The sequence below is a fragment of the Mixta theicola genome (genome assembly GCF_002895925.1).
In the GTDB taxonomy this organism is placed as follows: domain Bacteria; phylum Pseudomonadota; class Gammaproteobacteria; order Enterobacterales; family Enterobacteriaceae; genus Mixta; species Mixta theicola.
Window position 1 is genome coordinate 228,817 of the sequence record NZ_NWUO01000004.1, and the last position, 87,748, is coordinate 316,564.

Consider the following 87,748-nt stretch of genomic DNA (forward strand, 5'->3'; position numbering starts at 1 on the left):
TCCATCAGTTGCACAATGTCCTGTCGCGTGACGCGCGTAGCGGCGAATTCCGCCACGTTACTTTCAATAAGCTGACGCGCCTGTAACAGCTCGAAAGGGCCAAAATTAGCAAACTCCAGCTGGCTGTTAGTTATAACCCGCGGGTTTTGCTGGCTGGAAATAACATGAATACCGGAACCTTTGCGCACTTCGACGTAGCCTTCCACCTCCAGCATAATAATCGCCTCACGCACGACGGTGCGGCTGACCTGCATCTCTTCCGCTATCAGTCGTTCTGCAGGCAGCTTATCGCCTGGCTGATACTGACCGGTTTCAATGCGATTTTTTAACTCTGCGGCCAGCTGTTGATAAAGACGACGCGGTTCGCTGATTTCCATAGGTCTGTTCCCTGCAGATGGAGTCGGTAAGTTGTTATACCACTTACCGCCGTTAAGGCCAATCACTGTGGCGATCGGGGGGATGGAAATGCGCAGTTCGTCAGCAAACAAGCAGAAGGGAATAAAACAGGCGGGCATTCGCTGATGCCCGCCCTGAGGGAAGCTAGCTGCGTACCGGCTCGGCGGCTGGTGCCGTCGGTGCTTGCTCCAGTTCGGCGGCCGGTTGGTTTTTCAGCACCGTCCAGATAACCACCGCGCCCAGCAGATCGAACACCGCCAGCGCGGCAAACAGCGGGCTGAAACCCAGCGTATCGGCCAGCGCGCCGACCACCAGCGCAAACATGGTGCTGGCGGTCCAGGCGGCCATGCCGGTCAGTCCGTTAGCCGTGGCGACTTCATTACGACCAAAAACATCAGAAGAGAGCGTAATCAGCGCGCCGGAAAGCGCCTGATGAGCAAAGCCGCCAACGCACAGCAGGCCAATCGCCACGTAAGGGCTGGTAAACAGGCCGATGGTGCCGGGAGCGATCATCAGGACCGCGCCCATCGTCACCACCAGCTTGCGTGAAACAATCAGGTTAACGCCAAACAGCCGTTGAAACAGCGGGGGCAGATAGCCGCCGACAATGCAGCCCAGATCGGCAAATAGCATCGGCATCCAGGCAAACATGGCGATCTCTTTCAGGTTAAAGCCGTAAACCTTAAACATAAACAGCGGGATCCAGGCATTGAAGGTGCCCCATGCCGGCTCCGCCAGAAAGCGAGGCAGGGCGATGCCCCAAAACTGGCGGTTACGCAGGATCTGACCGGCGCTCATTTTCTTGCCGTTGTCGATCTGGTGGTGCGCTTCCTGACCGGAAAGGATATAGGCGCGTTCTTCATCGCTGAGTTTTTTCTGCTGTTTAGGGTGCTTATAAAACACCAGCCAGCAAAGCGCCCAGATCATGCTGAGTACACCGGTAATGATAAACGCCATTTGCCAGCTGTGGGCGACGATGGCCCATACCACCAGCGGCGGCGCGACCATCGCGCCAATAGAGGAACCGACGTTAAAATAGCCCACCGCAACGGAGCGCTCTTTGGCCGGAAACCATTCACTGCTGGCCTTCAGACCGGCGGGGATCATGGCCGCTTCGGCGGCGCCGACGGCAGCGCGCGCAATCGCCAGCCCGCCCCAGCTGCCCGCCAGCGCGGTTGCGGCACAGAATATCGCCCACATAATCGCAAACACCGCATAGCCAATTTTAGTGCCGAGGACGTCAAGAATATAACCGGCCACCGGCTGCATAACGGTATAGCAGGCGGAGTAGGCGGCCACGATATAAGAGTATTGCTGGGTGGTGATATGCAGCTGTGCTTCAAGAGTCGGCGCGGCTACGGCAATGGCGTTACGCGTCAGGTAACCCAGCACGGTACCGATGGTCACCAGACCGATCATATACCAGCGTAGCCCTTTTATTTTACGCATGTCATACCTCTTCCAGTTCTGTTGGCGGCCGTGCCGCTGTTTTTTATTGCGGGTCTGTCGCAGTCAACTGCGAACAGAAAGCATCCGGGAGCAAAACCCTGCCTTTGCCCTTTTCCATTCCTTACCTGTGAAAGAAATTTCTGCTCATCAAAATCTGAACGGCAGACGATAACTTGTCATACCGATTTAAAAGTTGAATGCCATCACAAAAACCATTTTTGTAATATGTGATACTTAAAACCAAGGTAATTCAGGCGATTACCGGCTGGCAAGGCAGTTGACCGCCAAATAAGGGGCGCGAAGTTGTCTGGTTTGTGAGCTGTATCGCAAAATAATCACTGCGGTTGCTTAAATTGGTATGATAACTTTTCTGCCATCAGGTGAACGCATCGATAACGTTCATGTAAAAGGAGATCGGAATGTCCCGTTTTATGACCGAAGATTTTTTGCTGGAGAGTGAGTTTTCCCGCCGCCTGTACCATGACTACGCGGCCGATCAACCGATCTTTGATTATCATTGCCACCTGCCGCCGCAGCAGATTGCAGACAACTACCGCTTTAGCAACCTGTACGATGTCTGGCTGAAGGGCGATCACTATAAATGGCGTGCCATGCGCGCTAACGGCGTGCCGGAAGCGCTCTGTACCGGCGATGCCGACGACCGCGAGAAATTTAACGCCTGGGCGCGCACCGTTCCGCATACCATCGGCAATCCGCTCTACCACTGGACGCATCTTGAACTGCGCCGCCCGTTTGGCATCACCAACGTGCTGCTGTCGGAAAAAACCGCCGATCGCATCTGGGATGAGTGTAATGCGCTATTGGCGCAGGATGACTTTAGCGCGCGCGGTATCATGCAGCAGATGAACGTGCGCATGGTGGGCACCACCGATGATCCGGTAGACAATTTACAGCATCATCAGCGTCTGGCGCAGGATGACAGCTTTACCATTAAGGTGCTGCCGAGCTGGCGTCCTGACAAAGCGTTTAATATCGAAGCCGAAGGCTTTGCCGACTATATGCAGCAGCTTGGTGCGGTAGCAGATACCGATATTCGCCGCTTTGATGATTTACGCCGTGCGCTAAGCAAGCGCCTCGATCACTTTGCCGCGCACGGCTGTAAGGTTTCCGATCATGCGCTGGATGTGGTGCTGTTTGCCGAAGCGGACGATGCCACGCTGGATGAAATTCTGGCGCGTCGTCTCCAGGGAACCCGGCCTTCGGAACAGGAAATGGCGCAGTTTAAAACGGCGGTGCTGGTATGGCTGGGCGCAGAGTACGCCCGTCGCGGCTGGGTGCAGCAATATCATATCGGCGCGCTGCGCAATAATAACCGTCGTCAGCTGCAGCTGCTGGGGCCGGACGTAGGCTTCGATTCTATTAATGACCGTCCGCTGGCTGAACCACTGGCGCGCCTGCTCGATGCGCAAAACCGCAATAATGCGCTGCCGAAAACCATTCTTTACTGCCTTAATCCGCGCGACAACGAAGTGCTGGCAACGATGGCCGGGAATTTCCAGGGCGAAGGCGAGCCGGGAAAAATGCAGTTTGGCTCCGCGTGGTGGTTTAACGATCAGCTGGACGGCATGCAGCGCCAGATGACCCAGCTGGCGCAGATCGGCCTGCTGAGCCGCTTTGTCGGCATGTTAACCGACAGCCGCAGCTTCCTTTCTTATACGCGCCATGAATATTTCCGTCGTCTGCTGTGCCAGATGATCGGTCGCTGGGTTGAAAACGGCGAAGCGCCTGCGGATATTGATTTGCTGGGCGGGATGGTGAAAAACATCTGCTTCAATAACGCCCGCGACTATTTTGGCATTGAGCTTTAATCCGGAGAAATTCCATGCAAACGCTGAATCGCAAAAATTTTCCCGGAGCGCACTACCCCACCCGCATCATCCAGTTTGGCGAAGGTAATTTTCTGCGCGCGTTTATCGACTGGCAGATCGATTTACTTAACGCCCATAGCGATCTGGATGCGGGCGTAACGGTTGTCAGGCCGGGCAGTCGTCAGGTCGATTATACGCTTAACCATCAGGACGGGCTTTATACCGTGCTGCTCCGCGGGTTGAATGCGCAAGGGGAGGTGGTGAGCGAGCCACGCCTAATCCGCTCGGTGAACCGGGAAATTCAGCCGTATCGGCAGTTTGACGACTTTATTGCGCTGGCGCAGGACGCGCATATTCGCTTTATGTTCTCCAATACCACCGAGGCGGGAATCGCCTTTAACGCCGACGATCGGCTGGACGATCGGCCGGCACGCTCGTTTCCCGGCAAAGTGGCCCAGCTGCTATGGGCGCGCTGGCAGCATTTTTCCGGCGCGGCGGATAAGGGCTGGATTATTCTGCCCTGCGAGCTGATCGATAATAACGGCGACGCGCTGCGTGAGCTGGTATTGCGCTATGCCGATTGCTGGCAGCTGCCGGCGGCGTTCAGCGCCTGGGTTAAGCAGCACAATATTTTCTGCAATACGCTGGTGGATCGCATCGTTCCCGGCTATCCGGCGGCAGAGGCTGAGGCGCTATTTACTGCGCTTGGCTATCGCGATCCGCTGCTGGTGGCGGGCGAGGTTTTTTACCAGTTCATTATTCAGGGACCGCAGCAGGTTGCCGATGAGCTACGGCTGTCGGCGCTGCCGCTTAATATCCGGCTGGTAGAGGATATTAAGCCGTGGAAAGCGCAAAAGGTGGCGATCCTTAACGGCGCGCATACGGCGATGGTGCCGGTGGCCTGGCTTTCCGGGCTGGATACCGTCGGCGAGGCGATGAACGATAACCGCATCGTACATTTTATCGACGCCATGCTGCGTGAAGAGATAATCCCAACGCTGGATCTGCCTGCTGACGATCTTCAGCGCTTTGCGGATGCGGTGCTGGGGCGTTTCCGTAACCCTTTTATCCGCCATCAGCTTTCGGCGATTGCGTTAAATAGCATGACTAAATTCCGCACGCGTCTGCTGCCGCAGCTGCTGACGGAATATCAGCAGAGCGGCCGGTGGGCAACGCGCATCACTTTTGCGCTGGCGGCGCTGATCGCTTATTACCGCGGCGAGCGCAACGGCGAGCGTTATCCACTACAGGATGACGCGCAGTGGCTGGATCTTTTTGCCACGCTTTGGCCGCAGCAGGCGCAGGGCGCAATCTCGCTGCAGCAGTTGGTTACTGCGGTGCTGAGCGATAAGCAGCACTGGCAGTGCGATCTCAGTCAGCAGCCTGGTCTGGTCGATGCCGTTACTCAACACCTGCAAAATATTACCGCTCACGGCATGCGGGCAGCATTACCACAATGAGGAATACCGGCTATGCAACAAGCGATTAAAATAGCGCCGCGCGATAACGTCGCCGTTGCGCTCAGCGATCTGGATGAAGGTAGCGCGCTGACGCTGGATGACGTTACCGTCACGTTGCGTCAGCCGGTAGCTCGCGGCCATAAGTTTGCGCTGCGCTCGATCGCCGTCGATGAGCACGTGATCAAGTATGGATTGCCGATCGGCCACGCCACGCAGCCGATCGCCGCAGGCGAGCATGTTCATGCGCAAAATGCGCGTACCAATCTCAGCGATCTGGACGAATATCAATACCAGCCCGATTTTATTACGCTGCCGCCGCAGGCCGCCGATCGTGAAGTACAGGTTTACCGCCGCGCTAACGGCGAGGTTGGCATTCGTAATGAGCTGTGGATATTGCCGACCGTCGGCTGCGTCAACGGCATTGCACGTCAGATCCTGCAGCGCTTTTTGCGTGAAAGCGACGATGCCGCCGGTATCGATGGCGTCCATCTGTTCAGCCATCCCTTCGGCTGTTCACAGCTCGGTCAGGATCATGAGAATACCCGCACCATGCTGCAAAATATGGTGCGTCATCCGAATGCCGGCGCGGTGCTGGTGATTGGCCTGGGCTGCGAGAACAATCAGGTTGATGCGTTTCGCGATACGCTGGGCGGCTACGACAGCGATCGCGTCAGTTTTATGATCTGCCAGCAGCAGCAGGATGAGGTCGAGGCGGGGCTGGAACGCCTGCATCAGCTTTATCAAACGATGCGCCACGATCGGCGCCAGCCGGGAAGGCTGAGCGAGTTGAAATTCGGTCTGGAATGCGGCGGCTCAGACGGCTTCTCTGGCATTACCGCCAATCCGCTGCTGGGACGCTTTTCCGATCGGACGATCGCTAACGGCGGCACCACCGTCCTCACCGAGGTGCCGGAGATGTTTGGCGCCGAACGGATCCTGATGAGCCGCTGTCGCGACGAGGCGACATTTGAAAAAACGGTAGCGATGATTAACGACTTCAAACGTTACTTTATTGCCCATCAGCAGCCGATTTATGAAAACCCGTCGCCGGGCAATAAGGCGGGCGGCATTACGACGCTGGAAGAGAAATCGCTGGGCTGTACGCAAAAAGCCGGGCAGAGCCAGGTAGTGGATGTGCTGAAGTATGGCGAGCGTCTGCGTCAGCCGGGGCTGAATCTGCTGAGCGCACCGGGCAACGATGCGGTCGCCACCAGCGCGCTGGCGGGAGCGGGCTGTCATATGGTGCTGTTTACCACCGGGCGCGGCACGCCCTACGGCGGGTTTGTGCCAACGGTAAAAATTGCCACCAATAGCGAACTGGCGGAACGCAAGCCGCACTGGATCGATTTTAACGCCGGTCCGCTGGTGCTGGATACGCCGATGGAGGCGCTGCTGGAGCGCTTTGTTGACTATATCGTTGAGGTGGCTAACGGCAGGCTTACCAATAATGAGCGCAACGACTTCCGCGAGCTGGCGATCTTTAAAAGCGGGGTCACGCTGTGAGCCAGCCCAACAATTAATGCAACGGTCTTCGCGAACGGGCGATCTGTAAAAGCGGCATTACGCTGCAAGTCAGCCCAACAATCAATGCAACGATCTTCGCGAACGGGCGATCTTTAAAAATGATGTCACGCTGTAAGTCATAAAAAGCGACGAGGTTGCCTGACTGGGGTCGCCTCAAACAGCTGAAGCTAAGGCGACGGAAGGCCAGGCAGAAGAGTAAAGCGTCCCGCGCCATGGACGGCGCGGGCCGAGCTGTCAGGGATGACGCTGTTTGCGTCTTTACGATCGGCCTGGCCTCCCGGCGCGGACACCTGGTCTTCTTAAGAGGCGACCCAACGGCAGAACGCCCCAGCGACCTAAAGTCAGAGGCGCCCCAACGAAAGAGGCGACCCAACGGCCACCTCTGTAATCGCACTTGTTTACGCTGTAGCCACAAGCGGTTAGCTAAGGCTCTTCGTTGCCGTGCGCTGCTCTTCCGCCTGACAAACCGCCGCGGTAAACAGAATATCGGTGGAGGAGTTCAGCGCGGTTTCCGCCGAATCCTGCAGTACGCCGATAATAAAGCCCACCGCGACCACCTGCATGGCGACATCATTAGGAATACCAAACATATTACACGCCACCGGGATCAGCAGCAGCGAGCCGCCCGCCACGCCGGATGCGCCACAGGCGCACAGCGAAGCGACCAGACTGAGCAGCACGGCGGTCGGCACGTCAACATGAATACCCAGCGTATTCACCGCCGCCAGCGTCAGCACGGTAATAGTGATGGCAGCGCCTGCCATACTGATGGTTGCGCCCAGCGGAATGGAAACCGAGTAGGTATCTTCATCCAGATTCAGCTTTTTCGCCAACGCCATATTCACCGGGATATTGGCCGCCGAACTGCGGGTAAAGAAAGCGGTTACGCCACTTTCACGCAGGCAGGTAAACACCAGCGGATAAGGATTACGACGGATTTTCCACCAGGCCAGAATCGGGTTAAATACCAGCGCCATCAGCAACATACAGCCAATCAGCAGGATAAGCAGATGGGCATAATCCCACAGCGCGGAGAAGCCGGTAGAGGCCAGAATCGAGGCGACCAGGCCAAAAATACCCAGCGGCGCGCAGCGGATCACTATGCGCACCATCCAGGTGACCGCGTTGGAAGCGTCGTTTAGCAGCTGTTTAGTGGTATCGCTGCTGTGGCGGAAGGCGATGCCTAAACCCACTGCCCAGACCAGGATGCCGATATAGTTGGCATGCATGAGAGCATCAATCGGATTAGCCACCATGCTCATCAGCAGACCGTTTAATACCTCACTGATGCCGGACGGCGGGGTGATTTCCGTTTGTGCCGCGCTCAGGGTCAGCACCTGTGGATAGAGGTAACTGCAAACCACAGCGACCACTGCCGCAAAGAACGTGCTCAGAATATAGAGGAAGATAATCGGGCGGATATTACTTTTTTGCCCCTGCTTGTGATTAGCAATCGAAGCAATGACCAGCAGCAGCACCAGCATCGGCGCTACCGCCTTCAGCGCGCTCACAAACAGCGAGCCAAGCAGACCCACCGCCAGCGCCATATCTTTTGAGAACCAGGCGAGCGCAATACCGGCCACCAGGCCAACCATAATTTGTTTTACCAGACTGCCGCCCAGCAGGCGCGCAATCAGCGTGGAAGAACTTTTTTCCATCATCAGAACCATTAATAGTTATTGTGGCCGCCGTTGCCTTATCGGACCACGAACGGCATGAGTGTTTGCCTGGGGGAGTATAAAGAAATGCGATAACAGGAAAAGCAGAAATTATGGCTATTAGGGTGGGATCGAATTTTTTTGTTTCTGTTTATTGGAATTGTGACAGTGATTACAATTGTTTAATTTTATATAAGCGGAATATTCAACGGGACGCTAAGCGCCCCGCAGCATATTACTTTGTTACTCTGTTTTGCTTATTTTATGGCGATCGTTTCGGTGATTAACCCAGGCATTGATCAGTAGCGTCAGGCCAAGAATGGTCCCAACCACGCCCAGCGAGATCGCAACCGGAATATGCCAGATATTGACCATCAGCATCTTGATACCGATAAACACCAGCACAATCGCCAGGCCATACTTCAGCATTGAGAAGCGCTCCGCCACGCTCGCCAGCAGAAAGTACATGGCGCGCAGGCCGAGGATCGCGAACAGGTTAGACGTCAGCACAATAAAGGGATCGGTGGTAACGGCAAAAATAGCCGGAATACTGTCAACAGCGAAGATTATGTCGCTCAGCTCCACCATAATCAGCACCAGCAGCAGCGGCGTAGCGTACAGCAGGCCGTTGCGGCGAACGAAAAACTTCTCGCCTTCAAGTTTATCCGTCATGCGTAAATGGCTGCGCAGCCAGCGCACAACCGGTTTATCGCCCACTGAATTTTCATTATCCGCTTTGCTGAACGCCATTTTGAGCCCGGTAAGCAGCAGGAAGGCGCCGAACAGATAAAGGATCCAGCTAAACTGGGTGACCAGCCAGCTGCCGGCAAAAATCATAATGGTACGCAGCACAATCGCGCCCAGCACGCCATAAATCAGCACCCGGCGCTGCCAGGCCGCCGGCACGGCGAAATAACCGAACAGCATCAGCCAGACAAAAACGTTATCCACGGCCAGCGCTTTTTCCAGCACATAGCCGGTCAAAAACGCCATGGTTTGCGTATTCGCCATTTCACGGCCGACAGCGCCATCGAGATACCACCAAAAAGCGGTGGCAAAAAGCAGGGAAACAGAAACCCAGATCAGCGACCAGGCCGCCGCTTGCTTAAGCGTCATGGTCTGCGCGCCGCGCCGTCCCTGTAAAAAGAGATCAATCGCCAGCATGAGCAGCACGACAACGGCAAAGCTGCCCCAGAGTAACGGTGTGCCAACGGTTTGCATAAAAATATCCTGTCAGTAAACAAAAACGGCCAACGTCGGAAGAGGTCAGCCGTGCTGTTTACTGCAAGCAAAGCCCCGCCTTCCGGCAAGGTCTCACTTACAACGCAGAAAAAATTCCGGGTTGCCCGATGACCGGATGCGTAACGCATCGTAATGACGATCGATCGGCTAACAAGTTACTCCCCTTTGCTGCAGGGAAAGATAGAAGGACGCAGGGCAATAAGCAACGCGTTCAGTGTAATTTTTTGAAATATTTACACTAGCTGGCTCGGTTTTCTTTATCAGCTGGAAAAACGACGCCGGTCTGGCGCCGGATTTCAGTCAGCAGGCGCGCCGTGCTGCGTGCCAGCGCCAGCCCAGGATGCTCAATTTGCCGCTCAGCGATCCGCCCGGCGAACTGCTCCGCTTCATAGCGCATCGTATTACTGTGCTGCGCTGGCGTCAGATCCTGCGCTGTGCCGCCGCGCGGGATAAGGGTAATGCGCTGCACTTCAGACAGCTTTTCTATCACCAGCGATCCCGCTTCGCCCTGAATTTCGCTGGGAACGTGCGAGTCGCTGACTTTTGAATGCAGCAGCGTGACGTCAAAATCGCCGTAGTGCATGATCACCGAACCGTGCGCATCAACGCCGCTCTCCAGCAGCGTGGCCTGCGCCTGAACCCGCTGAGGCTCGCCCCACAGCGCCAGCGCGCTGGCCAGACAGTAATAGCCAATATCCATAATCGAGCCGTTGGACCAGCGAGGATCGAAAGTATTGGGTTGTTCGCCGTTCAGATAACGCGGATAGCGGGAAGAGTACTGGCAGTAGTTGAACAGCACTTTACGCAGCCTGCCAAGCTGCGGCAGGGCCTGCCGGATAACCTGAAAACCCGGCAGGCAGGCGGTTTTAAACGCCTCAAACAGTACCACTTGATTTTCAGCGGCGCAGGCGATCATTTGCTCAGCTTCCTGCAGGTTAGAGGCCAGCGGTTTTTCACACATCACATGCTTTTTATGACGCATAAACAGCTGCGCCTGCTCGCAGTGCAGGGCGTTAGGGCTGGCGATATAAACCGCATCGATCTCAGCACAGGCCGCCATCTGCTCCAGTGAAATAAACAGATGCTCGGCCGGACACTCTTTAGCGAAAGCCAGCGCCTGTTCCAGCGTGCGCGAGTAAATGGCGGTCAGCGTCATTTTGCCGGTTTGATGGGCGGCCTCGACAAACTGCCGGGTAATCCAGTTAGTGCCTACAATAGCGAAGCGAATCATAAAAATTCCAACTCCCGATCCTGAGTGAAGAAGAGCAGAGTAGCATGCGCGTTTGGTTGCGCCACGGCAAAGCGCGGTTGCTGATTTGATCCTGCGATCCGCCTTCCAATATGATGGCCTCTTTTCCGGATGCAGGAACCGTAACAGAAGGATGCGATGTGAGCGTTAAACATGTTCTTAACTGGACCACTATTTTGGTCGCGATCCCGGTAGGCTGTGCGGCATCGCTGGTAACGCTGGGCTTTCGTCATCTGATTGAGCTGATTAATCAGTTACTGTTTCATACCGATCGCGATATTACCGTGGCGATGACCGTCTGGCCCTGGTATTGCTGGCCGCTGATCGTGGGGCTGGGCGGGGCGATCGCCGGTTTTTTTCTGCGCTATGCCATCAGCCTGGAACGTCAGCAAACCAGTAAAACCGACTATCTGGACGTTATTAACGCCCGGCTGGACGCGGTGCCAACCAGAACCTCGCTGTTTCGTGCGCTCTCATCGATTGCCAGTATCGGCAGCGGCGCTTCTATCGGTAAAGAAGGGCCGATGGTGCAGCTTTCCGCGCTGTGCGGCAGCCTGATGGGGCGTTTTTGCTTTAAATCTGTCGCTATTAATAACAGTGAAATCGTGGCGATGGCCGCCGCCGCCGGGCTGGCCTCGGTTTATCATGCGCCGCTGGCCTCGGCGATTTTCGTTGCGGAGATCGCCTTTGGCATCACGGCGCTGCAGCGGCTGATCCCGCTGATTATTGCGGCGGCGACGGCGGTAATGACCATGTGGTCGCTGGGGCTGCGCAATGCGCTTTATCCCTTTGCCGACGTACGGTTTCAGCTGGATCCGACTACGCTGCTGTTGACGGTCGCGATTGGCCTGTTGTCCGGCCTGCTCGGCTGGCTGCTGATTAGAATGATTGGCCGTAGCAGGCAGCTGTTCTCTTATATTCAGTCGCTGCCGCTGCGTCTTGGATTAGGAGGCCTGCTGGTGGGGGCGCTGGCGCTGGTCTCTACCGATATTCTTGGCAACGGGTATGAAGTGATTGTGAAGATTATGGCCGGACATTATCTGCTGCCCACGCTGTTACTGCTGCTGGTGTTAAAAATGAGCGCCACGGCGCTGTCGGTGGGCTCGAACGCGGTGGGCGGGCTGTTTACGCCCTCGCTGCTGGTGGGCGCGCTGCTGGGAGTGATTATCGCCACGCTGGCGCTACAGGCCGGGCTGCCGGTTAGCAATACGCTACTGTTTGCGGTAGTGGGCATGGGCGCGGTGCTGGCTGCGGTCAGTCAGGCGCCGCTGATGGCGATGTTGATGGCGCTGGAAATGACGCTCAACAGCAGCCTGCTGTTTCCGATCATGATCGCTACCGTGCTGGCAGCGATGGTCGCCTGGCGTTTGCAGGCCGCCAGCACCTATCCGGTGGTGACGCAGCATTTTAATCGCGCTGACGCCAAGCTGGATTTTGATAACAGCATTATCGAGCAGCTTATTGTGCCCGGCGCTGCTTTACAGCCGCATGAGTCGGTAGGGCGCGCGCTGGCGGTCAGCTCGCTAAAAAAAGAGCGCTATGTCTATGTGATTAATGACCTGGGCCATTTTCTCGGCGTGGTCTCGATTCACGATATTTCCCGAAAAATTCTTGACCGTGAAATTACGCTCGATTCGCCGGTTATTCTGGTGATGGACGCACAGTTTCCCTGCGTGTTCCGCAATCAGACGATCCGCGAAGGTTGGGAAGCCTTTGCACAGGTCACGCTGGAACGCCTGCCGGTATTAAATAACCCGCAGGATCGCAAATATCTCGGCGTGTTAACCAAAACCAGCCTGATTAGAAAGGCGAAAGATTTTATTTAACCGGCGTTGCCTGACAGCGCCTGATGAGTCAGCCACAGTCGGGTATCAAACTCCAGCTGATGATAGTCCGGCTCCATATAACAGCAGAGCTGGTAAAAAGCTTTGTTGTGCTCTTTCTCTTTGATATGCGCCAGCTCATGCACCACGATCATCCGCAGAAAAGCTTCCGGCGCCTGGCGGAACAGCGTCGCAACGCGAATCTCCGCGCGGGCTTTCAGCTTGCCGCCCTGCACCTGCGACACCGCGGTATGCAGGCCAAGCGCATGTTTTATCACGCGGATTTTGCTGTCATAGATCACTTTATTGAGCGGCGCGGCGTTGCGTAAATAGCGGTTTTTTAGCGCCAGCGTATAGTCATACAGCGCTTTGTCGCTGGTGATGCTGTGCATTGCGGGATAGCGCTGTTGCAACACCTCGCCAAGGCGTTGCCGATCGATAAGATCCTGAACCTGGCGCAGCAGCGTTTCGGGATAGCCCTGCAGATAAATTAACGACGACATGACGCGACTCGAATAAAAAGGCAGTATACTGCGCCCCCGCTTTCGGGGCGAAAAGATGCGCAATAGTACCACGCCGAGGAATCCATGAGCCAATTAGAACTGAGCCAACGCACGCTGACCTTACACCGCTTCCCGCGTATGCAGGAGGAAAACCCGCTGCAGGCGTGGGATTCGGCCGATGAGTATCTGCTGCAGCAAACGCTGCCTGCGCCGGAGCAGGGGCCGCTGCTGGTGTTTAACGACAGCTTCGGCGCGCTCGCCTGCGCGCTGGATCGTCCGCTCTACAGCATTAACGACTCATGGATTAGCCAGCAGGCGACGCGTCAAAACCTGCGCGATAATCAGCTGGATGAGGATCGGGTTATCCTGCTTGACAGCATGGCGCCGCTGCCCGCCGCGCCCGCCTGCGTGCTGATTAAAATTCCCCGTACGCTGGCGCTGCTGGAGCATCAGCTGCGTCAACTGCGTGAGGTGGTGACGCCGGAAACGGTCATTATTGCCGGCGCGCGCGCGAAAGAGATCCATACCTCTACGCTGCAGCTGTTTGAACGTATTCTTGGCCCAACGAAAACCTCGCTGGCGTGGAAAAAAGCGCGCCTGGTTTACAGCACCTTTACGGATCCGGCACTGAAGCCGCAGGCGGAAACCCTGAGCTGGCCGCTGGATGGCACCGCGTATCAGATACACAATCATGCCAACGTTTTCTCCCGCAGCGGGCTGGACATTGGCGCGCGTTTCTTTATGCAGCATCTGCCGGATAATATCGCGGGCGAGATCGTCGATCTCGGCTGCGGCAACGGCGTGATTGGCCTGCTGGCGCTGGAAATGAATCCGCAGGCGGAGGTGCATTTTATTGATGAATCCTCGATGGCGATCGCCTCCAGCCGCATGAACGTTGAGCTTAACCGCCCGCAGGATATGGCGCGCAGCCACTTTCAGGTGAATAACGCGCTGAGCGGCTTTCCGGCCGATCGCCTGCATGCGGTGCTGTGTAATCCGCCTTTCCATCAGCAGAGCGCGATTACCGATCATATCGCCTGGCAGATGTTCCGTGACGCGCGCCGTTGCCTGCAGTATGGCGGCGAGCTGCGCATCGTGGGCAATCGCCATCTGGACTACTATCGCAAGATGAAAAAGCTGTTTGGCAACTGCACCACCGTTGCGTCAAATAACAAATTTGTGGTGCTGCGATCGGTGAAACTGCGTTGAGATTAGCCGGGCTTCCCCGCAGCCTGAACTGCGTTGATTAAATCGCCAGCGCCAGTTCAGTTCCTTGCGCGATGGCGCGGCGCGCATCCAGTTCCAGCGCCACATCCGCGCCGCCGATAATATGCACCGGCTTACCTGCCGCCTGCAGCGGCGCAGCCAGCGCCCGGTTAGGCTCCTGACCGGCGCAGATAATCACATTATCAACCGGCAGCGTGAGCGGCTGGCCGTCGCGCAGAATATGCAGCCCCTCGTCATCAATGCGCTGATATTGCACATTGCCCCACATCTCTACGCCGCGCGCCAGCAGGCTGCTGCGGTGGATCCAGCCGGTGGTTTTCCCCAGTCCGGCGCCCGGCTTGCCCGCTTTGCGCTGCAGCAGCCAGATCTGACGCGGGCTGCCGACAGGCTGCGGTGCCGTTAATCCGCCGCGCCGCTGCAGGCTTTTGTCGATCCCCCATTCCTGACAAAAGGCATCAATATTCAGGCTGCTGGCATGATCGCTGTGGCTGAGATAGCTGGCGGTATCGAAGCCGATACCGCCAGCGCCGATAATAGCGACGCGTGGGCCGACCGGCTTTTTATCACGCAGCACATCCAGATAGCTCAGCACCTTGCTATGCGATATGCCTGTAAACATCGGCGTGCGCGGCACGATGCCGCTCGCCAATACCACTTCATCAAAATCGCGCAGCATTTCCACTTCGGCCCGACAGTTTATGCGGATCTCTACCTTATAGCGCAACAGCTGAGTACGGTAGTAACGCAGCGTTTCATTAAACTCCTCTTTACCGGGGATCTGGCGCGCCACGTTAAACTGACCGCCGATCGCGTTGGCGGCCTCAAACAGCGTGACCTGATGGCCGCGCATGGCGGCATTTACCGCAAACGCCAGACCGGCCGGACCCGCGCCAACCACCGCCAGCTTTTTTTGCTTGCTGGCGGGTATTACCGGCATCAGCGTTTCATGACAGGCGCGCGGGTTAACCAGACAGGAGGTGACTTTGCCCGCAAAGATTTGATCGAGGCAGGCCTGATTGCAGCCGATGCAGGTATTGATCGCGGCGGCGCGGTTGGCCTGCGCCTTTGCCACAAAGGCGGCATCCGCGAGAAAAGGGCGCGCCATAGAGACCATATCCGCACAGCCCTCATTCAGCAGCAGCTGCGCAACTTCCGGCTGGTTGATACGGTTGGTGGCGATAAGCGGCAGCGTCACATGCTGTCGCAGCATGCGGGTAACCCAGCCGAAAGCGGCGCGAGGCACCGAGGTGGCGATGGTAGGAATACGCGCCTCATGCCAGCCGATGCCGCTATTGATCAGCGTGGCGCCCGCTGCTTCGATAGCCTGCGCCAGCTGAATCGTCTCTTCCAGCGTATTACCGTCCGGCACCAGATCGAGCATCGACAGCCGGTAAATAATAATGAAGTCCGCTCCGGTCGCGGCGCGCACCGCCTGCACAATGCGTACGGCAAAACGCATACGATGCGCGAAGTCGCCGCCCCATTCGTCGCTGCGCTGATTGGTGCGTAGCGTAAGGAACTGATTAATCAAATAGCCTTCCGAACCCATGATTTCAACGCCGTCATAGCCCGCCTGCTGCGCCAGCGCCGCGCAGCGCACAAAGTCCTCAATCAGCTGCAAAATGGCCTCATGGCTCAGTGCCTGCGGCATAAAAGGATTGATGGGAGCCTGCAACGGCGAGGGCGCCACCAGCGCGGGCTGATAGCTGTAGCGGCCGGCATGCAGGATCTGCAGGGCGATCTTTCCATCGTGCTGGTGAACCGCGTCGGTGATGATTCGGTGATGCGCCAGCTGCGTTGCAGAATTCAGTACCGAGCCGCCTGCGACGACGACGCCTTCCGGGGAAGGCGCAATGCCGCCGGTAACCATTAAAGCTACGCCGCCTGCGGCACGCTCGGCATAAAATGCGGCCAGCCGCACCGCGCCGTCAGGCCATTCTTCGAGACCGGTATGCATCGATCCCATCAAAAAGCGATTTTTTAGTTGGGTAAAGCCAAGATCGAGCGGATCGAAAAGCGATGGCGTGATCGACATAAAGCTGCTCACCTGAATGTTAATTTATTGTTGCGTGGTCGGATGAGTTGACTGTAGCGTTCACGGCAGGAAAGAAAAGCAGCAGCGGGTCAGGCTGTGAGATGTATCAAAAAAGCAGCGTGGCTGAAGCAAAACGCCTGCCCGACAAGCGGGGCAGGCGTTAAAAACAACGGAGCCTGAAGACCGGTCAGGGCAGGTTTAACGATCGCAGCCGGGCCAGCAGCGTTGCTTCCAGCACCTGAACTTCATTAACAATATCCTGACGCAGCTCATCAAGCTGGGCATCATCGCTTTCGCTGTTTTCCAGCTGCTCGCACAGCTTTTCCAGCCGGCCGACGTTAAGCAGGCGCGCCCCGCCTTTTAGCGTATGCGCCAGGGTAACGATGTCCGCATGCTGCTGGCATTGCTGCAGCTGCGCGACCAGCTGGCGATGGCTATCAATCGCGCTTTCGATCAGCCTGGCGCAGGCTTCAGGATCGGCATCGATCAGCTGTTCAAGCAGACCGTTGCCAGGCACTGGCGGCGCGCTCGGCGGGATGGACGTAGAGATAAAGCTGTTCAGGGTTTCGATATTGGCCGGTTTAAACAGGCAGCAATTCATGCCGGCGTCAACGCAGCGTTGCTGGATAGTTTTTTCTGCCGAAGCGGTCAGGCCGACGATCGGCACCGGCTGAAGGCCCAGTTCCGCTTCACGCTGACGCAGGGTACGGGTGAAGGTAAAACCATCCATATCGGGAATATTGCAGTCGGTAATGATTAAATCGATAGTGCTTCTCTGCTGTTCCCAACGTGCCAGCGCCTGGCTGGCCCGCTCCGTTTCGATAACCTGATGGCCAAGATACTTCAGCTGCTGGGCCAGCAGCAGACGATTCGGGGCATGATCTTCCACGATCAGAATGCGCCTGACGTTGCTGTCGCCGTGCTGCCCGTTTGTCACGCTGGCCGCCGTGGTCTCCTCACAGAGCGGCGCATGGAAGCTAAAGGTAAATACGGAACCTGCGCCAGACTCGCTCTCTACGCTGATTTCCCCGCCCAGCAGATGCGCCAGATGGCGGCAAATGCTCAGGCCAAGACCGGTCCCCGCCTGCTGGCTTTGCCGATCGCCTGCCTGGACAAAGGGATCGAAGATTTTATGCAATTCGTGAGGGCTAATGCCGCAGCCGGTATCGCTCACCTTCAGGATATAGCTGCCGCGCTTATTCGCCAATTCGGCGGCGTCTGGCTGCTGATACAGTGCGATTTCCACGTTACCCGCATGCGTAAATTTCAGCGCGTTACTGACTAAATTAGCGACGATCTGATTAAACATAGTGGCATCAATCAGCACGCAGGGATGCTCTACCCTGATTAGCTTGTAAAATGCCAGGCCGCGCGCCTCGGCCTTACTGTGAAACAGGGTAAACAGCTGTTCCACGATCGTCACCAGATTCGTGGGCGTCGGTTCAGGCTCAAAAATTCCGGATTCGATTTTAGATAAATCCAGCACATTGCCGATCAGATTTTGCAGCGCGGTGGCGGATTCATAGGCGGCGCTGATATTCGGCCCGAGCGACTGTTGCGAACGACGCATTTCCAGCTCCAGCAGGCCAATAATGGCATGCAGCTGGGTGCGAATATCATGGCTGGTATTCGCCAGAAAGCGGCTTTTAAATTCATTCGCGCGATCGGCTTCTTCCTTGGCCTTTTCCAGCGCCGTAAGCAGTTCATAGCGCTCGGTAATATCCAGCCAGCCGCCAATAATGCCCACAATATTATCCGCATGATCGTGATAGGGCAGCGCCCAGTGCAGCGTATAATAGTCGCGCCCCTGATAATGCAGCTTAAGGTCTTGTACCAGGGGTTTTCCTTCCAGAAAGGTCTGTTCGTAAATTTCCTGAAAATTCGGTTCTGTTGCAAACCCCGCCGGCAGCGCGTCAAGCGCCGTGCCCAGCAGCTGTTCACGCGGAATATGCAGGAAGTCAACGTAAGCTTTATTGCAGTGCAGCAGGCGCATCTGCCGGTCGCGGACATACATCACTACCGGAGACTCATCAAACAGCGTATTGGTAAAAGTTAACTGGTTTTTTAGCGTCTGTTCTGCGCGGGTGCGCTCGCGGATAATGCGCTGCAAATGCCGGTTCCAGAGCAGCACCAGCAGCGTAAGCAGACCGATCCCCAAAGTGATTTTAATAATGGTGCTGCGGTAATATTGCCAGTAATTATTGTTATCGACGTGATGGGCGTTTTGCCAGTGCAGTACGATCTTCTCCTGCGTTTCCCGCGAAATATCCAGCAGGGCTTTATCAATAATATGCATTAACTCCAGATTTTCAGGCTGCGTAGCCATAACAAAACGCGCTGGCTTATCGCCCAGAGTTCGGCTGATTTTAAGATGACCAGCATAGTGATTATTTAGCTGATAGTCGGCAATGAGCTTAGGTTGGATAATGGCGTCAACTTCACCTTTCGCCACCAGCTCAAAGGCCTGCTGCGCGTTTTCCACCAGGCGAATATTATGTCCGGGATAACGTTGTTGTACCCACTCATGCATTGGGCTGCGTTTTTCAAGCGCTAATTTCTTCTCCGGCTGCGTCGACAGGGACCAGGCCGGATCGTCATTATTTTTCTGCACCAAAACCCACGGCGTGACGATATAAGGACGCGAATAAATAAGGTTGGGATCGGGACGTTCCGGTTCCAGTTCGGCCAGCCGAAGCGCGAGGATATTATTATCTCTGGCGGCGTAAGGTTTGGGGTAAGCGAATTTAACGCCGGTTCGTTCACTAATCAGCTGCAAAAGCTCAGCTTCAATCCCGGTAGGCTGATTATCATCATTGATCATTAAAAGCGGGGCGACAGTCCAGTTTGGCACCACGGGAATAACCGGATGTTGTCGCAGCCAGATCTCATCTTTTGCATTGAGCATCAGCGGATTGGCTTTAAGCACAAAGGTAGAGTCGATCCCCCAGTTGGTGGCGATGCGCAGGCGGCCCGCCAGCGGAATATGCTGCAGCGCGATATTAATCGCTTTAGCCAGCTGCGGTTGTGTCGCGGCCACGCCAAAAGAGAGGTTCATATCAGGAATGGAACGGCTGGCGCTCAGGTTAATTCGTGCGCTGTAACCATAGCGTCGCATAAATTCGATGCTGGCGGCGCTGCCCCACATGGCGTCAGCCTGACCGAAGGCGACGGCGCCCAGCGCCAGTTCCGCATCACGATAATGTTTTAGCCGCGCGTTAGGAAAGTAGCGTTCCAGCTGCGGGCTAAATTCCGGGGCTTCTGCCCAGGCCAGCACCGGCTGTAGGGCGCTGTTAAGGTTAACCAGGGCGCGATCTTTTTGGGCGATAATCGGACGATCCAGCAGCCAGGGCGGGGTAGCGATAATCCCCTCGGTGCCGTGTAGATGAGGGTTATAAAAGGCCAGCATATCCAGCTGCTGATTTCTGAGAGCTTGAATCGCTTCCGCTGGCGTAGCGTAGGGAATAATTTGTAGTTCAACGTCCAGCATCCTTTGTAGGGCGGCAAGATAGTCAGCAGAAATACCGGCTAGTTTCCCCGGCTCCATATTGTTGTAAATGGGTGGACGTGGCGAGCCCGGCACGCCGACACGCAGCCGCCGTGGATAATTAATAGTGTTTAATTCTTTAAGTTCTTCTTTGGGCGGCAGCACAATGTCCGTATGCACCTGCAGTTCTAATTGCGGCAATTGAGCAAGGACAGAAAAATTAATAATAAATAAAACAAGGTAAAAATATAAATTCCTTTTTATCATTAGCGTCGTCCTGAATTTTTTATGTTGCAAAAAAATAAAAATTGGCGGGAAGTAACTTCTTATGCGGGATGGTTTTTTATTTGCGACTTTACTGAGGATGATAGGTTTTTTCCTGCATAAAACATAGTGTCTTCATCGCCTGGTATTTATTTTGAGACATTTCTTGTATTAAGTAGAGACGATTTTTTTTCATGCCAACCTGCGGCCGTGCTGGTGAAACAGGCTATCAGTACGTTTATTTTTATGCTAAAAGTATCAGGAATTGTCTCAGGTCTCCATACCTTGTTTAGGGCGTAGCGCCCGCACGGTAAGCTGAGAGTAGGGGGTTGAAAATTAATCTATCTCGTTATTGTTATGCGCGTCGGCTCGATCAGGGAAAGGATAGAAAACGCCTTTAATAACGAAGACGGTAACGATAGATATTAATAAAAATCTGGCCCAACCTTTTACGCGCGGCCCCAGGCGGCGCGTAAAATATTAATTTATGCGCATACTCATCGGTAATGATTCAAGGAGTGAAGAGATGACGAAAACGATCGCCCGGCCTTTACGGGTAGCGCTACTGGACGATCATCCTATGATTCGCACGGCGTTTGAGATTTGTATTAACGCCGAGCCGGATATGATGTTAATCAACGCTTTTGGCTCCAGCCAACAGCTGTTTACCGAACTGCCGGATTTGCAGCTGGATGTGTTAGTCCTTGATTTCTTATTAGGCGAAAAGGAACTGGATGGCCTGGCATTGATCAAGCAGTTACGTAATCATTATCCCCGGTTAAATATCCTTATCTCCTCAGCGATGGAGAGCCCGGCGGTGGTAAAAATGGTGCTTAATGCGGGCGTGAAAGGTTTTATTGGTAAAAGTCAGGACATGAGCGAAATGATCCAGGCGATTCGTCAGGTCGGTCAGGGGCGTAACTGGCTTTCGCGCGATATGGCCTATGAAATTGAAGATCTATACGTTATCCATGAAGATTTGAGAAATCCGCTGGCGGGGAATAATCAAAAGGGCACGCTGTATGAAAAGGTAAAGTTGCTCAGCCCGCGGGAGGTGGAAGTTATTCGCTGTTTTCTTAACGGCATGAGCGTTTCTCAAATCGCCGTCAAATTTAAACGCAGCCGCAAAACCGTAAGCGGACAAAAACAGTCGGCGTTAAGGAAACTGGGGCTGCGTTCTGATAGCGAGCTCTTTAAATACAGTAATGATTTGCTGTCACGATCCTGAATGGGCTTTCCGGGGGGGTATCGCCGCGCAATAAACCTGACCGCTACGCCTGTTTAACGCATTAAAGGGCAACCGTTATGCCCGGCGCTGGATCCAGGAATAGCGTAAGGCGTAACCGTCAGAAAAATGCGAGTTCCGTCGATAGCTGGATTGCGGCTCAGCGTTGCAGTAAGTACATACCGGCAGCACATCTATTTGCGCTGCCGGTATTTTCATATCCAGCAGCATTTGCCGCCCTAACGCCGGAAGATCAAACCAGATCCCCTTACTCGTTGCCTGGGCCTGCAGGCGAACCGCATGTGGGTTAACCGGCTGCGTAGCAGACCACTGCGGCGCGGTAACGCGCGGATTAGTGGTTATGGTGCTCAACATATCCTGTCCAAGCTCGTAGCAGCAGGGCGCAATCGCCGGGCCAATCGCCACAAACAGGCTTTCAGGCGTAGCACCTAAATCAAATAACCGATTCACCGCCTGAGGCAGTACGCCTGCCAACGCCCCCTTTAATCCCGCATGTACCGCTGCAACATGATGGCGACGCGTATCGGCAATCAGCACCGGCAGGCAATCCGCCGTATAAACGGCGACCGGGCGCGAATCAGTTGCGATAACGCCGTCCGCTTCGCACTGTTTCCGCGGGAAAGCTTCTTCAGACATTATCACCGTGGAAGTGTGCCGCTGATGACCACAGGCGGTTTCTTCTGGCGGCGCCATTCCCGCAGGCAAAAAAGCGTGTTCCAGCCAGTCAAGAGAAGCGAGCAGAGTAGATTTTCGAACAGGGGTGGCATTTTGCATAGTTCATCCTTACAGGGAATCAGCGACTAACCAGCGATTCTTATCATTAAACAGGATGAAGAGGGTCATGGCTACCGTGTGGTAATTGTCGATCACGATACCCGCTTTGGCTGACCAGCGGGCTTACGCTGTTGACCAGCATTAGCGAGATCATTTTGGGTGCTCATGGTGTGATGAAAATTCAGGGGGACGACAGCCTGTTGCCGCTGGCGTAACCTTCCTCAGAAAAAACCGCAGCAGCTAACCTGCACTGCTGCGGGGTCAGAATCAGATATAGGTTCGGTATTAAGAACGGATATAGGTACGAATCACATCGGCGATAGCCTTGTTCGCTTCCCGACCGTTACGATGTTCAACTTCATTTGCCAGGCTTTCCAGATATTTGTTCAGCTTGCCGCCGGTGGGGACATTGCCGAATGTAATCAGCATCTGGACGATTTGACGCAGAGCCAGCAGCTCCAGCGACAGGCGTTCAACAACAGGATCTTTCTCAGACATACAAACTCCGGCGGACACGTTTCTTTTCTGAGGGGCATCTTACGCCGCTGCGCATTTTTCAATCGGCTAAACAGAGGTAATAAGCGGCGGTATTTTGCGCCGCCCATACAACTGGCCAGCAAGCCACGGCGCTGGCCGCTAAAAGCCAGCTGTCACAGGAACGTAAACCCATACAAAAAAGCCGCTCAATGAGCGGCTTGCTTATATGGAATGTGGTGCGGAATTACTGCATAACTTCAGCAGGGGCTGATGGAGTACGCATAACGAACCTGGTCTCTTTAGCGTTATAAGCCAGCGTATCGTCAGGTATATCTTTATTGATAAATGACGCAGCCCCAATCATCACATCATTCCCGATCTTTACGTCCCCGATGATGCAGACCTGAGCGCCAATATCCACGTTGTCGCCTATGACTGTTAAGCCGTTGCAGTCCCCATTCGTTTTCCTGCCAATCGTCACCCCGTGGCGTATGTTTAGGTTTTTACCGATAACGCATTCCGGGCGAATCACGATGCCATAGCCGTGGTTAATTTTCATTCCTGCGCCAATTCTGGCGTCCAGGGCAATATCAATCCCGTAGCGGAGGCACAGGCGCTGATTAATCTTCCTGGCCTTTTTCTTCCAGTAGCCGGTTTTATTATGATGAAGCCAGGAGGCGATACGCCACCAGAAGTAAAAGCGGCGAGTAGGACTTGTAATGCAGCGGTGTAAAGCTTTTCCCCAACTGAACGGCTTTTTACCGTCACGGCTAATAACTTCAAGACGCAGGCATTCTTTGAGATGATTGAGATCGCTCAGGCTCAGCAATGGAGCATGAACAGGCTCAACAGTTGAGCCTAAAGCTAAACGTAAATCTTCCTTCATGTGGCTCTAATCTCTGAAATTATCGATTACTTGCTGGGCGCTTCCATTACATATGGAAGGATTGTGTAAGGATAAGGTAATTGCTTCGATTAATAAATAATCCTTCAGCTAGCGCGCGTCACAATGGCTATTTATTCACTTCTTCGTTTACAAGCTTTCACCCATACCGCGTCATTATCTACGCAGTGGCTTGCAATCATTGCGCGATAAAAAGCTCGCCTGTGGGCCTATTTCGAAGGATTGAGAATGGACACAACAGAGCAGCCTGGCCCCCGTAGCAAATAGGGCTGCCAGCTGCCGCCGTCGCGTTGTATGCAGACACGCTCAGCAGCAATGCGCAGGCCAGCGGCGTCAGCGAGATAGGTTATCGGTATCCCTGCCTTAATGCATCTGTGACGCAGGTGAAGCTTCAATCTGCTGCTCTTCCTGAGAGAGCCCGTTGATATATTTACTGTATTTCCACCAGGCGAAGCCGAGGAAAAGAACAATACCGCCGACGTTATAGAAAACGATCGTCAGAATGTTAGCGCCGGACGGGAAGGTTGAGGCGATAAAGCCGATGGTGAAAATGACAATCAGCATCGACACGATGATAATCCCGGTGCGGCGCGAGCCCATAGTGAAATCACGCGGCAGATGATCGAGCTTTATGCGCAGGTTGAGATAGGCCAGCATGATAAACAACGGCGGCAGCATCGAGGCGGCGGCGGTCATGTTGATGATGGTGTTCATCAGATCCTGCACCGTGTTGGAACCCATAGTCGGGACGATCATCAGCGGAATGACGATAAAATACTGGATCCATGCCGCGCGTGCCGGGACGCCGTTCTCATTCAGTTCGACGGTCTTCTCACCGAAAATGCCGGACGGGATTTCCGAGAAGAAGATTTTTACCGGCGTGGCGGTCCACATCAGCAGCGAACCAAACATGGCGGTAAAGGAGACCAGGCCTACGAAGCGGTTCATCAACGCTTCTGGCAGCCCGAAGTATGCCGCCAGGCCGTGAAACACCTGAACCGAACCGCCAGTGTATTTCAGTTCCTTACTGTGGACGAAAACGTTAATCAGCACTGAAGAGATGGAGTAGAGCACGCCGATGAAGATCCCGGCGAGGATGATCACCTTCACAAACGACTTCGAACCGCCTTTGACATCATTAACGTACACCGCGACGGACTCCGCGCCGCCTGCGGCCATGAAGATCCATGTGGTGATGCCGAGGAACGCCCAGTTGAAATTCGGGATCATCGCCTCGACGGTGATCGGATCCGCAGGCTGGATACCGCCCGCCAGCGCCGCGCCCGCCAGCAAAATATAGGAGAGGGTCAGCAGCAGCATCAGCGTGGAGGTGACAGAGGTAATCGGCCCCAGCATTTTCGCGCCGTTGGTCGATACCCACGTCGAGAAGGCGAACAGCACCATGCTCAGCACCGTGGTGGCGAACGGCGTGAGGATATATTCATAGCCAAGGAAGGCATAGGATGCGTAGGCAATAACGCGCGGCAGCAGCGAGGTAAAAAAGAACAGGTTCACAAACCAGTAGGTGTAGGCGGTGATAAACGCCCAGCGACCGCCGAGCGAGCTTTTCACCCAGGCATATACGCCAGCTTCCGAGTTTTTATTCAGCGACACGAATTCGGCGATGATTAAACAGAAGGGAATGAAGTAGAACAGGGTGGCCAGAAAGAACATGGGCGCTGTCGCCAACCCCAGTTCGATATTGTTATTGATTACGTTGTTAAAACTATAAACGGCGGCAAAGGTCAGTGAGAGCAGGCCAAACTTACCGATGGTATTACGTTTGGTATCAGACATAACACATCTCCACACAATCTCCCTCAGGGAGTAGCTGAAGGGGGATGGGTTGTTTGCAGGATAGAGGCGGTTAATTATCAATATGCATTTTAGTAAATATTTTAGTAAATAAAATCAGTGAAATTTGTTTGCTTTAACTCGATCACAGAATTTCTTTTACAGGTTCGTAAATACCCGCCATAAAAAACCCGCCAGCGACAGGAGAAGCTGACGGGAAACCGGAAAACTTATTTTATGACGTCAGGTACGGCGGTCTGGCTCGCTAACGAACGTTTCTGTTGTTTTTTCTCAAAGCGGGTGATCCACCACCACGCCAGGCCTGAGAAGACTGCGGTCATAAAGACATTGATAAAGAAGGCGTTAACCAGGTCAACGCCCGGCGGGAAAGCGGAGGCCGTCATACTGATTACAAAAATCACGATAAGCATCGATACCACACTCATGCCGACAGCTTTTGAACCCATACGGAAATCGCGCGGCGTGTCGTCGTGTTTCCAGCGAAAGACGAAGTAAGCCACCATGATGAACAGCGGCGGCAGCATTGCGGTACCCGCGGTCAGGTTAATTGCCGTATTCATCATCTGCTGAACGCTTTCTGAACCAAAGCCATTGATAATCAGCATAATAAACACAAAGAGGAACTGCCACCACGCGGCGCGTACCGGCACGCCGTGGGCGTTAAGCTCGGTTGTTTTTGGCCCGTAGATACCCTTTGGAATTTCCGAGAAGTGAATTTTTACCGGCGCGGCGGTCCACATCATCATGCTGCCAAAGATGGCGATGAACAGGATAATGCCAACAAAGCGGCCCATCAGGATTTCGGAGATATGGAAATAGCTCCCCAGGCCGGTGAAGATCTCCACCATCCCGCCAGCATAGGTCAGGTTTTCGCGCGCGACGAAGACGTTAACCAACAGCGAACCCAACGCGTACATCCCGCCAATCAGCACCCCGGCTGAGATGATGACCTTAATAAAGGCTTTCTGTCCGCCTTTGATATCGTTCAGGTAAGCCGCAACGGTCTCCGCGCCGCCAGCGGCCTGAAAAATCCAGCACATGATGCCAAGCGTTGCCCAGTTGATGGTCGGTTCCATCGCGGTAAGGGTGATCGGCTGCGCCGGAACGTGGCCGGCCCCCAGGGCGGTAAAGGCACCGATGACATAAATGGCGAACAGCGCAAAGACGCCGTAGGCGACGCATTCGGAAATTTTACCCAGCCATGTCGCCCCTTTAGTGGAGATATGGGTCGCCATGGCGAACAGCAGAATCGAAAGCACCGAGCTGACCATCGGGGAAAAGGGAATGGCATATCCCATGATGGCGTAGGAGGCGTAAGCCACCACGTTTGGCAACAGCGAAATAAAGAAGAACAGATTCACGAACCAGTAAAGAAACGATCCTAAATATGCGGTGCGCGTGCCTAACGGCTGCTTCAGCCAGGCATACATCCCGGATTCGGAGTTTTTATTGGCGGAGACGAACTCGGCGATAATAAACACGAAAGGAATAAAGTACACCACCGTGGCGAACAGAAAGATGGGCGCAGAACTGAGCCCTAGCTCAATGTTATTGTTAACGATATTGCGTACGTTAAACACTGCGGTGAACGCCATAGAAAGCAAGGCGAATTTACCTATTTTGGCGCGAAATGATTCGGACATAAGTCCTCCGAAAAATCATGAGCTCCCAGGGAGCTGGCAATCAGAAGGTCAGCGATATTTCCGCTGCCCTTCCGTTCTGTATAATGCTGTGATTACTTGTTTAAAAAATAACCGTCTTCAATCGTGACTCTCAGAACCACTTTTTTAACCGGAGAATCACAGATAAAGCGGTATGCCTCGCTGTTGTCGCAGACAATCATTTGTCCTTCGTGCACCTGCACGGTGTCACCGCTGCCCTGCAGATATTCCCTGTCGGTTTCGTCGCGGTAGCGCTCCGCCATCTGCAGCTGCGTCTTGGGCGCGAACTCAATTTTCTGCTGTCCCTGTAGGTAGTAATGCACCTCAAAGTAGCGGCGATGGCCGACGAACAGCGTATCGGTGGTGCTGCCGTTTTCTACGCGATACGAGAGCGAATCGCCAATGGAGTGCGCCACGCCCGGACGGATATTGTCGATATTGTTGATGGCTTCCACGCAGCGCTGCCACTTGCGTCCACTGTGATAAATCTGCTTAAACTGCTCTAAATTATCGAGAATTCGCATTTTCAGCCTCGCTGTGCGAAACGGGGGAAAAGAAATCGGTGCCGAAAACGTGCGACGCCTGCACCTGCGAGGTACTGCATCCACCTTCCAGCGGCAGCAGCGTAAAGCCATAGTTGAACGGTTTGAGCCAGACGCGCCAGCTATCCAGCACCTCGCTGCCCCAGGAGTTGGAGCCGAGGCCGAGCAGCTGGTCGTCGAGATTTAACGTGATATCGTCGCTTCGCTTCAGTTCGTTGCAGTGCTGGGCAGTCTGCAGGTTTTCCGCCGTATAGTGCCAGGCACTGATGTTAATCGGCTGACGCGGCACGACCAGCAGGCCGTTGCCGTGGCGGCTGGTAAACGAGGCCCAGCGAACGTGCTGACGGTTGCCGTTGTTCTGCGGGAACGGATAGTTTTCGAACATCTCGTCCACGGTGGTACGCCAGACGTCGATAATGTTGCACTGCTGGCTGTCGGCATAGTTTTCCCCCGGACCGCGACCGTAGTAGTTCACCTGCCCGAATTCGCCGTTGATGCCCAGCATAAAACCAATGCAAGGCACAATATGCGGGTAGTCGCCGTAGCGCTCGCCCTGCAGCTCTACGTTGATATGTCCCTGCGGCGTTATCTGCCAGCGATAGGTGCAGCGCATGCCAAAATCAAACACTGGCGGCGCAATCAGGCTGCGGGTGGTGATTATGACGGTGTCGCCCTGGGGCTCGGCGCGGAACTCGCGCAGATGCTCTTGCATGATTTGCAGGTGCGACGGTTGCCACCATCCTTCGTATTCCTGTTTATGGTTATCAATCATCGGCTTGAAGAAGTTAATCTTCGGCTCGCGGGTCACCTGCTCAATGCCGTTCACCTGCCATTGGGTCAGCTTGCCGCTGACTTTGGAAAACACTATGCGAAAGTTGTGGCCGGTGAGGGTGTAACTCAGGCGCTCATCGGCAATTGTCAGCGGCGTGGCGCTGATGCCGATCGGTGGCGTTCTGGCGGCCGTTTGTGCTTTTAACGGGAACTGATACACAGCGATAGCGTGGTTGGCCTCGCTGTACGGCGTGCGGGAGTCTTTTGTCACCATCACATTGACGAACGCTTCACGTTCGTCGAGCTCTGGCAGCGTAATCCGCACATCACGGCCGCTGTTCGGCGCCAGGTCGCGAACCTTCAGCCGCTCGCTGGACAGCGTTTCGCCTTCAGCGCGGACTTCAACATGCAGGGTGTAGTCATCCATCGTTGAGAACCACAGCTTGTTATCAACGTGCAGTTCGCCGCAGGTGATATTCGTGGCACGGACTTTTACCGGCGCGATGACCTGTTTGTATTCCCTAAGGCCCGGCCCCGGCGTCTGGTCGGAGTAAATCAGCCCGTCGAGGCAGAAGTTGTAGTTGTTCGGATAGTCGCCGTAATCGCCGCCATACCTGTACCACACGGCTCCGTTGTCATCGGTTGCCTGAATACCGTGGTCGCACCACTCCCACACGTAATGGCCCTGGATACTGTCATGCTGGTAAAAGACGTTCTGGTATTCGGTCAGCCCGCCGGGGCCGTTGCCCATCGCATGAGCATATTCGCAGATAATGCGCGGCCTGGCGTGCGGATACTCGCCGAACTCGTTCATCAGCGGCACGCGGGTATACATGGTGGAGATAATATCCACTACCTCGGCGTCGCGGTCCTCTTCGTAATGCACCAGGCGGGTGTCGTCTAATGCCTTAGTGGCGTGGTACATCGCGCGGATATTGCAGCCGTAGCCGGATTCATTGCCCAGCGACCAGATGATAATTGATGGATGGTTTTTCTGCGCATGGATATGGCGCACGATGCGCTCAACATAGATATGTTCCCAGGCCGGGTCGTCGGTAATGCGGCTTAAGTTGCCGACGTTGGCGAAACCATGAGATTCAACATCAGTTTCCGCCATCACGAACAGGCCGTAAATATCGCACAGCTCGTAGAAGCGGGGATCGTTAGGGTAGTGGGCGGTACGTACCGAGTTGATGTTGTGCTGCTTCATCAGCAGCAGATCTTTTTCCACGCGGTCCATGCCGACGCGCGCCCTTTCAGATGATCGTTATCGTGTCGGTTCACGCCGTGCAGCATGACGTAATGGTTATTGATATAGAACAGCCCGTCGCGCACTTTGATGTCGCGAAAGCCTACGCGCTGCGGGATCACTTCCAGAATCTCGCCCGCTGCGTTTTTCAGCGTCATTATCAGCTGATAAAGATAGGGCGTTTCCGCTGACCACTGCTGCGGCGCTTTCACATCAATGGCGAAGTGGGCTTGCGCCTGCTGGTCTACCGTCAGACGCTCGGTTTTCCCCTGATACAGCGGGCGATCGCCGTCGAACAGGGTATATTCCAGCGTGGCGATGTCAGGCTGCGCGGCGAGATTCTCCAGTACCAGCTTGCAGGAGAGAGTGGCATCGCGGTAGTCGTCGTTAAAATCGGTGCGCAGGGTGAAATCCTGCACGTGCAGCGGGTTTTTCCCTACCAGGTAAACATCGCGGAAGATGCCTGCCGACCACCACATATCCTGATCTTCAATATAGGTGGAGTCTGCCCACTGCATAACCCGCACGCATAGCAGGTTATCACCGGTTTTCACCGCCGCGCTGATATCGAACTCCGCCGTCAGACGGCTGCCTTTGCTAAAGCCGATGTACTGGCCGTTAACGTACACTTCGAAATAGGTTTCTACGCCGTCGAATTTAATAAGGGTTTGCTTACCCTGCCAGCCCTCGCCGAGGGTGAAGATACGTTGATAGGCACCGGTTGGGTTGTCGGTCGGCACATGGGGAACATCAATCGGGAACGGGAAACCTTCATCGGTATATTGCAGCTGTCCGTGGCCTTCCATCTGCCACATGCCAGGCACGGTAATTTGCCCCCAGTCGTTGATGTACTGCGAGTTAAATTCCTCAGGCACCAGCAACGGGTTGCTGAAAAAGTGAAAATTCCATTGTCCGCTTAGAGACATAAAGCGGCTGCTGATTTCACGGGCGAAGGTCCGTGCCTGAGTCGTCGAGTCGTATGAGAAGAAGTACGCGCGCGGCGGCAGCCGGTTTTCATGAGTGAGTTGAAGGTTTTCCCAGCGATTCATATCGCCTCCCTGAACGGATCTGAGTTGTTGCTGTGCATTTTAGTAAAATTTTTACTAAACAAAACGGGCGAATCACATTTACTTTAACTCGATCACAAAATGAGCGTCGTCGCGGCGGGACGAAGGCGAAGGGAGAACAGCGGTGGGCGGACAGGCCGCAAGGGCTGTCCGGCGGTGGGCAGTGTTAGCGGGTGGTGCCGCGCAGCTTGAGCTTGCTCGGAACAAAGACGTTCAGCGGCAGAGCGCGTCCGTCGCGGGCTTTTTCAACCAGCAGATTTACGCCCTGGCTGCCCATCATTTCTGAATGGATGCGCACGGTGGAGAGCGGCGGAAAGGTGAAGCGGGCGGTCGGAATATCGTTAACGCTGATCAGCGAAATATCCTGCGGGATAGCCAGGCCATGCTCGTGGATGGCGCGCAGCACGCCGATGGCGATAGAGTCCGAGGCAACAAACAACGCGCCTGGGTAGTCTCCTTTCGCCAGCATGGTTTTTGCCAGTTCGTAGCCTGACGAGCTGGAAAAGCCGCCCCGCCAGATATCGGCATCGGACACTACGCCTTTAAGGTGACCATACTCGACGAACGCCGCCTCACGAATATCCGCTTTGCCGGGTTCGTCTTCACCGCCGATAAAGCCGATGCGGGTGGCACCCTGGGCGATAAAGAAATTGATCACCTCTTTGGCGATACGCACAAGGTCGATATCCACGGCGTCATACTCGCTGTCAGGCTCGTGGAAATCGATAAAACAGATATTGTCGCTAAGCGAGGTGGCGGCGTCGCGAATCGCCTGCGAGGGCTTGCCGACAATCAGCACGCCGGTGATCTTTTTCAGATCCGGCTGCGTATTGTTGAGATAGCAGTTGGTGAGCTCAATCCCCAGCTTCTCGCACTGCATCTCGATACCGTGACGAATGGCAAGGTAGTACGGATCATTGATTTCCAGCTCTTGCTGATAGCTGTAGAGCGCCAGGATATGGTGATGGCCGTCCGCGTGCATCTGGGTTTTGCGCGAGCTGCTGGTTTTGTACTCCAGCTTTTCGGCGATCTCCAGGATACGATGCTTGGTTTCTTCTTTAACGTTCAGGGTGGGATCGTCGTTCAATACCCGTGAGACAGTGGCCAGCGAGACGCCTGCTTCGGTTGCAATATCTTTTAACGTTGCCATTTTTTTCCTTATCTGACGTAGCCCCGTATGCGCAAACCCATTGTAAAGCAAGCTTAGGTGCATGCATCTGTTTTCAGTAAATATCCGGTGTTTTATTTACGCTAACCGCAGGCATTTTCCCTGCGAAAAGAGTGATGAGTATGGCATTTATGTCAGCATGATATTGGATGGTGGAAAAAATATGATAGCTTTTACTAAAAATTTTACCGGAGAGAGAAAAATGCAAACTGTTGCTTACGATGATTTCGCCAAACTGGACATCCGCACCGGAACGATCACTGCGGTGAAACGCCACGAGAACGCCGACAAGCTGTACATCGCGCAGATTGATGTCGGCGGCCGTACGCTGCAGACCGTGACCAGCCTGGTGCCGTACTACCGCGAAGACGAGCTGCTGGGGAAACAGGTAGTGGTGCTGTGCAATCTGGCAAAGGCTAAAATGCGCGGCGAAGTATCGGAATGTATGTTGCTGTGTGCGGAGACAGACGATGCCAGCGAGAGCGTCCTGCTGGCAGCGGAGCGCGTGATGCCGGCGGGAATTCGCGTGGTTTAGTTTTTTCTCGCCCAGGCTTTGCCTGATGAGGGCAGCAAACCGCACGGTAACAGAACTTCACAGCATCATTCATGGGGCCGACGGGGCGGGGAGCATCGCCACAATGGCAACTCTGCGAGAAAAATGGTTCTGGAAAAACGCTAAAGCGGCGGCCAGTTTTAGTTGACCGCTACAAATTGCTGCCGCAGCAGTTTACAGTGGAGCCAACCAGGTGCAGGTCAGTGGTAAATTTAAAGGCGCGACCAAAGGGACCAGCTATGCTTCCCAGTACTCCCGCAAAATTCTGAAAGATACAATGCTGCCTTTTAGGCTGCCTACATGGATTCATTCGCCTACCCCGGTGAACCCTTTCCGTATTAAAAAAATTATGACATTGAGACTGGCAACGTTTACGGGCCGGACTATACCTGTGATCGGTTGGTTTGTGCTGGCGGCAGATGTGGCGCAGATAACTTATGAGGCGACGGTGCGGTATAACCGGATTGCTCAGAAGGAGGATAAGCTGTGGTAGACGATACAGAGAAGGCAATATTTGCTCTGGTTGAAAAATACAATGCCCCCAGCATTTTTACGTTCCGGCGTTTCAGGCTGAAGCCTGACACTGATCTGAATAATGATTTTTGCATGGATCCGCTGGACGCCTACGACCTGATGGAACAATACACGGAGCAGTTCGGCATCGAGCCAAAAGATATCGACTTTGAACATTATTTTCCTGACTACGGCGATGCACAAGACTCGCTTACTATCCAGTTGCTGATAGATTCCGCAAAGGCCGGGCGTTGGCTGGGAAAATGAATAAGCGTCCGCAGGCGCTTATTCATTATCGCCATCCTGGCTGTACGGATTGAGCCGGATCAGTATTTCACCCAGCCAGCTGTTTAACTCCTCCAGGCGTGCGCAGCCATCATATTATCCCGTGACACGTTCTTGTTATTCAGGAATTGATCCTTTGCCGCGACTTCTGACAGCGGGATTATCGGATACCTTCCTTTTTTCCGCTCGGCAAATATATAAACAGGTTTCGGGAGTTTCCAGGGCCTTTCGCGCATCGCCTGGCACATGCTGTCCACATTTTCCTGGCTTTGTTCCGGGTCGTTTACATACATGATGAAGCCACGTGGCTGCCGTTAAGGTAATACTTCCGGTGGAACAGAGTGGCCGACTCGTTCACCAGAATGGACGGAATGGCGGACAGATACTCCGGCAGACCGTAAATTTCCTGATTTAAATCCGGCTCCATCAGGTGAAAAACGCTGCCTGGCGTGAACTGGTAAGGCTGGGTGACCATTCGCGCCCGCAGCGCAGACTTTCGCGGCACGCTGAACTCGCGCCGGGAAGAGTCCTGGCACGACACATCGTAGGTGCCGTGGTAAAGCGGCTAGAGCGAGTGGCGGTAAAAATCCATCGCCATTTCATCGCCGCTCAAAAATCGCCAACAAAAAAGCCACCCTTGAAAGGTGGCTTAAATGACTGAATTCAAAGCTAAAATCTGGTGGCCCCTGCTGGACTTGAACCAGCGACCAAGCGATTATGAGTCGCCTGCTCTAACCACTGAGCTAAGGGGCCTGTGGGGCAGGATTATAAAGTAACTTGCCAGGGCAATCCAGCAATCGCTAACCGGTTGGCGCTTTTTGCAGCAATTTAATCGTTTGAAAAACCTTCGTTTCTTTTACCGACGGCGATACAACAGGATGCGTCGCAAAATGGTATGTGCCCGGTTGTTAATAATGAGCCACAATAACCGGGTATTAACGAATAACAGGAGAGCAGGGATGAGTGAACATAACATTACCGATATTATTGCGCCTGGCCTGCGGGTGGTGTTCTGCGGCATCAATCCGGGCAAATCTTCGGCTCATACCGGTTATCACTTTGCCTATTCTGGCAACCGTTTCTGGAAAACGCTCTGGCTGGCCGGTTTTACCGGGCGTCAGCTAAAGCCGGAAGAAGAGCTGCAACTGCTGGATACCCGCTGCGGTATCACCATGCTGGTAGAAAGACCGACAAAGGAGGCCAGCGAGCTTTCAACAGAAGAGCTGCGTGAAGGCGGCAGGATGTTGATTGAAAAAATAGAACGCTATCAGCCAGCGGCGCTGGCCGTGCTGGGCAAGGACGCGTTTAAAAAGGCGTTTCGCCAGAGCAAGGTGGAGTGGGGCAAGCAGGCGATAACCGTGGGGGAAACGGAAATATGGGTATTACCGAATCCCAGCGGGCTTAACCGTACGACGCAGGAGAAACTGACGGAAGCCTATCAGGAGCTGGAGCATGCGCTGGCGATACGTGGACGATAATTATTGCGCCAGTAGCGCTCCCGTAGCCAATAAAAAAGGCCTCCCGATGGGAAGCCTTTTTTGCCGTCAGCTTGCTTAGTCGTCCAGGAAGCTACGCAGCACTTCAGAACGGCTCGGATGACGCAGCTTACGCAGCGCTTTCGCTTCAATCTGACGAATACGCTCACGGGTAACGTCAAACTGTTTGCCGACTTCTTCCAGCGTATGATCGGTGTTCATATCGATACCGAAACGCATACGCAGCACTTTCGCTTCACGCGCGGTCAGACCAGCCAGAACGTCATGCGTCGCTGAACGCAGGCTTTCTGATGTGGCGGAGTCCAGCGGCAACTCCAGCGTGGTGTCTTCGATAAAATCACCCAGATGCGAATCTTCATCATCACCAATCGGCGTCTCCATTGAGATCGGCTCTTTAGCGATTTTCAGCACTTTACGGATTTTATCTTCCGGCATCAGCATGCGCTCAGCCAGCTCTTCCGGCGTCGGTTCACGGCCCATCTCCTGCAGCATCTGGCGTGAGATACGGTTGAGCTTGTTAATGGTCTCAATCATATGCACCGGAATACGGATGGTGCGCGCCTGATCCGCGATAGAGCGGGTGATCGCCTGACGGATCCACCAGGTGGCGTAAGTTGAGAACTTATAGCCACGGCGATATTCAAACTTATCCACCGCCTTCATCAGGCCGATATTGCCTTCCTGAATCAGATCGAGGAACTGCAGGCCACGGTTGGTATATTTCTTAGCGATAGAAATTACCAGACGCAGGTTCGCTTCAACCATCTCTTTTTTCGCCCGACGCGCTTTCGCTTCGCCGATCGACATACGACGGTTGATGTCTTTCACCTGTTCAATCGTCAGGCCGGTCTCTTCCTCAATCTGCATTAGCTTTTGCATGCTGCGCTGCACATCTTCTTCAACGTCGCGCAGCTTTTCAGACCAGGGTTTGTTCATCGCCAGCGCCGCCTGGAACCAGGTTGGGCTGGTTTCATTACCGGTAAACAGCGTAATGAAGTTTTTCTTCGGCATTTTGCACAGTTCAACGCACAGCTTCATGATGATGCGCTCTTGCGTACGCACGCGCTCCATCATTTCACGCATGTTGTTGACCAGATAGTCAAACTGCTTCGGCACCAGACGGAACTGTTTAAACACTTCTGACAGCTTCTGGATCTCTTCAATCGCATCCGCGTGGCTACGACCCTTCGCTTTGATCGTCAGACGCGTCGCTTCATATTGATCGCGCAGCTCGATGAATTTTTCACGCGCCAGTTCAGGATCGATGCTGTTGTCATCATCGCTGCTGTCGCTGTCATCTTCCTCATCTTCGTCATCTTCATCGGCGCGCTCTTCTTCAGACAGCTCAGAGCCAACATGCGTAGCGGTCGGCGCCAGATCTTCTTCTGCGTTAGGATCGACAAAGCCAGTGATCAGGTCAGAGAGGCGTGATTCGCCCGCTTCAACGCGATCGTACTGTTCCAGCAGATAGGTAATCGCTTCCGGATATTCGGCTACGGAACACTGCACCTGGTTAATACCGTCTTCTATACGTTTGGCGATGTCAATTTCGCCTTCGCGCGTCAGAAGTTCTACGGTACCCATTTCACGCATATACATGCGGACAGGATCGGTGGTGCGTCCGATTTCAGATTCTACGCTGGATAACACTTGAGCTGCCGCTTCAGCCGCATCTTCATCCGTGTCGGCGCTGTTTTCGTTCAGCATCAGATCATCGGCATCAGGCGCTTCTTCTACCACCTGAATGCCCATGTCGTTGATCATCTGGATGATGTCTTCGATCTGATCGGAGTCGACGATATCTTCCGGCAGATGGTCATTGACCTCGGCATAGGTCAGATAGCCTTGCTCCTTACCACGGGTGACAAGTAGCTTAAGCTGTGACTGCGGGTTTTGCTCCATAAGACGGTATCCACACTTCTGTTAATTTGATTGGTGTCGGGTCGGCTATAAGGGCCAACAATAACAGTGGGGGCGTTTGGATTATTGCCGCTGCCCTCGTAGCGGCTGTCAGGGTCTGCCTGAGTATAAATCGGCACTTAAGCCGCTGAAATTTACTGTCGAGACTGTCATGCTTATCCTTTTGCACGCCGACCTGAACAACACATCCTCACCGCATCGGGCAGGATGAAATGCGTCGGCTGCGCCAGTACGTCTCTTAATACTGGCGCGATCGCTAATAGCTATTTCTTTGCCAGCGCCTGGCTTAATGAGCGGACTTCTTCTCGCTCCTCAGGGCTAAGGCCATGCGTTCTGGAGCGCGCGATCAGGGCTTCCAGCCGCTGCTCCAAAGCGGAGTCATACATTTTTGCCAGGGAGTCCTGGAACATTGCCTCTACTTCTTCATCAACGATCATGTGGTTCCATGTCGCCAGAGTTTCAAGGTGCTGGCTAAAATTTGTGCCGCGATATAACTCTAGTAGCTGGCCAGTGGTCAGGCCAGGGTTTGCGGTGCAACTCTTTACCAGCTCCATAAAAAGCGGTAAACCCGGCATGTTTAGCTGTTCCAGCCCCTGTAATGAGGGCACCATCGCCGCCAGTCGCGGATTCTGTACCAGCAGCCCCACAAGTATACGCATAGTTGTGCGTTTTAGCTGGGGAGCCGCAGGCTGGATGCCGCTTTCGGCCTGTTTGGGCAGCAGCTTTTCCAGCTGGCTGTCATCCAGAATGCCGAGCATATTACCCAGCTCCTGACGCAGATAAATCCGCAACGTTTCGCCCGGTATCTGACTAATCAACGGCAGCGCCAGCGTGCTTAAACGCGTCCGACCGTCGCGGGTACTCAAATCGACCTGCGGCAGCAGCGTATCAAACAGGAAGCTGGAGAGCGGCATTGCCTGTTCCATCCGCGCCTCAAAGGCCGTTTTGCCCTCTTTACGTATCAGCGTGTCCGGGTCTTCTTCGTCAGGCAGAAACATAAAGCGTAGCTGACGTCCGTCATTCATGTAAGGCAGCGCGGTTTCTAATGCACGCCAGGCCGCTTCACGGCCGGCCCGATCGCCGTCATAACAGCAAACCACGGTATCGGTGCTGCGAAACAGCAGCTGGATATGGTCGGCGGTCGTTGAGGTGCCTAATGAAGCAACGGCATAATCAATGCCAAACTGCGCCAGCGCCACCACATCCATATATCCTTCAACCACTAACAGCTTTGCCGGTTCAGGATGCTGCTTTTGCGCTTCATACAGGCCATACAGCTGGCGGCCTTTGTGAAAAATATCGGTTTCCGGCGAGTTCAGATATTTTGGCGTGCCGTCACCTAATACGCGTCCACCGAAGCCAATAACGCGGCCACGCTTATCGCGGATGGGAAACATCACGCGGTCGCGGAAGCGATCGTAGCTGCGGCCCTGATCGTTAGTGACCAGCATGCCCGCATCGGTCAGCGACTGGCGATCGTCAGGATCGCGGCCAAAGCGCTTCAGGGCATTATCCCAGCCGGGCGGAGCGAAGCCGATAGCAAAATGCGCGATAACCTCATCGCTTAATCCGCGTTGGTTGAGATACGTGCGTGCTGCGGCTGCCGATGGCTGAGTCAGCGCCTGTTGATAGAAATCGGCCAGTCCCGTCATTAGCTGATATAAACTTTGACGCTGATGACGTTCCAGCTGGCTGGGACCGCTGCCCGCTTCATAGGGCACTTCCAGTCCGTGTTGTGTCGCCAATTCTTCAATGCTTTCGACAAATTCCAGGCGATCGTAATTCATCAGGAAATCGATGGCATTGCCGTGGGCGCCACAGCCAAAGCAGTGATAGAACTGTTTCTCACCGTTAACGGTGAAGGAAGGGGTTTTTTCGTTATGGAAAGGACAGCACGCGTGGAAATTCTTACCCTGTTTTTTCAGCTTAACGCGGGCATCAATAAGATCCACAATGTCCGTGCGGGCAAGTAAGTCATTAATAAAAACGCGTGGAATTCGTCCGGCCATAAGCCCCGTTTTCTTCGCTCATAAACGAAAATAAGCCGCGCTTCCTTCCGGAAAGCACGGCCTCTAACTTGACTCTGTCTGCGCTTAACACGCGGTGGAAGCGCGAAGCCTCCGCAGGAAATTAGTACAGACGAGTGCGGCGTGCGTTTTCGCGAGCCAGTTTCTTGGCATGACGCTTAACAGCAGACGCTTTAGCGCGCTTACGTTCGGTAGTCGGTTTTTCATAAAACTCACGACGACGAACTTCAGCCAGAACGCCTGCTTTTTCGCAGGAACGCTTGAAGCGACGCAGTGCTACGTCGAACGGCTCGTTTTCACGTACTTTAATTACCGGCATGTAACTCTCACCTCGATAAATTCGGTCTTTTGCTGACGTCAGCGTCAGCTCATTTCAAAATGGTGCGGAATTTTACAACAATCGCGGCTGCGTTGTAAAGCAACATTGCGCTTTTCAAACCAACAGAGCCCTGGCGGCTGCCGGTTTTTTGCAGGCGGAGGAGTATACCGTATAGCGCAGAACAGCGTTCACTATTTTTTCATTTTCCGCTCACAAAACCGGCGATCGTTCCAGAAAATCGCGTCGGAGTGCTGAATGGCTGTGATACACTGCGCGCCGCAACTGAGAGGTAAAGCAACCATGCGCGTTCTGGGTATTGAAACATCCTGTGATGAAACCGGCATTGCCATTTATGACGATGAGGCCGGTTTGCTCGCTAATCAACTCTATAGTCAGGTGAAAGTCCATGCCGATTATGGCGGGGTGGTGCCGGAACTGGCTTCGCGCGATCATGTGCGTAAAACGGTGCCGTTAATTCAGGCAGCGCTGAAAGAGGCTGGTCTGCAGGGCAAAGATATTGATGCGGTGGCCTATACCGCAGGTCCTGGCCTGGTTGGCGCCTTATTAGTCGGCGCGACAATCGGCCGCTCGCTGGCGTTTGCCTGGCAGGTTCCCGCCGTGCCGGTACATCATATGGAAGGGCATCTGCTTGCGCCGATGCTGGAAGATAATCCGCCGGCGTTTCCTTTTGTTGCGCTGTTGGTTTCGGGCGGACATACGCAGCTGATCGGCGTAACCGGCATCGGTGAATATACGCTGTTGGGTGAATCGATTGATGATGCTGCCGGTGAAGCTTTTGATAAAACCGCTAAGCTGCTTGGGCTGGATTATCCTGGCGGACCGATGCTGTCGCGCATGGCGCAGCAGGGCACGCCCGGCCGCTTCACCTTCCCACGTCCAATGACCGATCGGCCTGGCCTGGACTTTAGCTTTTCCGGCCTCAAAACCTTTGCAGCGAATACGATCCGCGAGCACAGCAATGATGCGCAGACGCATGCTGATATTGCCCGCGCTTTTGAGGATGCGGTCGTTGATACCCTGGCGATTAAATGTAAGCGGGCCCTGGATCAAACCGGATTTAAACGTCTGGTGATGGCTGGCGGCGTCAGCGCTAACCGTACGCTGCGCGCGAAGCTGGCTGAAGTGATGCAGGCGCGAGGCGGCGAGGCGTTTTACGCACGGCCTGAATTTTGTACCGATAACGGAGCGATGATCGCCTATGCTGGCATGGTGCGTTTAAAAGGCGGTACGCGCGGTGAACTTGGCGTTAGCGTTCGTCCACGCTGGCCGCTGGCTGAACTGCCGGCCATCGCGTAATTATCTTTAAAGATGCTGTTGCTAAAAAAGAAACAGCATCTTTAATTTAATGCTTTAGTTACCCAAGATTTTATTTATCAGGCCACCAACCAGTGGAATACGGCTACCAATAAACTCGATGCCACCGCCTATTTGTGCCCCGATACCTTTGCCTACTTCGCCGCCAAGATTTGGAAAATAGTTTTTAATATCTAACTCGCCTAAGAAAGGGATATTTATTACCATATCCGGGACAAAACCATAAAGCATGTCGCCAATATAATCGCCAATTATTCCGCCAATCTGGGCGATAAAACCGCCGCCGCTGACCGCTAAAACCTCGCTTTGAGCTAGCTCTCTCATTATTTTTGTCCTCTTATTTTCTTCCGTTGAATATTCATCCTGAGATGAAGTGACCTAGTATGTTGCATAAAAAAAGGAGTGATAAACCTAACAAGGGTGGTGTCTTTGCTTTCCTGACCATAATCTGACATGACAAATGCCTGATGAGAATTAATAGCATCGGGTTAGCAGTTATTGGTTTTCCAGCAAAGACATGCCATTTATACAATTGCTATAGAAGGCATTAAAAATATATCCGCAAAAAGCCATGAGCCGTAAGAGGATATAAGCATCGTAATTGTAATGTTAATAATTTTTCACGGCGAAAAATCTCAGACACTACTCTTTTCCTGTAACAGACAGGCAAAGTATGTGGCGGAAATCATAACGCTTTGCATGCGAAAAAGTTGGCTAAAATGTATTCAACTTATTTTTTATTTTTCTTTTTCCATATTTTCGTTTCCTGTCCGCGCCATAATCTTTGAATATTATCGTGATGGCGTAACAGAATCAGACAGGAAAGCATCGCAACCGGAAAGGTGAACTGTGGTTTAAACCACCAGACATAGAAAGGAGCGATTAGCGCGCTGACGATAGCGCCTAATGAGGAATAACCGCTTAGCAGGACGGTGAGTAGCCAGGTGCCGGTCATCAGGCCGGTCAGATCCCAGCCGATAGGCGCGATGGCGCCAAAGGCAGTTGCGACCCCTTTACCGCCGCGAAAACGGAAGAACACCGGATAGATGTGTCCCAGGCAGGCGGCAATGGCGGTCAGGCCAAGGTAAATGGGTGAAATGCCTAACGCCCAGGCAAGCCAGACGGGCAACATGCCTTTGAGAACGTCAAATACCAGTACGGCGGCCGCTGCGCCTTTGCCGCCAATCCTCAGCACATTCGTGGCGCCGGGATTACCGGAGCCGTTATGGCGTGGATCGGGAAGGCCTGCGAGCCGGCAAACTAAAATCGCGCTGGAAATGGATCCGCACAGATACGCGAAAATAATCATACCAAGCGCGATTGCACTCATAACACCGTTCCGTTTCGTAAGGGTCGTTTTATTCTCAACATCTGTGGATAATACGCATAATTCGCCGGAAGTGGTATCCGGTTAACGTAAAAACAGAGATTGTCATCATGGATATCGTATTTATTGAACAGCTGTCGGTGATCACCACGATTGGCGTTTACGACTGGGAACAGACCATCCAGCAAAAGCTGGTTTTCGATGTCGAACTGGCATGGGATAACCGTAAAGCGGCGGCCAGCGATGATGTTAATGATTGTCTTAGCTACGCTGACGTTGCTTCTGCGATTGTTGAGCATGTCGAACAGGGACGTTTTGCGCTGGTCGAGCGGGTGGCGGAAGAAGTGGCCACACTGCTGCTGACCCGTTTTGCCTGCCCGTGGGTACGCATTAAGCTCAGCAAACCTGGCGCCGTCGCGCAGGCGACACAGGTTGGCGTTATCATCGAGCGTGGAACGCGTCAGCGCTAGCGGGGACAATTCCGAAATAGATGTAATGTGATTGCTATCACAATGAAACCGAACCACATTATGGCTGTCAAAAACGCGGCGTTACGCTGAGTTAGCGCATTTTCTGGCGGCTACGTTCCTGACGTCCGCTTTTTTTAATGGTTCAAACATTAGGGTAGAGGACATTTGATGGCAGATATTCATCAGCTTTGGGTGGCTGCAATCCTTGGTATTGTTGAAGGATTGACGGAGTTTCTTCCAGTTTCATCCACGGGGCATATGATCATTGTTGGACATCTGCTGGGCTTTGATGGAGATAAAGCAGAAACGTTTGAAGTTGTAATTCAGCTTGGCTCCATTCTTGCCGTGGTCTGTATGTTCTGGCGGCGGCTGTTCGGCTTAATCGGCATCCATTTTGGCGAAGTTAAGCATGAAGGCCTGGGAACCGGGCATCTCACTCTGATTCATATTCTGTTGGGTATGATCCCGGCGGTCGCGATCGGCCTGATCTTTCACGATCAAATCAAAACGCTGTTTAACCCTGTTAACGTGATGTATGCGTTAATCGTCGGCGGCGTGCTGCTGCTGGCGGCGGAATTCTTCAAGCCGAAACAGCCAAAGGCGGTGGGGATTGATGATATTACGTATCTGCAGGCGTTTATGATCGGCTGCTTTCAGTGCCTGGCTCTCTGGCCTGGCTTTTCCCGTTCGGGCGCGACCATTTCCGGTGGCATGCTGATGGGCGTGAGTCGCTATGCGGCTTCTGAATTCTCTTTTATTCTTGCCGTACCGATGATGATGGGCGCTACCGTGCTGGATCTGTATAAAAGCATGGGATTCCTGACGCTGGAAGATCTGCCGATGTTCGCGGTGGGCTTTGTTACCGCCTTTATCGTGGCGCTGACTGCCATCAAGCTGTTCCTGCATATCATCAAACGTATCTCTTTCGTGCCTTTTGCCATCTACCGCTTTATCGTAGCGGCTGCCGTTTATATGGTGTTTGTGTAACGCCGTAGACAGCACGAAAAAAAGGAGGCGTCTACGCCTCCTTTTTTATGTTCCAAGACTACCGTTCCTGATTTCCCTGCCACTGTTCCAGCGCCTCAATGCGGCGACGAGTAAGCTCCTCACGCACCTTCGCACCTTTAAATCCGGCATCAATAACGGCTTTAGTCGGAACCGCCTGAACGATACGGAACGCTTCTTTCAGATAGTTTCCCTGCGGATACGCATTGTTTTCCCATCCGGCTCGTCCACGGGCATCCGCCTCGCTGGTTTGCGCCAGCTGGTTAATGCGCTGCGGCTTACGCCAGGCATCCATACGATCGAACAGGGCGACCAGCCGATCCGCTGTCTGTTTTTCAATGGAATGCACCACATCATGAAACTCCGCCACCAGAACTGCCAGATCGCGAATATGATTCGGGACGCGCAGACGACGGCAAATATTTTCCACCAGCGGCACGCCAGCTGCGCCGTGGCCCGGATGGCTGGGCCATTTTTCCGGCGGCGTTAGCCCTTTCCCTACATCATGACAAAGCGTGGCGAAGCGCACATCAACTTCCGGCGTCAGCTGAGCCGCGATAGCGACGGTCATCAGCGTATGAATGCCGGTATCAATTTCCGGATGCCATTTGGCCGGTGCCGGTACGCCGAAAAGCCGATCGATTTCCGGGAACAGTACCGCCAGCGCGCCGCAATCGCGTAGCACCTGAAAATAGACGTGTGGATTAGACGTACACAGCGCATTTTCCGTCTCTTTCCAGACGCGTTCGGCGGTTAAATGCGCCAGCTCGCCGCTGACGGTCATGGCGCGCATCAACGCCATAGTTTCATCCGCAATGCGGAAACTTAAATGAGCATAGCGGGCGGCAAAGCGCGCAACGCGTAAAACGCGCAGCGGATCTTCAATAAAGGCAGCGGAGACATGGCGCAGCAGACGTTTTTCAAGATCTAACCGGCCCTGATAAGGATCGAGATAATTGCCGGCCTCATCCTGCGCGATGGCATTAATCGTCAGGTCACGCCGCTGTAGATCCTGTTCCAGGGTGACATCAGGCGCGGACCAGGTAACGAAGCCGGTATAGCCGCTGCCCGATTTACGTTCGGTGCGTGCTAATGCATATTCTTCCCGGCTTGTGGGATGCAGAAAGACCGGAAAATCGCGCCCTACCTGCTGGTATCCCTGCTCCAGCATCATTTCAGGCGTGGCGCCTACAACCACCCAATCTTTGTCTTTGACCGGCAACTTCAGCAAACCATCGCGAACCGCGCCGCCGACAAGGTATATTTTCACCAGGGGTTTTCTCCAGAGTTCAGCAAATTAATCATCAGGCGTGCCGACGCCAATCTTCCAGACCGGCAAAAAGCGATGCCCGGAAAGAATATTCTGGCACAACAATAGCAAAATTACGGACATGACAGCAGCAGGGCGCGTGATTAGCCCTGCTGCGATCGTCGTTATCAAAAGAAAGCGCGGCGGCTTGCTAGTTCATCCAGCGATTATTCTGCTTACGTCGTGGGATCATATGCGGCAACAGCAGGCCCAGCAGTAAACCCACGCCCGCTACGCCACCGCCATACATAAACCACTGCATAATGATGGTGCGCTGCTTATCATCAAGCTGCACGTTAGCGGCACTAACCTTTTTCTGCGCCACGATCAGCTGGTTTCGCAGCTGCTGATTTTCATCCTTCAGACCGTTAATCACGGTATCGCTGGCCGCCACTTTTTTCTGCATATCCGCCGTGCGCTGGTTCCAGCTACCGTCGATATTAGCCAGCTTATCGGTCAGATCTTTTACCTGCTGCTCAAGCTGCGGCACGCGCGTACGCAGGCTGGGCTCGATGCTCAGCTGCGCCAGCGGGATCCAGTTGGTTTTACCTTCTGCATCACGGATCTGGCCGTAATGGGTATCATTATTAGTTTGCAGCAGGGAGACCTGCTCACCCGCGTTCAGTTTGCCGACCAGGCGATATTGATCGCCCGGACCGCTACGAACCCAGGTAGATAATTCATCGGAAATATACCGTTTTTCTTCGGCGTGGGCGGGGGCAGTAACGCTGAAAGCCAGCAAAGTCAGACCAATAAAATGTGATTTTTTCATTCGGTATCGTTTTTTCATCTGTTCCGGAAAAATTTTAGGGCACAGTCTGGATAGGCTACGTAAAAATCTGAATGAGAACTATCCTGGTCTCAGGCTGATGCGGCAAAGCTCGCGAAAGCATAATAAAGCAGAGACAGCAGCAGGTTATCTGCATTACTCTTCGGTTTATTCCTGAAATCTGCGCCAGTGAAAGATTGAATGAAAAATTATGACCATTGAAATCGAGTTAAAGTTCATTGCAACGCCGCAGGCGGCGGATCGACTTGGCAGCCAGCTGGCAGCCTGGCCTCATCAATACAGTGCGCCGCTGGCCCTGACCAACATCTATTATGAAACGCCAGATAACCAGCTACGCCGCTGGGATATGGGCCTGCGCATCCGCGGCATCGGCGAAAAATATGAGATGACGCTAAAAATTGCCGGCCAGACGATCGGCGGCCTGCATCAACGCCCTGAATACAACGTTGAGTTAACCCAGCCAGAGCTGGACATTGCGCGCCTGCCCGCGGAGATCTGGCCTGAAGGTTGCGATCTCAATGCGTTACAGCAGCAGCTCAGGCCGCTGTTTACCACGCATTTCAATCGTGAACGCTGGCTGGTCACCTGGGGAAACAGCCAAATAGAGGTCGCTCTGGATCGCGGTGAGGTTAGCGCTGGCGAATTCAGCGAGCCGTTACAGGAAATCGAACTGGAGTTGAAACAGGGCGAGCTGGCTGATGTGCTGGCGCTTGCCGCTGAATTGGGCAAAGCGGAAGGGTTACGCCTCGGTAGCCTGAGCAAAGCGGCGCGCGGTTATTGGCTGGCACAGGGAAAACCGCAGCAGCCAGTGCGTCCGCTGCCGATTCTGCAGGTTAAACCCAAAGCCACGGTGGAAGAGGGGATGCAGGCGGCACTAACGCTGGCGCTGAAGCAATGGCAGTATCATGAGGAGCTATGGCTGCGCGGCGAATCGGTGGCTCAGGAGGCGATTCTGGAAGCGCTGGAGACCGTACGACAGGTCTTTTCGCTGTTCGGCGCGCTGGTGCCGCGTAAGGCCAGCGGTTCGCTGCGTCAAAAACTGACCGGTCTGATTGAAACGCTGGAAGATGAACAGCCTGCCGCGCCAGCCTTTTGTTACAGTCCGCAATGGCTGGATGCCCAGCTTACCTTTTCCGGCTGGTTGATTAACGCCGGCTGGCGTCCCTTTATCGAGCCGAAGAACGCCGCCCGGCTACAGAGCTCTTTTAAGCGCTTCGCTGATATTATGCTGGGCCGCGTGGCAGCCGATCTGAAGGAAACATTCACGACGATACGCCAGCATAACGAGTATCTGGATAAACGGGCGCGTCTGTCACGTCAGCTATTGGCCGTTCGTCTGCTGGCAGGGGCTTATCCTCAGCATGACGTAGAAAACTGGTTACTGCCCTGGCAGCAGCTGGCGCAGGCTATTCAGGCAGATCGCTATCACGAACTGGATTTGCTGTGCCGCCAGGCGCTTAAGCAGCCGGCATTTTGGCTTAACGGCAACATCTGATCATTTTTCAGGGAGAAGCTATGCTGCCAACCTTAACCGGACCGCTGCCCGACCTGCTGCAGCAACAGGCAGAGAAAACGGCGGAACGGCTGGATCGTACGCTTGCGTCACTGAGTCTGCAGCAGCAGGCCGTGCTGGCCTTCAGTGATTTTGTTGCGGATAGCCTGCAACAGCATCCGGAATGGTGGCAGCAGCTAACGCAGCAGGCCCCGCAGCCGGATGAATGGCAACACTATACCGACTGGCTCAATGAGCAGCTGCAAACGGTGACGGATGAAACGGCGCTGATGCGTCAGCTGCGTTTGTTCCGGCGGCAGATGATGGTACGTATTGCCTGGATGCAGACCACGGGTGAAAGTGCTACGCAAGCCACGCTTCAGCAGCTAAGCGCGCTGGCCGAAACGCTGATTGTCGCCGCGCGTGACTGGCTGTGGCAGGCCTGCTGTGACGATTTCGGCACCCCGTGCAACGCGGCGGGTGAACCGCAACCGCTGCTGATCCTTGGTATGGGCAAATTAGGCGGTGGCGAGCTGAATTTCTCTTCCGATATTGATCTGATTTTTGTTTGGCCGGAAAACGGCTCGACCCGCGGCGGGCGACGTGAGCTGGACAACGCGCAGTTTTTTACCCGACTGGGACAGCGGTTGATCAAAGTGCTCGATCAGCCGACGGCGGATGGCTTTGTCTATCGGGTCGATATGCGGCTGCGACCTTTCGGCGACAGCGGGCCGCTGGTTCTCAGCTTCGCGGCGCTGGAGGATTATTACCAGGAACAGGGACGCGACTGGGAACGTTATGCGATGGTGAAGGCGCGTCTGATGGGCAACAGTGAAGATCGCTGGAGCCAGGAATTGCAGCAGATGCTGCGTCCTTTTATCTATCGCCGCTACATCGATTTCAGCGTTATTCAATCGCTGCGCAATATGAAAGGCATGATTGCGCGTGAAGTGCGTCGGCGTGGCCTGAAAGATAATATCAAGCTGGGGGCCGGTGGGATTCGCGAAAGCGAGTTTATTGTTCAGGTATTCCAGCTTATCCGCGGCGGACGTGAGCGCACGCTTCAGCAGCGTGCGCTGTTGCCAACGCTCTCCGCCATTGAAGATCTGAATTTATTGACGCAGCCGCAGGTCAGCGCGCTGCGTGCAGCCTACCTGTTTTTACGTCGGGTAGAGAATCTGCTACAGAGCATTGCCGATGAGCAAACGCAAACGCTGCCGACAGATGCGTTAAACCAGGCGCGACTCGCCTGGGCGATGGGCTTTGAAGAGTGGGCGGCATTGCAACAGGCGCTGGAAAATCAGATGGCGCAGGTGCGGCTTATTTTTAATGAGCTGATCGGTGAGGATACGCCGGACAGCGCGGAAGAAAATGAAAATCAGGGCATGGCCGAGCTTTGGCTTGATAAGCTTGAGCAAAGCGACCTGCAGGCTTTGCTGGCCCATCATGATGAACCGGGCCGACAGAATCTTTCGCGCACGCTGAATGAGTTTCGTCACGATGTGGATAAACGCACCATCGGCCCGCGAGGGCGGCTGGCGCTCGATCAGCTGATGCCGCGTTTGCTGTATGAGGTTTGCGCCCGTGCCGATGCGGATACCACTCTACAGCGGTTGATTCCATTACTGCTGGGCGTCGTGACGCGGACAACCTATCTTGAACTGCTGACGGAATCACCCGGCGCGCTAAAGCAGCTTATTCTTCTGTGCGCCGCCTCGCCAATGATCGCCAGCCAGCTGGCTCGCTATCCGCTGCTGTTGGATGAGCTGCTCGATCCCGCCACGCTTTATCAGCCCACCGCAACGGATGCCTATCGTGATGAACTGCGCCAGTATCTGCTGCGTATTCCTGAAGATGATGAAGAACAGCAGCTGGAGGCGCTGCGTCAGTTTAAGCAGGTACAGCAGCTGCGCATCGCGGCGGCGGATATAGCGGGAACGCTGCCGGTAATGAAAGTGAGCGATCACTTAACCTGGCTGGCTGAGGCGATTATTCAGGCGGTAGTGCAGCAGGCGTGGAATATGATGGAGCAACGCTATGGTCGGCCATCGCATCTGCAGCAGGGCGATCGCGGCTTCGCCGTGGTCGGCTATGGCAAGCTGGGCGGCTGGGAGCTGGGTTACAGCTCCGATCTTGATCTGGTTTTTTTGCATGATTGCCCGCTTGATTCGCTTACCGATGGCGAGCGCGCTATTGATGGCCGCCAGTTTTATTTACGCCTGGCGCAGCGGGTAATGCACCTGTTCAGCACGCGTACCTCATCCGGGATTCTGTATGAAGTGGATGCGCGCTTACGGCCTTCCGGATCGGCCGGAATGCTGGTGAGCACGCTGGATGCCTTTGAGGAGTATCAGCGTAACGATGCCTGGACGTGGGAGCATCAGGCGCTGGTCAGAGCCCGAATCGTTTATGGCGAGCCGACGCTAAGCCAGCGCTTTGAAACCATCCGCCGTCAAATCCTCTGCTTGCCGCGCGATGCCGCAACGCTGCAAACGGAAGTGCGCGAAATGCGCGAAAAAATGTATGCTCACCTGAGCCATAAGCATAAAGGCCGCTGGGATATTAAAGCGGACGAGGGCGGCATTACCGATATTGAATTTATTACGCAGTATCTGGTGCTGCGTTATGCAGCGCAGGAGCCTAAGCTGACGGGGTGGTCTGATAACGTACGGATACTGGAACTGCTGGCGCGGCACGGCAAAATAACGCAACAGGAAGCGGAAGCGTTAACGCAGGCCTACGTTACGTTGCGCGATGAGCTTCATCATCTGGCGCTGCAGGAGCAGGCCGGGCACGTTACGATAGAATCTTTTATGCGCGAGCGGCAGGTGGTTCAGGATAGCTGGCAGCGCTGGCTGCAAACCTTGCCAGCTGAGCGCTGAAAGAACCGTTATGGGCGGATCAGCGTTTAAACATAGCTGTGTTATTATCGCGCGCAATATTTTTACTGTAGTCTGGAGTCTCTGCAATGAAAGTGACACTGCCCGAATTTAGCCGTGCAGAAGTGCTGGTCGTCGGCGATGTGATGCTGGATCGCTACTGGTACGGCCCTACCAGCCGTATTTCACCGGAAGCGCCGGTGCCGGTAGTGAAAGTGGACAATGTCGAAGAGCGTCCTGGCGGAGCGGCTAACGTAGCGATGAACATCGCCGCGCTGGGCGCGTCGTCGCGTCTTATCGGCCTGACGGGTATCGATGATGCCGCCCGTGCGCTGGGCATCAGCCTGCAAAACGTTAATGTAAAATGCGATTTTGTGGCGCTGCCTACGCATCCTACTATTACTAAACTGCGTGTCCTTTCCCGTAACCAACAGTTAATTCGTCTTGATTTTGAAGACAGATTTGACGGTATCGATCCTGAGCCGCTTCATCAGCGTATTGCCGCGGCGCTGCCGCAGTCCGGGGCGCTGGTGCTGTCCGATTACGCTAAAGGGGCGTTGGCCAGCGTACAGCAGATGATCCAGCTGGCGCGCGCGGCGAACGTGCCGGTGCTGGTGGATCCTAAAGGCACTGAGTTTGAACGCTACCGTGGCGCGACGCTGCTGACGCCGAATCTGTCCGAGTTCGAAGCCGTTGTTGGTAAATGTCAGGATGAGGCGCAGATCATTGAGCGTGGCATGCAGCTGGTGGCGGACTATGAACTGTCGGCGCTGCTGGTGACCCGCTCTGAGAACGGCATGACGCTGCTGCAGCCGGGGAAAGCCCCGCTGCATTTACCCACGCAGGCGCAGGAAGTTTATGATGTTACCGGCGCAGGCGATACCGTGATTGGCGTGCTGGCCGCCTCGCTGGCGGCAGGCGACGATCTTGAAGCCGCCTGTTTCCTGGCTAATGCAGCGGCTGGTGTGGTGGTGGGCAAACTGGGCACCTCAACCGTATCGCCGGTTGAGCTGGAAAACGCCATCCATGCGCGCCCGGAAAGCGGCTTCGGTATTATGAATGAAGCACAGCTGAAGGAAGCGGTAGCATTGGCGCGTCAGCGCGGCGAAAAAGTGGTCATGACCAACGGCGTATTTGACATTCTGCACGCCGGCCACGTCTCTTACTTATCGAATGCGCGTAAGCTGGGCGATCGCCTGATTGTGGCAGTTAACAGCGATGCGTCAACCCGACGCCTGAAAGGCGACAGCCGTCCGGTCAATCCGCTGGAAAATCGGATGATTGTGCTGGGGGCGCTGGAGTCGGTTGATTGGGTGGTTTCTTTTGAAGAAGATACGCCACAACGACTGATTGCGGGTGTTCTGCCCGATCTGTTGGTGAAAGGCGGCGACTATAAACCGGAAGAGATTGCCGGTAGCGAAGAGGTCTGGGCTAACGGAGGGGAAGTGCGCGTGCTGAATTTTGAGGACGGTATTTCTACCACCAATATCATCAAGCGGATTCGTTCATAAGCGCGAGCAATATACGGAAATGGCAGGCTAAGGAAATGTAGCCTGCCGATATGGTTAGCCGTTCGGGTTTTCTGTTTTAACCACGTCGTCTGTAGCAGGCGATGTTGGCGGCGCGGAGACCGTATTTGTCTGCGTTGCCTGCTCGGCCGTTACCGAAGCGCCGGACGCATTTCCGCCCTGGCTTTCCAGGGCCGCCAGCCGCTGCTCCAGCACCGCCAACTTTTCACGGGTACGTAGCAGTACCTGCGTCTGTACATCAAACTCTTCGCGGTTTACCAGATCCATACGCGTCAGCTGCGCCTGCAGGACCTGGCGAATTTTCTTCTCAACGTCATCGCCAAATTCACGAATGCCTTTGGGCATCGCTTCATGTACCTGACGAGCAAGTTGTTCAATTTTTTTCGGGTCAATCATGGCCGTTTCCTGGTCGCAACAAAGTTAACTTAAGTGTAATGCCTGTCTGGAAAAGGTTAAACCTAAAATGGTAGTTGCATGAGCATATGCTGCTATTGTTCGTTGCCGGAGAAGATGTTTGGCGCTATAGTAAATTCGCTTATTCTCAGGGCGGGGCGAAATTCCCCACCGGCGGTAAATCAGCAATAGCTGAAAGCCCGCGAGCGCTTCCAGTTTTACGACTGGAAGGTCAGCAGATCCGGTGTAATTCCGGGGCCGACGGTTAAAGTCCGGATGGGAGAGGATAACGGTTCTGTCGGGCCCAGGCTCGCCTCGCGTTATTTTTATGCACTCCTCAAGCACGCCCTGATTCTGGTAACCACAATATTGATAAGGTTTATTTACCATGAATCAGACGCTACTTTCTGAATTTGGCACGCCGGAACAGCGTGTAGAACGCGCCATCGCCGCTTTACGCGAAGGCCGTGGTGTAATGGTACTGGATGACGAAAACCGTGAAAATGAAGCTGATATGATTTTCGCGGCGGAAACCATGACCGTTGAGCAAATGGCTTTAACCATTCGTCACGGCAGCGGCATCGTCTGCCTGTGCATTACTGAACAGCTCCGCCAGCAGCTGGATCTGCCGATGATGGTAGAAAACAATACCAGCGCTTTTGGTACCGGTTTTACCGTTACCATTGAGGCCGCTCAGGGGGTGACTACCGGCGTTTCGGCGCAGGATCGCCTTACCACCATTCGTACCGCCATTGCCGATAACGCCCGTCCCAGCGACTTAAATCGGCCGGGTCATATCTTCCCTCTGCGCGCGCGTGACGGCGGCGTATTGACGCGCGGCGGCCATACCGAAGCGACAATTGATCTGGTTACCCTGGCGGGTTTTAAACCGGCAGGCGTACTGTGCGAACTGACTAACGACGACGGCACCATGGCCCATGCGCCAGAAGCTATCATCTTCGCCAGACAGCATAATATGCCGCTGGTGACGATTGAAGATTTGATCGCTTATCGTCGCGGTCATGTCACGCGCCAGGCAAGCTAAAACGCGCTGCCGCTATCAGCAATAAAAAAGCCGGGATAATCCCGGCTTTTTTTATCGCTTGGCATAAAAGATATGGTTGCCAATGGCTGCGGTTTGCGAAAATGCGCTTCGCCAGGCAGGCGTTACCTTTTGATTATGATAATAAGTTGCGCCGTTAGTCACATCAGAAAGCTCGCCGTTAACGATCTGGTGAGCTATCTGTTGTGCCCGCTGCCAGCTTTTATCGCTATTGGCTGGATAGCTGAACGCGTCCTTTTTTAAGTGAGTCCATGAAAACTGTTTTGGCGCGTAAACAACCGGGCAAATTTGCGTAACGTCCCAATTGGCACGATTCATCGTTACCGATGCTACGGCTATCTGCCCTTTTAGCGGTTCCCCGCGTGCTTCATGATATATATTCAGAGCCAGACAAAGAATGGCGCCTTGAACCAACATAATAATCCCGTCATTAACCAGAGATGGCGGGAGTTTACGAAGCGGCAGGAAGTAAAAGTAGCAGACAGGTCTTGAAAATGTCACGGTTGAACTATGTCGTTGATATATCATTGCCTGTGTGATTAATTTCAGATAAAGATCATTAGCCGATACCGCTGGTTTGCAGCAGCGTCAGGCTAAAACCCATCACCGTCATACCGCATAAAACTCCATAGCTAGGGTTACTGTGTGGATCAATATCACGCGCCAGCGGCATCAATTCATCAACGGATAGCGCAACCATAATACCGGCGACTGCCGCCATAATTACCGCAATCAGCACCGGTGAAAGGGCCGGGCCGAGCAGCCAGAATGCCAGCACGCCGCCAAAAATTTCCGCCATACCGGAAATACCGGCCCAGAACAGCGCGTGTGCTTTCGAGCCGGTCGCAGCATACATTGGACCGGCAACGGCCAGGCCTTCCGGAATATTATGAATAGCCACCGCTAAGGCAATGCCCAGCCCCAGTTCCAGATCGCTGCTGGCGGTAACAAAAGTAGCAATGCCTTCCGGGAAGTTATGCAGGCTGATGCCCAGCGTCAGTAAAATTGCGGTGCGTCGCAGACTGCGCGGCTGCTGGTTGGCAACCATTAAATCCTGCGGATGCTGATGGGGCAGCAGACGATCGAGAGCGAAATAACCGAGCAGGCCCAACAGAAACATTCCATAGCCTGACAATGGCGTCATACCTGGCGTACCCAACGCAGCAGGCAGCATCTCCATCAGGGAAATTAACAGCATAATGCCGGCAGCAAATCCCAGCGCAAAGGCCAGCATACGGTTGGATGGTTTCTGTCCTGTTACGCCTAAAAACGCGCCAATAAAAGTCGCTGCGCCAGCCAAAATAGTCAGAAGTAAAGGAACCGACATGACAGACCCTCTAATGATAATAATTCTTATCCAGACTATTTAAATTCTGACAAAAAGCGAGAGGGTAGCAGGTAAAGTTTTGTCTGCTTAGCAATCAAAAATTTTGAATATGTTTGTCATGCTTATCCGCCAGCATTAGCCAGCTAAAGCGCGTAAGGTATTTCTCAGCCGAACCACAGCCTGTTGAGGATGCTATGAACCCATTACGCATGCCCGCTCTGTTTTTGGGACACGGTAGCCCAATGAACGTGCTGGAAGAGAATAACTATACCCGAACCTGGCGTGAGCTGGGCGAAAAGCTGCCGAGACCGCAGGCTATTCTGGCTATCTCTGCCCACTGGTATACGCGTGGGACAGCGGTTACCGCCATGAAAAATCCGCGAACGATTCATGATTTCGGCGGCTTTCCGCAGGCGCTGTTTGATACACGTTATGCTGCACCCGGTTCGCCTGCGCTGGCGCAAAAGATTGCAGAGATACTGACGTCGCCAGATGTGCATCTGGATCATAACTGGGGACTGGATCACGGGTCGTGGGGCGTCTTAATCAAAATGTATCCGGCTGCGGATATACCAGTGGTGCAGCTGAGCATTGACGGTACGCAACCTGCAGCCTGGCACTTTCAGCTGGGGCAAAAGCTGGCGACGCTGCGTGAGCAGGGAGTGATGATAGTTGCCAGCGGGAATGTGGTGCATAACCTGCGCATGGCGCGCTGGCAGGATGATGGCGATGCGTATCCGTGGGCCCGCGCTTTTAACCAGTATGTGCGCGATAACCTGAGCTGGCAGGGGTCGGCTGCAGAACACCCGCTGGTGAATTTTATGCAGCATCAGGACGCAGTGCTTGCTAATCCAACGCCGGAGCATTATCTGCCGCTGTTGTATATATTAGGCTCACGTCAGCCAGACGAGGCTGTTACCGTGCCGGTAGACGGCATCGTCATGTCCGCGCTGAGTATGTTATCCGTACAGGTAGGGTAAACCCGGATGATAAAAAGGGCAGCCGTTGACTGCCCGTTTCAGTTATTCAATGAAAGCGTGCGGGTAGAAGCGCGACAGATCCTGAGTGATTAACGCACGATCCTCACGCAGGCCAATGCCTGCAGGCTGATCGTCCACCAGCCAACTGCCGATCAGCGTGTAGCTGTCGCCAAACTGCGCCAGCGGATGAAACTGCTGCACAATCATCCCTTCTTCGCCATACGGGCCATCAACGCGGGCAATTTCCTGCCCTTTTTCCATAATGCGGATATTGGCGCCTTCACGGGAAAAGAGCGGCTTTACCACGTATTTATCCATGGCGGGCACATTATCTTCAGCAAAGTAAGCTGGCAGCAGGTTAGGGTGATTAGGGAACATCTGCCAAAGCACAGGCAGCAGCGCTTTATTAGAAAGAATGCTCTTCCAGGCTGGCTCCAGCCAGCGCACGCCGGCATCATTCAGCTTGGTTGAGAAGATCTCGCGCAGCATAAATTCCCACGGATAGAGCTTAAACAGATTACTGATTACCCGATCGTTGAGATCGGTAAACTGGCCTTTCTCGCCCAGCCCAATATCATCAATAAATAAGAATTCGCTCGGCAGCCCCGCCTCGCTGGCGCAATCCTGCAGATACTGCACCGTACCGCGGTCTTCTTCGCTGTCCCGATAGCAGGTGAAGTGCAGCAGGCTAAAGCCATGCTGTTGATGCAACACGGCGAAACGCTCGATCAGTTTTTCCTGCAGGCTGTTGAACTGATCGCTGCCTGCCGGCAGTTTGCCCGCGTTAAGCTGATCTTCCAGCCACAGCCACTGAAAGAAAGCGGCTTCATACAGCGATGTTGGCGTATCGGCATTGTTTTCTAACAGCTTAGCGTCGCCGCTGCCGCCCCAGGCCAAATCGAGACGTGAATAGAGCGATGGCTGCGACGTTTTCCACGAGGTGCGAACAAAATCCCACGTATGTTTGGGAATACGGAATTTAGCCAGCAGCTCCTCGCTGTTAACCACCTTATCCACCACCTGTAAGCACATCTGATGCAGTTCAGCGGTGGTTTCTTCCAGGTAATCGATTTGCGCCAGGGTAAACTGATAATAAGCATCCTCACACCAGTACGGCTCGTCATACATAGTATGAAAACCAAAGCCGTATTCGGAAGCACGGGCGCGCCAGTCAGGACGCTCTGCAATAGCAATGCGTTTCATCAGGCGTTAGCCCCCCAGCGAGCGGCGGCTGGTGCCGGTAGCGCTGCTGCGCTGCATGCTGGTCTGTTTCGCCACGGTTTCACCAAAGCCGCCGCGCGTAACGGTGTTGGTGGTTGCCGGTTTCGGAGCCAGCGCCGTTTTCGGCACCGTCATGGTTCGGCCCGGCGTCGCGGTGCCGTAGTTGCGGCCGCTGGCGTCAACGAACTTACCGTTCATCGGGCTGGCCGGGTTTTTCGAGCTAAACAACGGCTGCGCGGCAAAACCTGCGCCGCCGCCCATCATGCGGCCCATCATATAACCCGCCATCAACGGCATCCAAAAGCTGCCGCTCTGATGCGTTTCCGCATTGGTGCCAGCCTGAGCCGGAGCCTGCTGGCACTGGGCCTCGCCAAATTCGGCTACGCAGTCTTCACGCGAAGCATATTTAGGCGCGGTTTTTTCCGCCTCTTTCAGCGCGTTATGGTAAGCGGTAGTGCATTGTTCGCTCTGGCCAGGATTGGCTTTAGTACAGTCATCGGCGTTTTGATAAAGAGAAACCGTTTCGTCTGCCTGTTCACAGCCGGCCAGCATAAAAACGGCGGTAACGGCCAACGCCACCGGCGTCAGATGACGAGCGCGCCAGCTCTTACGGAAGGCGTCGCGATTAATGTTTTTTGTCCTTTTCATGGAATAGTCCTCTGCCCAAAGGTAGCGCAAAGAATAGGTGAAACCGGATTAAAAATGAAGCAACAGTCAGCGCTGTGCCTGTATCTTTACGTAGCTATACGTTCAAATGCGAGAAGGGATCAAAACAGCAAAGAAATGGGTGCAAAAGAAGGGCTACGGCCACGAAATTAGCAAACTTCGTGGCCGATTTTAAACCTTAATGGCTAAACGGATTGCCGCTTTGACGCGCCGCTGCGGGACGAGCCGCCGCTGCAGAACCTTCGCCGTTCTGGCTGGCCGCCGCCTGCATATTCGTTCCCCGATCGGCTGCCGCATCCTGCTGCGGATTTTCTGGCGCTACCGTTTCAGGCGAGGTCGGTATTTCTTTGCCCAGGCTGGCGTTAAGCCCCATCAGATCCTGTTCGTTCAGCGTACCGAGCGCGGATTTAATGTTCAGCTGATTAATCAGATAATCATAACGGGCATCGGAAAGCTGCTGCTTGGCGTTGTACAGGGTAGTAGTGGCATCCAGCACATCAACGATGGTGCGCGTACCAACCTGATAACCGGCTTCCATCGCATCCAGAGAGCTTTGAGCAGACACTACCGCCTGCTTGTAGGCGTCGATGCTGCTGATAGAGGCGTTAACGTTATTAAAGGAAGAACGCACGGTCTGAACTGCGGAGCGATGCGCGCTTTCCAGCTGTTCGCTGGCGCTAACGAAGGAATACTGCGCCTGTTTCACCTGAGAGTTCACCGCGCCGCCGCTGTATAACGGCAGGTTAAAGCTCAAACCAACCTGGTTAGAACCCGTAATGGCGTCGTTCTGCGTAGCGCGGCTGCCGCCATATTTATTGTTAGACAGGCCGGTAGAAGCGTTTAAATCCAGCGTCGGCATATGGCCCGATTCATAATAGCGGATCTGTTCACGCGCCAGGTCCTGCGACAGACGCGCGGATAACAGGTTCAGGTTGCGGCTTTCCGCCTCTTTCAGCAGCGCGCTAACCGGCTGCGGCTTATCGGTGCGGAAACGGTCGATATTCAGCGAAGCCAGCGTTGGGTAGTAGTTGCCGGTGACCTGACGCAGCGTTTCTACCATGTTATCCAGCTCATTACGCGCTGAGACTTCACTGGCCAGCACGTTGTCATACTGCGCGCGGGCGTTTTGCACGTCGGTGATGGCGACCAGGCCTACGTTAAAACGCTGCGTGGTTTGATCGAGCTGACGATAGATGGACTGTTTCTGCGCCTCAATATAGGAAAGCGCGTCGATGGCGCGTAACACATTAAAATAGGCCGTCGCGGTATTCAGGATCAGGTTCTGCTGAGCGGCCTGATAGCTGACATCCTGTACGCCAGCCGTTTTTTCCTGCAGCGTCAGCGCGCGCCATTTGCTCATATCGAACAGGGTTTGCGTTAACTGCAGCGAACCGCTGGTGGTATTCGAATGGGTATCACGCGCGTCGCGGTAGCCGCTGTTATAGGTATAATCGGCGCCAAGGCCCAGCTGAGGCAGTAACGGACTACGGGCTTCGTTAATCTTTTCAAATGCCGCGTCACGGTCCGCCGCAGAGCTGCGCAAATCAGGGTTAGTCAATCGGGCCTGTTGATAAATCTGCAGCAGGTTCTCCGCCTGACTAGCCACGCTGAAGCCGCCCAGGCTCAGGCCAATAAGTAAAGGGAGCAGTTTCTTCATTTGCATTCCTTGTAGTGCAGCAAAGTTGCTATGGTAGCGCTGACATAAGCTAAAAAAATATGCGCCGATTCTAGCAGAGTGTGCCAGATTGATAAGTTGGCTGAACGTGCCATCTTCCGTTAATTTACGTAAATAATTCAGAAAGAACCACCCTCCTGGGCGGAGTCTGGTTGAAACCGTGCACCGCGCCCACCATTATAGGGACACCGGCTTTATGGTTAAAAATACAAATTACCCTGTGACTTTCAGCAAAAACGATGTAGAAATTATTGCACGCGAGCCATTGTATGAAGGGTTTTTTTCTTTAGTTCGCTATCGCTTCCGTCACCGCCTGTTTAACGGTGAAATGAGTAACGAAGTCGTGCGCGAAGTTTTTGAGCGCGGACATGCCGCAGTCCTGCTACCCTATGATCCCCAGCGTGATGAAGTGGTACTGATCGAACAGATCCGTATGCCCGCTTATGATACCAGCCCAACGCCCTGGCTACTGGAATTAGTGGCCGGCATTATTGAGCCTGGCGAAAGCGTTGAGCAGGTGGTGCGCCGCGAGGCGATAGAAGAAGCGGGTTTGACGGTTAAACGCGTACAGCCGGTAATGAATTACCTGGCCAGCCCAGGCGGCACCAGCGAGCGCCTGTCGGTACTGGTGGGAGAAGTGGATGCCAGCGTGGCGCAAGGATACCACGGCCTGGAGGAAGAGAATGAGGATATTCTTGTTCATGTGGTGAGCCGCGAACAGGCTTACCGCTGGGTGGAAGAGGGGAAAATTGACAACGCGGCCTCCGTCATCGCTCTGCAATGGCTGATGCTGCACTATGAGAAATTGCGAAAAGAGTGGAATCCAACATGATCAAGCGCTACGTCCCTGATTTTCCCGAAATGATGCGGTTGAGCGAAACGAACTTCGCCCAGCTGCGTCGTCTGCTGCCGCGCAATGATGAAGCGGGGGCCTCGGTGACCTATCAGGTAAACGGCGCCAGCTACAACATTACCATTATTGAATCTACGCGCTACACCACGTTGGTTGAGATTCGGCAAACCGCGCCTGCCGTTAGTTACTGGAGTCTGCCTTCAATGTCTGTCAGGCTATATCACGATGCGATGGTTGCTGAAGTGTGTTCAACACAGCAGATCTATCGTTTTAAAGCGCGTTATGATTACCCGAATAAAAAATTGCACCAGCGTGATGAAAAGCATCAAATCAACCAGTTTCTTGCTGACTGGCTGCGTTATTGTCTGTCGCACGGTGCCATGGCCGTTCCGGCCTGGTAAGCGGCAATAACCTTGATATGGCGTGGAGATTAAGGACATTTTTTGGATAGCCTGCTAAAACTTCCTGTGGTGAGTGGGGCCAATATCAGGATATTACAAATCACGGATACCCACCTTTTTTCAGGCAGACACGAAACGCTGCTGGGCGTTAATACCTGGGCCAGTTTTAATGCGGTGCTGGAAGCCATCGAGGCTGAGCAGCGGCCGATCGACCTGATTATCGCCACCGGCGATCTGGCGCAGGACCACTCGCCTGAAGCCTATCAGCACTTTGCTGAGGGTATTGCGCGTCTGCCGGCGCCCTGCGTCTGGCTGCCGGGCAATCACGATTTTCAGCCCACCATGTACGACACGCTGGCGCAGTCAGGCATTGCTGAGGCGAAACAGGTATTGTTGGGCGAACGCTGGCAGCTGGTGCTGCTCGACAGCCAGGTCGCGGGCGTGCCGCACGGGATGCTTAGCGACTATCAGCTCGACTGGCTGGAAAAAACCCTGGCGCAGAGCGCCGAACGTCATACGCTGGTACTGCTGCATCATCATCCGCTGCCGTCGGGCTGTTCCTGGCTGGATCAGCATAGCCTGCGCAATTCGCATGCGCTTGACGCCGTGCTTCAGTCTTACCCGCAGGCGAAAACGCTTATTTGCGGCCATATTCATCAGGAAATGGATGTGGACTGGCATGGACGACGTTTATTAGCCACGCCTTCAACCTGCGTTCAGTTCAAGCCGCACTGCACCAACTTTACGATTGATGCCGTCGCGCCGGGCTGGCGCTGGCTGGAGCTGGACGACAGCGGCGCGGTGCAAACGCAGGTTCAGCGTCTCTCAACGCGCGCTTTTACGCCCAATCTTGATTCCGAAGGTTACTGAGTATGGCGACGCTGCTCTATCTGCACGGTTTCAACAGCTCTCCCGCTTCGGCGAAGGCGACACTGCTGCAGCGCTGGCTGACGACGCATCATCCGGACGTAACGATGCTGGTGCCGCAGCTGCCTGCCTTTCCGGGCGAGGCGGCGCAAATGCTGGAGGAGCTCGTAATGGCGCGCGCCGGCGAACCGCTGGGCATTGTGGGCTCATCGCTCGGCGGCTATTACGCCACCTGGCTGTCGCAGTGCTTTACGCTACCGGCGGTGGTTATCAACCCGGCGGTACGTCCTTTCGACCTGTTGCTCAATTATCTTGGCGCCAACGAGAATCCATACACCGGCCAAAAATATGTGTTAGAGTCTCGCCACATTTACGATCTGAAGGTCATGCAGATTGACCCGCTTGTGTCGCCGGATTTGCTTTGGCTACTGCAGCAGACGGGTGATGAGGTGCTCGATTATCGTCAGGCACTGGATTACTACCAGGCCTGTCGCCAGACGGTCGAAGAGGGCGGCAATCACGCTTTCACCGGATTCGAACGCTTTTTCCCTTCGATTCTTGACTTTATCGGTCTGAATCGCGCCTGATGCCGCGGGATCGTATAACTCTTTTTTCACCCACCAATTCAGAACGATACGATGACTCAATCCAGCTATAACGCTAAAGACATTGAGGTGCTCAGCGGCCTCGAACCCGTTCGTCGTCGTCCGGGAATGTACACCGATACCTCGCGCCCTAACCACCTGGGACAGGAGGTTATCGATAACAGTGTTGATGAAGCGTTGGCCGGCCATGCAAAACGCGTGGAAGTGATTCTACACGCCGATCAGTCACTGGAAGTGATCGATGACGGGCGCGGTATGCCGGTCGATATTCACCCGGAAGAGGGCGTTCCGGCGGTTGAGCTGATCTTCTGCCGCCTTCATGCCGGCGGCAAATTTTCCAACAAAAACTATCAGTTTTCCGGCGGTCTGCACGGCGTCGGTATTTCAGTGGTTAACGCCCTGTCAAAACGCGTGGAAGTCACGGTACGACGTAACGGCGAAGTGTACGATATGGCCTTTGAAAACGGCGATAAAGTGCAGGATCTGTCCGTTACCGGTACGGTCGCCAAACGCAATACCGGCACACGCGTGCGTTTCTGGCCGGACGGCAGCTTCTTCGACAGTCCGCGCTTCTCCGTTACACGCCTGTCGCATCTGCTGAAGGCGAAAGCGGTACTTTGCCCCGGCGTTGAGATCGTTTTCAAAGATAAAGTCAATAACACCGAGCAGAGCTGGCGCTATCTGGATGGCCTCACCGATTATCTGAGCGAGGCGGTAAACGGCCTGATCACGCTGCCGGAAACGCCGTTTGTCGGCAGTTTCGCGGGCGACGTCGAAGCGGTGGATTGGGCGCTGCTGTGGCTGCCGGAAGGCGGCGAGCTGCTGACGGAAAGCTACGTCAACCTGATCCCGACCATGCAGGGCGGCACGCACGTTAACGGTCTGCGTCAGGGCCTGCTGGATGCGATGCGCGATTTTTGCGAATACCGCAATATTCTGCCGCGCGGCGTTAAGCTGTCGGCGGAAGATATTTGGGATCGCTGCGCTTACGTCCTGTCGGTAAAAATGCAGGACCCGCAGTTTGCCGGCCAGACTAAAGAGCGTCTCTCTTCACGCCAGTGCGCGGCGTTTGTTTCCGGCGTCGTCAAGGATGCCTTCAGCCTGTGGCTTAACCAGAACGTGCAGGCGGCAGAACAGCTGGCGGAACTGGCTATCTCCAGCGCTCAGCGCCGTATGCGCGCGGCCAAAAAAGTGGTGCGTAAAAAGCTCACCAGCGGTCCGGCGCTGCCCGGCAAGCTGGCCGATTGTACCACCCAGGATCTGAGCAAAACCGAGCTGTTTCTGGTGGAGGGGGATTCCGCAGGCGGATCCGCCAAGCAGGCGCGCGACCGCGAATATCAGGCGATTATGCCGCTGAAAGGTAAGATCCTGAATACCTGGGAAGTCTCGTCGGACGAAGTGCTGGCCTCCCAGGAAGTGCATGATATTTCCGTCGCCATCGGGATCGACCCGGACAGCGAAGATCTCAGCCAGCTGCGCTACGGCAAGATCTGTATCCTGGCGGATGCGGATTCGGACGGCCTGCATATCGCCACGCTGCTGTGCGCGCTGTTTGTTAAACACTTCCGCTCGCTGGTAAAAGGCGGCCACGTTTATGTGGCGATGCCGCCGCTTTACCGCATCGATTTGGGTAAAGAAGTGTGGTACGCGCTGGATGAGGAAGAGAAAGATGGCGTGCTGGAGCAGCTGAAGCGTAAAAAAGGCAAGCCGAACGTTCAGCGTTTTAAAGGATTGGGCGAGATGAACCCAATGCAGCTGCGCGAAACGACGCTTGATCCGAATACGCGTCGCCTGGTTCAGCTCACTATAGATGAAGAGAACATTGAACAGACGCTGGCGATGATGGATATGCTGCTGGCTAAAAAGCGTTCTGAAGATCGCCGTAACTGGCTACAGGAAAAAGGTGATAAGGCAGAGATCGAGGTGTAAACCTCACGCTGCTTTTGCGCCGCCAATCGGCGATAAAAAACCGCCTGGGCATCTGACGATGGCCGGGCGGTTTTAATTTAGGTGCCGCTATTTATATCACGCTTACAGTACAGCGGAATCTGGCACGGCGTCCGCCGGTTGTTCCATCACAAAGATCTTCACATCCAGCACATCATCTTTAATACGTTCGCGATGGGCTTCCATATGCGGCTGCTGCTGATGCTGTTCCAGATGGCGCAGCGACGTCCAGTATTCCAGCATAAAAATGGAGTTGGGCAGATTCTGCTTCCACGGCACCTGTGCCTGATGATCGACCAGCGCCTGATATTTGCGACAGCCTTCTTCCTCTAAAACGATCGGTGTCAGATGGTGAATGGCTGCCAGCACCGCCTCACGGCGGCCAGGCTTAACGCAAATTTCAGCTACAACTGTCAGCATAATAGATTCCCGGCAAAAGTTTCAGAGCTTTAAGTTAAGCAAAGATTCTGGCCAGGTGCTCACGGTAGCGTTCAATATCACGCGGTACGTCAGGCTGTTTAATTACGTCATTACAGATAAAGGTAGGCAGACCTTCCATACCCAGAAACTGGTTAGCCTTATGGAAATGGAGATAAAGCCCGTCCACGCCCACGCCTTCAAAGAACTGCTGCGGATCGGTAAAGGCTTCTAACGGCGCGTTCCAGGTCAACGACAGCATATATTTCTTGCCTTGCAGCAGACCGCCGGAACCATATTTCTTGCTGGCGTCAGCGCGGGTACGGCCATCGCTGGCGTACAGCGAACCGTGACCTTCGGTAAACACTTCATCAATATATTTTTTCAGGATCCACGGCTCGCCCATCCACCAGCCCGGCATCTGATAAATCACCACGTCATGATCAAGATACTTCTGCACTTCCTGCTGAATATCGTAGCCGTCATCAATACGCGTAACCTGTACCTCGTGGCCTCCATCGCGTAAAAAGGCTGCTGCCACTTCGGTCATCGTGTGGTTCAGTTCACCTTTCGAGTGGGCAAATTGTTTACCCGCATCAACTATTAAAATCTTGCTCATTATTTTTGTCGCTCCGTTGAAAATTATGAAGCCAGTTTACGTGCGCCACAGGTAAAGAAAAATGTACGTTTGAACATAACACTTTTGCGCTCAGCGCAATAATCAGCAAAAAATATGAAAGAAAATAGTTGAATCCCGTCAGCCGCTCACCGTCGATAATGCGCCGCCGCAACCGTGACTAAACTGTGACATCGCCGCATCAGATAAGGTACTATCCTCGCCAAACAGATCGCCACGCGGCGCGCTGACGCCCGCCGCAACGTGAGGAATCATAATGAGTGACTTGACGCAGGATGGTGCAGAGCGTCTTGCCCTGCATAAATTTACTGAGAATGCGTACCTGAACTATTCCATGTACGTCATCATGGACAGGGCGCTTCCCTATATTGGCGATGGCCTGAAGCCGGTGCAGCGCCGTATCGTCTATGCGATGTCGGAGCTGGGCCTGAACGCCAGCGCAAAATTCAAAAAATCGGCGCGTACCGTGGGTGATGTGCTGGGTAAATACCATCCGCACGGCGACAGCGCCTGCTACGAAGCGATGGTATTAATGGCGCAGCCGTTCTCCTATCGCTATCCACTGGTGGACGGGCAGGGGAACTGGGGCGCGCCGGACGATCCGAAATCCTTCGCCGCCATGCGTTATACCGAATCACGCCTTTCGCGCTACGCCGAAGTGTTGCTGGGCGAGCTGGGGCAGGGCACGGTTGATTTCGTACCTAACTTTGACGGCACGTTAAACGAGCCGAAAATGCTGCCGGCGCGCCTGCCGAATATTTTGCTGAACGGCACGACCGGCATCGCCGTAGGTATGGCGACCGATATTCCGCCGCATAACCTGCGTGAAGTGGCGCAGGCGACCATGGCGCTGATTGATAATCCACAGACCAGCCTGGACGATCTGCTGGATATTGTGCAGGGGCCGGATTTCCCGACCGAAGCGGAGATTATCACGCCGCGCGCCGAGATCCGTAAGATCTACCAAAACGGTCGCGGATCGGTACGCCAGCGGGCGGTATGGAAAAAAGAAGATGGCGAAGTGGTGATCACCGCGCTGCCGCATCAGGTTTCCGGCGCGCGCGTGCTGGAGCAGATCGCCGCGCAGATGCGCAATAAAAAGCTGCCGATGGTTGAAGATCTGCGTGATGAATCCGATCACGAGAACCCAACGCGTCTGGTGCTGGTGCCGCGTTCAAACCGCGTCGATCTCGATCAGGTAATGAACCATCTGTTCGCCACCACCGATCTGGAAAAAAGCTACCGCATTAACCTGAACATGATCGGGCTGGATAACCGCCCGGCGGTGAAAAACCTGCTGGAGATCCTCAGCGAATGGCTGGTGTTCCGTCGCGATACGGTACGCCGTCGTCTGCAGTATCGTCTCGATAAAGTCTTGAAGCGTCTGCATATTCTTGCAGGTCTGCTGGTCGCTTTCCTCAATATCGATGAAGTGATCGAGATTATCCGCAGCGAAGATCAGCCGAAGCCGGTGCTGATGTCGCGTTTCGACATCAGTGAAACCCAGGCGGAAGCGATCCTTGAATTAAAGCTGCGCCATCTGGCGAAGCTGGAAGAGATGAAAATTCGCGGCGAGCAGAACGAGCTGGAAAAAGAGCGCGATCGGCTGCAGGCCACGCTGGCTTCAGAGCGTCGAATGAATACGCTGCTGAAGAAAGAGCTGCAGGAGGATAGCGAAGCCTATGGCGATGAACGCCGTTCGCCGCTGCACGAACGCGAAGAGGCGAAAGCAATCAGTGAAAACGAGCTGGTGCCTTCAGAGCCGGTGACGGTTGTTCTGTCGCAAATGGGCTGGGTGCGCAGCGCTAAAGGACATGACATCGATCCTGCCGGATTAAGCTACAAGGCTGGCGATAGCTATCTGGCCGCCGCCCGTGGAAAAAGCAATCAGCCGGTCGCCTTTGTCGATTCGACCGGCCGCAGCTATACGCTGGATCCTTCCACGCTGCCTTCAGCGCGCAGCCAGGGCGAGCCGCTAACCGGCAAGCTCACGCCGCCGCCGGGCGCGGTGATGGAACAGGTGCTGATGGAGGCGGAAGATCAGCGCCTGCTGATGGCGTCTGATGCGGGCTACGGTTTTGTCTGCACCTTTGCCGATCTGGTATCGCGCAACCGCGCCGGTAAAGCGCTGCTTACGCTGCCGGAAAACGCCAGGGTAATGACGCCGATGGCGATTTATAGCGATGACGACATGCTGCTGGCGATTACCGCGGCGGGCCGAATGCTGATGTTCCCGGTGGGCGATCTGCCGCAGCTGTCGAAAGGCAAGGGGAACAAGATTATTTCCATTCCGTCGGCGCAGGCCAGCAGCGGCGAAGACCGTCTTGCCTGGCTGTATCTGCTGCCGCCGGGCAGCGCGATCACGCTGTATGTGGGCAAACGTAAGCTGACGCTGCGTCCGGAAGAGCTACAGAAATTCCGTGCCGAGCGCGGACGGCGCGGCACGCTGCTGCCGCGTGGCCTGCAGCGTATCGACCGCGTTGAGGTGGATGCGCCAGCCCGCGCTGTTTCTGACGATAGCGAAGCCTGATAGCACAGGGGATCCGGAGCGACGCCCGTTACCGTGCGGCTCCGGTGCAATACCGGTGTGTTTTCATATAAAGCCGGTATACTTAGGCGGAAGCCACAATGAGGTCGTTATGCTGCTAATTTTACGTGTCTTTTTGGTTATTATTTATTCAATTCTGGTTTGTGTATTTGGCTGCATCTGGTGCCTGTTTTCGCCGCGTAATCCACGTCATGTCGCCACGTTTGGCCATCTGTTTGGCTCACTGGCGCCGCTGTTTGGCGTTAAGGTTGAGATGCGTAAGCCTGAAGGGGCTGAAAATTACGGCAATGCGATCTACATTGCCAACCACCAGAACAACTACGACATGATTACTGCGTCGAACATCGTGCAGCCGTCAACGGTCACGGTGGGTAAAAAAAGCCTGCTGTGGGTCCCTTTCTTCGGCCTGCTCTACTGGCTGACGGGTAATCTGCTGATCGACCGCGATAATCGCTCTAAGGCGCACACCACCATTGGTAAAGTGGTGGATGAGTTTAAAAGAAAGCGCATCTCTTTCTGGATGTTTCCGGAAGGGACCCGCAGCCGTGGACGCGGTCTGCTGCCGTTTAAAACCGGCGCTTTCCATGCCGCTGTCGCCGCAGGCGTGCCGATTATCCCGATCGTCGTCTCTACGACGCACAATAAAATCAAGCTCAACCGCTGGAAAAACGGCCTGGTGATTATCGAAATGCTGCCGCCGGTAGACGTGGCCGCCTTTGAGAAAGAATCGGTGCGTAAGCTGGCTACGCACTGTCGTGAGCTGATGCAGGCTAAACTTAACGAGCTGGATGCTGAAGTCGCCGAGCGGGAAGCCAACGGCAAGGTATAATTCATACGGGCCACAGCCGTGGCCCCACAGCAATCTCTGAACAACAATAAAAACGGACCGCGTCAGCCTGGCGCCGCGCGCACCGCTATGGAGTCGTTATGTCTTTCAGTCGACGTCAATTTATACAGGCTTCGGGCATAGCCCTGTGCGCGGGCGCACTGCCGATTAACGCACAGGCGGCGGCAGGCGGTGAAACGCCATTACCGATCCCGCCATTGCTGGAATCACGCCGAGGGCAGCCGCTGTTTCTTACGGCGCAGCGCAGCCACTGGTCTTTTTCCGGCGACAATAACAAAGTGCCGGTATGGGGCATCAACGGGCTCTATCTGGGGCCGACGGTGCGCGTCTGGAGCGGCGATGACGTTAAGCTGATTTACAATAACCGGCTGAATGAGCCGGTGGCGATGAGCGTCGGCGGCCTGCAGGTGCCGGGCGCGCTGAGCGGCGGAGCGTCGCGGATGATGTCGCCGGGCGTGGACTGGGCACCGGTACTGCCGGTACGCCAGCGCGCCGCAACCTGCTGGTATCATGCCAGCACGCCGAATCGCATGGCGCAGCACGTCTATAACGGTCTGGCGGGCCTGTGGCTGATCGAGGATGAGGTGAGTAAATCGCTCCCGATCCCCAAACACTACGGCGTTGATGATTTTCCGCTGATTATTCAGGACAAACGCCTCGATAATTTTGGCGCGCCGGTTTATAACCCTCCTGAAAACGGCGGATTGATAGGCGATACGCTGCTGGTCAACGGCGTGCGGAATCCGTTTGTTGAGGTGTCACGCGGCTGGGTGCGCCTGCGGTTGCTGAACGCTTCTAACGCCCGACGTTATGAAATGATCCTCAGCGATAATCGTCCTTTCCACGTGATTGCCAGCGATCAGGGCTTTTTGCCCGCGCCGGTGGCGGTACAACAGCTTTCGCTGGCACCTGGCGAGCGGCGCGAAGTGCTGCTGGATATGTCGCAGGGCGAAGAGGTTTCGATTACCGCAGGCGTGGCGGCGGGCATTATGGATCGCCTGCGCGGCCTGTTTGAACCCTCCAGCATTTTAATCTCCACGCTGATTTTGACGTTGCGGCCTACCGGCCTGCTGCCGCTGGTGACGGATAATCTGCCGATGCGCCTGCTGGCCGATCAGCTACTCGACGGCACGCCGGTCCGCACGCGCGAGCTGCGTCTGGGAGATGCGCAGCCGGGCATTAACGGCGCGCTGTGGGATATGTCGCGTATCGATATTCAGGCGCAGCAGGGCAGCTACGAGCGCTGGATCGTCCATGCCGATACGCCGCAGGCGTTTCATATTCAGGGCGTGGCCTTTTTAGTGAAAAGCGTTAACGGCGCGCAGCCGTTTGGCGAAGATCGCGGCTGGAAAGATACCGTTTGGATTGATGGCGAAGTGGAACTGCTGGTGGCCTTTAATCAGCCTTCCTCTGAGCATTTCCCGTTTGTTTATTACAGCCAGACGCTGGAGATGGCGGATCGCGGTACGGCGGGACAGCTGCTGGTGCAGCCGGGGCAGGGCGGCTAAGCGCGCGATGCGCTTATCCAGCCCGTCTTTTAAAACTATTGAGGTAATAGTCCAGGCGTGAACGGACGCTACTAAAAGCGATGGCTAAAGCTAAAACGCAGGGAGAGCGGGCAGAAGAGTAAAGCGTCCCGCGCCATGGACGGCGCGGGCCGAGCTGTCAGGGATGACGTAGTTTGCGTCTTTACGATCGGCCCGGTCTCTCTGCGGAAGCGCCAGAACCAACCGCGACTGCCACCAGAACCAGCCGCTAAATCAATAACCCTTAGTTCAGCTCATCCGGGTGCGGTCCCAGCCGCGTACCGCTATCCATCTTAGCGATTTCGCTGATCTCCGTTTTCTCCAGCCGGAAATCAAACACGTGGAAATTCTCTTCAATGCGCGATGGCGTCACGGATTTCGGGATCACCACCAAACCGCTGTCCAGATGCCAGCGGATCACCACCTGCGCCGGCGTCTTGCCATATTTTTTCGCCAGTTGCTTAATCACATCCCGATCGAAAACGCCTTTGCCGCCCTGCGCCAGCGGGCTCCAGGATTCAGTTTGAATCTGGTGCATGGCGTTCCAGGCATGCAGCTCGCGCTGCTGTAGCATCGGATGCAGCTCCACCTGATTAATCACCGGCGTAACGCCCGTTTCATCAATTAACCGTTTCAGGTGCTTCTCCTGGAAATTACAGACGCCGATGCTTTTCGTCAGGCCCTGCTGCTGCAGCTCAATCATCCCTTGCCAGGCCTTAACGTAATTATCCTTTTCCGGGCAGGGCCAGTGCATCAGGTAAAGATCGACATACTCCAACTGCAATTTTTTCAGGCTGCTTTCTATCGCCTGCTGCCAGTTCAGCTGATCCTCATTCCACAGTTTGGTGGTCACAAAGATATTCTCACGTGCCACGTCCGTTTGCTGCAGCGCCTGACCTACTCCTTCCTCATTTTCATAAATGGCGGCGGTATCGATCGAACGATAGCCAACTTCAAGCGCCTTCAGCGCCGCGTTACGCGCTTCCTCTACGCTGGCCTGCCAGACGCCCAGCCCCAGCTGCGGCATCATATTGCCGTCACGCAGTTTAATAATCGGTTGGTCTGCCATAACTTCTCCTTACTGGTTAATTGGACCCGATAGCGCTTAAGTCTAGTCGAGATATACTGTGGCGGCTGAACCGCCTGTGGTCATTATGGAAAAGCCTAATGCTTATTTCTGCAGGAAACTTGCCTGTTTCTCCAGACGGCTGGAGAATTTTACTGACTGCGGGCAGACTGCCGGTGGGTTAATCAACGCGAGTAGAAAAAATGGATCGGGAAGCGATCTGCGCCACCCTGGCGCAAAAAGTGATTCAGCTGCGTAAAGCCGGACGCGCCGCCTTGCCTGAACTGCCAGAGGTGCAGCTGCTTTATGCTGATCAAACCTGGGGCCGCACGCCGGTAATGTACCGACCCGGCATCATTATTCTGTTTCAGGGCAAAAAAGTGGGCTATATCGGCACCGCTATCTTTAACTACGATGCCAGCAAATATCTGATGCTAACCGTCCCGCTGCCGTTTGAATGCGAAACCTTTGCGACGCCGGAAAACCCGCTGGCGGGCATGATGCTGCATGTGGATATGCCAAAGCTGCAGGATCTGCTGATCGAACTCAATAATGATGAAAGCTTCCAGCCCAGGCCGCTGAATCAGGGCATTCACTCCGCCTTTCTCTCTGAAGAGCTGCTGTGTGCGACCGAGCGGCTGCTGGACGTGATGCGCAAAGACCGGGATGCGCGCGTGCTTGGGCCGCAAATCGTGCGGGAAATCCTTTATTACGTGCTGACCGGTCCCTGCGGCGGCGCGCTACTGTCGCTGGTCAGCCGACACACCCAGTTCAGCCAGATAGCGCGGGCGCTGCGGCGCATTGAGAGCTGCTATACCGATAGCCTTAGCGTGGAGCTGCTGGCGGCGGAGGTGAATATGAGCGTCTCGGCGTTTCATCATAACTTTAAGGCGGTAACCAGCACCTCGCCGCTGCAATACCTGAAAACCTATCGGCTGCATCAGGCGCGCAATATGATGCTGCAGGAGGGATTAAAGGCCAGCGCGGCGGCGATGAAGGTGGGTTATGAAAGCGCCTCGCAGTTCTCGCGCGAGTTTAAACGCTACTTCGGCGTCACGCCGGGTGAAGAGATCACACGGATGCGGCTGGCGGGATAACGGGCCCGCCTGCCGCAAAAAATCAGGCGCGCTGACGGCGCTTTTTCCAGATAAGGGCAACGCTGCCCGCCAGGCCCAGGAACAGCAGGGCGACGGGTAAAATAATCAGAATCGCCATTACCTGGTCTTCATGGCGCTTAATAAAAGGCACCTGGCTAATGCCGTAGCCAAAGGCGGTCATAATCGTCACCCACAGCAGGCCGCTCAGCCAGTTAAACAGCTGAAAGCGCCCGTTTTGCAGGCCGGAGATACCGGCCATCGTCGGCAGCAGCGTGCGCACAAACGCCAGAAAACGGCCCACCAGCAGCGCCATCAGGCCGTGGCGGTTAAACAGATGCCAGGCGCGCTGATGATACTGCGCGGGCAGATGCATCAGCCAGCCTTTTACCAGCCGGGTATTGCCCAGCCAGCGGCCCTGCAGATAGCTCAGCCAGCAGCCGAGGCTGGCGGCGGTGGTCAGGATCACCATCGTGGGGATAAAGTCCATCACGCCTTTGGCAATCATCGCGCCCGCCAACAGCAGCAGGCTATCGCCCGGCAGGAAAGAGGCGGGCAGCAGGCCATTCTCCAGAAACAGCGTAAGAAACATAATGCCGTAAACGATCCAAACCACATCTGGATTGGCCAGCGCGGCAAAATCCTGATGCCATAGCGCCTGAACAATCTCATGTATCACACCCATGTGCTTCCTCGTTGACTGTGGTAATCGCTTAAGTGTAACTGCAAAGGGGCGCCTGCATCCTGTCTGAGAAATAACAGAGGGCAGCCCGTTAAGTGTCTGTTTAAGGTTAGCGTGACTTTTAACGCTTATGGTTGGGCGATACGCGCAAAACCGGCGGCCAAATCGTCAATCAAATCGTTGATATGCTCCAGGCCAATATGCAAACGTACCAGCGTCCCGCTAAAATCCACGCCGTTAACCGGGCGAATCGCCGCCAGCTCTTCCGGTTGACTGGCCAGAATCAGCGACTCGAATCCGCCCCAGGAGTAAGCCATGCTGAAGTGGCGAAAACCATCGAGAAATTGTGCCAGCTTTTCATCGCTTAGTTTTTGCGTCAGCACAAAGGAAAACAGGCCGCTGCTGCCGCTAAAATCGCGCTTCCAGGCCTGATGTCCGGGGCACTGCGCCAGCGCCGGATGGTTTATGCGCGCCACTTCTGGACGCGCCGCCAGCCAGTTGGCTACCGCCAGCGCACTTTCCTCATGCTGACGCAGACGTACCGCCAGCGTGCGCAGGCCGCGACTGGTGACGTAAGCGGTATCAGCATCCACCATTTGCCCCATCAGATATGAGTTTTCACGCAGGCGATCCCAGCAGCGCGCATTGCTGACGGCGGTACCGATCATCGCATCAGAATGCCCCACCAGATATTTGGTGCCCGCCTGAACAGAAATATCCACGCCGTGATCCAGCGGACGAAACAGCAAACCGGCAGCCCAGGTATTATCCAGGATAATAATCGCCTCAGGCGCTTTGCTGCGCACCGCCTGTACGATAGCGGGCACATCCTGTACTTCCATCGTGATCGACGCGGGGGATTCGAGAAAAACGACTTTGGTATTGGGCTGCACCAGATCGGCAATTTCAGCGCCCGCCAGGTGATCGAAATAGCGCGTGGTCACGCCAAGCTTAGCGAGGATCTTATTACAGAAGTCCTGAGTGGGCTCATAGACCGAACCGGCCATCAGCACCTCGTCGCCCGCCTCGACAAACGCAAGAATCGCATTGGATACCGCCGCCGCGCCGCAGGGATAAAGCGCGCAGCCCGCGCCGCCTTCCAGCTCGCACATCGCTTCCTGTAAGGAGAAATGCGTCAGCGTACCGCGACGGCCATAAAACAGCTCGCCCTGCGCCCGCCCGGCGATGGCGCGTTTTTTATCGGCAACGGTAGCAAATACCAGTGAAGAGGCGCGCTGAATAACGCTATTAACGGAGCCCTGGGTGTAACGTGGTTTTCTTCCGGCGCTAATCAGTGTGGTTTCAATATTTTTTTTCGACATGCTGCAAGCGGTCCTGCCTAACCTGTAGTGAGGCGTTAACTTACCACGTTTAGCCGGCCGGGGTTGAGAGCGATTTGCCACTATCAGACAGTGGCCAGATAGAGACGAAAAGGCGGGCGGCGGCGGAGCAATTTTCCGCCGTCGCCCGCCGTGCGATGCCGCTTCTTATCGCTGCGGCAGTCGGCCTTTTGCGCTAAAAACGAGGCCAGGGTTACATCACGCCCATAACATGCGGCAGCCACAGGGAAATAGCCGGGACATAGGTAATCAGCAGCAGCACCACAAACAGCAGGCAGTAAAACGGCAGCATCGCCTTCACAACCAGCTCGATCTTCTGCTTGCCGACCGCGCTGGCGACAAACAGCACCGAGCCCACCGGCGGCGTAATCAGGCCGATACCGAGATTGATCATCATGATCATGCCGAAGTGTACCGGATCGACGCCCAGCGCCGTGGTTACCGGCAGCAGCACCGGCGTCAGGATCAGAATAATCGGCGCCATATCCATCAGCGTGCCAACCACCAGCAGCAAAAGATTTATACACATCAAAATGACATATTTATTATCGGAGACGCTGGTGAAAAACTCGGTGATAAGCTGCGGCAGCTGCATAAAGGTCATTACCGCACCAAAGCCGGAGGCGAAAGCGATCAGCACCATGACGATGGTGACGGTTTTAATAGTGCGGAATAGCAGGATATGCAGCTGATTCCATTTAAAGTCGCGGTAGATAAACATAGTGACGAAAAAGGCCCACAGGCAGGCGATAGCCGCCGACTCCGAGGCGGTAAAAATACCGGAGAGAATGCCGCCGAGGATAATCACCACGGTAAACAGGCCCCAGAAGGCGTCAAAAAAGATCTTCAGCGCCTGACGGAAGGGGATGCGTTCACCGCGCGGATAGCCGCGCTTGCGCGCAAAACCAAGGCACATCACCATCAGGCACAGCCCCAGCAGCAGGCCGGGAAAAATACCGGCGACAAACAGCGAGGAGATGGTTACCACGCCGCCGGTAGCCAGCGAATAGATAACCGAGTTATGGCTGGGCGGCGTCAGCACCGCCTGTACCGATCCGCTGGCGGTTACCGCAGCGGCAAAATCGCGCGGATAGCCTTTCTCTGCCATTTGCGGGATCATCACCGAGCCGATGGAGGCGGTATCCGCCACCGATGAACCGGAAATCGCGCCGAAAAAGGTCGAGGCGACAATATTCACCAGCGATAGCCCGCCGCGGATAAAGCCGACAAAAATATAGGCGAAGTTAACCAGCCGTCGGGCGATGCCGCCTTCGGCCATAATCGCCCCGGCCAGAATAAAAAACGGGATAGTCAGCAGCGAGAATTTATTAACGCCGTTGGTAATCTGGATAACCACCGCCTCCAGCGGCAGATCGATCCACCAGGCGCCGATAAAAGCGCTGAGGCCGACGGCAAAAGCGACCGGAAAGCCAATCAGCAACAGGATCATCATACTGCCAATCAGGATCAGTGCGTCCATCATAAGCTCCGAATCAGTGGGTGCCGCCGAGGCTGACCAGCGGGCGCTCGGACTGATCGCCGTACAGCAGGCGTTCAATCACAAACAGAATAGTCAGCAGCGCGCCGACCGGAATAGGCAGATACATCTGACCAAACGTGACGGCGGGCAGCGAGGCCTGCGGCTGGAACCACATCGCTTCGCACAGCGCATAGCTTGCCTGGAAAATAATCAGGCAGGCGGCCAGCATCAGCAGATTGCTTATCAGCGCCGCTATTTTTTGTCCGCGCGGCGACAAACGATCGGTCACCATCGATACGCAGATATGGGTTCCCGCCCGGAAACCTACCGGCGCGCCGATAAAGGTAAAAATAATCATACAGACAATGGCGACCGGCTCCGGCCAGGAGAGAGCATCGTTCATCACATAGCGAGCAAAAATGCCGATGGGGATCACCGCCACCATTATCAGCAAAGCCATTGCGGCGATCGTCATACACAGCAGATAGACCGCATCCATCAAACGTGAATAGGCAGACATAGTGCGTTACCTGATTAGCGGCGCCACGAAGAGGCGTGGCGCAGAAGAGGGTTATTTCACCGCAGCGATTTGCTGCATCAGATCCTGATACTCTTTACCGTATTGATCGCGGACCGGCTGCGTCGCCTTCATAAAGTAATCGCGATCGATCTGCTGGAACGTCACGCCGCCCGCTTTCATTTTATCCAGCGATTGCTGGTTATATTCAGCCCATAGCTTGCGTTCATCTTCCTGGGCTTCTTTGCCCAGCTTGCGTAGCAGCGCCTGATCCTCAGCTGAAAGTTTGTCCCAGGAAAGTTTAGAGAACAGGATCATTTCCGGCTGGATAAAGTGCCCGGTCAGGGTGTAATACTTCGCCACCGGCATATAATTGTGGGCGACAAAGGTTGGCGGGTTGTTTTCCGTACCGTCCACCACCCCGGTTTGCATCGCGCTGAACACTTCGCTAACGCCCATCGCGACAGGATTCGCGCCCATCGCCTTCAGCGTCGCCAGCGAAATAGCGCTGTTCTGTACGCGAATTTTCATGCCTTTCAGATCGTCCGGCTTTGTCACCGGCTTTTTAGTGATCATGTTGCGCACGCCTGCGTCGGTCCAGCCGAGAAATACCATGCGCGCCCTGGGATCTTTATCAAACTTATCGATAATCGATTTGCCTGGTTCGCCGTCCAGCACGTGATGCATATGCGCTTCATCACGGAAGATATAAGGCAACGTCAGCACGCCGGTTTCCGGCGCGAGAGTGGAGACCGGCGCCAGCGAGACGCGAATCATATCCACCGCGCCGATCTGCACCTGCTGTAGCGTTTGCTCCTCATCGCCAAGCGTGCCGCCAGCATAAACCCGCATCTCCAGCCGACCATCGGTTGCCTGCTTCAGCTTTTCCCCCATATGTTCAAGTGCAACGACAGTGGGATAACCGGCAGGCTGGACTTCCGCCACTTTCAGCACCTTTGCCGAGGCGACGGTGGAAGCAAACAGCGCGGTGGATGCCAGCGACAACGCCAGCAACAGTTTTTTCATTTTCATATGACGATCTCCTGCGCCTAAAGGGGGCCCGGTTTCTGGTCTGAAAGAGGGAAGGGCAAAGGTCAGATGCCAGCAGGGCTGATTCACTATAGATAAATTGCGCGGGTGGAAAATTGGCGTGCATAAATTGGATGAATCGCATCACATAATTAAAACCATGTTTTAATAAATTTATACGCAGCGTCACAGTTTAAAAACTAACCGTTTACATCATACCGGCGTCCCGCCCGGCTGATGGGGAAAGGTCGAGAAATCTTTGTAAATAGTAATGAGAACTAGTATCAATTCGCCCTTGTTTTGGTATCATTCCGAACTGTTTGAATGACTCATCTTAAGGTTGGAGAAATAGCGTGGTGACCAATGAACTGATGCAGACGGATCTCTCTGTCTGGGGCATGTATGAACATGCGGACATCGTAGTAAAAGCGGTAATGATCGGGCTGCTTCTGGCGTCCGTTGTCACCTGGACCATCTTCTTCGGCAAATTTACCGAACTGACGTCGGCGCGTCGGCGTTTGAAACAGGAACAGCAGACGCTGGCGGAGGCGCGTTCACTGCGTCAGGCCGCTGAGCTAAGCGACAGTTTTCACGCGCGTAGCCAGAGCGCTGTGCTGCTGCAGGAAGCGCAGAACGAGCTGGAGCTTTCGGTGGGTTCCGACGATAACGAAGGCATTAAAGAGCGTACCGGCTTCCGTCTGGAACGTCGCGTAGCGGCCATCAGCCGCTATGCCGGTCGCGGCAACGGCTTCCTGGCGACTATCGGTTCCGTTGCTCCCTTTATCGGCCTGTTCGGCACGGTATGGGGCATCATGAATAGCTTTATCGGCATCGCCCAAACTCAGACGACCAACCTGGCGGTCGTCGCGCCGGGCATCGCTGAAGCTCTGCTGGCGACCGCCATCGGCCTGATTGCCGCGATCCCGGCGGTGGTGTCCTATAATATCTTTGCGCGCATGATCGCCAGCTATAAAGCGGGCCTGGGCGATGTGGCCGCGCAGGTGCTGCTGCTGCAAAGCCGCGATCTTGACCTGGCGCGCAGCAACAGCGGTGCGCAGCCGGTACAGAATGCACATAAACTGCGGGTAGGTTAAGCGTTATGGCGATGCGGTTAAATGACGACTTAGACAGTAACGGCGAAATGCATGAGATCAACGTGACGCCGTTTATCGACGTGATGTTGGTGCTGCTGATTATTTTCATGGTAGCCGCGCCGCTGGCCACGGTAGATGTCAGGGTTAACTTACCCGCCTCAACCAGCGCGCCGCAGCCGCGTCCGGAGAAACCGGTTTATCTTTCGATTAAAGAAGATAAGCAGATGTATATCGGCAACGAAGCGGTAACCAAAGATAAGCTGATCGACGTACTGAATGCGCAGACGGAAGGCAATAAAGATACCACCATCTTTTTCCAGGCGGATAAGTCTGTGGATTATGAAACGTTGATGGGCGCGATGGATGCCTTACGCGGTGCAGGTTATCTGAAGATTGGCCTGATGGGCATGGAATCTGCTCAGAAATAACCAGCCGGGGCGCTATGCCCCGGTAAATTTACTCTTTTCTCGCCCCGGTTAGCCAATTAATCTGAGTTAATATCCCTGAAGCGTTAAGCCTGCCGCGCAAGCTATTTATTTCCTCGTATGCAAAAAAATGCCGCAGCGGATAGCGTTGCGGCATTTGGTATCTGGCTGGCGACGCTGGAGCCGAAACCCCAGTGTGCTGACTAATAAAACGTTAACCCAGGTGTTCGCCACCGGTTACGCCATGCACTTCCGCCGTGACGTAGCTTGATTCCTGCGATGCCAGATAAACATAAACGCCCGCCAGCTCAGCTGGCTGACCGGCACGCTTCATCGGCGTCTGCTTACCAAACTCAGGCAGTTTCTCCTGCGTCTGGCCGCCTGAGATCTGCAGCGCAGTCCAGACTGGCCCTGGCGCCACGCTGTTAACGCGAATGCCTTTCTCCGCTACCTGTTTCGCCAGCGCACGCGTATAGGCAAGAATAGCCGCCTTGGTAGAAGAGTAATCCAGCAGATGCGGGCTGGGCTGATAAGCCTGAATCGATGAGGTAGTAATAATCGACGCGCCTTCCGGCAGCAGTGGGATTGCCGCCTGAGTGATCCAGAACAGCGAGAACACATTGGTCTCATAGGTTTTACGGAACTGCTCGGTTGTTAGCTCGGCAATTTGTTCAACCGCCACCTGTTTACCGGCCACCAGCGCCAGAATATCCAGCCCGCCCAGGTCTTTATGTGCCTGGGCTACCAGCTGCTTACAAAACGTTTCTTCACTGATGTCGCCTGGGATTAATACAACTTTACGGCCCGCCTCGCGGATATGGTTGGCCACTTCTTCCGCGTCACGCTGTTCAGCGGGCAGATAGTTGATGGCCACATCGGCGCCTTCGCGCGCATAGGCAATAGCGGCAGCGCGGCCAATACCGGAATCAGCGCCGGTTACCAGCGCCTTGCGTCCTTCCAGACGCTGTCTGCCGCGATAGCTTTTTTCGCCGCAGTCCGGCACCGGCTGCATGTCCTGCTGGATGCCTGGGGAGGGCTGACGCTGTTTCGGGTATTCACCGGTGTAATACTGGGTGAGAGGATTCTGCATTTTATTCTGGTCTGCCATGTTTCCTCCTGATGCATTTAAAGAAAATTCACTATCAAGGCTAGGAGAAACTCACGCATTGTCGAGGCCTGTAACTATTCATATCAGCCAAGTCACTGTCTGGGTTGAAAAAAAACGTAGCGGGAAAATGCGAACAAATATTAGTAAATATGAATAATCACCATTAAAAAGCGCGTTTTACAGAGCAAAATAGGCCATTCTCTATATTGTTAATTAATAGTTACTAAACTGATGGTTTTGTAAACTGAAATGGTGAGGGGAATCACGTTATGCCGGTAAGAATCGGGCTAAAAGGGGGAAAAACACAAGGAAGCCAGTATGAATTCAGTTACAGATTTACAAAGTTCCCGCCGCAGCGCTGTCAAAACTATCTTTAGCGTAACCAGCGGCAATTTTCTCGAAATGTATGATTTTATGGTGTTTGGCTATTATGCCAGCGCTATCGCCAAAACATTCTTTCCGGGTGATAACCCATTCGCCTCGCTAATGCTGACATTAATGACGTTCGGTGCTGGATTCCTGATGCGTCCGCTCGGAGCGATCGTTTTAGGCGCCTATATCGATCATCACGGACGGCGTAAAGGCCTGCTGCTAACCCTGGGTCTGATGGCGCTGGGCACGCTAACCATCGCCTGCGTGCCGGGCTACGCCACGCTTGGTGCCGCCGCGCCGCTGCTGATCCTGTTGGGACGTTTACTGCAGGGCTTTTCCGCTGGCGTCGAGCTGGGCGGCGTGTCCGTTTATCTCAGTGAAGTTGCGCCGAAAGGACGTAAAGGCTTTTACGTCAGCTGGCAGTCCGGTAGCCAACAGGTTGCGGTGATTTTCGCTGCGCTGCTTGGCCTGCTGCTCAATCATCTGTTAGCGCCGCAGCAGGTTACCGAATGGGGCTGGCGCATTCCGTTTGTGGCGGGCTGCCTGATTGTGCCATTTCTGTTCTGGATCCGTCGTATGATGGAAGAAACCGAAGCCTTCAGCCAGCGTAAGCAGCATCCCTCGATGCGCGCCATTATGCGTACGGTCGCCAGTAACTGGGCGCTGGTGCTGGCGGGTATGCTGATGGTGGTTACTACCACCGTAATGTTTTATATGATCACCGCCTTTACCCCAACCTTTGGCAAAACCGTGCTAATGATGAGCGACAAACAAAGCTTTCTCGTCACGCTGTGCATCGGTCTGTCTAACCTGATCTGGCTGCCGCTGATGGGCGCGCTTTCCGATCGGGTTGGCCGTCGTCCATTATTAATCACCTTTACGCTGTTAATGATGCTGACCGCCTGGCCGGTATTGCGCTGGCTGGTGGGATCGCCTTCCTTCACCCATCTGCTGGAGGCGGAGCTGTGGCTCTCTTTTCTTTATGCCAGCTATAACGGCGCGATGGTAGTCTACCTGGCCGAGGTAATGCCCGCTGAAGTGCGCGCCTGCGGCTTCTCGCTGGCCTACAGTCTGGCGACCGCGCTGTTTGGCGGCTTTACGCCAGCGATCTCCAGCTACCTTATTCATGCCACCGGCGATAAGGCGATGCCTGGCGTCTGGCTGACCATCGCCGCGGTATGCGGCCTGCTGGGTACCTTGCTTATCAAGCGCCTGCTGAAACAGTATCAAATGCGTCAGGGTCATATCGCCGCGACCGCCCTCTAATCAGAATGCCAAAATCACACCGTCGGTTGAATTTCCAACCGGCGGCATGTTCTGTGTGGTTAATAAAGGTGCTGCCTTTAGTGCAGAGCGCACAGATTTATATTTTTAATGGAAAAGAGTTATTAATTAATAAGACATTGAGCCGTTCTGTTTAAATCCCGGCTTGCCGTTTTTGGCGCGCCCTTGTTTCTCCTCTTTTCCTTTTCGCTACTCCCCTGATGAATTTCAATATAACCCCTGGGAGTTATTCGCGCTTAAGCTGTTTATATTAGTTATTTTTACTCTATAGCAAGCCTCAGCAATGCGGTAACCAGACGGTTAAGCTTTTACTACAGCGGATGTACCCGCACTCTTTAAGCCGCAGCCCACGCCTTAGGCAGCCCTTTCAGGCGACAGCCGGAAGATCTCGCGCTGTAACATCTACCCGAAAAGCTTTATCAGTGCTATTTTCTTGTGGCAATTAAGGGACGCCGCTTTTTTATAAAATATACTGACTCGGTTAACCCTAAAAAAGATGCCGTTATATAACCTTTGTTTTAGCAGGGAAATAACAAAGATCTGTCACGAGCGTATAAAACGAACGTCCTGAACTCCAAAATAAACAAAAGTAATACTTATGAGTTTTATGCTTCAGGCTGAACAACCCCCGCGTTGGGCAGTGCGATGTTCCGGCTAAGAATAATTTTATTGTTCCCGACAATCTCTTTTATTTATGGAGATGGCGATAAGTATTGGGCCAATCATGCCGATAATTTAGCCATTGCAAACCGTGTATCGCTTGCTATTGCTTTTTTAATTTTCGCGCCTGCTGCAGGCGTTAACTGGCGGGTAGTTCTATGTTGGTAACTTCTTACGATGCAGTGATGATTATCGTCTCGATAATCGTGGCTTTTCTGGCCTCGTATACTGCGCTGGATATGGCTGGCCGGGTGGTAAACAGTACCGGCAGAGCGGCTCTGGTTTGGCTGCTGGGCGGTGGGTTCGCCATGGGCGTCGGCATCTGGGCGATGCACTTTATCGGCATGCTGGCGATGAATATGTCGATGATGATGAGCTACAACGGCCCACTAACGCTGCTGTCGATGATTATTGCTATCGCCGCTTCGGTATTTGCGCTGTGGATCGTCTGCTACGGTGAGCTTCGCTGGCCGCGCTTAAGCTATGGCGCATTGGTGTTGGGCAGCGGCGTGGCGGCGATGCACTACACCGGCATGGCCGCGCTGATGTTTGAGCCGGGCATTATCTGGAACTGGCGCTGGGTGGCCCTTTCGGTGGTCATCGCTTTGCTGGCGTCAGGCACCGCGCTGTGGCTGGCGTTTCGGCTGCGTAAAGGCGCTGGCCGGCTGGCGCTGCTGCGTGCGGGCGCGGCGGTGGTGATGGGGTTTGCTATTGCCGGTATGCACTATACCGGAATGGCCGCCGCCAGTTTTTCCGCCCAGGGCCATATGATGCGCCACGGCGTCGATAGCGACTGGCTGGCGATTCTGGTGACGGTGGTATCGCTCTCTATACTTGGCATTACGCTGTTGGTTTCGATGCTGGATGCGCGCCTGCAGGCGCGTACGTCAATGCTGGTCTCTTCGCTGGCGGAGGCTAACCGCGAGCTGGCGCAATTGGCCGTGCAGGATAACCTGACGCGTTTGCCGAACCGTATTCTGCTGGAGGATCGTCTCAATCAGGCGATTAATAAGGCAACGCGAGAAAACTCCCGTTTTGCCCTGATGTTTATGGATCTTGATGGCTTCAAGGCGGTCAATGACGCTTTTGGCCATCATATCGGCGACAGGCTGCTGGTCGCGCTGACCGAACGTATGACGACGAATATCAGCGGGCACTATACGCTGGCGCGGCTGGGCGGCGATGAGTTTGTGCTGCTGATGGAAATTAATGAACCGAACGATGCCGCGGTTACCGCAGATGCGCTGGTTAAGCTGATAGAAAAGCCTTTTAACATTTCACATTACGAGCTGCTCGTGTCGGTCAGCATCGGCATTGTGGTGTATCCGGGGGATGGCGTTGATGAACGTGAGCTAATGTTTAACGCCGATGCCGCCATGTATCACACCAAAAACAACGGGCGCAACGGCTATCACTTCTTTCAGCCTTCGATGAATACCATTGCGCAAAACCAGCTACAGCTGCTCAGCGATTTATGGCTGGCGCTGGATAATAATGAGCTGCGGCTGTTCTATCAGCCGAAATATGCCGCGCCAAGCGGGCCGATTGTCGGGTTTGAAGCGCTGCTGCGCTGGCAGCATCCGCAGCACAGCCTGCTGTCGCCGGATATTTTCCTGCCGCTGGCGGAAAAAAGCGGCCTGATTATTAACGTCGGCAACTGGGTAATTAACGAAGCCTGCCGACAGCTACATGAATGGCATGAACAGGGACATAAAAACTGGTCGGTAGCGGTGAACCTGTCGGCGCTGCAGTTTGAGCAGAATAGCCTGGTGGATACCGTTGTGATGGCGCTGGAAAAACACCAGATCCCGCCGAATCTGCTGACGCTGGAAGTCACGGAAACCACCGCGATGCGCAATCCCGATGAAAGCGTGCGCATTCTGACTGCGCTGACCGACCTCGGCGTAAATGCCTCAATTGATGACTTTGGCACCGGCTACTCCAGCCTGCTTTATCTGAAACGTCTGCCCGCCAGCGAGCTGAAAATCGATCGCGCCTTTGTAAACGAACTTAGCGAAAACAGCGGGGACGCTACCATCGTGTCCGCGATCGTGGCGCTGGCGCAGTCGCTTAACCTCAAGGTGGTGGCGGAAGGGGTAGAGACGCCGGAGCAGCAGGCTTTTTTAACCAATCTTGGCTGTAACAGCCTGCAGGGCTATCTGCTGGGGAAACCGATTCCACCTGAGCGCATCCATGAGCTGAAGGAATATATTAAAACTAAAAATTCCTCAACCGTCGCCTGAGGCTGCCTGGTATTGAGAAAAAGGGCGGCTGGCGTATCCGCCGCGCGCCGGAAAAACTATAATAGTTGTTCTTTAACTTTCCGAGACCTGTAACAGTTTATGGCGAAATACCTTCAGCTGGTGGAGCAAATCCAGGCGCAAATTGATGCCGAAGTCTGGCAGCCGGGCGAAAAGCTCCCTTCGCTGCGCGATCAGGTTAGCCTGAGCGGCATGAGCCTGATGACGGTGATGCATGCTTATCAGGTGCTGGAAAGCCAGGGCACTATCGTTTCGCGACCGCAGTCCGGCTATTATGTCGCGCCGCGCGCCGAATTTCTTAGCCAGCCGGTTAACCATCAGAAAGTGCAGCTGGCGGAAGCGGTTGATATAAACTCTTTTATTTTCGATGTATTACAGGCCTGCCGCGATCCGCTGATTATCCCGTTCGGCTCCGCCTTTCCCGATCCGGAGCTTTTTCCGCAGCGGCAGCTAATGCGCGCGCTGAATAACGTTTCCCATAGCCTGACGCCGGGCGACGCCATTAATAATCTGCCGCCGGGCAACGAAGCGCTGCGTAAGACGCTGGCTCGTCGCTACGCTCAGCAGGGCATTACCGTCTCGCCGGATGAGATTGTCATTACTAACGGCGCGATGGAGGCGCTCAGCCTGAGCCTGCAGGCCGTCACCGAACCGGGTGATTGGGTGGTGGTAGAAAATCCGACCTTTTACGGCGCGCTGCAGGCCATTGAACGTTTAAAGCTGAAAGCGGTGGCCATCGCTACCGATCCTCAGCACGGCATGGATTTAAACGAGCTGGAGCAGGCGTTAAAGCGCTGGCCGGTTAAAGCCTGCTGGCTAATGACTAACCAGCAGAATCCGGTAGGTTTTACCCTGAGCCGGGAGAAAAAAAGAGCGCTGGTTGCGCTGCTGGCGGCGCATCAGGTGGCGCTGATCGAGGATGACGTTTACAGCGAACTTTACTTCGGGGCCGATAAGCCGTTGCCGGCAAAAGCGTTCGATCGTCACGGCAGCGTGCTGCACTGCTCATCCTTTTCCAAAAATTTAGTGGCGGGCTTTCGCGTAGGCTGGGTAGCGGCAGGGAAACAGGCGCAGCGCATTCAGCGCCTGCAGCTAATGAGTACGCTTTCTACCAGCGCGCCGATGCAGCTGGCGCTGGCGAATTATCTCGGTAACCGCAGCTATGACAGCCATCTGCGTAAGCTGCGTCAGGTGCTGGAACAGCGTAAAAATCTTGCCCGCCAGTCGCTTAAGCGTCATTTGCCTTACGGGGCCAAAATCAACGATTCGCGCGGCGGCTACTTTTTGTGGATTGAACTACCGGGGCAGGTTAACGCGACGCAGCTTTACTACCGCGCGCTGGAACATAACATCAGTATCGCGCCGGGCAGCATGTTTTCATCGGGACAGCAATATGCCAATTATTTCCGCTTTAACACTTCCTGGCCGTGGGACAGCACGCAGGAAGCGGCCGTGGCCATACTGGGCGGTTTGATTGCCGCCATGATGTAACGGCGGCGAATCGGCATCAGACGGAGGCGGCGGACTTATTGCCCCAGGCCAGATGATATACATCGTAAAAATCGACTTCGCCTTTCAGCGACAGCAGCTTACGCATTCCTGTCTTAACGTGTTCCGGCGTGGAAGGATGATTAAGAATATCGTTTACCGCCGCGTCTGACAGGGTACGTACGTAATACCATTCGCCGTTATAGCAAACGCGCAGATCCAGCGTATCAATATCTTCAAAGCGATACTTAGGATTAATATCCAGCAGCATCAAAAAGCTCATCAGCAGCACAAACGCGGTTGCGCCCCAAAAAGCGGGCCAGCCGAGATAATCGGTAGTAAAAATCAGCGCAACGCACAGACCGTAACAGACATACATCGTTAGCCACAGGCCGGGATGCGTTTTCAGAAAGTTAAAGCTAAAGCGCGGCTTATTATCGCGTAGCTCTTCACGGTTTAGCGTATCGATTTCGTGCAGCAGGATTTGTTTGATGGCATCCATTGTTTTACCTCTTCATTGAAGCCAACGAGGGTGAAATTAAACCATGAGATTAGCAAGGATGACAGAAACAGATTTTAGCAAAAAAGCTATAACAGTTGTTTACCGTTCGTTAACGTACGCCTGGTGGGGCGTAAAAAACGTCACGGTACTCCGTGTTGAACGGAAATTTGAGTTAAGTATTGAAAATAAAAGATTTTTGTGAAGCGGAAGCTATTCTTACTATTGCAAAGTTACTGGCTTTTGCCACAATTAATTAACATTACGACCAACAGGAGGCGTAGTATGTTTCCCTCATCGTGCAGTCTTATGGCAATGATGTCATTTGCGGCAGGCACTCTGTTTGCGGGGGCGTCCAATAACCCGCAGCATCTTATGTTGGCTATGCCTTCGAACGGTATTCCGAACAATCCGCTGCCGTTGATTATTTATCCGCGCATGGTGCCGAATGATATCGAAGACATTGCGGCCTGGTTCGAACAGCGTTTTGCGGCAAACCACTGGCCGCCACGCTGGCGCTCGGCCATCTTTCCCTATACGCATTATCACTCCAACTGTCATGAACTGCTGGGCGTTGGGGCGGGCTGGGCTGAAGTGCTGTTTGGCGGAGAAAGCGGGCGTATGGTAACGCTGCGGGCAGGCGATGCGGTACTTATTCCGGCGGGTGTGGGTCATCAGCAGATTGCGGCCAGTGAGGATTTCTTTACCGTTGGTGCTTATCCGGCTGGGATGGAGCCTGATACGCAGCGTGACGACAAAAATATTCTGGAACAGTCCCGCAGTGCTATCAAACGCGTACCGTTACCACAGTTCGATCCGCTAACTGGCGGCGAAGGTGCGGTAACTGACTTTTGGCATCCCGTCGCTCAGCAGCTGGCTCACCACAGCTAAACCACGAGCGGGGCGGCATAACAGGCTGCCCGCTCGGGTTAAATTTGCAGCGCTCATAGCGCACGTTTTATCGTAAATATTAAGAACATCTTTGTACGCTGCTAACAGGCTAAACCAGATAGTTTCTTTTAGCGACTTCATTAATATCAACCACGCTTTTAATACCCAGTTTGCGCAATATTTTAATTTTATAAGTGCTGATAGTTTTATTGCTAAGTGAAAGCTGTAAGGCTATTTCTTTATTGGAATAACCTGCTGCCAGCTTCCTGAGTACCATTAGCTCGCGGCGGGAAAGCGACATTAATTTTTCACTTTCTGGATGCAGCGTTTTTACTTCTATATTATGCGAGCAGGGATAAAACTTTATGCCTTTATCTATGCTGCGAATCGCCTGTAGCAGCTGAGTAATATCATGGTTTTTACACAGGTAGCCATCAACGCCCAACAGCAGGCAGCGCTGCATATGGAACTCGCTTTCGGAGGCGGTTAACACGATGATTTTCTGCTGCGCATTAATTCTTTTCAGGCTTTCAATGACCTGCATGCCCTCTCTGCCGGGGATATTGAGATCCATAATGACCAGGTCGGGGCGATGCAGGCCAACGTCCGCAATCACCGAAATGCCATCCTGCGCGACGCCAGCCACGGTATAGCCATTAGCACGTAAATAAGCCTTAATGCCTGAACAGATAAAAGGGTGATCATCAACAATAAACACAGTGTTAATCATAATTAATCCTGAGTGATATTAAAAATTCCATAAGTAATAATATTTATTAGTGCATTTCTTTAGCGTAGCATTATAGCCGCCCACATAATCTATCAATGTGAGAATTGTCTCTAATTATGCAGCGATTCTGATGCGCAATAGCGCTATATTCTCTCCATTTGAATGCAACAGCCGGTGGGATTTATTTTTCTGATAAAAATATCTTCTCCCGACAATGTTAAATACCCTACGTAATCAAATCCGAAAAAAACGACCTGTATTTGTTGTCTGTCTGATATTGATTAAAAACAGCATTCAGAGAAAATAATTGAGTATTTAACGTTTACCTATAAAAAGATGTTTAACCGTGAGTGGATAAGTTAACGGGAGGAAGGGTAATAAATATCCTGCCTGATATTTTTAAATAAAATAAGATAAGAGGCCGTTGCGGGATAACAGAAAATAAGCGCGTCAGCCATATTAAGCCGGGGGCCGCAAACGGCCTTGAAAAGGGCCGTACTTAAGCACCGGCGGTTTTTTCGCGGAAATGTTCGCTACGCTTTTGTGAGGTATAGTTCTTTAGGGCTTTGTTGAATAAATCGAACTTTTGCTGAGTTGAAGGATCAGATCACGTATCTTCCCGACAACGCAGACCGTTCCGTGGCAAAGCAAAAGTTCAAAATCACCAACTGGCCCACCTACAATAAAGC

Annotated in this window: 73 protein-coding genes, 1 tRNA gene, 3 pseudogenes and 1 riboswitch (1 of these 78 cut by a window edge); of the genes and pseudogenes, 34 read left to right on the top strand and 43 right to left on the bottom strand. The window is 54.3% G+C overall.

From position 1 onward, the window contains the following. Together exuR and COO59_RS07775 are read right to left on the bottom strand one after the other, a co-directional pair. Positions 1–377, bottom strand: the beginning of a protein-coding gene (gene exuR, locus COO59_RS07770) for a transcriptional regulator ExuR (protein ID WP_103059234.1). The gene continues 394 nt to the left of window position 1, outside the view; only the first 377 of its 771 coding nucleotides appear in the window; the start codon lies at positions 375–377; the stop codon falls past the left edge of the window. A 163-nt stretch (positions 378–540) separates the two neighbouring features. Next, a complete protein-coding gene (locus COO59_RS07775) occupies positions 541–1,845 on the bottom strand; it encodes an MFS transporter (protein WP_103059235.1) in 1,305 nt (434 codons plus the stop codon). Between the two features lie 419 nt (positions 1,846–2,264). Here COO59_RS07775 and uxaC point away from each other — a divergent pair, with 419 nt between their 5' ends. From uxaC to COO59_RS07790, 3 genes are read left to right on the top strand one after another with little or no spacing between them, the layout of a single operon-like run. After that, positions 2,265–3,674 (top strand): glucuronate isomerase, encoded by a 1,410-nt coding sequence (uxaC, locus tag COO59_RS07780; RefSeq protein ID WP_103059236.1) that lies wholly within the window; start codon positions 2,265–2,267, stop codon positions 3,672–3,674. 14 nt (positions 3,675–3,688) lie between these two features. Then, entirely contained in the window at positions 3,689–5,134 is a 1,446-nt protein-coding gene (locus COO59_RS07785; protein ID WP_103059237.1) for a tagaturonate reductase, read from the top strand. A 12-nt stretch (positions 5,135–5,146) separates the two neighbouring features. Beyond that, complete coding sequence (locus COO59_RS07790; protein WP_103059238.1) at positions 5,147–6,637, top strand: UxaA family hydrolase; 1,491 nt, start codon at positions 5,147–5,149, stop codon at positions 6,635–6,637. Positions 6,638–7,077: 440 nt separating this feature from the next. Here the strand turns inward: COO59_RS07790 and sstT are convergent, their stop codons facing one another. The 3 genes from sstT to COO59_RS07805 form a co-directional block, all read right to left on the bottom strand. Next, the gene (sstT, locus tag COO59_RS07795; protein WP_103059307.1) at positions 7,078–8,316 is read right to left on the bottom strand and encodes a serine/threonine transporter SstT; all 1,239 of its coding nucleotides are present in this window, start codon (positions 8,314–8,316) and stop codon (positions 7,078–7,080) included. 243 nt (positions 8,317–8,559) lie between these two features. Then, on the bottom strand, positions 8,560–9,537 hold the full coding sequence (locus tag COO59_RS07800) for a TerC family protein (RefSeq protein WP_103059239.1): 978 nt from the start codon (positions 9,535–9,537) through the stop codon (positions 8,560–8,562). Between the two features lie 259 nt (positions 9,538–9,796). Then, the gene (locus COO59_RS07805; protein ID WP_103059240.1) at positions 9,797–10,789 is read right to left on the bottom strand and encodes a Gfo/Idh/MocA family protein; all 993 of its coding nucleotides are present in this window, start codon (positions 10,787–10,789) and stop codon (positions 9,797–9,799) included. A 158-nt stretch (positions 10,790–10,947) separates the two neighbouring features. On the opposite strand from COO59_RS07805, the gene COO59_RS07810 reads away from it, so the two are divergent. Beyond that, positions 10,948–12,633 (top strand): chloride channel protein, encoded by a 1,686-nt coding sequence (locus COO59_RS07810; protein ID WP_409371604.1) that lies wholly within the window; start codon positions 10,948–10,950, stop codon positions 12,631–12,633. Here COO59_RS07810 and COO59_RS07815 read toward each other — a convergent pair. Continuing rightward, on the bottom strand, positions 12,630–13,133 hold the full coding sequence (locus COO59_RS07815) for a M48 metallopeptidase family protein (protein WP_103059241.1): 504 nt from the start codon (positions 13,131–13,133) through the stop codon (positions 12,630–12,632). The genes COO59_RS07810 and COO59_RS07815 overlap by 4 nt on opposite strands. Positions 13,134–13,217: 84 nt before the next feature. Between COO59_RS07815 and rlmG the strand changes: the two genes are divergently transcribed. Then, positions 13,218–14,342: a 23S rRNA (guanine(1835)-N(2))-methyltransferase RlmG gene (rlmG, locus tag COO59_RS07820; protein ID WP_103059242.1), complete on the top strand. Its 1,125-nt coding sequence runs from the start codon at positions 13,218–13,220 to the stop codon at positions 14,340–14,342. A 37-nt stretch (positions 14,343–14,379) separates the two neighbouring features. On the opposite strand, the gene COO59_RS07825 is transcribed toward rlmG, so the two are convergent. After that, positions 14,380–16,395 carry an NADPH-dependent 2,4-dienoyl-CoA reductase gene (locus COO59_RS07825; RefSeq protein ID WP_103059243.1) on the bottom strand — a complete coding sequence of 672 codons (2,016 nt, stop codon included), beginning with the start codon at positions 16,393–16,395 and terminating at the stop codon, positions 14,380–14,382. Between the two features lie 187 nt (positions 16,396–16,582). Further along, entirely contained in the window at positions 16,583–20,059 is a 3,477-nt protein-coding gene (locus COO59_RS07830; RefSeq protein ID WP_165786502.1) for an ATP-binding protein, read from the bottom strand. Between the two features lie 610 nt (positions 20,060–20,669). On the opposite strand from COO59_RS07830, the gene COO59_RS07835 reads away from it, so the two are divergent. Continuing rightward, positions 20,670–21,371, top strand: coding sequence for a response regulator transcription factor (locus tag COO59_RS07835; protein ID WP_103059245.1), 702 nt, complete (start codon positions 20,670–20,672; stop codon positions 21,369–21,371). Positions 21,372–21,446: 75 nt separating this feature from the next. Here COO59_RS07835 and COO59_RS07840 read toward each other — a convergent pair whose 3' ends face one another. The 8 genes and pseudogenes from COO59_RS07840 to ebgR form a co-directional block, all read right to left on the bottom strand. Next, positions 21,447–22,163 (bottom strand): purine nucleoside phosphorylase YfiH/LACC1 family protein, encoded by a 717-nt coding sequence (locus COO59_RS07840; protein ID WP_103059246.1) that lies wholly within the window; start codon positions 22,161–22,163, stop codon positions 21,447–21,449. 285 nt (positions 22,164–22,448) lie between these two features. Beyond that, positions 22,449–22,661 carry a hypothetical protein gene (locus COO59_RS07845; RefSeq protein ID WP_103059247.1) on the bottom strand — a complete coding sequence of 71 codons (213 nt, stop codon included), beginning with the start codon at positions 22,659–22,661 and terminating at the stop codon, positions 22,449–22,451. Positions 22,662–22,884: 223 nt separating this feature from the next. Then, on the bottom strand, positions 22,885–23,526 hold the full coding sequence (locus COO59_RS07850; RefSeq protein ID WP_103059248.1) for a serine acetyltransferase: 642 nt from the start codon (positions 23,524–23,526) through the stop codon (positions 22,885–22,887). Positions 23,527–23,907: 381 nt separating this feature from the next. Then, positions 23,908–25,341, bottom strand: a complete 1,434-nt coding sequence (locus COO59_RS07855; RefSeq protein ID WP_103059249.1) for an amino acid permease — start codon at positions 25,339–25,341, stop codon at positions 23,908–23,910. A 227-nt stretch (positions 25,342–25,568) separates the two neighbouring features. Then, positions 25,569–27,002 carry an amino acid permease gene (locus COO59_RS07860; RefSeq protein WP_103059250.1) on the bottom strand — a complete coding sequence of 478 codons (1,434 nt, stop codon included), beginning with the start codon at positions 27,000–27,002 and terminating at the stop codon, positions 25,569–25,571. A gap of 92 nt (positions 27,003–27,094) precedes the next feature. Continuing rightward, positions 27,095–27,544, bottom strand: coding sequence for a beta-galactosidase subunit beta (locus COO59_RS07865; protein ID WP_103059251.1), 450 nt, complete (start codon positions 27,542–27,544; stop codon positions 27,095–27,097). Next, positions 27,528–30,631, bottom strand: a pseudogene (gene ebgA, locus COO59_RS07870) (beta-galactosidase subunit alpha). The gene COO59_RS07865 and the pseudogene ebgA overlap by 17 nt, the downstream one beginning before the upstream one ends. A gap of 184 nt (positions 30,632–30,815) precedes the next feature. Beyond that, the gene (gene ebgR, locus COO59_RS07875; RefSeq protein ID WP_103059252.1) at positions 30,816–31,799 is read right to left on the bottom strand and encodes a transcriptional regulator EbgR; all 984 of its coding nucleotides are present in this window, start codon (positions 31,797–31,799) and stop codon (positions 30,816–30,818) included. A gap of 220 nt (positions 31,800–32,019) precedes the next feature. On the opposite strand from ebgR, the gene COO59_RS07880 reads away from it, so the two are divergent. The 3 genes and pseudogenes from COO59_RS07880 to COO59_RS07890 all read left to right on the top strand — a co-directional run bounded on the left by COO59_RS07880 (position 32,020) and on the right by COO59_RS07890 (position 33,150). Next, entirely contained in the window at positions 32,020–32,352 is a 333-nt protein-coding gene (locus tag COO59_RS07880; protein ID WP_103059309.1) for a tRNA-binding protein, read from the top strand. Between the two features lie 175 nt (positions 32,353–32,527). Then, a pseudogene (locus COO59_RS07885) lies at positions 32,528–32,863 on the top strand (STM2901 family protein); the annotation flags it as partial. Beyond that, on the top strand, positions 32,857–33,150 hold the full coding sequence (locus COO59_RS07890; protein ID WP_103059254.1) for a DUF1493 family protein: 294 nt from the start codon (positions 32,857–32,859) through the stop codon (positions 33,148–33,150). The pseudogene COO59_RS07885 and the gene COO59_RS07890, both read left to right, overlap by 7 nt. Positions 33,151–33,248: 98 nt before the next feature. Here COO59_RS07890 and COO59_RS07895 read toward each other — a convergent pair. Together COO59_RS07895 and COO59_RS07900 are read right to left on the bottom strand one after the other, a co-directional pair. Next, positions 33,249–33,643 (bottom strand): annotated as a pseudogene (locus COO59_RS07895) (phage portal protein); the annotation flags it as partial. Positions 33,644–33,845: 202 nt separating this feature from the next. Next, a tRNA-Ile gene (locus COO59_RS07900) sits at positions 33,846–33,921 on the bottom strand. Positions 33,922–34,127: 206 nt separating this feature from the next. Between COO59_RS07900 and mug the strand changes: the two genes are divergently transcribed. Next, entirely contained in the window at positions 34,128–34,646 is a 519-nt protein-coding gene (gene mug, locus COO59_RS07905) for a G/U mismatch-specific DNA glycosylase (RefSeq protein WP_103059255.1), read from the top strand. A gap of 75 nt (positions 34,647–34,721) precedes the next feature. Here the strand turns inward: mug and rpoD are convergent, their stop codons facing one another. From rpoD to rpsU, 3 genes are all read right to left on the bottom strand, one after another. Next, the gene (rpoD, locus tag COO59_RS07910; protein WP_103059256.1) at positions 34,722–36,566 is read right to left on the bottom strand and encodes an RNA polymerase sigma factor RpoD; all 1,845 of its coding nucleotides are present in this window, start codon (positions 36,564–36,566) and stop codon (positions 34,722–34,724) included. Between the two features lie 281 nt (positions 36,567–36,847). Beyond that, positions 36,848–38,593 carry a DNA primase gene (gene dnaG, locus COO59_RS07915; RefSeq protein ID WP_103059257.1) on the bottom strand — a complete coding sequence of 582 codons (1,746 nt, stop codon included), beginning with the start codon at positions 38,591–38,593 and terminating at the stop codon, positions 36,848–36,850. 121 nt (positions 38,594–38,714) lie between these two features. Beyond that, positions 38,715–38,930, bottom strand: coding sequence for a 30S ribosomal protein S21 (gene rpsU / locus COO59_RS07920; protein WP_001144069.1), 216 nt, complete (start codon positions 38,928–38,930; stop codon positions 38,715–38,717). 300 nt (positions 38,931–39,230) lie between these two features. Here rpsU and tsaD point away from each other — a divergent pair, with 300 nt between their 5' ends. Beyond that, entirely contained in the window at positions 39,231–40,247 is a 1,017-nt protein-coding gene (gene tsaD, locus COO59_RS07925) for a tRNA (adenosine(37)-N6)-threonylcarbamoyltransferase complex transferase subunit TsaD (RefSeq protein WP_103059258.1), read from the top strand. A 54-nt stretch (positions 40,248–40,301) separates the two neighbouring features. Here the strand turns inward: tsaD and COO59_RS07930 are convergent, their stop codons facing one another. After that, the gene (locus tag COO59_RS07930) at positions 40,302–40,589 is read right to left on the bottom strand and encodes a hypothetical protein (protein WP_103059259.1); all 288 of its coding nucleotides are present in this window, start codon (positions 40,587–40,589) and stop codon (positions 40,302–40,304) included. A 406-nt stretch (positions 40,590–40,995) separates the two neighbouring features. After that, positions 40,996–41,595, bottom strand: a complete 600-nt coding sequence (gene plsY / locus COO59_RS07935; protein ID WP_103059260.1) for a glycerol-3-phosphate 1-O-acyltransferase PlsY — start codon at positions 41,593–41,595, stop codon at positions 40,996–40,998. A gap of 107 nt (positions 41,596–41,702) precedes the next feature. On the opposite strand from plsY, the gene folB reads away from it, so the two are divergent. Together folB and bacA are read left to right on the top strand one after the other, a co-directional pair. Beyond that, complete coding sequence (gene folB / locus COO59_RS07940; protein ID WP_103059261.1) at positions 41,703–42,062, top strand: bifunctional dihydroneopterin aldolase/7,8-dihydroneopterin epimerase; 360 nt, start codon at positions 41,703–41,705, stop codon at positions 42,060–42,062. Between the two features lie 168 nt (positions 42,063–42,230). Further along, positions 42,231–43,049 carry an undecaprenyl-diphosphate phosphatase gene (gene bacA / locus COO59_RS07945; RefSeq protein WP_103059262.1) on the top strand — a complete coding sequence of 273 codons (819 nt, stop codon included), beginning with the start codon at positions 42,231–42,233 and terminating at the stop codon, positions 43,047–43,049. A gap of 58 nt (positions 43,050–43,107) precedes the next feature. Here the strand turns inward: bacA and COO59_RS07950 are convergent, their stop codons facing one another. Beyond that, complete coding sequence (locus COO59_RS07950) at positions 43,108–44,337, bottom strand: multifunctional CCA addition/repair protein (RefSeq protein WP_103059263.1); 1,230 nt, start codon at positions 44,335–44,337, stop codon at positions 43,108–43,110. 190 nt (positions 44,338–44,527) lie between these two features. Then, positions 44,528–45,148, bottom strand: a complete 621-nt coding sequence (locus COO59_RS07955) for a TIGR04211 family SH3 domain-containing protein (protein ID WP_103059264.1) — start codon at positions 45,146–45,148, stop codon at positions 44,528–44,530. 208 nt (positions 45,149–45,356) lie between these two features. On the opposite strand from COO59_RS07955, the gene COO59_RS07960 reads away from it, so the two are divergent. The 3 genes from COO59_RS07960 (at position 45,357) to hldE (ending at position 51,048) form a co-directional block, all read left to right on the top strand. Next, positions 45,357–46,661 carry a CYTH domain-containing protein gene (locus COO59_RS07960; protein ID WP_103059265.1) on the top strand — a complete coding sequence of 435 codons (1,305 nt, stop codon included), beginning with the start codon at positions 45,357–45,359 and terminating at the stop codon, positions 46,659–46,661. 20 nt (positions 46,662–46,681) lie between these two features. Continuing rightward, positions 46,682–49,540 carry a bifunctional [glutamate--ammonia ligase]-adenylyl-L-tyrosine phosphorylase/[glutamate--ammonia-ligase] adenylyltransferase gene (gene glnE / locus COO59_RS07965; protein ID WP_103059266.1) on the top strand — a complete coding sequence of 953 codons (2,859 nt, stop codon included), beginning with the start codon at positions 46,682–46,684 and terminating at the stop codon, positions 49,538–49,540. Positions 49,541–49,626: 86 nt separating this feature from the next. Beyond that, positions 49,627–51,048: a bifunctional D-glycero-beta-D-manno-heptose-7-phosphate kinase/D-glycero-beta-D-manno-heptose 1-phosphate adenylyltransferase HldE gene (gene hldE / locus COO59_RS07970; protein ID WP_103059267.1), complete on the top strand. Its 1,422-nt coding sequence runs from the start codon at positions 49,627–49,629 to the stop codon at positions 51,046–51,048. 54 nt (positions 51,049–51,102) lie between these two features. Here hldE and ubiK read toward each other — a convergent pair whose 3' ends face one another. Next, complete coding sequence (gene ubiK, locus COO59_RS07975) at positions 51,103–51,462, bottom strand: ubiquinone biosynthesis accessory factor UbiK (protein ID WP_103059268.1); 360 nt, start codon at positions 51,460–51,462, stop codon at positions 51,103–51,105. A 137-nt stretch (positions 51,463–51,599) separates the two neighbouring features. Further along, positions 51,600–51,751, top strand: a riboswitch (FMN riboswitch). A gap of 96 nt (positions 51,752–51,847) precedes the next feature. Here ubiK and ribB point away from each other — a divergent pair. Next, positions 51,848–52,504, top strand: a complete 657-nt coding sequence (ribB, locus tag COO59_RS07980) for a 3,4-dihydroxy-2-butanone-4-phosphate synthase (RefSeq protein WP_103059269.1) — start codon at positions 51,848–51,850, stop codon at positions 52,502–52,504. A gap of 51 nt (positions 52,505–52,555) precedes the next feature. Here the strand turns inward: ribB and COO59_RS07985 are convergent, their stop codons facing one another. Further along, complete coding sequence (locus COO59_RS07985; protein WP_240614105.1) at positions 52,556–53,023, bottom strand: cell wall hydrolase; 468 nt, start codon at positions 53,021–53,023, stop codon at positions 52,556–52,558. Between the two features lie 58 nt (positions 53,024–53,081). Then, complete coding sequence (gene zupT / locus COO59_RS07990; RefSeq protein WP_103059271.1) at positions 53,082–53,849, bottom strand: zinc transporter ZupT; 768 nt, start codon at positions 53,847–53,849, stop codon at positions 53,082–53,084. A 194-nt stretch (positions 53,850–54,043) separates the two neighbouring features. On the opposite strand from zupT, the gene ygiD reads away from it, so the two are divergent. Then, positions 54,044–54,829: a 4,5-DOPA-extradiol-dioxygenase gene (gene ygiD / locus COO59_RS07995; protein WP_103059272.1), complete on the top strand. Its 786-nt coding sequence runs from the start codon at positions 54,044–54,046 to the stop codon at positions 54,827–54,829. A 42-nt stretch (positions 54,830–54,871) separates the two neighbouring features. On the opposite strand, the gene COO59_RS08000 is transcribed toward ygiD, so the two are convergent. The 3 genes from COO59_RS08000 to tolC form a co-directional block, all read right to left on the bottom strand. Beyond that, a complete protein-coding gene (locus COO59_RS08000; RefSeq protein ID WP_103059273.1) occupies positions 54,872–56,032 on the bottom strand; it encodes a glutathionylspermidine synthase family protein in 1,161 nt (386 codons plus the stop codon). 6 nt (positions 56,033–56,038) lie between these two features. Further along, entirely contained in the window at positions 56,039–56,698 is a 660-nt protein-coding gene (locus COO59_RS08005) for a DUF1190 family protein (protein ID WP_103059274.1), read from the bottom strand. Positions 56,699–56,894: 196 nt separating this feature from the next. Beyond that, positions 56,895–58,373, bottom strand: coding sequence for an outer membrane channel protein TolC (gene tolC / locus COO59_RS08010; RefSeq protein WP_103059275.1), 1,479 nt, complete (start codon positions 58,371–58,373; stop codon positions 56,895–56,897). Between the two features lie 214 nt (positions 58,374–58,587). On the opposite strand from tolC, the gene nudF reads away from it, so the two are divergent. From nudF to parE, 5 genes are read left to right on the top strand one after another with little or no spacing between them, the layout of a single operon-like run. Continuing rightward, a complete protein-coding gene (gene nudF, locus COO59_RS08015) occupies positions 58,588–59,223 on the top strand; it encodes an ADP-ribose diphosphatase (protein ID WP_103059276.1) in 636 nt (211 codons plus the stop codon). Continuing rightward, positions 59,220–59,645 (top strand): DUF1249 family protein, encoded by a 426-nt coding sequence (locus COO59_RS08020; protein ID WP_103059277.1) that lies wholly within the window; start codon positions 59,220–59,222, stop codon positions 59,643–59,645. The genes nudF and COO59_RS08020 overlap by 4 nt, the downstream gene beginning before the upstream one ends. 42 nt (positions 59,646–59,687) lie before the next feature. Next, positions 59,688–60,515, top strand: coding sequence for a 3',5'-cyclic-AMP phosphodiesterase (cpdA, locus tag COO59_RS08025; protein ID WP_103059278.1), 828 nt, complete (start codon positions 59,688–59,690; stop codon positions 60,513–60,515). Positions 60,516–60,517: 2 nt separating this feature from the next. Further along, complete coding sequence (gene yqiA, locus COO59_RS08030) at positions 60,518–61,099, top strand: esterase YqiA (protein ID WP_103059279.1); 582 nt, start codon at positions 60,518–60,520, stop codon at positions 61,097–61,099. Between the two features lie 51 nt (positions 61,100–61,150). Next, positions 61,151–63,046 (top strand): DNA topoisomerase IV subunit B, encoded by a 1,896-nt coding sequence (parE, locus tag COO59_RS08035; protein WP_103059280.1) that lies wholly within the window; start codon positions 61,151–61,153, stop codon positions 63,044–63,046. Between the two features lie 102 nt (positions 63,047–63,148). Here the strand turns inward: parE and COO59_RS08040 are convergent, their stop codons facing one another. The 3 genes from COO59_RS08040 to COO59_RS21475 form a co-directional block, all read right to left on the bottom strand. Continuing rightward, positions 63,149–63,484: a putative quinol monooxygenase gene (locus COO59_RS08040; protein ID WP_103059281.1), complete on the bottom strand. Its 336-nt coding sequence runs from the start codon at positions 63,482–63,484 to the stop codon at positions 63,149–63,151. Positions 63,485–63,518: 34 nt separating this feature from the next. Further along, a complete protein-coding gene (locus COO59_RS08045) occupies positions 63,519–64,100 on the bottom strand; it encodes an NAD(P)H-dependent oxidoreductase (protein WP_103059282.1) in 582 nt (193 codons plus the stop codon). A 138-nt stretch (positions 64,101–64,238) separates the two neighbouring features. Continuing rightward, positions 64,239–64,373, bottom strand: coding sequence for a hypothetical protein (locus tag COO59_RS21475; RefSeq protein ID WP_276308263.1), 135 nt, complete (start codon positions 64,371–64,373; stop codon positions 64,239–64,241). 1 nt (position 64,374) lies between these two features. Between COO59_RS21475 and parC the strand changes: the two genes are divergently transcribed. The 3 genes from parC to ftsP all read left to right on the top strand — a co-directional run bounded on the left by parC (position 64,375) and on the right by ftsP (position 69,021). Next, positions 64,375–66,648, top strand: coding sequence for a DNA topoisomerase IV subunit A (gene parC, locus COO59_RS08050; protein WP_103059283.1), 2,274 nt, complete (start codon positions 64,375–64,377; stop codon positions 66,646–66,648). Positions 66,649–66,757: 109 nt separating this feature from the next. Then, positions 66,758–67,495: a 1-acylglycerol-3-phosphate O-acyltransferase gene (locus tag COO59_RS08055; protein WP_103059284.1), complete on the top strand. Its 738-nt coding sequence runs from the start codon at positions 66,758–66,760 to the stop codon at positions 67,493–67,495. A 98-nt stretch (positions 67,496–67,593) separates the two neighbouring features. Next, entirely contained in the window at positions 67,594–69,021 is a 1,428-nt protein-coding gene (gene ftsP, locus COO59_RS08060; protein WP_103059285.1) for a cell division protein FtsP, read from the top strand. 262 nt (positions 69,022–69,283) lie between these two features. Here ftsP and dkgA read toward each other — a convergent pair whose 3' ends face one another. Then, complete coding sequence (gene dkgA, locus COO59_RS08065) at positions 69,284–70,108, bottom strand: 2,5-didehydrogluconate reductase DkgA (protein WP_103059286.1); 825 nt, start codon at positions 70,106–70,108, stop codon at positions 69,284–69,286. Positions 70,109–70,308: 200 nt separating this feature from the next. Here dkgA and COO59_RS08070 point away from each other — a divergent pair, with 200 nt between their 5' ends. Next, positions 70,309–71,202, top strand: a complete 894-nt coding sequence (locus COO59_RS08070) for an AraC family transcriptional regulator (protein ID WP_103059287.1) — start codon at positions 70,309–70,311, stop codon at positions 71,200–71,202. A 22-nt stretch (positions 71,203–71,224) separates the two neighbouring features. On the opposite strand, the gene COO59_RS08075 is transcribed toward COO59_RS08070, so the two are convergent. From COO59_RS08075 to COO59_RS08095, 5 genes are all read right to left on the bottom strand, one after another. Then, complete coding sequence (locus COO59_RS08075) at positions 71,225–71,884, bottom strand: DedA family protein (RefSeq protein WP_103059288.1); 660 nt, start codon at positions 71,882–71,884, stop codon at positions 71,225–71,227. Positions 71,885–72,009: 125 nt separating this feature from the next. Further along, positions 72,010–73,203 (bottom strand): cystathionine beta-lyase, encoded by a 1,194-nt coding sequence (gene metC, locus COO59_RS08080; protein ID WP_103059289.1) that lies wholly within the window; start codon positions 73,201–73,203, stop codon positions 72,010–72,012. A 211-nt stretch (positions 73,204–73,414) separates the two neighbouring features. Next, positions 73,415–74,701: a TRAP transporter large permease gene (locus COO59_RS08085; protein WP_103059290.1), complete on the bottom strand. Its 1,287-nt coding sequence runs from the start codon at positions 74,699–74,701 to the stop codon at positions 73,415–73,417. 13 nt (positions 74,702–74,714) lie between these two features. Then, positions 74,715–75,221: a TRAP transporter small permease gene (locus COO59_RS08090; RefSeq protein ID WP_103059291.1), complete on the bottom strand. Its 507-nt coding sequence runs from the start codon at positions 75,219–75,221 to the stop codon at positions 74,715–74,717. 51 nt (positions 75,222–75,272) lie between these two features. Next, the gene (locus COO59_RS08095; RefSeq protein WP_103059292.1) at positions 75,273–76,250 is read right to left on the bottom strand and encodes a TRAP transporter substrate-binding protein; all 978 of its coding nucleotides are present in this window, start codon (positions 76,248–76,250) and stop codon (positions 75,273–75,275) included. Between the two features lie 353 nt (positions 76,251–76,603). Here COO59_RS08095 and exbB point away from each other — a divergent pair, with 353 nt between their 5' ends. Further along, positions 76,604–77,341 carry a tol-pal system-associated acyl-CoA thioesterase gene (gene exbB / locus COO59_RS08100; protein WP_103059293.1) on the top strand — a complete coding sequence of 246 codons (738 nt, stop codon included), beginning with the start codon at positions 76,604–76,606 and terminating at the stop codon, positions 77,339–77,341. A 5-nt stretch (positions 77,342–77,346) separates the two neighbouring features. After that, positions 77,347–77,769 carry a TonB system transport protein ExbD gene (gene exbD / locus COO59_RS08105; protein WP_103059294.1) on the top strand — a complete coding sequence of 141 codons (423 nt, stop codon included), beginning with the start codon at positions 77,347–77,349 and terminating at the stop codon, positions 77,767–77,769. A 211-nt stretch (positions 77,770–77,980) separates the two neighbouring features. Here the strand turns inward: exbD and COO59_RS08110 are convergent, their stop codons facing one another. Beyond that, positions 77,981–78,874 (bottom strand): SDR family oxidoreductase, encoded by an 894-nt coding sequence (locus COO59_RS08110; RefSeq protein ID WP_103059295.1) that lies wholly within the window; start codon positions 78,872–78,874, stop codon positions 77,981–77,983. Between the two features lie 318 nt (positions 78,875–79,192). On the opposite strand from COO59_RS08110, the gene tcuC reads away from it, so the two are divergent. The 3 genes from tcuC to COO59_RS08125 all read left to right on the top strand — a co-directional run bounded on the left by tcuC (position 79,193) and on the right by COO59_RS08125 (position 84,942). Continuing rightward, positions 79,193–80,512 (top strand): MFS transporter, encoded by a 1,320-nt coding sequence (gene tcuC, locus COO59_RS08115; RefSeq protein ID WP_103059296.1) that lies wholly within the window; start codon positions 79,193–79,195, stop codon positions 80,510–80,512. 836 nt (positions 80,513–81,348) lie between these two features. Continuing rightward, complete coding sequence (locus COO59_RS08120; protein WP_103059297.1) at positions 81,349–83,433, top strand: putative bifunctional diguanylate cyclase/phosphodiesterase; 2,085 nt, start codon at positions 81,349–81,351, stop codon at positions 83,431–83,433. 99 nt (positions 83,434–83,532) lie between these two features. Further along, positions 83,533–84,942 (top strand): aminotransferase-like domain-containing protein, encoded by a 1,410-nt coding sequence (locus COO59_RS08125; RefSeq protein ID WP_103059298.1) that lies wholly within the window; start codon positions 83,533–83,535, stop codon positions 84,940–84,942. Between the two features lie 16 nt (positions 84,943–84,958). Here COO59_RS08125 and COO59_RS08130 read toward each other — a convergent pair whose 3' ends face one another. Next, positions 84,959–85,441 (bottom strand): YlaC family protein, encoded by a 483-nt coding sequence (locus COO59_RS08130; RefSeq protein ID WP_103059299.1) that lies wholly within the window; start codon positions 85,439–85,441, stop codon positions 84,959–84,961. Between the two features lie 282 nt (positions 85,442–85,723). Here COO59_RS08130 and COO59_RS08135 point away from each other — a divergent pair, with 282 nt between their 5' ends. After that, on the top strand, positions 85,724–86,329 hold the full coding sequence (locus tag COO59_RS08135) for a hypothetical protein (RefSeq protein ID WP_103059300.1): 606 nt from the start codon (positions 85,724–85,726) through the stop codon (positions 86,327–86,329). Positions 86,330–86,438: 109 nt separating this feature from the next. Here COO59_RS08135 and COO59_RS08140 read toward each other — a convergent pair whose 3' ends face one another. Further along, positions 86,439–87,059, bottom strand: coding sequence for a response regulator transcription factor (locus tag COO59_RS08140; RefSeq protein ID WP_103059301.1), 621 nt, complete (start codon positions 87,057–87,059; stop codon positions 86,439–86,441). Positions 87,060–87,653: 594 nt separating this feature from the next. Here COO59_RS08140 and COO59_RS21215 point away from each other — a divergent pair. After that, a partial coding sequence (locus COO59_RS21215; protein ID WP_047353184.1) for a hypothetical protein occupies positions 87,654–87,748 on the top strand: 95 nt, incomplete at its 3' end.

What these genes read in the sequence shown, in the direction of transcription:
- COO59_RS07775 (WP_103059235.1), bottom strand. Translation starts at nt 1,845, where the DNA reads ATGCGTAAAATAAAAGGGCTACGCTGGTATATGATCGGTCTGGTGACC.
- uxaC (WP_103059236.1), top strand. Translation starts at nt 2,265, where the DNA reads ATGTCCCGTTTTATGACCGAAGATTTTTTGCTGGAGAGTGAGTTTTCC.
- COO59_RS07785 (WP_103059237.1), top strand. Translation starts at nt 3,689, where the DNA reads ATGCAAACGCTGAATCGCAAAAATTTTCCCGGAGCGCACTACCCCACC.
- COO59_RS07790 (WP_103059238.1), top strand. Translation starts at nt 5,147, where the DNA reads ATGCAACAAGCGATTAAAATAGCGCCGCGCGATAACGTCGCCGTTGCG.
- sstT (WP_103059307.1), bottom strand. Translation starts at nt 8,316, where the DNA reads ATGGAAAAAAGTTCTTCCACGCTGATTGCGCGCCTGCTGGGCGGCAGT.
- COO59_RS07800 (WP_103059239.1), bottom strand. Translation starts at nt 9,537, where the DNA reads ATGCAAACCGTTGGCACACCGTTACTCTGGGGCAGCTTTGCCGTTGTC.
- COO59_RS07805 (WP_103059240.1), bottom strand. Translation starts at nt 10,789, where the DNA reads ATGATTCGCTTCGCTATTGTAGGCACTAACTGGATTACCCGGCAGTTT.
- COO59_RS07815 (WP_103059241.1), bottom strand. Translation starts at nt 13,133, where the DNA reads ATGTCGTCGTTAATTTATCTGCAGGGCTATCCCGAAACGCTGCTGCGC.
- rlmG (WP_103059242.1), top strand. Translation starts at nt 13,218, where the DNA reads ATGAGCCAATTAGAACTGAGCCAACGCACGCTGACCTTACACCGCTTC.
- COO59_RS07825 (WP_103059243.1), bottom strand. Translation starts at nt 16,395, where the DNA reads ATGTCGATCACGCCATCGCTTTTCGATCCGCTCGATCTTGGCTTTACC.
- COO59_RS07835 (WP_103059245.1), top strand. Translation starts at nt 20,670, where the DNA reads ATGACGAAAACGATCGCCCGGCCTTTACGGGTAGCGCTACTGGACGAT.
- COO59_RS07840 (WP_103059246.1), bottom strand. Translation starts at nt 22,163, where the DNA reads ATGCAAAATGCCACCCCTGTTCGAAAATCTACTCTGCTCGCTTCTCTT.
- COO59_RS07845 (WP_103059247.1), bottom strand. Translation starts at nt 22,661, where the DNA reads ATGTCTGAGAAAGATCCTGTTGTTGAACGCCTGTCGCTGGAGCTGCTG.
- COO59_RS07850 (WP_103059248.1), bottom strand. Translation starts at nt 23,526, where the DNA reads ATGAAGGAAGATTTACGTTTAGCTTTAGGCTCAACTGTTGAGCCTGTT.
- COO59_RS07855 (WP_103059249.1), bottom strand. Translation starts at nt 25,341, where the DNA reads ATGTCTGATACCAAACGTAATACCATCGGTAAGTTTGGCCTGCTCTCA.
- COO59_RS07860 (WP_103059250.1), bottom strand. Translation starts at nt 27,002, where the DNA reads ATGTCCGAATCATTTCGCGCCAAAATAGGTAAATTCGCCTTGCTTTCT.
- COO59_RS07865 (WP_103059251.1), bottom strand. Translation starts at nt 27,544, where the DNA reads ATGCGAATTCTCGATAATTTAGAGCAGTTTAAGCAGATTTATCACAGT.
- ebgR (WP_103059252.1), bottom strand. Translation starts at nt 31,799, where the DNA reads ATGGCAACGTTAAAAGATATTGCAACCGAAGCAGGCGTCTCGCTGGCC.
- COO59_RS07880 (WP_103059309.1), top strand. Translation starts at nt 32,020, where the DNA reads ATGCAAACTGTTGCTTACGATGATTTCGCCAAACTGGACATCCGCACC.
- mug (WP_103059255.1), top strand. Translation starts at nt 34,128, where the DNA reads ATGAGTGAACATAACATTACCGATATTATTGCGCCTGGCCTGCGGGTG.
- rpoD (WP_103059256.1), bottom strand. Translation starts at nt 36,566, where the DNA reads ATGGAGCAAAACCCGCAGTCACAGCTTAAGCTACTTGTCACCCGTGGT.
- dnaG (WP_103059257.1), bottom strand. Translation starts at nt 38,593, where the DNA reads ATGGCCGGACGAATTCCACGCGTTTTTATTAATGACTTACTTGCCCGC.
- rpsU (WP_001144069.1), bottom strand. Translation starts at nt 38,930, where the DNA reads ATGCCGGTAATTAAAGTACGTGAAAACGAGCCGTTCGACGTAGCACTG.
- tsaD (WP_103059258.1), top strand. Translation starts at nt 39,231, where the DNA reads ATGCGCGTTCTGGGTATTGAAACATCCTGTGATGAAACCGGCATTGCC.
- COO59_RS07930 (WP_103059259.1), bottom strand. Translation starts at nt 40,589, where the DNA reads ATGAGAGAGCTAGCTCAAAGCGAGGTTTTAGCGGTCAGCGGCGGCGGT.
- plsY (WP_103059260.1), bottom strand. Translation starts at nt 41,595, where the DNA reads ATGAGTGCAATCGCGCTTGGTATGATTATTTTCGCGTATCTGTGCGGA.
- folB (WP_103059261.1), top strand. Translation starts at nt 41,703, where the DNA reads ATGGATATCGTATTTATTGAACAGCTGTCGGTGATCACCACGATTGGC.
- bacA (WP_103059262.1), top strand. Translation starts at nt 42,231, where the DNA reads ATGGCAGATATTCATCAGCTTTGGGTGGCTGCAATCCTTGGTATTGTT.
- COO59_RS07955 (WP_103059264.1), bottom strand. Translation starts at nt 45,148, where the DNA reads ATGAAAAAATCACATTTTATTGGTCTGACTTTGCTGGCTTTCAGCGTT.
- COO59_RS07960 (WP_103059265.1), top strand. Translation starts at nt 45,357, where the DNA reads ATGACCATTGAAATCGAGTTAAAGTTCATTGCAACGCCGCAGGCGGCG.
- glnE (WP_103059266.1), top strand. Translation starts at nt 46,682, where the DNA reads ATGCTGCCAACCTTAACCGGACCGCTGCCCGACCTGCTGCAGCAACAG.
- hldE (WP_103059267.1), top strand. Translation starts at nt 49,627, where the DNA reads ATGAAAGTGACACTGCCCGAATTTAGCCGTGCAGAAGTGCTGGTCGTC.
- ubiK (WP_103059268.1), bottom strand. Translation starts at nt 51,462, where the DNA reads ATGATTGACCCGAAAAAAATTGAACAACTTGCTCGTCAGGTACATGAA.
- ribB (WP_103059269.1), top strand. Translation starts at nt 51,848, where the DNA reads ATGAATCAGACGCTACTTTCTGAATTTGGCACGCCGGAACAGCGTGTA.
- zupT (WP_103059271.1), bottom strand. Translation starts at nt 53,849, where the DNA reads ATGTCGGTTCCTTTACTTCTGACTATTTTGGCTGGCGCAGCGACTTTT.
- ygiD (WP_103059272.1), top strand. Translation starts at nt 54,044, where the DNA reads ATGAACCCATTACGCATGCCCGCTCTGTTTTTGGGACACGGTAGCCCA.
- COO59_RS08000 (WP_103059273.1), bottom strand. Translation starts at nt 56,032, where the DNA reads ATGAAACGCATTGCTATTGCAGAGCGTCCTGACTGGCGCGCCCGTGCT.
- COO59_RS08005 (WP_103059274.1), bottom strand. Translation starts at nt 56,698, where the DNA reads ATGAAAAGGACAAAAAACATTAATCGCGACGCCTTCCGTAAGAGCTGG.
- tolC (WP_103059275.1), bottom strand. Translation starts at nt 58,373, where the DNA reads ATGAAGAAACTGCTCCCTTTACTTATTGGCCTGAGCCTGGGCGGCTTC.
- nudF (WP_103059276.1), top strand. Translation starts at nt 58,588, where the DNA reads ATGGTTAAAAATACAAATTACCCTGTGACTTTCAGCAAAAACGATGTA.
- COO59_RS08020 (WP_103059277.1), top strand. Translation starts at nt 59,220, where the DNA reads ATGATCAAGCGCTACGTCCCTGATTTTCCCGAAATGATGCGGTTGAGC.
- yqiA (WP_103059279.1), top strand. Translation starts at nt 60,518, where the DNA reads ATGGCGACGCTGCTCTATCTGCACGGTTTCAACAGCTCTCCCGCTTCG.
- parE (WP_103059280.1), top strand. Translation starts at nt 61,151, where the DNA reads ATGACTCAATCCAGCTATAACGCTAAAGACATTGAGGTGCTCAGCGGC.
- COO59_RS08040 (WP_103059281.1), bottom strand. Translation starts at nt 63,484, where the DNA reads ATGCTGACAGTTGTAGCTGAAATTTGCGTTAAGCCTGGCCGCCGTGAG.
- COO59_RS08045 (WP_103059282.1), bottom strand. Translation starts at nt 64,100, where the DNA reads ATGAGCAAGATTTTAATAGTTGATGCGGGTAAACAATTTGCCCACTCG.
- COO59_RS21475 (WP_276308263.1), bottom strand. Translation starts at nt 64,373, where the DNA reads ATGATTCCTCACGTTGCGGCGGGCGTCAGCGCGCCGCGTGGCGATCTG.
- parC (WP_103059283.1), top strand. Translation starts at nt 64,375, where the DNA reads ATGAGTGACTTGACGCAGGATGGTGCAGAGCGTCTTGCCCTGCATAAA.
- COO59_RS08055 (WP_103059284.1), top strand. Translation starts at nt 66,758, where the DNA reads ATGCTGCTAATTTTACGTGTCTTTTTGGTTATTATTTATTCAATTCTG.
- ftsP (WP_103059285.1), top strand. Translation starts at nt 67,594, where the DNA reads ATGTCTTTCAGTCGACGTCAATTTATACAGGCTTCGGGCATAGCCCTG.
- dkgA (WP_103059286.1), bottom strand. Translation starts at nt 70,108, where the DNA reads ATGGCAGACCAACCGATTATTAAACTGCGTGACGGCAATATGATGCCG.
- COO59_RS08070 (WP_103059287.1), top strand. Translation starts at nt 70,309, where the DNA reads ATGGATCGGGAAGCGATCTGCGCCACCCTGGCGCAAAAAGTGATTCAG.
- COO59_RS08075 (WP_103059288.1), bottom strand. Translation starts at nt 71,884, where the DNA reads ATGGGTGTGATACATGAGATTGTTCAGGCGCTATGGCATCAGGATTTT.
- metC (WP_103059289.1), bottom strand. Translation starts at nt 73,203, where the DNA reads ATGTCGAAAAAAAATATTGAAACCACACTGATTAGCGCCGGAAGAAAA.
- COO59_RS08085 (WP_103059290.1), bottom strand. Translation starts at nt 74,701, where the DNA reads ATGGACGCACTGATCCTGATTGGCAGTATGATGATCCTGTTGCTGATT.
- COO59_RS08090 (WP_103059291.1), bottom strand. Translation starts at nt 75,221, where the DNA reads ATGTCTGCCTATTCACGTTTGATGGATGCGGTCTATCTGCTGTGTATG.
- COO59_RS08095 (WP_103059292.1), bottom strand. Translation starts at nt 76,250, where the DNA reads ATGAAAATGAAAAAACTGTTGCTGGCGTTGTCGCTGGCATCCACCGCG.
- exbD (WP_103059294.1), top strand. Translation starts at nt 77,347, where the DNA reads ATGGCGATGCGGTTAAATGACGACTTAGACAGTAACGGCGAAATGCAT.
- COO59_RS08110 (WP_103059295.1), bottom strand. Translation starts at nt 78,874, where the DNA reads ATGGCAGACCAGAATAAAATGCAGAATCCTCTCACCCAGTATTACACC.
- tcuC (WP_103059296.1), top strand. Translation starts at nt 79,193, where the DNA reads ATGAATTCAGTTACAGATTTACAAAGTTCCCGCCGCAGCGCTGTCAAA.
- COO59_RS08120 (WP_103059297.1), top strand. Translation starts at nt 81,349, where the DNA reads ATGTTGGTAACTTCTTACGATGCAGTGATGATTATCGTCTCGATAATC.
- COO59_RS08125 (WP_103059298.1), top strand. Translation starts at nt 83,533, where the DNA reads ATGGCGAAATACCTTCAGCTGGTGGAGCAAATCCAGGCGCAAATTGAT.
- COO59_RS08130 (WP_103059299.1), bottom strand. Translation starts at nt 85,441, where the DNA reads ATGGATGCCATCAAACAAATCCTGCTGCACGAAATCGATACGCTAAAC.
- COO59_RS08135 (WP_103059300.1), top strand. Translation starts at nt 85,724, where the DNA reads ATGTTTCCCTCATCGTGCAGTCTTATGGCAATGATGTCATTTGCGGCA.
- COO59_RS08140 (WP_103059301.1), bottom strand. Translation starts at nt 87,059, where the DNA reads ATGATTAACACTGTGTTTATTGTTGATGATCACCCTTTTATCTGTTCA.